At 70.0% G+C, this 112181-nt stretch carries 111 protein-coding genes and 1 pseudogene (1 of these 112 running past the window's edge); 49 read left to right on the top strand and 63 right to left on the bottom strand.

Annotation, left to right across the window (positions count from 1 at the left end; all coding sequences use genetic code 11):
* Together bcp and ACFFQA_RS18100 are read left to right on the top strand one after the other, a co-directional pair.
* Positions 1-169: the 3' portion of a thioredoxin-dependent thiol peroxidase gene (gene bcp / locus ACFFQA_RS18105; RefSeq protein ID WP_377853258.1), read on the top strand. Its footprint begins 305 nt before the window's first position; the window shows 169 of its 474 coding nt (coding positions 306-474); its start codon lies off the left edge, out of view; the stop codon is at positions 167-169.
* 118 nt (positions 170-287) lie between these two features.
* On the top strand, positions 288-1193 hold the full coding sequence (locus ACFFQA_RS18100; RefSeq protein ID WP_377853256.1) for a hypothetical protein: 906 nt from the start codon (positions 288-290) through the stop codon (positions 1191-1193).
* Here ACFFQA_RS18100 and rdgB read toward each other — a convergent pair.
* Both rdgB and rph read right to left on the bottom strand, forming a co-directional pair.
* Complete coding sequence (gene rdgB, locus ACFFQA_RS18095; protein ID WP_377853254.1) at positions 1179-1787, bottom strand: RdgB/HAM1 family non-canonical purine NTP pyrophosphatase; 609 nt, start codon at positions 1785-1787, stop codon at positions 1179-1181. The genes ACFFQA_RS18100 and rdgB overlap by 15 nt on opposite strands.
* Positions 1784-2542, bottom strand: a complete 759-nt coding sequence (gene rph, locus ACFFQA_RS18090) for a ribonuclease PH (RefSeq protein ID WP_377853252.1) — start codon at positions 2540-2542, stop codon at positions 1784-1786. The genes rdgB and rph overlap by 4 nt, the downstream gene beginning before the upstream one ends.
* A gap of 74 nt (positions 2543-2616) precedes the next feature.
* Between rph and ACFFQA_RS18085 the strand changes: the two genes are divergently transcribed.
* Positions 2617-3132 carry a DUF2231 domain-containing protein gene (locus ACFFQA_RS18085; RefSeq protein WP_377853250.1) on the top strand — a complete coding sequence of 172 codons (516 nt, stop codon included), beginning with the start codon at positions 2617-2619 and terminating at the stop codon, positions 3130-3132.
* On the opposite strand, the gene ACFFQA_RS18080 is transcribed toward ACFFQA_RS18085, so the two are convergent.
* The 4 genes from ACFFQA_RS18080 to ACFFQA_RS18065 all read right to left on the bottom strand — a co-directional run bounded on the left by ACFFQA_RS18080 (position 3088) and on the right by ACFFQA_RS18065 (position 6073).
* Positions 3088-3915, bottom strand: a complete 828-nt coding sequence (locus ACFFQA_RS18080; protein ID WP_377853248.1) for an MBL fold metallo-hydrolase — start codon at positions 3913-3915, stop codon at positions 3088-3090. The genes ACFFQA_RS18085 and ACFFQA_RS18080 overlap by 45 nt on opposite strands.
* Positions 3916-3963: 48 nt before the next feature.
* Positions 3964-4788, bottom strand: a complete 825-nt coding sequence (gene murI, locus ACFFQA_RS18075; RefSeq protein WP_377853246.1) for a glutamate racemase — start codon at positions 4786-4788, stop codon at positions 3964-3966.
* Positions 4785-5384, bottom strand: coding sequence for a rhomboid family intramembrane serine protease (locus ACFFQA_RS18070; RefSeq protein WP_377853244.1), 600 nt, complete (start codon positions 5382-5384; stop codon positions 4785-4787). The genes murI and ACFFQA_RS18070 overlap by 4 nt, the downstream gene beginning before the upstream one ends.
* A gap of 83 nt (positions 5385-5467) precedes the next feature.
* Positions 5468-6073, bottom strand: a complete 606-nt coding sequence (locus ACFFQA_RS18065; protein ID WP_377853242.1) for a hypothetical protein — start codon at positions 6071-6073, stop codon at positions 5468-5470.
* A gap of 79 nt (positions 6074-6152) precedes the next feature.
* On the opposite strand from ACFFQA_RS18065, the gene ACFFQA_RS18060 reads away from it, so the two are divergent.
* The gene (locus tag ACFFQA_RS18060; protein ID WP_377853240.1) at positions 6153-7010 is read left to right on the top strand and encodes an SMP-30/gluconolactonase/LRE family protein; all 858 of its coding nucleotides are present in this window, start codon (positions 6153-6155) and stop codon (positions 7008-7010) included.
* A 3-nt stretch (positions 7011-7013) separates the two neighbouring features.
* On the opposite strand, the gene ACFFQA_RS18055 is transcribed toward ACFFQA_RS18060, so the two are convergent.
* The 9 genes from ACFFQA_RS18055 to clpS all read right to left on the bottom strand — a co-directional run bounded on the left by ACFFQA_RS18055 (position 7014) and on the right by clpS (position 12941).
* Positions 7014-7964 carry a PLP-dependent cysteine synthase family protein gene (locus tag ACFFQA_RS18055; RefSeq protein WP_377853238.1) on the bottom strand — a complete coding sequence of 317 codons (951 nt, stop codon included), beginning with the start codon at positions 7962-7964 and terminating at the stop codon, positions 7014-7016.
* Positions 7965-7968: 4 nt separating this feature from the next.
* A complete protein-coding gene (locus ACFFQA_RS18050) occupies positions 7969-8247 on the bottom strand; it encodes a MoaD/ThiS family protein (RefSeq protein ID WP_377853236.1) in 279 nt (92 codons plus the stop codon).
* 79 nt (positions 8248-8326) lie between these two features.
* Positions 8327-8809, bottom strand: a complete 483-nt coding sequence (locus ACFFQA_RS18045) for a M67 family metallopeptidase (RefSeq protein ID WP_377853234.1) — start codon at positions 8807-8809, stop codon at positions 8327-8329.
* Positions 8810-8889: 80 nt separating this feature from the next.
* Positions 8890-9522, bottom strand: a complete 633-nt coding sequence (locus tag ACFFQA_RS18040) for a DUF2017 family protein (RefSeq protein ID WP_377853232.1) — start codon at positions 9520-9522, stop codon at positions 8890-8892.
* Positions 9515-9772: an ATP-dependent Clp protease adaptor ClpS gene (locus ACFFQA_RS18035; protein WP_377853230.1), complete on the bottom strand. Its 258-nt coding sequence runs from the start codon at positions 9770-9772 to the stop codon at positions 9515-9517. Before ACFFQA_RS18035 ends, ACFFQA_RS18040 begins: the two co-directional genes overlap by 8 nt.
* A gap of 39 nt (positions 9773-9811) precedes the next feature.
* Positions 9812-10894, bottom strand: coding sequence for a ThiF family adenylyltransferase (locus tag ACFFQA_RS18030; protein WP_377853228.1), 1083 nt, complete (start codon positions 10892-10894; stop codon positions 9812-9814).
* Between the two features lie 109 nt (positions 10895-11003).
* On the bottom strand, positions 11004-12062 hold the full coding sequence (locus ACFFQA_RS18025) for a P1 family peptidase (protein WP_377853226.1): 1059 nt from the start codon (positions 12060-12062) through the stop codon (positions 11004-11006).
* Positions 12055-12645: a DUF2017 domain-containing protein gene (locus ACFFQA_RS18020; RefSeq protein WP_377853225.1), complete on the bottom strand. Its 591-nt coding sequence runs from the start codon at positions 12643-12645 to the stop codon at positions 12055-12057. The genes ACFFQA_RS18025 and ACFFQA_RS18020 overlap by 8 nt, the downstream gene beginning before the upstream one ends.
* The gene (gene clpS / locus ACFFQA_RS18015; RefSeq protein ID WP_377853223.1) at positions 12642-12941 is read right to left on the bottom strand and encodes an ATP-dependent Clp protease adapter ClpS; all 300 of its coding nucleotides are present in this window, start codon (positions 12939-12941) and stop codon (positions 12642-12644) included. The genes ACFFQA_RS18020 and clpS overlap by 4 nt, the downstream gene beginning before the upstream one ends.
* Before the next feature lie 105 nt (positions 12942-13046).
* Between clpS and ACFFQA_RS18010 the strand changes: the two genes are divergently transcribed.
* Positions 13047-14333, top strand: a complete 1287-nt coding sequence (locus tag ACFFQA_RS18010; RefSeq protein ID WP_377853221.1) for a nicotinate phosphoribosyltransferase — start codon at positions 13047-13049, stop codon at positions 14331-14333.
* A 24-nt stretch (positions 14334-14357) separates the two neighbouring features.
* Positions 14358-14927 carry a nicotinamidase gene (locus tag ACFFQA_RS18005; protein WP_377853219.1) on the top strand — a complete coding sequence of 190 codons (570 nt, stop codon included), beginning with the start codon at positions 14358-14360 and terminating at the stop codon, positions 14925-14927.
* A 28-nt stretch (positions 14928-14955) separates the two neighbouring features.
* Here ACFFQA_RS18005 and ACFFQA_RS18000 read toward each other — a convergent pair whose 3' ends face one another.
* The gene (locus ACFFQA_RS18000; RefSeq protein ID WP_377853217.1) at positions 14956-15615 is read right to left on the bottom strand and encodes a hypothetical protein; all 660 of its coding nucleotides are present in this window, start codon (positions 15613-15615) and stop codon (positions 14956-14958) included.
* Positions 15616-15889: 274 nt separating this feature from the next.
* Between ACFFQA_RS18000 and ACFFQA_RS17995 the strand changes: the two genes are divergently transcribed.
* Positions 15890-16660 (top strand): nucleotidyltransferase domain-containing protein, encoded by a 771-nt coding sequence (locus ACFFQA_RS17995; RefSeq protein ID WP_377853215.1) that lies wholly within the window; start codon positions 15890-15892, stop codon positions 16658-16660.
* A gap of 1 nt (position 16661) precedes the next feature.
* A complete protein-coding gene (locus ACFFQA_RS17990; RefSeq protein WP_512699662.1) occupies positions 16662-18725 on the top strand; it encodes an ATP-dependent DNA helicase in 2064 nt (687 codons plus the stop codon).
* A gap of 156 nt (positions 18726-18881) precedes the next feature.
* On the opposite strand, the gene ACFFQA_RS17985 is transcribed toward ACFFQA_RS17990, so the two are convergent.
* The 3 genes from ACFFQA_RS17985 to ctaD all read right to left on the bottom strand — a co-directional run bounded on the left by ACFFQA_RS17985 (position 18882) and on the right by ctaD (position 22781).
* Positions 18882-19682, bottom strand: a complete 801-nt coding sequence (locus ACFFQA_RS17985; protein WP_377853213.1) for an aminoacyl-tRNA hydrolase — start codon at positions 19680-19682, stop codon at positions 18882-18884.
* A complete protein-coding gene (gene serB / locus ACFFQA_RS17980; protein ID WP_377853421.1) occupies positions 19683-20888 on the bottom strand; it encodes a phosphoserine phosphatase SerB in 1206 nt (401 codons plus the stop codon). It abuts the gene before it with no gap.
* 123 nt (positions 20889-21011) lie between these two features.
* Positions 21012-22781: an aa3-type cytochrome oxidase subunit I gene (ctaD, locus tag ACFFQA_RS17975; protein WP_377853211.1), complete on the bottom strand. Its 1770-nt coding sequence runs from the start codon at positions 22779-22781 to the stop codon at positions 21012-21014.
* Between the two features lie 699 nt (positions 22782-23480).
* Here ctaD and ACFFQA_RS17970 point away from each other — a divergent pair.
* From ACFFQA_RS17970 to ACFFQA_RS17960, 3 genes are all read left to right on the top strand, one after another.
* The gene (locus ACFFQA_RS17970; RefSeq protein ID WP_377853209.1) at positions 23481-25055 is read left to right on the top strand and encodes an arabinofuranosyltransferase AftB family protein; all 1575 of its coding nucleotides are present in this window, start codon (positions 23481-23483) and stop codon (positions 25053-25055) included.
* A 27-nt stretch (positions 25056-25082) separates the two neighbouring features.
* Complete coding sequence (locus ACFFQA_RS17965; protein ID WP_377853207.1) at positions 25083-25457, top strand: hypothetical protein; 375 nt, start codon at positions 25083-25085, stop codon at positions 25455-25457.
* A gap of 74 nt (positions 25458-25531) precedes the next feature.
* Positions 25532-26116: a DUF305 domain-containing protein gene (locus ACFFQA_RS17960; protein WP_377853205.1), complete on the top strand. Its 585-nt coding sequence runs from the start codon at positions 25532-25534 to the stop codon at positions 26114-26116.
* A 72-nt stretch (positions 26117-26188) separates the two neighbouring features.
* On the opposite strand, the gene ACFFQA_RS17955 is transcribed toward ACFFQA_RS17960, so the two are convergent.
* Entirely contained in the window at positions 26189-27802 is a 1614-nt protein-coding gene (locus tag ACFFQA_RS17955) for a UbiD family decarboxylase (protein ID WP_377853203.1), read from the bottom strand.
* Between the two features lie 5 nt (positions 27803-27807).
* Complete coding sequence (locus tag ACFFQA_RS17950) at positions 27808-28416, bottom strand: UbiX family flavin prenyltransferase (protein WP_377853201.1); 609 nt, start codon at positions 28414-28416, stop codon at positions 27808-27810.
* Between the two features lie 166 nt (positions 28417-28582).
* On the opposite strand from ACFFQA_RS17950, the gene ACFFQA_RS17945 reads away from it, so the two are divergent.
* Both ACFFQA_RS17945 and ACFFQA_RS17940 read left to right on the top strand, forming a co-directional pair.
* Positions 28583-29401, top strand: a complete 819-nt coding sequence (locus ACFFQA_RS17945) for a putative RNA methyltransferase (protein WP_377853199.1) — start codon at positions 28583-28585, stop codon at positions 29399-29401.
* Positions 29402-29410: 9 nt separating this feature from the next.
* The gene (locus tag ACFFQA_RS17940) at positions 29411-31771 is read left to right on the top strand and encodes a Tex family protein (RefSeq protein ID WP_377853197.1); all 2361 of its coding nucleotides are present in this window, start codon (positions 29411-29413) and stop codon (positions 31769-31771) included.
* 100 nt (positions 31772-31871) lie between these two features.
* Here ACFFQA_RS17940 and ACFFQA_RS17935 read toward each other — a convergent pair whose 3' ends face one another.
* Positions 31872-33509 carry an ABC-F family ATP-binding cassette domain-containing protein gene (locus ACFFQA_RS17935; protein ID WP_377853196.1) on the bottom strand — a complete coding sequence of 546 codons (1638 nt, stop codon included), beginning with the start codon at positions 33507-33509 and terminating at the stop codon, positions 31872-31874.
* A 24-nt stretch (positions 33510-33533) separates the two neighbouring features.
* Positions 33534-34127, bottom strand: a complete 594-nt coding sequence (locus ACFFQA_RS17930) for a TetR/AcrR family transcriptional regulator (RefSeq protein ID WP_377853194.1) — start codon at positions 34125-34127, stop codon at positions 33534-33536.
* A gap of 54 nt (positions 34128-34181) precedes the next feature.
* On the opposite strand from ACFFQA_RS17930, the gene ACFFQA_RS17925 reads away from it, so the two are divergent.
* The 7 genes from ACFFQA_RS17925 (at position 34182) to ACFFQA_RS17895 (ending at position 39773) form a co-directional block, all read left to right on the top strand.
* Positions 34182-35609 carry an amidase gene (locus tag ACFFQA_RS17925; protein ID WP_377853192.1) on the top strand — a complete coding sequence of 476 codons (1428 nt, stop codon included), beginning with the start codon at positions 34182-34184 and terminating at the stop codon, positions 35607-35609.
* Positions 35606-36433 (top strand): HipA family kinase, encoded by an 828-nt coding sequence (locus tag ACFFQA_RS17920; RefSeq protein WP_377853190.1) that lies wholly within the window; start codon positions 35606-35608, stop codon positions 36431-36433. Before ACFFQA_RS17925 ends, ACFFQA_RS17920 begins: the two co-directional genes overlap by 4 nt.
* Entirely contained in the window at positions 36430-36825 is a 396-nt protein-coding gene (locus ACFFQA_RS17915; RefSeq protein WP_377853188.1) for a DUF3037 domain-containing protein, read from the top strand. The genes ACFFQA_RS17920 and ACFFQA_RS17915 overlap by 4 nt, the downstream gene beginning before the upstream one ends.
* A 29-nt stretch (positions 36826-36854) precedes the next feature.
* Entirely contained in the window at positions 36855-37400 is a 546-nt protein-coding gene (locus ACFFQA_RS17910) for a GrpB family protein (protein WP_377853186.1), read from the top strand.
* Between the two features lie 17 nt (positions 37401-37417).
* Entirely contained in the window at positions 37418-37735 is a 318-nt protein-coding gene (locus ACFFQA_RS17905; protein WP_377853184.1) for an ArsR/SmtB family transcription factor, read from the top strand.
* A gap of 11 nt (positions 37736-37746) precedes the next feature.
* A complete protein-coding gene (locus ACFFQA_RS17900) occupies positions 37747-38655 on the top strand; it encodes an SRPBCC family protein (RefSeq protein WP_377853182.1) in 909 nt (302 codons plus the stop codon).
* Between the two features lie 179 nt (positions 38656-38834).
* Positions 38835-39773 (top strand): catalase family peroxidase, encoded by a 939-nt coding sequence (locus tag ACFFQA_RS17895; protein ID WP_377853180.1) that lies wholly within the window; start codon positions 38835-38837, stop codon positions 39771-39773.
* Positions 39774-39790: 17 nt separating this feature from the next.
* On the opposite strand, the gene ACFFQA_RS17890 is transcribed toward ACFFQA_RS17895, so the two are convergent.
* The 6 genes from ACFFQA_RS17890 to ACFFQA_RS17865 all read right to left on the bottom strand — a co-directional run bounded on the left by ACFFQA_RS17890 (position 39791) and on the right by ACFFQA_RS17865 (position 45526).
* Positions 39791-40696, bottom strand: coding sequence for a TIGR04222 domain-containing membrane protein (locus tag ACFFQA_RS17890; RefSeq protein WP_377853179.1), 906 nt, complete (start codon positions 40694-40696; stop codon positions 39791-39793).
* Between the two features lie 40 nt (positions 40697-40736).
* Positions 40737-41360, bottom strand: coding sequence for a GTP-binding protein (locus ACFFQA_RS17885; RefSeq protein WP_377853177.1), 624 nt, complete (start codon positions 41358-41360; stop codon positions 40737-40739).
* Positions 41344-41775, bottom strand: coding sequence for a DUF742 domain-containing protein (locus tag ACFFQA_RS17880; protein WP_377853175.1), 432 nt, complete (start codon positions 41773-41775; stop codon positions 41344-41346). Before ACFFQA_RS17880 ends, ACFFQA_RS17885 begins: the two co-directional genes overlap by 17 nt.
* Positions 41772-42197: a roadblock/LC7 domain-containing protein gene (locus ACFFQA_RS17875; RefSeq protein WP_446681683.1), complete on the bottom strand. Its 426-nt coding sequence runs from the start codon at positions 42195-42197 to the stop codon at positions 41772-41774. The genes ACFFQA_RS17880 and ACFFQA_RS17875 overlap by 4 nt, the downstream gene beginning before the upstream one ends.
* On the bottom strand, positions 42194-44542 hold the full coding sequence (locus ACFFQA_RS17870; RefSeq protein ID WP_377853174.1) for a sensor histidine kinase: 2349 nt from the start codon (positions 44540-44542) through the stop codon (positions 42194-42196). The genes ACFFQA_RS17875 and ACFFQA_RS17870 overlap by 4 nt, the downstream gene beginning before the upstream one ends.
* Before the next feature lie 333 nt (positions 44543-44875).
* Positions 44876-45526 (bottom strand): peptidylprolyl isomerase, encoded by a 651-nt coding sequence (locus ACFFQA_RS17865; protein ID WP_377853172.1) that lies wholly within the window; start codon positions 45524-45526, stop codon positions 44876-44878.
* Positions 45527-45800: 274 nt separating this feature from the next.
* Between ACFFQA_RS17865 and ACFFQA_RS17860 the strand changes: the two genes are divergently transcribed.
* From ACFFQA_RS17860 to ACFFQA_RS17850, 3 genes are all read left to right on the top strand, one after another.
* Positions 45801-46430 (top strand): DUF4360 domain-containing protein, encoded by a 630-nt coding sequence (locus tag ACFFQA_RS17860; protein WP_377853170.1) that lies wholly within the window; start codon positions 45801-45803, stop codon positions 46428-46430.
* Positions 46431-46658: 228 nt separating this feature from the next.
* Entirely contained in the window at positions 46659-47801 is a 1143-nt protein-coding gene (locus ACFFQA_RS17855) for a methyltransferase (RefSeq protein WP_377853168.1), read from the top strand.
* Between the two features lie 4 nt (positions 47802-47805).
* The gene (locus tag ACFFQA_RS17850) at positions 47806-48993 is read left to right on the top strand and encodes a glycosyltransferase 87 family protein (RefSeq protein WP_377853166.1); all 1188 of its coding nucleotides are present in this window, start codon (positions 47806-47808) and stop codon (positions 48991-48993) included.
* Here the strand turns inward: ACFFQA_RS17850 and ACFFQA_RS17845 are convergent.
* Entirely contained in the window at positions 48953-49474 is a 522-nt protein-coding gene (locus tag ACFFQA_RS17845) for a DinB family protein (RefSeq protein ID WP_377853164.1), read from the bottom strand. The genes ACFFQA_RS17850 and ACFFQA_RS17845 overlap by 41 nt on opposite strands.
* Positions 49475-49594: 120 nt before the next feature.
* On the bottom strand, positions 49595-50446 hold the full coding sequence (locus ACFFQA_RS17840; protein ID WP_377853162.1) for an alpha/beta fold hydrolase: 852 nt from the start codon (positions 50444-50446) through the stop codon (positions 49595-49597).
* A gap of 94 nt (positions 50447-50540) precedes the next feature.
* Between ACFFQA_RS17840 and ACFFQA_RS17835 the strand changes: the two genes are divergently transcribed.
* Complete coding sequence (locus ACFFQA_RS17835; protein ID WP_377853160.1) at positions 50541-51389, top strand: class I SAM-dependent methyltransferase; 849 nt, start codon at positions 50541-50543, stop codon at positions 51387-51389.
* Here the strand turns inward: ACFFQA_RS17835 and ACFFQA_RS17830 are convergent.
* The 5 genes from ACFFQA_RS17830 to ACFFQA_RS17810 all read right to left on the bottom strand — a co-directional run bounded on the left by ACFFQA_RS17830 (position 51359) and on the right by ACFFQA_RS17810 (position 56474).
* Positions 51359-53176 (bottom strand): class I SAM-dependent methyltransferase, encoded by a 1818-nt coding sequence (locus ACFFQA_RS17830; RefSeq protein ID WP_377853158.1) that lies wholly within the window; start codon positions 53174-53176, stop codon positions 51359-51361. The genes ACFFQA_RS17835 and ACFFQA_RS17830 overlap by 31 nt on opposite strands.
* Positions 53173-54354 carry a glycosyltransferase gene (locus ACFFQA_RS17825; protein ID WP_377853156.1) on the bottom strand — a complete coding sequence of 394 codons (1182 nt, stop codon included), beginning with the start codon at positions 54352-54354 and terminating at the stop codon, positions 53173-53175. The genes ACFFQA_RS17830 and ACFFQA_RS17825 overlap by 4 nt, the downstream gene beginning before the upstream one ends.
* Positions 54351-55121, bottom strand: coding sequence for an alpha/beta fold hydrolase (locus tag ACFFQA_RS17820; RefSeq protein WP_377853154.1), 771 nt, complete (start codon positions 55119-55121; stop codon positions 54351-54353). Before ACFFQA_RS17820 ends, ACFFQA_RS17825 begins: the two co-directional genes overlap by 4 nt.
* Positions 55114-55434 carry an acyl carrier protein gene (locus ACFFQA_RS17815; RefSeq protein WP_377853152.1) on the bottom strand — a complete coding sequence of 107 codons (321 nt, stop codon included), beginning with the start codon at positions 55432-55434 and terminating at the stop codon, positions 55114-55116. Before ACFFQA_RS17815 ends, ACFFQA_RS17820 begins: the two co-directional genes overlap by 8 nt.
* A gap of 281 nt (positions 55435-55715) precedes the next feature.
* Positions 55716-56474 carry an IclR family transcriptional regulator gene (locus tag ACFFQA_RS17810; RefSeq protein ID WP_377853150.1) on the bottom strand — a complete coding sequence of 253 codons (759 nt, stop codon included), beginning with the start codon at positions 56472-56474 and terminating at the stop codon, positions 55716-55718.
* A gap of 134 nt (positions 56475-56608) precedes the next feature.
* Between ACFFQA_RS17810 and ACFFQA_RS17805 the strand changes: the two genes are divergently transcribed.
* Positions 56609-57616, top strand: coding sequence for a dihydroxyacetone kinase subunit DhaK (locus ACFFQA_RS17805; RefSeq protein WP_377853148.1), 1008 nt, complete (start codon positions 56609-56611; stop codon positions 57614-57616).
* A gap of 14 nt (positions 57617-57630) precedes the next feature.
* A complete protein-coding gene (dhaL, locus tag ACFFQA_RS17800; protein ID WP_377853147.1) occupies positions 57631-58248 on the top strand; it encodes a dihydroxyacetone kinase subunit DhaL in 618 nt (205 codons plus the stop codon).
* 73 nt (positions 58249-58321) lie between these two features.
* On the opposite strand, the gene ACFFQA_RS17795 is transcribed toward dhaL, so the two are convergent.
* Complete coding sequence (locus tag ACFFQA_RS17795) at positions 58322-59596, bottom strand: alpha/beta hydrolase family protein (RefSeq protein WP_377853145.1); 1275 nt, start codon at positions 59594-59596, stop codon at positions 58322-58324.
* Positions 59597-59777: 181 nt separating this feature from the next.
* On the opposite strand from ACFFQA_RS17795, the gene ACFFQA_RS17790 reads away from it, so the two are divergent.
* Positions 59778-61805, top strand: coding sequence for a S9 family peptidase (locus ACFFQA_RS17790; RefSeq protein ID WP_377853143.1), 2028 nt, complete (start codon positions 59778-59780; stop codon positions 61803-61805).
* Between the two features lies 1 nt (position 61806).
* On the opposite strand, the gene ACFFQA_RS17785 is transcribed toward ACFFQA_RS17790, so the two are convergent.
* Positions 61807-62979 carry a cytochrome P450 family protein gene (locus ACFFQA_RS17785; RefSeq protein WP_377853141.1) on the bottom strand — a complete coding sequence of 391 codons (1173 nt, stop codon included), beginning with the start codon at positions 62977-62979 and terminating at the stop codon, positions 61807-61809.
* A gap of 95 nt (positions 62980-63074) precedes the next feature.
* On the opposite strand from ACFFQA_RS17785, the gene ACFFQA_RS17780 reads away from it, so the two are divergent.
* Entirely contained in the window at positions 63075-64175 is a 1101-nt protein-coding gene (locus ACFFQA_RS17780; RefSeq protein WP_377853140.1) for a TetR/AcrR family transcriptional regulator, read from the top strand.
* Here ACFFQA_RS17780 and ACFFQA_RS17775 read toward each other — a convergent pair.
* A complete protein-coding gene (locus ACFFQA_RS17775; RefSeq protein WP_377853138.1) occupies positions 64145-65038 on the bottom strand; it encodes a sigma-70 family RNA polymerase sigma factor in 894 nt (297 codons plus the stop codon). The genes ACFFQA_RS17780 and ACFFQA_RS17775 overlap by 31 nt on opposite strands.
* A 570-nt stretch (positions 65039-65608) precedes the next feature.
* Between ACFFQA_RS17775 and ACFFQA_RS17770 the strand changes: the two genes are divergently transcribed.
* The 6 genes from ACFFQA_RS17770 to ACFFQA_RS17745 all read left to right on the top strand — a co-directional run bounded on the left by ACFFQA_RS17770 (position 65609) and on the right by ACFFQA_RS17745 (position 75162).
* Positions 65609-67264: an AMP-binding protein gene (locus ACFFQA_RS17770; protein WP_377853137.1), complete on the top strand. Its 1656-nt coding sequence runs from the start codon at positions 65609-65611 to the stop codon at positions 67262-67264.
* Between the two features lie 58 nt (positions 67265-67322).
* On the top strand, positions 67323-68552 hold the full coding sequence (locus ACFFQA_RS17765; protein WP_377853135.1) for an L-tyrosine/L-tryptophan isonitrile synthase family protein: 1230 nt from the start codon (positions 67323-67325) through the stop codon (positions 68550-68552).
* A complete protein-coding gene (locus tag ACFFQA_RS17760) occupies positions 68549-69151 on the top strand; it encodes an HAD family hydrolase (protein ID WP_377853133.1) in 603 nt (200 codons plus the stop codon). Before ACFFQA_RS17765 ends, ACFFQA_RS17760 begins: the two co-directional genes overlap by 4 nt.
* Before the next feature lie 168 nt (positions 69152-69319).
* Positions 69320-69871 carry an RNA polymerase sigma factor gene (locus ACFFQA_RS17755; protein ID WP_377853131.1) on the top strand — a complete coding sequence of 184 codons (552 nt, stop codon included), beginning with the start codon at positions 69320-69322 and terminating at the stop codon, positions 69869-69871.
* Positions 69802-70878, top strand: coding sequence for an RNA polymerase sigma factor (locus ACFFQA_RS17750; protein WP_377853418.1), 1077 nt, complete (start codon positions 69802-69804; stop codon positions 70876-70878). The genes ACFFQA_RS17755 and ACFFQA_RS17750 overlap by 70 nt, the downstream gene beginning before the upstream one ends.
* A 384-nt stretch (positions 70879-71262) precedes the next feature.
* Positions 71263-75162 (top strand): Pls/PosA family non-ribosomal peptide synthetase, encoded by a 3900-nt coding sequence (locus ACFFQA_RS17745; protein ID WP_377853129.1) that lies wholly within the window; start codon positions 71263-71265, stop codon positions 75160-75162.
* On the opposite strand, the gene ACFFQA_RS17740 is transcribed toward ACFFQA_RS17745, so the two are convergent.
* Positions 75140-76033 carry an SGNH/GDSL hydrolase family protein gene (locus tag ACFFQA_RS17740; RefSeq protein ID WP_377853127.1) on the bottom strand — a complete coding sequence of 298 codons (894 nt, stop codon included), beginning with the start codon at positions 76031-76033 and terminating at the stop codon, positions 75140-75142. The genes ACFFQA_RS17745 and ACFFQA_RS17740 overlap by 23 nt on opposite strands.
* 290 nt (positions 76034-76323) lie before the next feature.
* On the opposite strand from ACFFQA_RS17740, the gene ACFFQA_RS17735 reads away from it, so the two are divergent.
* The 4 genes from ACFFQA_RS17735 to ACFFQA_RS17720 all read left to right on the top strand — a co-directional run bounded on the left by ACFFQA_RS17735 (position 76324) and on the right by ACFFQA_RS17720 (position 79193).
* The gene (locus ACFFQA_RS17735; RefSeq protein WP_377853125.1) at positions 76324-76638 is read left to right on the top strand and encodes a hypothetical protein; all 315 of its coding nucleotides are present in this window, start codon (positions 76324-76326) and stop codon (positions 76636-76638) included.
* Positions 76639-76945: 307 nt separating this feature from the next.
* Positions 76946-78286 carry a CoA transferase gene (locus ACFFQA_RS17730; protein WP_377853123.1) on the top strand — a complete coding sequence of 447 codons (1341 nt, stop codon included), beginning with the start codon at positions 76946-76948 and terminating at the stop codon, positions 78284-78286.
* Between the two features lie 44 nt (positions 78287-78330).
* A complete protein-coding gene (locus tag ACFFQA_RS17725; protein ID WP_377853121.1) occupies positions 78331-78693 on the top strand; it encodes a metalloregulator ArsR/SmtB family transcription factor in 363 nt (120 codons plus the stop codon).
* Complete coding sequence (locus ACFFQA_RS17720; RefSeq protein ID WP_377853119.1) at positions 78690-79193, top strand: SRPBCC family protein; 504 nt, start codon at positions 78690-78692, stop codon at positions 79191-79193. The genes ACFFQA_RS17725 and ACFFQA_RS17720 overlap by 4 nt, the downstream gene beginning before the upstream one ends.
* A gap of 272 nt (positions 79194-79465) precedes the next feature.
* On the opposite strand, the gene ACFFQA_RS17715 is transcribed toward ACFFQA_RS17720, so the two are convergent.
* Positions 79466-79885, bottom strand: a complete 420-nt coding sequence (locus tag ACFFQA_RS17715; protein ID WP_377853118.1) for an SgcJ/EcaC family oxidoreductase — start codon at positions 79883-79885, stop codon at positions 79466-79468.
* A 112-nt stretch (positions 79886-79997) separates the two neighbouring features.
* Between ACFFQA_RS17715 and ACFFQA_RS17710 the strand changes: the two genes are divergently transcribed.
* The gene (locus ACFFQA_RS17710) at positions 79998-80639 is read left to right on the top strand and encodes a hypothetical protein (RefSeq protein WP_377853116.1); all 642 of its coding nucleotides are present in this window, start codon (positions 79998-80000) and stop codon (positions 80637-80639) included.
* A gap of 279 nt (positions 80640-80918) precedes the next feature.
* Here the strand turns inward: ACFFQA_RS17710 and ACFFQA_RS17705 are convergent, their stop codons facing one another.
* A complete protein-coding gene (locus ACFFQA_RS17705) occupies positions 80919-81284 on the bottom strand; it encodes a hypothetical protein (protein ID WP_377853114.1) in 366 nt (121 codons plus the stop codon).
* A gap of 168 nt (positions 81285-81452) precedes the next feature.
* Between ACFFQA_RS17705 and ACFFQA_RS17700 the strand changes: the two genes are divergently transcribed.
* The 3 genes from ACFFQA_RS17700 (at position 81453) to ACFFQA_RS17690 (ending at position 84551) form a co-directional block, all read left to right on the top strand.
* Positions 81453-82622, top strand: coding sequence for a sensor histidine kinase (locus tag ACFFQA_RS17700; RefSeq protein ID WP_377853112.1), 1170 nt, complete (start codon positions 81453-81455; stop codon positions 82620-82622).
* Positions 82623-82629: 7 nt separating this feature from the next.
* The gene (locus ACFFQA_RS17695) at positions 82630-83277 is read left to right on the top strand and encodes a response regulator transcription factor (protein WP_377853110.1); all 648 of its coding nucleotides are present in this window, start codon (positions 82630-82632) and stop codon (positions 83275-83277) included.
* Between the two features lie 146 nt (positions 83278-83423).
* Entirely contained in the window at positions 83424-84551 is a 1128-nt protein-coding gene (locus ACFFQA_RS17690; RefSeq protein WP_377853108.1) for an HNH endonuclease signature motif containing protein, read from the top strand.
* Between the two features lie 281 nt (positions 84552-84832).
* Here the strand turns inward: ACFFQA_RS17690 and ACFFQA_RS17685 are convergent, their stop codons facing one another.
* The 6 genes from ACFFQA_RS17685 to ACFFQA_RS17660 all read right to left on the bottom strand — a co-directional run bounded on the left by ACFFQA_RS17685 (position 84833) and on the right by ACFFQA_RS17660 (position 89342).
* Positions 84833-85573 carry an ANTAR domain-containing protein gene (locus ACFFQA_RS17685; RefSeq protein WP_377853106.1) on the bottom strand — a complete coding sequence of 247 codons (741 nt, stop codon included), beginning with the start codon at positions 85571-85573 and terminating at the stop codon, positions 84833-84835.
* A 164-nt stretch (positions 85574-85737) separates the two neighbouring features.
* Complete coding sequence (locus ACFFQA_RS17680; protein WP_377853104.1) at positions 85738-86709, bottom strand: NAD(P)-dependent alcohol dehydrogenase; 972 nt, start codon at positions 86707-86709, stop codon at positions 85738-85740.
* Positions 86706-86945 carry a helix-turn-helix transcriptional regulator gene (locus ACFFQA_RS17675; protein ID WP_377853103.1) on the bottom strand — a complete coding sequence of 80 codons (240 nt, stop codon included), beginning with the start codon at positions 86943-86945 and terminating at the stop codon, positions 86706-86708. Before ACFFQA_RS17675 ends, ACFFQA_RS17680 begins: the two co-directional genes overlap by 4 nt.
* The gene (locus ACFFQA_RS17670; RefSeq protein ID WP_377853101.1) at positions 86939-87364 is read right to left on the bottom strand and encodes a hypothetical protein; all 426 of its coding nucleotides are present in this window, start codon (positions 87362-87364) and stop codon (positions 86939-86941) included. Before ACFFQA_RS17670 ends, ACFFQA_RS17675 begins: the two co-directional genes overlap by 7 nt.
* 89 nt (positions 87365-87453) lie before the next feature.
* On the bottom strand, positions 87454-88215 hold the full coding sequence (locus tag ACFFQA_RS17665) for an SDR family NAD(P)-dependent oxidoreductase (protein ID WP_377853100.1): 762 nt from the start codon (positions 88213-88215) through the stop codon (positions 87454-87456).
* Positions 88212-89342: an MFS transporter gene (locus tag ACFFQA_RS17660; RefSeq protein ID WP_377853098.1), complete on the bottom strand. Its 1131-nt coding sequence runs from the start codon at positions 89340-89342 to the stop codon at positions 88212-88214. Before ACFFQA_RS17660 ends, ACFFQA_RS17665 begins: the two co-directional genes overlap by 4 nt.
* A gap of 106 nt (positions 89343-89448) precedes the next feature.
* Here ACFFQA_RS17660 and ACFFQA_RS17655 point away from each other — a divergent pair, with 106 nt between their 5' ends.
* A complete protein-coding gene (locus ACFFQA_RS17655; protein WP_377853096.1) occupies positions 89449-89883 on the top strand; it encodes a MarR family winged helix-turn-helix transcriptional regulator in 435 nt (144 codons plus the stop codon).
* 18 nt (positions 89884-89901) lie between these two features.
* Here the strand turns inward: ACFFQA_RS17655 and ACFFQA_RS17650 are convergent, their stop codons facing one another.
* Positions 89902-90462 (bottom strand): hypothetical protein, encoded by a 561-nt coding sequence (locus ACFFQA_RS17650; RefSeq protein ID WP_377853094.1) that lies wholly within the window; start codon positions 90460-90462, stop codon positions 89902-89904.
* 47 nt (positions 90463-90509) lie between these two features.
* Complete coding sequence (locus ACFFQA_RS17645) at positions 90510-93656, bottom strand: ATP-binding protein (RefSeq protein WP_377853092.1); 3147 nt, start codon at positions 93654-93656, stop codon at positions 90510-90512.
* A 134-nt stretch (positions 93657-93790) separates the two neighbouring features.
* Here ACFFQA_RS17645 and ACFFQA_RS17640 point away from each other — a divergent pair, with 134 nt between their 5' ends.
* Positions 93791-94669 (top strand): alpha/beta fold hydrolase, encoded by an 879-nt coding sequence (locus ACFFQA_RS17640; protein WP_377853091.1) that lies wholly within the window; start codon positions 93791-93793, stop codon positions 94667-94669.
* Here ACFFQA_RS17640 and ACFFQA_RS17635 read toward each other — a convergent pair.
* The 4 genes from ACFFQA_RS17635 to ACFFQA_RS17620 all read right to left on the bottom strand — a co-directional run bounded on the left by ACFFQA_RS17635 (position 94655) and on the right by ACFFQA_RS17620 (position 97828).
* Positions 94655-95704 (bottom strand): L,D-transpeptidase, encoded by a 1050-nt coding sequence (locus tag ACFFQA_RS17635; protein WP_377853089.1) that lies wholly within the window; start codon positions 95702-95704, stop codon positions 94655-94657. The two genes, ACFFQA_RS17640 and ACFFQA_RS17635, sit on opposite strands and share 15 nt — an antisense overlap.
* 39 nt (positions 95705-95743) lie before the next feature.
* Positions 95744-96892 carry a serine hydrolase domain-containing protein gene (locus ACFFQA_RS17630; RefSeq protein WP_377853087.1) on the bottom strand — a complete coding sequence of 383 codons (1149 nt, stop codon included), beginning with the start codon at positions 96890-96892 and terminating at the stop codon, positions 95744-95746.
* 75 nt (positions 96893-96967) lie between these two features.
* Positions 96968-97300 (bottom strand): pyridoxamine 5'-phosphate oxidase family protein, encoded by a 333-nt coding sequence (locus tag ACFFQA_RS17625; RefSeq protein ID WP_377853086.1) that lies wholly within the window; start codon positions 97298-97300, stop codon positions 96968-96970.
* A gap of 258 nt (positions 97301-97558) precedes the next feature.
* Positions 97559-97828, bottom strand: coding sequence for a hypothetical protein (locus ACFFQA_RS17620; protein WP_377853084.1), 270 nt, complete (start codon positions 97826-97828; stop codon positions 97559-97561).
* A gap of 273 nt (positions 97829-98101) precedes the next feature.
* Here ACFFQA_RS17620 and ACFFQA_RS17615 point away from each other — a divergent pair, with 273 nt between their 5' ends.
* Positions 98102-99106 (top strand): squalene cyclase, encoded by a 1005-nt coding sequence (locus tag ACFFQA_RS17615; RefSeq protein WP_377853082.1) that lies wholly within the window; start codon positions 98102-98104, stop codon positions 99104-99106.
* Here the strand turns inward: ACFFQA_RS17615 and ACFFQA_RS17610 are convergent.
* Both ACFFQA_RS17610 and ACFFQA_RS17605 read right to left on the bottom strand, forming a co-directional pair.
* A complete protein-coding gene (locus ACFFQA_RS17610; RefSeq protein WP_377853081.1) occupies positions 99078-100187 on the bottom strand; it encodes a hypothetical protein in 1110 nt (369 codons plus the stop codon). The genes ACFFQA_RS17615 and ACFFQA_RS17610 overlap by 29 nt on opposite strands.
* Positions 100188-100451: 264 nt before the next feature.
* Positions 100452-100784 (bottom strand): hypothetical protein, encoded by a 333-nt coding sequence (locus ACFFQA_RS17605; RefSeq protein WP_377853079.1) that lies wholly within the window; start codon positions 100782-100784, stop codon positions 100452-100454.
* 325 nt (positions 100785-101109) lie between these two features.
* On the opposite strand from ACFFQA_RS17605, the gene ACFFQA_RS17600 reads away from it, so the two are divergent.
* Positions 101110-103704 carry a glycoside hydrolase family 172 protein gene (locus ACFFQA_RS17600; RefSeq protein WP_377853078.1) on the top strand — a complete coding sequence of 865 codons (2595 nt, stop codon included), beginning with the start codon at positions 101110-101112 and terminating at the stop codon, positions 103702-103704.
* Positions 103705-104238: 534 nt separating this feature from the next.
* The gene (locus tag ACFFQA_RS17595; protein WP_377853076.1) at positions 104239-104808 is read left to right on the top strand and encodes a DUF4232 domain-containing protein; all 570 of its coding nucleotides are present in this window, start codon (positions 104239-104241) and stop codon (positions 104806-104808) included.
* An 83-nt stretch (positions 104809-104891) separates the two neighbouring features.
* Here ACFFQA_RS17595 and ACFFQA_RS17590 read toward each other — a convergent pair whose 3' ends face one another.
* The 6 genes from ACFFQA_RS17590 to ACFFQA_RS17565 form a co-directional block, all read right to left on the bottom strand.
* On the bottom strand, positions 104892-105353 hold the full coding sequence (locus ACFFQA_RS17590; protein ID WP_377853074.1) for a VOC family protein: 462 nt from the start codon (positions 105351-105353) through the stop codon (positions 104892-104894).
* Positions 105350-105532 carry a hypothetical protein gene (locus ACFFQA_RS17585; protein ID WP_377853072.1) on the bottom strand — a complete coding sequence of 61 codons (183 nt, stop codon included), beginning with the start codon at positions 105530-105532 and terminating at the stop codon, positions 105350-105352. Before ACFFQA_RS17585 ends, ACFFQA_RS17590 begins: the two co-directional genes overlap by 4 nt.
* A 260-nt stretch (positions 105533-105792) precedes the next feature.
* Positions 105793-106665 (bottom strand): hypothetical protein, encoded by an 873-nt coding sequence (locus ACFFQA_RS17580; protein WP_377853071.1) that lies wholly within the window; start codon positions 106663-106665, stop codon positions 105793-105795.
* A gap of 268 nt (positions 106666-106933) precedes the next feature.
* The gene (locus ACFFQA_RS17575) at positions 106934-107587 is read right to left on the bottom strand and encodes a response regulator (protein WP_377853069.1); all 654 of its coding nucleotides are present in this window, start codon (positions 107585-107587) and stop codon (positions 106934-106936) included.
* On the bottom strand, positions 107584-108522 hold the full coding sequence (locus tag ACFFQA_RS17570; protein WP_377853067.1) for a sensor histidine kinase: 939 nt from the start codon (positions 108520-108522) through the stop codon (positions 107584-107586). The genes ACFFQA_RS17575 and ACFFQA_RS17570 overlap by 4 nt, the downstream gene beginning before the upstream one ends.
* 35 nt (positions 108523-108557) lie before the next feature.
* Positions 108558-109985: a serine hydrolase domain-containing protein gene (locus ACFFQA_RS17565; protein WP_377853417.1), complete on the bottom strand. Its 1428-nt coding sequence runs from the start codon at positions 109983-109985 to the stop codon at positions 108558-108560.
* A 439-nt stretch (positions 109986-110424) separates the two neighbouring features.
* On the opposite strand from ACFFQA_RS17565, the gene ACFFQA_RS17560 reads away from it, so the two are divergent.
* On the top strand, positions 110425-111516 hold the full coding sequence (locus ACFFQA_RS17560) for a baeRF3 domain-containing protein (protein ID WP_377853065.1): 1092 nt from the start codon (positions 110425-110427) through the stop codon (positions 111514-111516).
* Positions 111517-111578: 62 nt separating this feature from the next.
* On the opposite strand, the gene ACFFQA_RS17555 is transcribed toward ACFFQA_RS17560, so the two are convergent.
* A complete protein-coding gene (locus tag ACFFQA_RS17555) occupies positions 111579-111944 on the bottom strand; it encodes a barstar family protein (protein ID WP_377853064.1) in 366 nt (121 codons plus the stop codon).
* A gap of 9 nt (positions 111945-111953) precedes the next feature.
* On the opposite strand from ACFFQA_RS17555, the pseudogene ACFFQA_RS17550 reads away from it, so the two are divergent.
* Positions 111954-112181, top strand: a pseudogene (locus ACFFQA_RS17550) (hypothetical protein); the annotation flags it as partial.

Below are 112181 nucleotides of genomic sequence, written 5' to 3'. Positions count from 1 at the left end.
GCTCACCGAGTGGGGCGCCTACGGCGAGAAGCAGATGTACGGCAAGACGGTCACCGGCGTGATCCGCTCGACCTTCGTCGTCGACCCGGAGGGCGTCATCAGCAAGGCCATGTACAACGTCCGCGCCACCGGCCACGTGGCCAAGCTGCGCCGCGAGATCGGCGTCTGACCGACCCGATGCAACCTGGCTGACCAGGGCTTCCGTACGGCACGACCGGGCGGGAAGTTGCCGGGGCTCTCCCACAACTTTCGGGTGAACGGCCCGCGTACCACCGGTCGTGAGACCCATGGTTGTCCTGGTCAGCGCGGCGGTCACCGCCGTGTTGCTGACATGTGCGGCCCTGCTCAGCGCGGCGAGCGGGGCCAGTAGGACCGACGACGCCTTCGTCGAGGTCCTGCCCGCCCCGCCGGGGGCGGAGAGCCAGGCCGAGCGGACACCTCGGCCAGACCCGAAACCAGAGCCCCGCGTCTCCTCGCGAGCCAACCACGGGCCCGGCTACCTCGCGATGCAGAAGTCGCTGCGCGAGGCGGCCGGCTCATCGACCGTGTCGGTGATCGTGTTCGACCGGGAGATCGGCGCGCCGGTGTTCGAGGAGGACGCCGACCGAGGGTTCCGGTCCGCGTCACTGGTCAAGCTGATGATCGCGATCGACGCGCTCGACCGGGGCACCCAGACGCCCGACAGCGCCAGGCTCGCGCGGATGCTCTCGCTCAGCGACGACAGGGTCGCCAGCGAGCTGTGGACGGCCAACGGCGGCACCCAGATCGTGCGCAGGGTGACGGCCAGGCTCGGGCTGGCATCGCAGCCGCCCGCGCGCGAGGGCCGCTGGGGCGACACGCTGATCTCCCCGCGCGACGTCGTGAAGATCTACAACTACATCCTCGGCACGATGCCCGACGACGCCAGGAACGCGATCATGGAGGCGCTGCGGTCCGCCCCCGATGTCGCGGCGGACGGGTTCCGCCAGGACTTCGGCATCCCCCAGGCCTTCGACGGCCTGCCCCGGGCGATCAAGCAGGGCTGGTCCGCCGGTGGCGGTGCCATGGAGCTGCACACCAGCGGCGTGATCGGCGACAACGACCGCTACGTCGTCGCGGTGCTGTCCCGGACTCCGGGCGGCGCGCAGTGGGCCTCCGGGTCCCGGATGGTCACCGAAGCCACCCGGGTCCTGCGGCCGCTACTGCCCGGCTAGCTCGCGCAGGTGCGGCAGCAGGGCCCGCATCGCGAGGCCCCGGTGCGACGCCGCGTCCTTCTCCGCGGGGTCCATCTCGGCGGAGGTCCGGTCCCCGCCCGCGGGGACGAAGATCGGGTCGTAGCCGAAACCGTTGGTGCCACTGGGCTTGCGCGCCAGGACGCCGCGCCACTCGCCGCGCACGACGTGCTCCTCGCCGGTCGGCAGCACCAGCGCCGCCGCGCACACGAAGCCGCCGCCGCGCCGCTCGTCGGGGGTGTCGGAGAGCTGCGCCAGCACCAGGGCGGTGTTGGCGGCGTCGTCGCCGTGGCCGCCCGCCCACCGCGCGGAGAGCACGCCGGGCATGCCGTTGAGGGCGTCGACGGCGATGCCGGAGTCGTCGGCGATGGTGGGCAGACCGGTCGCCGCCACCGCGTCCCTGGCCTTGGCCAGCGCGTTCTCCTCGAAGGTCGCGCCGGTCTCCGGCGCCTCTTCGAACGGCGGGACCTCGTCGAGCCCGATGATCTCGACGCCGCGCACGTTCTCGGCCTCAAGGATGCGGCGGAGCTCGCCGAGCTTCTTCGCGTTGCGCGAGGCGAGCAGGACCCGGGTCACGCCTTCGCCCCGGAGGGCAGCTCGCCGGGGTACGGCTCGGCCAGCACCTCGGCCTGCAGCCGGGAGAGCTGCGCGCAGCCCGCGAGCGCCACGTCGAGCATGCGGTCCAGAGTGGAGCGCGCGAAGGTGGCGCCCTCGCCGGTGCCCTGCACCTCGACCAGGGTGCCCGCGTCGGTCGCCACGACGTTCATGTCGACCTCGGCCCGCGAGTCCTCCTCGTAGGGCAGGTCCAGGCGCACGCGCCCGTCCACCACGCCCACGCTGACCGCCGCGATCGAGCAGGACAGCGGCTTGGGGTCGGCGAGCTTGCCCGCCGCGCCCAGCCAGGTGATCGCGTCGGCGAGCGCGACGTAGGCGCCGGTGATCGCCGCGGTCCTGGTGCCGCCGTCGGCCTGGATCACGTCGCAGTCGATGTTGATGGTGTTCTCACCGAGCGCCGACAGGTCGATGCAGGCGCGCAACGAGCGGCCGATCAGCCTGCTGATCTCGTGCGTGCGCCCGCCGACGCGTCCCTTGATCGACTCGCGGTCGCCGCGGGTGTGCGTCGCCGAGGGAAGCATCGCGTACTCGGCGGTCACCCAGCCCTTGCCGGACCCCGCGCGCCAGCGGGGAACGCCGTCCTGGACGCTGGCCGCGCAGAGCACCTTGGTCTTGCCGAACTCCACCAGGACCGAGCCCGCTGGCCACTCCTGGAAACCTCGGGTGATCCGGATCGCCCGGAGGGCCTCATCGCTTCTGCCGTCGGTACGTGCCACCCGGACAGCTTAGAGTGACCGCCGATCCGGCTTGTCGTTGAACCACCGCGAGCCCGGGCACGTTGAATACGGGCATGGTGCTCGCACAGGATCTGACCACCGTCGACGGCCTTCCACTGCACCCGCTCGTCGTGCACGCCGTCGTGGTGCTGCTCCCCCTCGCCGCTGTGACCGCGACCATGATCGCGCTGCGCCCGGCATGGCGCCGCCGCTTCGGCTGGCCGGTGCTCGCGCTGACCGTGCTCGGCGTCGCCGCGGTGCCCGTCGCGATGTTCAGCGGCGACCAGCTGAACATGGCCACGGGTGGAGCGAACCCGCTCGTGCAGGAGCACTCCGGGCTGGCTTCGGTGCTGCTGCCGCTCGCGATCGCCTTCGGCGTCGCCGTGCTCGTGCTGGTCCTTGCGGGCCGGGCGACGGACCGGGAGCCGGATCCCACCGACTCCCGTGCCCGCGTCTGGCGACTGGTTGGCGTCGGGGCGGCCGTTCTCACCGTCGCGCTCGCGGTCGGCACCGCCGTGCAGGTGGTGCGCACCGGGCACACCGGCTCATCGGCGGTGTGGGAGGGCCGCGTGCCGACGAACAACTCCTGAGCCGTGCTGTGGACCGATCGGATAGGTCACGCCCTGCTCGGCGAGCTGGATCGGCCCGGCGAACACCGCGCGGGCCTCGCTGAGCATCGCTCTCCGGTCGGTCCACGGCGGCACGTGGGTGAGCAGCAGCTGGCGGACTCCCGCGGTCCTGGCCAGCTCACCGGCGTCCCTGCCGGACATGTGCACGTCGACGGGGTTGGCGGGGCTGTGCGGCCATGACGCCTCGGACAGCAGCAGGTTGGCGCCTTCTGCCAAGCGCGCCAACGCTTCGCACGGCCCGCTGTCCCCGGTGTAGACGAGGTTCTGGCCGTCGTGGGAGACGCGGAAACCGAACGCGGTGCACGGGTGCGCGACGCGCGCGGCGGTCACCTCGAACGGTCCAATGTGGACGGTCTCCTCCGCGAGGGCGTGGAACTCGAAGACGTCGGACAGGTCGGTCTCCGCGCGTTCCCGCTCGCTCGGCGCGTACGCGGCCGCCAGGCGGGTCGGCGCCTCCTCCGGAGCGAACACGGGCAGCCGCTCCTCCCTGGGGTCGTACGGCGGCGCGGGGTGGTAGCGGCGAAGCACCGTCAGCGCCGAGAAGTCCGCGCAGTGGTCCGGGTGCAAATGTGAAAGCATGACCGCGTCCACCGAGAACGGGTCGCACCGCGACTGGAGGGCGCCGAGCGCTCCGTTGCCCAGGTCGATGAGCAACCGGAACCCGTCCGCCTCAACGAGGTAGCCCGAGGCGGGGGCGTTGGGGCCGGGAAGGCTGCCGGAGCAGCCGAGGATGGTCAGCAGCACCCGTCGAGGGTGGCACGGCTGAGCGCGCTCGCCCAGCCGTCGTTCCGGTCAACCGGCTCCGGACACCGGTAGCAGTCCGTCACCCGAGCCGGTCACGGTGCCGAGCACCGGCCCGAGGAAGCGGTGCGCCAGCTTGGTGAAGGGTTGCGGCGGGCCGGTCGCGATGAACTCGTGGTGCGGAGGCTGCTCGCCCGGCTCGGCCAGCAGGTCGTGGGTGGTCAGCACGCGCACGACGTCCTTGGCCGTCTCCTCGGCGCTGGAGACCAGCGTGACCGAGTCGCCCATCACGAGCTGGAGCACACCGGTGAGCATCGGGTAGTGCGTGCACCCGAGCACGACGGTGTCGACTTCGGCGCGCTGCAACGGTTCCAGGTAGCTCTGTGCCAGCCCGAGGATCTGCCTGCCGGAGGTCACCCCGCGCTCGACGAAGTCCGCGAAGCGCGGGCAGGCGACGCTGGTGATCCGCACGTCGGGGGCCGCGGCGAAGGCGTCCTCGTAGGCGCGCGAGGTCACGGTGGCGCGGGTGCCGATCACGCCGATGCGACCGCTGCGCGTGGCCGCGACGGCGCGGCGCACCGCGGGGAGCACGACCTCGACGACCGGGACCTCGTAGCGCTCGCGCGCGTCGCGCAGGCACGCCGCGGACGCGGAATTGCACGCTATGACAAGGGCCTTGACCCCGCTGGCCACGAGCCGGTCGGCGACGCCGAGCGCGTGCTCCCTGACCTTCGCGATGGGCAGCGGTCCGTACGGGGAGTGCGCGGTGTCGCCGACGTAGCGCAGCCGCTCGGCGGGGAGCTGGTCGAGGATGGCGCGGGCGACGGTCAGCCCGCCGACCCCGGAGTCGAAGATCCCGATCGGCGCGCTGGTCACATCCCGAGGCTACCGGGCAGCTCCGGGGTGGCCCTGGGTTGCCTGCCCGACTTGGCGACCAGCCACGCGGCGAGCACGCCGCCGACGGCGCCGAAGAGGTGGCCCTGCCAGGAGATCCCCGGCTGGCCCGGCAGGATCCCCCACAGGGCGCTGCCGTAGAGGAAGAACAGCACGACCGCGAGCGCGATCTGCAGGAAGCGCCGGGTGAGGAACCCGCGCAGCAGCAGGAAGGTCAGCCACCCGAAGATCAGGATCGACGCCCCGGCGTGGATGGTGCCCTCGGGGGCGACCAGCCAGACGCCGACGCCGCCGACCACCCAGATGGTCGCGGTGACCGCGACGAACTGGCCGATCCCGCCCGCCATCGTGAGGAATCCCAGCACCAGCACGGGAATCGTGTTGGCGGCGAGGTGCTCCCAGCCGAAGTGCAGCGCGGGCGCCCACAGGATGCCGGTGAGCCCGGAGAGCTCGCGCGGGGTGATGCCACCGGCGTCGAGCGCGCCGCCGGTGATCACGTCGATCAGCTCGATGAGGTAGAGGGCAGCGACGAACCCCGCGATGACGATGGCCGCCTGCTTCGGTTGAGCGGGCAACACACGCGCGCCTGGACGGGGCGTCGGAGTCGTTCCGGGAGTGGGCTGCACCCTGCCGAGGCTACGTCAGCCAGGCAGGGGTGGCATCAGGGTCGAACCCTGATTCCCCCGCCGGTGATCAGCCACGACGCGCCGACCGCGGCACCAGCGGCGATGAGGTGCGCGGCGAAGCCGGACAGCGAGGCGCTGGTCCGGAAGAACAGGGTCACGGCGAAGAGCAGGAACAGCCACGTTGCCGTGGTGTCACCGTCCTTGTCGGCGCCGAAGCAGCGCCGGGCGATGAGCACGCCGAGCAGACCCGCGACCACGATGTACGAACCGGAGTAGCTGGAGTGCGGCGCGTTCATCCACAGCGCCAGGCCGCCGACCACCCAGCTCACGGCGGCGATCACGGCGACGTGCCGTGCGCCGAGGTGCCGCAGCGCGAGGTAGCCGATGGGCACGGTCCACACGAGCGCCACCAGCAGCGAGCCGAGGCCGTTGTTGACCAGCGGCGCCCACAGCACCGCGAAGAAGCCGAGGACGCTGCCCTGGGAGATGCCGGGGAAGTAGACCAGCGGCGCGAGCAGCGACTGGAGCACCGTCACGGCGAACAGGACCGCGGCAACCCCGAGCATGATCCGGCCCGCGGACCGCTCGGACATCATGGTGCCCTGCGGGCTGGACTGCTGAGCTGTGGCTGACGCGAACATGGGGCAAACGCTAGGTCTGTAGCAGGATCGGCACATCAGGGGTGACCCGGATTCACGTCTCAGGGACTAGGGTCATCTGGTGATCAGTGAGGTGGCGCTGAAAGCCGAGGCCGAGCTGGGCGAAGGGCCGACCTGGGACATCACCACGGGCACGCTGCTCTGGGTGGACGTGCTGCGCAGCGAGGTCCACCGCTACCACCCGGACCGCGGTTCGGACGACTCGTCGGTGCTGCCGCAACACGTCGGCGCGGCCAAGCCCCGCACGCGCGGCGGGCTGGTGCTCAACCTCCGCGACGGGATCGCGTTGTGGGACAGGGACGACAGCAAACGATGGCTGGTCTACTGGGCCCGCGACGGAGTGCGCGGCAACGACGCCGCGATCGACCCGGCGGGGCGGCTGTGGGCGGGCACCATGCGCTACGACACCGCTCCCGGCGGCGGCTGGCTCGCGCGGGTGGAGCCCGACGGCGCGGCCAAGGTCGTGCTCGACGACGTGACGGTGAGCAACGGCATCGCCTGGAGCCCGGACAGCTCGCTGATGTACTACGTCGACACCCCGACGCGCCGCGTCGACGTCTTCGACTACGACCGCGAGTCGGGCGACGTGGCCAACCGCCGCCCCCTCTGCGAGGTCACCGGCGAGGGCAGTCCCGACGGGATCTGCGTGGACGTGGACGGCTGCGTGTGGGTCGCGCTGTGGGACGGCGCGGCGGTCCGCCGCTACACCCCGGACGGCCGACTGGACCGGGAGCTGCAGCTGCCGGTGTCCCGCCCCACGGCGTGTTGCTTTGGTGGCAACGGTTTCACGGACCTCTACGTGACGTCGGCCCGCACCGACCTCCCCGAGGAGACGCTGGCCACCCAACCGCTCGCTGGCTCGCTCTTCGTCTTCCCCGACATCGCGCAGGGGACTCCCACCCCCATCTTCACCGGCTGACCGTCAGGCCCAGAGGTGGCCGTCGATGCGGGCCGCGGCCTCTTCGAGGGTGCCGGAGTAGGCGCCGGTGGAGAGGTACTTCCAGCCCGCGTCCGCCACGATGAAGGCGATGTCCGCGCTCTCCCCGGCTCCGGCCGCCTTCTCCGCGACCGCGAGGGCCGCGTGCAGCACCGCTCCCGTGGAGATGCCCGCGAAGATGCCTTCGAGCTCAAGCAGCTGCCGGGTGCGGCGGAGTGCGTCGAGTGAGCCGACCGAGAACCGCCCGGTGAGGACCTCCGGGTCGTAGAGCTCCGGGACGAAGCCCTCGTCCAGGTTGCGCAGGCCGTAGACCAGCTCGCCGTAGCGGGGTTCGGCCGCGACGATCTGGACGTCCTTCTTGTGCTGACGGAGGTAGCGGCCGACGCCGACCAGCGTGCCGGTGGTGCCGAGGCCGCCGACGAAGTGGGTCAGCGTCGGCAGGTCGCGCAGCAGCTCCGGTCCCGTACCCCGGTAGTGCGCCTCCGCGTTCGCGGGGTTGCCGTACTGGTAGAGCATGACCCAGTCCGGGTTCTCCGCGGAGATCTTCTTCGCGGTGGCCACCGCCTGGTTCGAGCCGCCCGCCGCGGGCGAGGTGATGATCCGGGCGCCGTAGGCCAGCAGCAGCTGGCGCCGCTCCACCGAGGTGTTCTCCGGCATCACGCAGACCAGCGCGTAGCCCTTGAGCTTGGCCGCCATGGCCAGCGCGATGCCGGTGTTGCCCGAGGTGGGCTCCAGGATCGTGCACCCGGGGCGCAGCCTGCCGTCCCGCTCCGCCGCCTCGATCATGGCCAGCGCGGGCCGGTCCTTGATCGAGCCGGTCGGGTTGCGGTCCTCCAGCTTCGCCCACAGGCGCACGTTCTCTGCCTGCGACAACCGCGGCAGACCGATCAGCGGGGTGTCGCCGAGCGCGTCGAGCAGCGAGTCGTACCTGGCCATCCGCTTAGCGGGAGCCGCCGGCGACGGCGGGCAGGATGGTGACGTTGTCGCCGTCCTTGACCGCGGCCTCCAGCCCACCGGCGAAGCGCACGTCCTCGTCGTTGACGTAGACGTTGATGAAGCGGTGCAACGAGCCGTCCTTGACCAGACGGGTCTTCAGGCCGCCGTGGCGGCTCTCCAGGTCGTCGATGATCTCGGCGAGGGTGACGCCGGACGCCTCGACCGTCTTCTCGCCACCGGTGTGCGTGCGCAGGATGGTGGGGACGGAAACGGTGACGGCCATGGGATTCCTCCAGTCAGCGAACGGACTTCAACTCGGCGAACCCGCGCGCGAGCCCGGACATTCCCGGGGGACGCGGAAGTCAGCGGCAGTCGGGAACGTCGTCGGGACCCGTGTTGGAGAGCATGAAGCGCTCGATGGCCGGGTCGACGGGCTCGGACTCGACGATCTCCACGGGCTCCTCGGTCACCACGCCGTCGACGATCCGGTACGAGCGCAGCTCGTGCACCTCGGGATCGCGGGTGGAGACGAGCACGTAGTGCGCGTCGGGCTCGGCGGCGATGTTCACGTCGGTGCGCGACGGGTAGGCCTCGGTCGCGGTGTGCGAGTGGTAGATGACCACCGGCACCTCGTCGTTGGCCTCCAGCTCGCGGTGCAGGCGCAGCTGCTCCATCGAGTCGAACTGGTAGAAGGTGGGTGAGCGCGCCGCGTTGGTCATCGGGACGAACCGCTCCGGCCGGTCGGAGCCCGCGGGGCCGGCGAGGACGCCGCACGCCTCGTCGGGGTGGTCCCTGCGGGCGTGCGCGACCATCGCGTCCACGAGGTCACGTCGGATCACCAGCACGCCGCCATCCTACGGGGCACCGGAAGGGGCGTCCCAGCATGTGAGCGAGCGGGCCGCTGGTCAGCGACGTCCCCGCGGCGTCAGTCCCGAGGGGCGGTCGCCGGTTCGCCGTACCCCCACGCCACGGCGGCCTCCAACTGGTCGGCCAGGTCGGGGCAGGCGGCGTGCACCAGGACCTCCATCAGGTCCTGGAGCATCACCAGGGTGGCCGCGGCGTCGTGGCCGCCGACCGTGCGGTGCATGAGCCGGGTGCCCTTGCGCGGGGAGAAGAGGAACCGGGCCGCGCCGAGCACGACCATCCAGTCGTCGAACTCGGCGGCGTCCAGCCGCACCTCCGCGACGCCGGTCCAGCCGCCGAGCACCCTGCGGGTGGCGACCAGGACCTCCGCGCGCACGCCCGGCTCCTGCCGGGCCCGGAAGTCCGCGGAGATCGCCGGGTCCGCGCTGATCGCGGGGAACATCCGGCGCAGCAGGATGTTCTGGGTGAGCTGGACGCGCCTGCCGAACGGCCCGCGCCCGGCCTCGGGCGCCTTGCCCGACTCCAGCACGTCCAGCAGCTGGCGTAAGACCATCCGCACCGTGGCCGCCGCGGTCGGGGTGAGCCGCAGCAGGATGTGGTCGCCTTCGCGGGCGGTGTGGGCCGGAACGTCCTCGAAGCCCACCGACGAACCACCGGACGTTCTGCTCGCGGGGTCGTTCACCCGGTCAGCCAACGGGGGCCACCTCGGCTCTGGCCAGGCCGCCGCGCAGGCCGCACACCATCAGGCCGGACACCAGCCGCTCGGCATCGGCGCGTTCGGGGAAACGGGCCACCTCGGCGTAGCCCTGCTGGTGGATCGTGATCATCGTGCGGGCGGCGTCGATGAGGGTCATGCCGCACACGCGATACAGCACGTACTGCACGACGTGGGTGGTGTTGACGTCGTCGTCCCAGACCAGGACGCGCCAGCTCGCGTCGTTCATCGGGCCAGTATGGCGGGAGCGGGCGGCGCTGCGAACCGGTCAGGGGAGTGGCTTCACCCCACAGGCCGGGCAGTCGATCCGCATGGGCCCCTCCACGAGGTAGTGGTCCTCGGGTGCGACGAGGTTCACGCCGTTGACCTGACCCGGCCGGACCGGCGTTATTCCGGTTATGAGTGAAATGACCGCATAAGCGGCGAGGAATCCCGCTATACCGGCGGACGGGGCGCTGGCGGCATTACTGGCGACTTCCGGAATCCTGCCGGACTCCGCCATCCGCAGGCATTCGTAGCAGGCGCCGAGACCCGGCACATAAACGGCGACCGCCGCCCGGGGGCCGTGATAGCCGCTGTCCACCCAGGGCGTTCCGGTTTCCAGGCACGCGCGGTTGGCCCATTCGCGGATCTCACCGGGAGCTCTCGCGGCCAGCAACAGGACGTCGTGGCGCCGCACCAGCGCGAGGAGGTCGGCGGTGCCGGAGACGTGCTCGCGCCGCACGGTGACGCTGATGTCGGAGTTGAGCTCGCGCAGCCGGGCGGCGGCGGCTTCGGCCTTGGGACGGCCGATGTCGTTCTCGGTGTAGATGATCTGGTGGCTGAGGTCGGACAGCTCGACCTCGGCGCCGTCGACGCAGTGCAGGTGCCCGACGCCGCTCGCGGCGAGGGACAGCGCCACGGCCCCACCGGTCCCGCCGAGGCCGACGATCGCGACACTGGCGTCACGGAGCTTGAGCTGGGTCTCCCAGCGGCTGGGCCGGGGCGTGAGGTCCACCCAGCGGTAGAACTGGGCGCTGCGGGCGTAGCGCTGTTTCTCCCGCGCCGTCAGGTCGTCCGGCTCGGTGGCCCTGGTGTCCTCGATGTAGCCCATGCCGATGAGCTGGCCGAGCACGCCGCGGATGTCCTCGCGCCTGGTGTCCGGGTGCCGCGCCGCGACGTGGTCGACGATCTCCCCCGCCGACCGGGTGCCGTCGAGGCTCTCCAGCAGGGTCCAGACCGCGCCGGTCGGGTCGGCGACCTCGGTGGCGATTCCGTGGACGGAGCCGCCGATGCGTATTCGGTCAACGGCGATTCTGTGCGGCGCGTGCTCCGGTTTCACTCTCGGCTTCGCGCGTTCCACGAACCTCACGCAACACCCCCAATACCGGCGAACCTATCGACGACGGGAAGGGGACGTCAATTGGCCTGATCTGCAAATAGCGAAGACCTGAGCCAGATTTGATACGCGGGTGACTTTCTTATTTCGGGGCGCCCCGAAGCGCGGACGGGTACAGCTCGCGGTAGGCGGGCCGGCCGGACAGGGGCCGGGCGGTGAGCATCGCGTGCACGACCGCGCGGGTGACCGCGTCGGAGATCGCCGCGCAGAGCCGGTCGAGCTCACGGGGCCTGGTCTCGGCGGTGCGGTACTGGTGCGGGTCACCCGTCGGCAGCTCCCGCTCCCCCGTCGCCATGACGAAGAAGGTGTCGCCGTCGTACATGGTGTGCGCGGGCCGGACCGCGCGGGCGAGGCCGTCGTGCGCGGCGATGGCCAGCCGCTGGCACTCCGCCTTGTCCAGCCGCGCGTCCGTGGCGACGACGCCGATCGTGGTGTTGAGCTTCTCCGGGTCCGGTCTGAGGCGTTCGCGGGCCGCGTCGACCTCCGCGGTGTCCGGCGCGGTGATCCCGAACTCACCCGCGAGCTCGGAGGACGCGCCCCAAGGCAGGCCGGTCGCGAGGTCGACCGCCTCGCCGCAGGCGTTCATCGCCAGCAGCACGCCCACGGTGCACCCGCCGGTGACCACGGCGCTCGCGGTGCCGATGCCGCCCTTGAGCGCTCCGGCCGTCGCGCCCGTGCCGGCGCCGACGCAGCCCATCGCGACCGCGCCGTCCGAGGCGGCCGCACAGGCCGAGTAGCCGAACTCGGCGTCGGGCCGGTTGCCCCACTCCGACAACGGGAGGTCGAACAGGACGGCGCCCGGAACGACGGGAACGACCTGGTCCGGCCGCGCGCCGACCTGAAGACCGATGCCGTGCTCGCCGAGCCAGCGCATCACTCCGTCGGCCGCCGCGAGGCCGTAGGCGCTCCCCCCGCTCAGGCACACGCCGTGCACGCGCTGCACGAGGGCGGACGGCTCCAGCGCGGACGTCTCGCGCGTGCCCGGCGCTCCGCCGCGCGTGTCGACCGCCGGGGTCGCCCCGTTGGGCGCCAGGACGACGGTGGTGCCGGTCGCCCAGCCGTCACCGATGCGCTCGTGGTGCCCGACGCGGATGCCGGGGACATCGGTGATGGCGTTGTGCGGACCGGGCAGCTCAGCCATAGGCGTGATCGTCGTCGAAGAACAGCGCGTTGACCAGGCTGTCCTGCACCCAGGTCAACCACTGGTAGACGCCGTAGTGCGGGGCGCGGGGGTCGCTCGGGTCGAGCTCGTCCGGCATGTCGTCGGTGAGGTCGAGCGCGGTGCCCAGCGCGATGCGCACGTCGTTCAGCGCCGCGATCCAGGCCTCGGCCTCCTCGTTGGTGAGCCGCGCCTCACCGCCGTCGATCGGGCAGGTCTCCATGACCACCGTGCTCGCGGCCGTCTTCGCCTCCAGCACCGCCGGCTCGTGCAGCGAGCGCAGCGCGGCGGCCGAGTTCGCGTGCTCGGCGTCCAGCTCGCCGTCGGGGTCGTTGAGACCCGCGCGGTGGAAGTCGGGCAGCAGCCGCGCCATGATCGGGTCCTCCGGCGCGGTCGACGGGCCGGTGCGGATGCCGGTCAGCGCGGCGAGCTCGTCCTGCGGGGCCTCGTCGGACCTGGCGAGCAGCATGTCCCGGATCTGGTCGACCATGCCGCGGATGAGCGCGGCCTCCTGTTGCGCGAGTACCGCGACGAGACGATCACCCTTGCGGCGCCAGCTGTTCACGAGTCCCGCTGCATGGTCGCCCAGAGGCCCGCGGCGTGCAGCTTCGCCACGTCGGCCTCGACCTTCTCCTTGGCGCCCGAGGACACCACTGCCCGGCCCTCGTTGTGCACATCGAGCATCAGCTTCGTCGCGTGGTCCTTGCTGAAGCCGAAGAGTTTCTGGAACACATAGGTTACGTAGGACATCAGGTTGACCGGGTCGTTCCACACGACCGTCATCCACGGTCTGTCCTGGGCACCGACCGCGTCCTCGGTCGGCTCAACCTGTGTCCGCTCCTGATCAACGGGCGTGGACATGGGATCCATGGTGTCACGCTCCCATGACAGCTGCGAACGGCACGATCAGTGCATTGAATGACATTCGCCCCTTCCGCGTGAAGCTCGGTCGTAGGCTTGCTGCTCATGACGTCGTCGAGCACCGCCTTCCTCACCGACCACTACGAGCTGACGATGCTGGCCAGCGCCCTGCGCGACGGCACAGCGGACCGGCCGTGCGTGTTCGAGCTGTTCGCTCGGCGGCTGCCGACCGGCAGGCGCTACGGCGTCGTCGCCGGCACCGGGCGGTTCCTCGACTCGCTCGCGGGTTTCCGCTTCGGCGAGGAGGAGCTGGCCAAGCTGGAGGCGTCCGACGTCGTCGACCGCGCCACCCTGGACTGGCTGGCGGACTACCGGTTCAGCGGCGACATCGTCGGCTACCCCGAGGGCGAGCTCTACTTCCCCGGCTCACCGGTGATGACCGTGAGCGCCTCCTTCGGCGAGGGCGTGCTGCTGGAGACGCTGGCGCTGTCCATCCTCAACCACGACAGCGCCGTCGCGTCGGTCGCGGCGCGGATGTCGTCGGCGGCCAACGGGCGCAGGCTGATCGAGATGGGCTCGCGGCGCACCCACGAGGAGGCCGCGGTGGCCTCGGCCCGCTGCGCCTACCTCGCCGGTTTCACGTCCACGTCGAACCTGGAGGCGGGCAGGCGCTACGGCATCCCGACGGCGGGCACCTGCGCGCACGCGTTCACGCTGCTGCACGACAGCGAGGAGGACGCCTTCCGCGCACAGATCGACGCCCTTGGGGTCCAGACCACACTTCTGGTCGACACCTACGACATCAGCAGGGGGATCGAGACGGCCATCCGCGTCGCCGGGCCGAAGCTCGGCGCGATCCGGATCGACTCCGGGGACCTCGGCGTGCTCGCCAGGCAGGCGCGCGAGCAGCTCGACGCGCTCGGCGCCCGCGAGACCAAGATCGTCGTCTCCGGCGACCTCGACGAGTACGCGATCGCTGCGCTGCGCGCCGAGCCGGTGGACGCCTACGGCGTGGGCACCTCGCTGGTGACCGGCTCCGGCGCGCCGACGGCGGGCATGGTCTACAAGCTGGTCGAGGTGGACGGCCGCCCGGTGGCCAAACGCAGCTCCCACAAGGAGTCCAGGGGCGGGCGCAAGGCGGCGCTGCGCCGCTACAAGGCGACCGGAACGGCGCTGGAGGAGGTCGTCTACCGCGCGGACGGCCCCGGTCCCGAACGTCACGATCACGACCGCGAGCTGCAGATCCCCCTGGTGCGCGCTGGACAGGTGGTGCCGGGACTGCCCACCCTGGACGACGGCAGGCAGCGGCTGCGCCAGGCACTGGTCAGCGTGCCGTGGGAGGGGCTCGCGCTCTCCGGCGGCGAGCCGGTCATCCCGACGGTCTTCGCGTAACGCACACCGGCAGGAGGTTCGGCGATGGCAAGGGCACTCATCGTTGTGGACGTGCAGAACGACTTCTGCGAGGGCGGTTCGCTCGCGGTGAACGGCGGCGCCGCGGTCGCGGAGGCGATCTCGCGGCACATGGCGGCCAACGACTACGACCACATCGCGGCGACGCGGGACTACCACGTCGACCCAGGCGGGCACTTCAGCGAGACGCCGGACTTCGTCGACTCCTGGCCGGTGCACTGCGTCGCGGGCACGGCGGGCGCCTCGTTCCACCCGGAGCTGGACATCACGCGGGTGGAGGCCGTCTTCTCCAAGGGCGCGTACTCGGCTGCCTACTCCGGGTTCGAGGGCTCCGACGCGTCGGGCCGCACGCTCGCGGACTGGCTGCGTGAGCGCGACGTGGACTCGATCGACGTGGTCGGCATCGCAACGGACCACTGCGTCCGGGCGACGGCTCTGGACGCGGCGCGCGAGGGCTTCTCGGTCACCGTGCTGCTCGGCCTCACCGCGGGCGTCTCGCAGTCCACTGTGGACACCGCGATGACCGCGCTCACCGATGCCGGGGTCCGGACAACGGGAACCCCGGTGGTCCGCTAGGGCCCACCGGGGTTCCGCGCCGACCAGCTCAGAAGCTGGGACGGCACTCCACGCTGCCGACGATGATGCTGCCGCGCAGCGGGGTGACGCCCGCGGGCGGGAAGGCGACGCGCATCACGTTGAGGCGGATGGCGCCCTCGGACTTGGTGACCTCGTTGAAGAACACCCGGGCCAGCAGCTCACCCTTGTTGTTCTTGAGCGGGATCATGTGGTTGGCGGGCATGGGGTTCGGGATCTCCAGGCCGGAGACACCGCCGAGCGAGAACTTCCCGCTGGTCCCGTTCGCCGTCGAGGTGCACTCGGCGGAGTAGGTGCCGACGCGCGTGATCTTCGTGTAGCCGTAGGCCTTCAGCGCGGTCAGCTCGAACTTCGTGCCGTTCATCTTGACGACGTTGTCGTCGCCGACCTTCTTGCACTCGGTCGTGCCCTTGCCGAACTTGGCGAGGGAGCCGACGGTCTTCGCGGGCACGGTGCCGCTGCTGGGGGTCGGGGTGTCCGGGTCCACGTCGCACAGCGCGAGCTCGCCGCTGTTGGTGGTGGTCTCACCACTGGTGACGTTGACCTCGCCGACGTTGGCCGCGCCGTCCTGGATCTCCGCGGCGGCGTAGGCGGGCGAGCCGACCGCCACGGTGGTCGCCAGCACGGCGCCGATGACGGCGACCCGACGCAAACCTGACCTCGTGCTCATCGTTGTTACCTTCTTCCGACGCCGTGTACCGCGACGCCCCGTCCACACAGGACGGACGCGTTCTCGCTCGGAACATCGGCCGAACGGCCTAACGCTATACACGATTTGCCGCCCGCCACTCGTTCGGGAAACCCATATGCCCCGACCGAGGTAGCGGCGGCTTCGGCGACAACGGAGAGCAATCGGCGCTGTCCCCCGCCCCGCGCCGATGCCGCCTTCGGGTCGCCGAACGCGCTGGACGAGTCGTCCCTGGCGCGTGGGTAACGTGGTCGGCATGATCACGAGCACGGCCCTCGCGGTCGCCAGAGACCACTTGGACAGACTGGACGCGAGGGCTCCCGGGCTCGTCACCGGGATGCACGTCGTCGGCTCGGCGGTGCTCGACGACTACCGACCCGGGATCTCCGACCTCGATGTCGTCGTCGAGCTGTCCAGTGACGCCGATCCCGCCGTGCTCGCGGACGCGCACACCGGACCCGGGGTCAGCGTGGAGGCGGTCTACGTCCGCGACGGGGAGCTCGACGGGCGCCCCGACGACGTCGCGGACGGGCCGTGGGCGAACCTGGGCGTGCTCAGCACCACCGAGCGGAGCTTCCAGCTGAACCCGATCACGTGGCTGCAGCTCGCCGGTCCCGCCGAGACCGTGCGCGGCAGGCGACCGAGGCCGCACGCCGACGTCGAGGCGGCCAAGCGGTTCTGCCAGGACAACTTCGACGAGTACTGGGCACCGCTGCTGAACGAGTCGAAGGCGTTGCTCGACGCGCAGAAGCCGGACGCGCCCGTATCCGCACAGGCGATCGTGTGGATCGCGCTCGGACCGCCCCGGCTGTGGCACACCGTGCGCACTGGCGAGGTCATCGGCAAGTCACAGGCCGGACGGGCCGCCGCGGAGCACTGGCCGGAGTTCAAGGCCGACCTGGACGACATCCTCGCCGCACGCGCGGGGAGAACCACCAGCCTCTCCGTCCGGCACGGGCTGACCGCCGTCGCGGTGGGCGAGCGCGTGCTGCACGAGTTGTCCGAGGCTCGCGGTAGCGTCTCCTGACGTGTCCCCTGCCTCCCCGAGCACCCTGACCGCGACGCGGAAACCGCACGAGATCCCCGAGGTTCGTGCGCTGCTCGCCGCCGCCGTCGAGGCGGTCGGCGGGTCGGAGCGCCCCGGGCAGCTCACGATGGCCGAGGCCGTCGCGCACACCATCACCAGTGGTGAGCACCTGGCCGTGCAGGCGGGCACCGGCACAGGCAAGTCGCTGGCCTACCTCGTGCCCGCGCTGCGGCACGCCGTCGCCGCCGAGGCCACCGTCGTGGTGTCCACCGCGACCATCGCGTTGCAGCGCCAGCTCGTCGACCGGGACCTGCCCCGGCTGGCGAAGACGCTCACGCCGCTGCTCGGGCGGGAGCCGCGCTTCGCCATCCTCAAGGGCCGCCGCAACTACCTGTGCATGCACAAGATCCACGGCGAGATCGACGACGAGCCCGAGGACAACGCGCTGTTCGACCAGTTCGCGATCTCCGCGATGGGGCGGCAGGTGAAGCGGCTGCACGAGTGGTCGTCGGAGACCGAGACCGGTGACCGCGACGAGCTCGTGCCCGGCGTGACCGACCAGGCGTGGCGGCAGGTGTCGGTCACCGCCAAGGAGTGCCTCGGCGTGAGCAAGTGCCCGGTCGGCGTTGACTGCTTCGCCGAGCGCGCGCGGGCCGAGGCCGGCAAGGCCGACGTCGTGGTCACCAACCACGCGCTGCTGGCCATCGACGCGCTTGAGGGCTACAAGGTGCTGCCCGAGCACGACGTCGTGATCATCGACGAGGCGCACGACCTGGTGGACCGGGTGACCTCGGTGGCCACCAACGAGCTCACCTCCGGCATGGTCGGCACGGCGGCGCGCCGGGTGGGCAGGCTGATCGACCAGGACGTCGCCGACCGGCTCGCGGAGAGCGCGGACGGGCTCGCGCTGATCATGGACGACGTGGCGGCGGGACGGCTGGAGTCACTGCCGAAGCCGCTGGCCGGGTCGCTGGCCGCCGTGCGCGACGCCGCGCACGCCTGCATCACCGCGCTCGGGCCGGAGCGCAAGGAGGACCTGGACGGCACCGCCAACCGCAAGATCGCGCGGGCGTCGCTCGACGAGGTGCACGACACCGCCTACCGGCTGCTCGGCGCCTTCGAGGCGCCGGAGGCGGAGCGGCGCGACGTGGTGTGGCTCTCCAGCGACTGGGAGCGCATCCGGCCGCCGACGCTGCGGGTCGCGCCGTTGTCGGTCGGCGGGCTGTTGCGGGAGAAGCTGTTCGGGCCGCGCTCGGTCGTGCTGACCTCGGCGACGCTCGCGCTCGGCGGCTCCTTCGACACCCTGGGCAGGCAGTGGGGGCTGCCGCCGTCCTCGACCGCGAAGCGGGCGGAAGGCGCGGCGACGGAGAAGGAGGTCCCGTCCGACTCGGCCGGTCCCCGGTGGACCGGGATCGACGTGGGCTCGCCGTTCGAGCACCAGCGCAGCGGCATCCTCTACGTCGCGAGGCACCTGCCCCAGCCGGGGCGGGACGGGCTTCCCGAGGAGTACCTGACGGAGCTGACCGAGCTCGTCCAGGCCGCGGGCGGCCGCACGCTCGGGCTGTTCTCCTCGATGCGCGCGGCGAAGCAGGCCACCGAGGAGCTGCGCAAGCGGATCGAGCAGCCGATCCTATGCCAGGGCGACGACGCGACCGGCCAGCTGGTGAAGAAGTTCGCCGAGGACGTCGAGACCTGCCTGTTCGGCACGCTGTCGCTGTGGCAGGGCGTTGACGTCCCGGGACCGTCGCTCCAGCTCGTGGTGATGGACCGCATCCCGTTCCCGCGTCCGGACGACCCGCTGGCCTCGGCGCGCCAGAAGGCGGTGTCGGCGCGCGGCGGCAACGGCTTCCTCACGGTGGCCGGAACGCACGCGGCGCTCCTGCTCGCCCAGGGAGCGGGCCGCCTCCTGCGCTCGAACGACGACAAGGGCGTGATCGCCGTACTCGACCCGCGGTTGATGACCGCCCGCTACAGCGGCTTCCTGCGCGCGTCGCTGCCGCCGTTCTGGACCACCACCGACCCCGCCGTGGTCCGCAGCGCCCTGGAACGCATCAACACCGACTAACCCACTCCACTCCGCCCCGCCTCCTCATCCTGGGGGCCGCGCGTAGTCGCGTTTTGTACGCATAACGCGAATTTGGCGCGCTCCTACGCGCGTTATGCGTACAAAACGCGAAACGTCGGCGGTCGGAGGGAGTTGTTGGTCACGCGGGGAAGTGGGTCAGGCGGGCCACTGGGTGATGACGGTGATGGTGCCGGGATCGACCTCGGTGAAGCCCGCGTCGCGGACCGCCACGACGCGCTTGGACCGCCAGGCGTGGGCGGGATCGTCGCCCGGGTGGAGTGAGCGCCAACGGGCCGGGTCCGCTTTCCTGACCGTGCAGGGGAATCCCGCTTCGGCCCAGTCCGCCAGGTCGGCGCCCTTGCCGTCGGCGTGCAGCAGGGCCGCCGCCAGCATCGTGGCGTGGCCGACCTGTGCCGCCGCCTTGCCCACGGTCATCGCCGCGTCGGGGTTGAGCCACAGCACGGGCACCGCGTCCGGCAGCGCCGCCGGGGACGGGTCCTCCGGCAGCTCGCTTCCGGAGATCTGGAGGCGGCTCAGCACCTTCGGCGTCTCGACCACGAGGCCCGGAAGCAGTGACCGGACCTCGGCGCCGTCACGCGCCACGGTCACTCCCGGCAGGTCCTGCACGGCCGCCCAGTGGGCCCCCCGCGCGCGGCGGGAGACCTTGCGGATGCGGCCGCACATCCACGCGTGCACCTCGTCGTGCCACGGCTGTCCCGGCGCGGCGAGCGGGTCCAGGCACACCGCGATCGCCGAGGAGGCCGCCGCCGCCAGCAACGCGGCGCGGGACGGCGGGTCGGCCTTCTCGATGCGCAGGACCATGGGCATGGCGCGCACCAGCTCCGGCCGCTCGTCCGAGGTGTCCACTGTGGACTCAGCGCTGAGGCGGAGCCACGAGACGTAGCGGTCGGCGAGCGGGTCGAGGATCGAGGCGGTGGCGAGCACGGGGTCAGTCAATCACTCGATCTCGATGCGCTCGGCGGGCAGGCCGTCCGCGGCGTCGGCGGCCTCCACCTCGGCTCTGGTCACGCCGAGCACGAACAGCACCGCGTCCAGGAACGGCAGCGAGAGCGCGGTGTCGGCGACCTCGCGCAGCGCCGGCTTGGCGTTGAAAGCCACCCCGAGGCCCGCGGTGGAGAGCATGTCGATGTCGTTGGCGCCGTCACCTACCGCGACGCACTGCGCGAGCGGGATGTCGTACTCGTCGGCGAAGCGGCGCAGCGCGGCGGCCTTGCCCTCGCGGTCGACCACCGCTCCGACGACGCGACCGGTCAGCACCCCGTCGACGACCTCCAGGTCGTTGGCGGCGCAGAAGTCCAGGTCGAGGTCCTCCGCCAGGCGCAGCACGACCTGGGTGAAGCCGCCGGACACCACGCCGCAGCGGAAGCCGAGCCGCTTGAGCGTGCGCACCGTGGTCCGCGCTCCCGGGGTCAGCTCCAGCTCGGCGGCGACCTCGTCGAGCGCCTTCTCCGGCAGGCCCTTCAGCAGCGCGACCCGGCGCTCCAGGGACTGGCCGAAGTCCAGCTCCCCGCGCATCGCCTCCTCGGTGATCCCGCGGACCTCGTCCTCGTGGCCCGCCTTGGCCGCGAGCATCTCGATGACCTCGCCCTGGATCAGCGTGGAGTCCACGTCGAAGACCACCAGGCGCTTCGCCCGGCGCGCCAGACCCGCCTGCTCCACCGCGATGTCCACGCCGATGCGGGCGGAGAGCTCCACCATGGCCGCGCGCAGCTCGGCATCGCCCTGCGGGGTCTGGGTCGCCGTGCTCACCGACAGCTCCAGGCCGGTGACCGGGTAGTCCGCGACTCTGCGGATCGAGTCGATGTTGGTGTTCAGCGCGGCGAGCCTGCGGGAGACCTCGGTGAAGGCGCGCGCGGTGACCGGGCGGCCCATCACGATCAGCTGGTGGGTGGAGGCCAGCTGCGATGTGGACCGGACATCCGCGCCGACCTCGACGTCGACCTGCATCCGCACCGTGGCCATGGCCTGCTCCACCGCCTCCTGCAGGCCCTCGGGGTCGTGCTCGGTGGAGACCAGCACGCCGAGCACCAGCCTGCCCCTGATCACCACCTGCTCGACGTCGAGCACCTCCACGCCGTGCCTGGTCAGCGCGGCGAAGAGCACGGAGGTCACGCCCGGCTTGTCCGGGCCGGTCACGGTCATCAGCACGGGGGTGGCGTTCGGGCCGGTCACGGTTTCTGGCTCCTCTTCGGCTGGGAGAAAGCGAACGAGCCCCTGGGCATCGCTGCCCAGGGGCTCGTCGTCGAGCACTGCTTGCGGTACTGCCTACTTGGCGGTGGGGTCACCCTTGGTCTCGTCGTCCGCCTGCACCGCGGCCGCCGCCACCTCGGAAGGCGCCGGTGTCGCCTTGCCGTGCTTGCCACCGATGTGCGCCTCGGCGCGGAAGCGCTCGACCATGTGCGGGTAGTGCAGCTCGAACGCGGGGCGCTCGGAACGGATCCTGGGCAGCTCGGTGAAGTTGTGCCGCGGCGGCGGGCAGGAGGTCGCCCACTCCAGGGAGTTGCCGTAGCCCCACGGGTCGTCCACGGTCACGATCTCGCCGTAGCGGTAGCTCTTGAAGGCGTTCCACAGGAACGGCAGCATCGACGCGCCGAGGATGTAGGCGCCGATGGTGGAGATCATGTTCAGCGTGGTGAAGCCGTCGCTGGGCAGGTAGTCCGCGTAGCGGCGGGGCATGCCCTCGTTGCCGAGCCAGTGCTGGACGAGGAACGTCAGGTGGAAGCCGACGAAGGTCGTCCAGAAGTGCAGCTTGCCCAGCGGCTCGTCCATCATCCGGCCGGTCATCTTCGGGAACCAGAAGTAGACGCCGGCGAAGGTGGCGAAGGCGATGGTGCCGTAGAGCACGTAGTGGAAGTGCGCCACCACGAAGTAGCTGTCGGAGACGTGGAAGTCGATGGCGGGGGCGGCAAGCAGGACGCCGGACAGACCACCGAAGAGGAAGGTCACGATGAAGCCGATGCTGAACAGCATGGGCGTCTCGAAGGTGAGCTGCCCCTTCCACATCGTGCCGATCCAGTTGAAGAACTTCACGCCGGTCGGCACGGCGATGAGGAAGGTCATGAAGGCGAAGAACGGCAGCAGCACGGCGCCGGTGGCGTACATGTGGTGCGCCCACACCGCGACGGACAGGGCCGCGATGCCCAGCGTCGCCCAGACCAGGCCCTTGTAGCCGAAGATCGGCTTGCGGCTGAACACCGGGAAGATCTCGGAGACGATGCCGAAGAACGGCAGCGCCACGATGTAGACCTCGGGGTGGCCGAAGAACCAGAACAGGTGCTGCCACAGGATCACGCCGCCGTTGGCCGGGTCGAACACGTGCGCACCCAGGTGGCGGTCGGCCATCAGGCCGAGCAGCGCGGCGGTCAGGATCGGGAACGCGATCAGCACCAGGAGGCTGGTGATCAGGATGTTCCAGGTGAAGATCGGCATCCGGTACATGGTCATACCGGGCGCGCGCAGGCAGACCACGGTGGTGATCATGTTGACGGCGCCGAGGATGGTGCCGAGACCACCGACGACCAGGCCGGAGATCCACAGGTCAGCGCCGACGCCAGGCGAGTGGATCGCGTCCGAGAGCGGCGTGTAGGCGAACCAGCCGAAGTCGGCGGCACCGCCGGGGGTGATGAAGCCCGCCATCACGATGAGGCCACCGAAGAGGTAGAGCCAGTACGAGAAGGCGTTGAGCCGCGGGAACGCCACGTCGGGCGAGCCGATCTGCAGCGGCAGGACGAAGTTGGCGAAGCCGAAGACGATCGGCGTCGCGTACAGCAGCAGCATCACCGTGCCGTGCATGGTGAACAGCTGGTTGTACTGCTCCTGCGAGAGCACCTGCATGCCAGGCACGGCGAGCTCGGTCCTCATCAGCATCGCCATGACGCCGCCGACCAGGAAGAACGCCATCGCCGTGACGATGTACATGATCCCGATTTGCTTGTGATCCGTCGTGCGGAACATCCGCAGCAGGAACGAACCCTTGACCGACTCGCGCGTCGCGTAAGGACGCGTGGCGATCGGCTGGGGGGCTACGGCCGTCACGATGCCTCCTGAGCTGTACTTCACCGCCTGATGCGGGCATACGTAGCCTGCCCGGACATCCGAGGGGATCGTAGACCGCTCGCTCCGGCACGGCGCGTCTGGGCCACGTCGAAGGCGGGCCGAGCAGGCCATCACCCGAACTGGGGTAAGTCAGCTCACACCTCGCAGCTCTCCAGGAGCGCGAGTGCGGGGGGCCGCACGGGAGGCGGCGAGCGTCCGGCAGAGGCGCACGACGGCCTCGTCCGGTCGTCCCACAAGGACACGTCGCCCCCGCCCTCACCGATCGCGGCCCGCCTGCCGCCCGAGGACGACAGGACCGCGAAACGGGCGCTGTCAAGCGGAGCACTGGGGAACTCCGGACGTTCGCGCGGACCGGTCACCGAACGCCGGAGAATCCCGAGGAGACAGAGCGCAGATTCTTCGAGTGAGGTCGCTTTTCGCAGTTTGCGACCGCCCAGACCAGGGAGAACGCTACCGTTCGACACCCCGAACGACACAGACAACGGCGTTCACACTATAAATGGCGGGAAGCCGAAGAGGGTAGCAGCAAAGCCAGGAGAGCAATTCGTGACTGTCGCACCGTCCGGCGAGATAGGAAATCCGAAAGCAACCACGGATGCCGTTACGGTAAACAACGAAAAGACTACGGACGCTTCTTCTCGTCGATGGAATACCGGCGTCGCGGTTGCCGCCGTCGCGGTGATCCTGGTCGCCGGGTACACCCGCCGGTGGATCTCCGACGACGGCCTGATCTACGTGCGCGCGGTCGAGCAGATCCTCGCGGGCAACGGTCCGGTCTACAACGCGGGCGAACGCGCGGAGACCTCCACCGGCACCCTCTGGCAGTGGTTACTCGTGGTTGTCGGGTTCATCGTGCCCGACAACCTGGCCGAGGCCGCGGTGTACCTCGGGCTCGCCATGACCGCCGCGGCCGTCGCCCTCGCGGTGACGGGCGCGCAGCGGCTGCACGGCGGGGTCACGGTCCCGGCGGGCGTGGTCGTCGTGCTCGCGCTGTCGCCGATGTGGGACTTCGCCACCTCCGGACTGGAGACCGGCCTCGCCTTCGCCTGGATCACCGGCGGCTGGTGGCTGCTGCTCCGCTCGCGCGACAACGACCAGGCCAACCTCTACGGGCTCGCGTTCGTGCTCGGCCTCGGACCGCTCGTGCGCCCCGACCTCGCGCTCGTGTCGATCGTGTTCCTGGTCGCGCTGTGGCTGGTGCACCGGCCGGGGCGGCGCGACACCATCCGGCTGCTCGCCGTCGCGGGTGCTGTGCCGGTGGCCTACCAGGTCTTCCGGATGGGGTACTACGGCATCCTCGTTCCGCTGCCCGCGATCAGCAAGGAGGCGTCGGAGTCGCACTGGCTGCGCGGCCTCGGCTACTTCTTCGACCTGTTCCTCACCTACGGGGTTCTGATCCCCGCGGGGATCGTGCTCTGGGCCGGTCTGCGGCGGCGCGTCGGCCGGGTGGACCGCGTCCTCACGCTCGCGCCGGTCGTCGCGGGCGCGCTGTCGATGACCTACGTGACCAAGGTCGGCGGCGACTTCATGCACGGCCGCATGCTGCTTCCGGGCCTGCTCCTGATCATGCTGCCGTTCTTCTGCCTGCCAAGGCCGGAGAACCGCGAGGTGCTGAAGTGGTCGAGCCTCGCGCTCGGCGCGTGGGCGGTGCTCGCCGCGGTGATGCTGCGCCCGCTGTACTCCCCTGGCCTCGGCCCGTTCGGCGTCGCCGACGAACGGGGCTTCTACGTGCGGAAGAACGGCGTCGCCAACCCGATCTCCAAGCAGGACTACGTCAACCCGCAGCGGGAGAAGCACGGCTGGGTCATGTCCGCCAAGCGCGAGCTGGTGTTCGCCATCGACAAGCCGAGGAGCGAGCCGCTGTCCCCGAACCGGGAGGAGCGGGTCGCGCTCGTCTGGCCGGTTCTCGGCTCCGCGGGCGCGATCACGACGCTGGAGCAGCCGGCGGTCGACCCGCTCGGGCTGGCCTACCCGCTGGCCGCGCACCTGGAGCTGACGAACCGGGGCGGCCGGGTGGGCCACGAGAAGCAGCTGCCGCGCGTGTGGATCACCGCCGACTACGGCGCGCCCACCGAGGAGAACGCGGCGGCCAGGCGGGCGCTGGCCTGCGGTGACCTCGCGGAGCTCCAGGAGTCCGTGCGCGCGCCGCTGACCTGGGAGCGGTTCGTGGACAACTTCCTCGGTGCCTTCGACAGGACGTCGCTGCGGGTGCCCGCCGACCCGGTCGCCGCGGAGCAGCGGTTCTGTGGGTGACCAAGGTCTGCGTATACCCTGCGGGGTATGCGCCGGGCACCGACCAGAACGCTCCTGAGCGGAGCGATGCTCGGCCTGCTCGTGGTCGGGGTGTCCCTCGGCGTGCTGGCGATGCACCAGGTGCCGCACGCACCGGACACGGTTTCGGTTGCCCAGCAGCACGAAGGCCATCACGGACCGTCTCAAGAGGACGGTCCGGCGCACGGCGACACCATGACGCACATGTGCGTCGGGCTGATCGTCGTGATCACCGGGCTGGTGGGGCTGGCCCTGGTCGCGCTCGTGCGGCGGGAGCACGAAGGACTGCCCCGTCCCTCCGCCCTGCGGTGGTTGCGGAGCCTGCCCAGTCGCGCGCCACCACTTCGGCTGACTCTCTCGGAGTTGTGCGTACTGCGGTTGTGATCGGTTAGCCGGAGTGCGTGCTCACGCACGCCCCGGACCCGGTTCACCCGCCACGACTCTCCGGAAGAGAAATCATGAAGCTCATCAAGACCGCGGTCGTCGCCGCCCTCGTCACCCTCACCGTCGCGGCCTGCGGCGGCCAGCCCGCGCCCGCGGGCCACAGTGAACACAGCAGCACGTCCGCGCCCGCCGCGGCGAAGAACAACGCCGCCGACATCGCGTTCGCCTCCGGCATGGTCCCGCACCACCAGCAGGCCGTGGAGATGGCCGACCTGATCCCCGGCCGCAGCGACAACCCGAAGCTGGTCAGCCTCGGTGAGCGGGTCCGGAAGGCGCAGCAGCCGGAGATCGACAAGATGAACGGCTGGCTTAAGCAGTGGGGCGCGCCCGCGCCGACCGGCCACGAGGGCCACGCCGGGCACGACATGGCCGGGATGATGACGCCGCAGCAGATGACCGAGCTGAAGGCGGCCAAGGGCGTCACCTTCGACAAGATGTGGCTGCGGATGATGGTCGAGCACCACAAGGGCGCGCTGGAGATGGCCCGCACCGAGCTGGACAAGGGCGCCGACCCCGACGCGAAGAAGCTGGCCAAGGACATCGTCGACTCGCAGCAGAAGGAGATCGACGAGATGACCGCGATGCTCGCCGAGCGCTAAAACACGCCATTCGCGGGCTTATGGACCTCTCAGAGCTGTCGAAGACGTCCATAAGCCCGCGAATGGCCGTTGTTAGTCGACCCAGTTGTCCAAGATCTTCTTGCGCAGGTCGGCCGGGTAGTTGAGGTCGAAGGCGGTGCTGCGCGGGCGCTCCGGTCCTTGTGGCAGCAGCGAGTCGAAGGCGAGCAGCGGCGCGAGGTAGGTCTCCTGCTCCTCCTTGCCGTAGCAGACCATCAGCGCGTTGAAGGACCGCTGCGGGATGACCACCTGGTCCTTCACCGGGTGCGTCCTGGTGGCGAAGCCCCACATCAGGTCGCGGTGGTCGGTCACGTCGAGGTCGTCGTCGAGCACCATGACCTGCGACAGCCAGATGACCACGCGGGTGTCGCAGATGATCTCCGCGATGCGCTTGGTCAGGTCGCGGGACGACGTGATCCCGGTCCGCTCCGGCCAGTCCCGCGGCAGGGTCACCGCGAGCACGTGCAGCGCGCTCTCCGGCACCATCCAGGCGTTCGTCGCGGGAATCCCGTTCTTGCGCAAGGCGTTCAGGATGATCGCCGAGGCCGGGACGCCGACCGCGGTGTGGTCCTCGTCGACCGCCTTGCCCGCCGTCACCACGGGCAGGATCGCGTTGTCCCTGTGGGTGATCGCGGTGACCGTGCAGGTCGGCATCTGGCGCACGTGGACGCTCATGTAGCCGGGCGCCTCGCCCATCGGTCCCTCGGCGACGGTCTTCTCGAAGTCGATGTGGCCCTCGATGACGATCTCCGCCGTGGCCGGGACCCGGAGGTCCACGGTCTTGCAGCGCACCAGCTCCACGGCCTTGCCGTAGTAGCCGCCGAGGAAGGACGCCTCGCTCACCCCGTCCGGCAAGGACATCGCCGAGGCGAACGGGATGCCCGGCTCCGCGCCCTGCACCAGGGCGAACGGCGCCTGCTTGCCCTGCTCGGCCCACTGCGCCGCGATCTCGCCCAGGTGCTGGAAGAACGGCACCACCAGCGGGGCGAACCGCTTGCCGTCCACCAGCATGGCGCGGCTGATCGACCAGTTGACCCACTTGCCGTCCGGGGTGCCGACCACGAAGGTGCCCCAGGTGTTCAGGTAGGGGCCGCCATCTCCGTTGTGCAGCAACGGAACCGGGATCCTGGTGAGGTCGGCGTCCTTGCCGAGCAACACGTTCTGCTGGCACGGTCCACTGGGGACGGTCACCGGCTCGACCGGCTTGAGGTCGTGCGCCCTGGCCAGCGCCTCCACCATGGCCAGCGGGTGGGTGTCCGGCCGGAAGCCGAGCGACAGGGCCACGCGGGAGTACCGGGCGTGCGGCAGCGAGCTGAGCGCGGCGGGCGCGCCGAGCACCCGGAACCCCCTGGGGTGGCCCTTGATCCGGTTGAACAGCACGGCGGGGCCGTTGATCTCGGTGGTGCGCCTGGTGATCGCGCCGATCTCCAGGTGGGTGTCGACCTCGCGGTTGATCTCCCGGAGGTCGCCGAGAGCGGCCAGCGCGTCGAGGTACTCGCGCAGGCTGCCCAGCCGCCGCTTGGCGTCCTTGTCGTAGGGATCCCACCTCCTCGGCGCGGCGGCGGCGCTCTCCGCGGTGATCCCGGCCAGGCTCGCGCCGACGGAACCCGCGGCGACCAGGCCACCGCGCCGGAAGAGCCCTCTGCGGGACAACTCGGTGCCGGACATGCCCTTCACTCCTTGTGCGCGAAGCCGTTGGTCAGCAACCGCTGTGCCTTGGCGTCGGCGGTCCCGGTCCAGCGGGCCGCGTTCGGCGCCTCCAGACCGAACTGGTCGAGGATCCTGGCCACGCTGTGGTCGATGACGTCGTCGAGGCTGTGCGGGGCGTTGTAGAAAGCGGGCACCGGCGGGAACACCGTCGCCCCCGCCTGGGTCACGCCGAGCATGTTCTCCAGGTGGATCGTGCTCAGCGGGGTCTCCCGGACCACGAGCACCAGCCTGCGGCGCTCCTTGAGCACCACGTCGGCGGCGCGGCTGATCAGCCCGTCCCCGGTGCCGTGCCGGATGGTGGCCAAGGTCTTGGTGGTGCACGGGACGACCACCATGCCGTCGGTGCGGAACGAGCCGCTGGAGATCGGCGCGGCCTGGTCGTCGGCCCCGTGCACCGCGGTGGCCAGCGCCCGCACCTCGCGCACCGAGTAGCTCGTCTCCAGCTCGATGGTGGCGCGCGCCCACTTGCTGAGCACCAGGTGCGTCTCCACCCCGAGCTCGCGCAACGCGAGCAGCACCCGGATGCCCAGCTCGGCGCCGGTGGCTCCGGTCATGCCCACTACCAGGCGCATCACGGCCTCCCCCTTTTGCAATGCGAGTGCATTGTATAGATGAGCTTGCCGTTTCGGAAAAGCCCGAAGCGCCTTGTTGGGTCGATCGGAGCAGTCCCGTCGGCCGACTCGCGGCCGGGTGCGGTCGGGCAACCGGGCGGCGCCGGTGCATATACTTCGCCGCGTCATGCGCAGCGAACACCTGGAACACCTGCGGTGTCCTCATTGCAGGGCCCCACTCGCGGCGGCCGGGAACACCGTTTCCTGCGCTGGCGGCCACAGCTTCGACATCGCGAGGCAGGGCTACGTGAGCCTGCTCGCGGGCAACCACTCCTACCGCGTGGACACCGCCGGAATGGTCGCGGCGCGCGAGGCCTTCCTCGGCGCGGGCCACTACGGCCCCGTCGCCGACGCGCTCGCCGAGGCCGCGGGCGCACCCCTGCCCGAGGGCTGCGTGCTCGACATCGGCGGCGGGACCGGCCACTACCTCCGGGCCGTGCTCGACGTGCTGCCGGACCGGCACGGCATCGTGCTCGACCTGTCCAAGTTCGCCGCCCGCCGCGCGGCCAAGGCCCACCCGAGGATCGGCGCGGTCGTCGCCGACGCCTGGAGCGAGCTGCCGGTCGGGGACGGCGCGGCGGCCTTGGTGCTCAACGTCTTCGCCCCGCGCAACGGCCAGGAGCTGCGCCGGGTCACCCACCCCGACGGCGAGCTGCTCGTGGTCACCCCGACCCCGGCGCACCTGGGCTCGCTGGTGCGCGAGCTCGGGCTGCTCACCGTCGACGGGCGCAAGCAGGAACGGCTGCGCGACAGCCTCGACCCGCATTTCACCTTGCTGGGCGGGGAAACCGTGGAGTACCCGCTCACGCTCGACCACGACGAGCTCGCCCAGCTGGTGGGGATGGGGCCGAGCGCGTGGTCGTTCGACCCGGCCTCGCTGGGCGCGCTCCCCGAGAACTTTGAGATCACCGTGTCGGTGTCGCTGACCCGCTACCGCCCGAAGTGAAGGATCGACATGCTGTCCATTGACCAGAAGATCGCCGAGGAGCTCGGGGTGCGCGAGCGGCAGGTGACCGCGGCGGTCGAGCTGCTCGACAGCGGCTCCACCGTGCCGTTCATCGCCCGGTACCGCAAGGAGGTCACCGGCGCGCTCGACGACGCGCAGCTGCGCACGCTGGAGGAGCGCCTCGGCTACCTCCGCGAGCTGGAGGAGCGGCGCAAGGCGGTGCTGGAGTCGATCGACTCCCAGGGCAAGCTCGACGACGCGCTGCGCGCGCAGATCCTGGCCGCGGACTCCAAGGCGCGGTTGGAGGACATCTACCTCCCGTTCAAGCCGAAGCGGCGCACCAAGGCGCAGATCGCGCGCGAGGCGGGGCTCGAACCGCTGGCGGACGGCCTGCTGAACGACCCGGCGACCGACCCCAAGGCGGCGGCCGCGGTCTTCGTCGACGCCGACAAGGGAGTCGCGGACGCGGCGGCCGCGCTGGACGGGGCGCGCGCGATCCTGATCGAGCGCTTCGGCGAGGACGCGGACCTGATCGGCGAGCTGCGCGAGCAGGTGTGGTCGCGCGGCAGGCTGGCGTCGAAGGTCCGCGAGGGCAAGGAGACCGACGGCGCGAAGTTCGCCGACTACTTCGACTTCGCCGAGCCGCTGACGAAGCTGCCGTCGCACCGGGTGCTGGCGATGCTGCGCGGGGAGAAGGAGGAGGTGCTCGACCTCGTACTGGACCCGGAGCCCGAGGGCGACGCGTCGGCCATCCCCACCGGCCCCAGCGACTACGAGACGCGCATCGCCGCCCGCTTCGGCGTCTCCGACCAGGGCCGCCCCGCCGACAAGTGGCTGACCGACACGGTGCGCTGGGCCTGGCGCACCCGCATCCTCGTGCACCTGCGCATCGACCTGCGGCTGCGGCTGCGCCAGGCCGCCGAGGACGAGGCGGTGCGCGTGTTCGCGGCCAACCTCCGCGACCTGCTGCTGGCCGCGCCCGCGGGCTCCCGCGCGACCATGGGCCTCGACCCCGGCTTCCGCACGGGTGTGAAGGTGGCCGTCGTCGACGCGACCGGCAAGGTCGTCGCGACGGACGTGATCTACCCGCACGTGCCGCAGCAGCAGTGGGACCAGTCGCTGGTCAAGCTGGCCAGGCTCGCCGAGCAGCACAAGGTGGAGCTGATCGCGATCGGCAACGGCACCGCCTCCCGCGAGACGGACAAGCTGGCAGGGGACCTGATCAAGCTCCGCCCGGAGCTCAAGCTCACCAAGGTCGTGGTGTCGGAGGCGGGCGCGTCGGTCTACTCGGCGTCGGCCTACGCCTCCCAGGAGCTGCCCGGCATGGACGTGTCGCTGCGCGGCGCGGTCTCCATCGCCCGCCGGTTGCAGGACCCGCTCGCCGAGCTGGTCAAGATCGACCCGAAGTCCATCGGCGTCGGCCAGTACCAGCACGACCTGTCCGAGGTGAAGCTCTCCCGCTCCCTGGACGCGGTGGTCGAGGACTGCGTGAACGCGGTCGGCGTCGACGTGAACACCGCCTCGGCGCCGCTGCTGACCAGGGTGTCGGGCATCGGTGAGGGCCTCGCGGAGAACATCGTCCAGCACCGCGACACCAACGGCCCGTTCCGCTCCCGCAAGGCGCTCAAGGACGTGGCGCGCCTGGGCCCCAAGGCGTTCGAACAGTGCGCGGGCTTCCTCCGCATCCGCGGCGGTGACGACCCGCTGGACTCCTCCAGCGTGCACCCGGAGTCCTACCCGGTGGTGCGCCGCATCCTGGAGAACACCGGCAGCGAGATGGCGGGCCTGATCGGCAACACCCGCGTCCTCCAGGCCCTGGACCCGCGGAAGTTCGTGGACGACACCTTCGGTCTGCCCACGGTCACCGACATCATCAAGGAGCTGGACAAGCCGGGCCGCGACCCGCGTCCGGCCTTCAAGACCGCGACCTTCGCCGACGGCGTGGAGAAGCTGGCCGACCTCAAGCCGGGCATGACGCTGGAGGGCGTGGTCACCAACGTGGCGGCCTTCGGCGCGTTCGTGGACATCGGCGTGCACCAGGACGGCCTCGTGCACGTCTCGGCGATGTCGAACACCTTCGTCAAGGACCCGCACGACGTGGTGAAGTCCGGCGACATCGTCCGCGTGAAGGTGCTCGACGTCGACATCCCCCGCAAGCGCATCTCGCTGACGCTCCGCCTCCAGGACACCCCGGACCCGTCCGCCTCCCGCGGCGGCGGCGGTGGCGGCGGCTCGCGCGGCGGCGCTCCCCGCAGCGGCGCTCCCCGAGGCGGCGGCTCGCGCGGCGGCAACGCCCGCGGCTCGTCCCCCGCCCCCTCCGGCGGCGGCGCCCTCGCCGACGCCCTCCGCCGCGCCGGCTTCAGCAAGTAGCCCCCGAGCAGTAGCCCCCGAGCGCCATTCGCGGGCTTATGGACCGTTCCGGAGCACCGAAGGAGTCCATAAGCCCGCGAATGGCCGTAATAGGCCGGGGTCAGCGGTCGAGGACGCGGCCCCCTGCCACCTCGATCCGCCGCGTGGTGTGAACCGCGTCCAGCATCCGCCGGTCGTGCGTCACCAGCAACAGAGTTCCCGTGTAGGCGGCCAACGCCGACTCCAGCTGCTCGATCGCCGGCAGGTCCAGGTGGTTGGTCGGCTCGTCGAGCACCAGCAGGTTCACCCCGCGCGCCTGGAGCAACGCCAACCCCGCGCGAGTGCGCTCGCCGGGCGAGAGCGACGCCGCCGGACGGAGCACGTGGGCCGCGCGGAGGCCGAACTTGGCCAGCAGGGTTCGGATGTCCGCCGGCATCCAGTCCGGGACCTGCGCGGCGAAGGAGTCCAAAAGGGACTGTTCACCGACGAAGGAAGCCCTGGCCTGGTCCACCTCTCCGACGAGGACTCCCGGGCCGAGGGAGGCATGACCGGAGTCCAGGGGGACGCGGCCCAGCAGCGCTGCGAGCAACGTCGACTTGCCTGCGCCGTTCGCGCCCGTGATCGCCACCCGGTCCGCCCAGTCGATCTGGAGGTCCACCGGACCGAGGGTGAAGCCGCCGCGCCGCACCACCGCGCCGCGCGCCGAGGCGACGACCGCTCCGGAACGGGGCGCCGCCGCGATCTCCATCCGGAGCTCCCACTCCTTGCGGGGCTCATCGACCACGTCGAGGCGCTCGATCATGCGCTCCGTCTGGCGGGCCTTCGACGCCTGCTTCTCCGTCGCCTCGGAACGGAACTTGCGGCCTTGCTTGTCGTTGTCGGTGGCCTTGCGGCGCGCGTTCTTGACGCCCTTCTCCATCCAGGCCCGCTGCGCACGGCCCCGAGCCTCAAGCGCGGCACGGGTTTCCGCGTACTCCTCGTAGTCCTGGCGGGCGTGCCTGCGCGCGACCTCGCGCTCCTCCAGGTAGGCCGCGTACCCGCCGCCGTAGGCGCGAACCTGCTGCTGCGCGAGGTCGAGCTCGACGACCGAGGTCACCGTCCTGGTCAGGAACTCGCGGTCGTGGCTGACCAGGACCGTGCCCGCGCGCAGGCCGGTGACGAACTGTTCGAGCCGCTCCAGCCCGTCCAGGTCGAGGTCGTTGGTCGGCTCGTCGAGCAGGAAGATGTCGTAGCGGCTGAGCAGCAGCGAGGCCATGCCCGCGCGCGCCGCCTGGCCGCCGGAGAGCGAGGCCATCGGCTGGTCCAGGCTGATCGTCAGGCCCAGGTCGGCCGCGACCTCCTCGGCACGGTCTTCGAGGTCAGCTCCGCCGAGCGCGAGCCAGCGCTCCAGGGCCACCGCGTAGGTGTCGTCCGCGCCCGGCTCCCCCGTCGCCAGCGCCTCCGCCGCGGCGTCCATCTCGCGCTGGGCGCCGGTCACCCCGGTGCGGCGGCCCAGGAACGCGCGGACGGTCTCGTCGGCGCGGCGCTCCGGCTCCTGCGGCAGGTGGCCGACGGTCGCGGTCGGCGGGCTGAGCCTGATGGTGCCCTGTTCCGGCGCGATCACCCCGCCCAGCGTCCTGAGCAGGGTGGACTTGCCAGCGCCGTTGACCCCGACCAGTCCGATCACGTCGCCCGGCGCGACGACCAGCTGGAGGTCGGAGAACAGGACGCGGTCGCCGTGACCGGCGCTGAGGTCCTTGGCGACGAGAGTGGCGCTCATAGTCGGAAAGGATGCTAGGAGCGGTCAGTCCCCGGCCGAGCGGGTCCAGGTGCGCATCAGCAGCTCGACCGCGTCGACCACGACGTCGTCGCCGATCTCGTCAGGGAACAGCAGCCGCTGGATGAGCAAGCCGTCCTCCAGCGCGTGCACGATCAGCGCCAGGAACGCCGGATCGGCTGGCGGGGTCTTCCCGGCGAAGATCTGCTCGATGTTGCGGGCGTGGGCGTCGCGGGCGATCGTCTCGCGCTCGGCGAGCCGCGGGCGGATCTCGGCGTTGCGTAGCGCGTAGAGCATCAGTTCGGTCCGCAGGGCCAGCCACTCCGTGAGGTGCTCGGCACGCGCGCGGTTCCATTCGCGGACGGCCTCCCACGGGTCTTCGGCGCTCTGGAGCGCGGTGACCTCTTCGAGCTCGCGCAGCGTCCGTTGCTTCAGCAGCTCTCCGACGAGCTGGTGCTTGTCCTCGAAGTTCCCGTAGAACGCGCCCCTGGTGTAGCCGGCGCGCTCGGCGATCTGCTCGACCGAGGTGCCGTTCACTCCGCGCTCGGCGAACAGGTCGGCCGCGGCGGTGAGCAACCGCTCGCGGGTCTGGGCACGGCTCTGCTCACGGGTCAGGCGCATGCCGTCGAATATATACAGTCGCGTACTCAGATACAGGTTTGTATCTTGACTGCCATGTGGAAACTGAGCGCGACCGAGCTGGCCGCCGCGGTCCGCTCCGGCGAACTGGGCGCCGTCGAGGTCGTCCGCGCACACCTTGACCGGATCGCGGAGGTCAACCCCGCCGTCAACGCGGTCACCAGGACGCTGGAGCAGGAGGCCGTCGCCGCGGCCGCGGACATCGACCGGCGGCGCGCGGCGGGCGAACGACTCGGCCCGCTTGCCGGGGTTCCCTTCACGGTCAAGGAGAACATCGACGTCCGAGGCTCGGCGACCACGCACGGCGTGCCCCACTTCCGGAACGCGATGGCCGGCTCCGACGCGCCCCAGGTGCGGCGGCTGCGCGAGGCGGACGCGATCCCGATCGGCCGCTCCAACATGCCGGACATGACCATCGGCGGCTACGGGACCACGAGCCAGCTCTTCGGCGAGACGCTGAACCCCTGGAACAGCACGAAAACTCCCGGCGGGAGCAGCGGAGGCGACGGCGCGGCGGTGGCCGCGGGCATGGCCGCGCTGGGGCTCGGCAACGACTCCGGCGGCTCGATCCGCATTCCCGCGATGTGTTGCGGCATCACGGGTCTCAAGGCGAGCCACGGGCGGTTGCCGGTGGACCACCGGGTGGCCGGGGTCGAACCGACGCTGGCCTCCCAGCTGCTCCCGGTGGACGGGCCCCTCGCCCGCATGGTCGCCGATCTGCGCGCCGCGTTCGAGGTGCTGGCCGGGCCGGACCCGTGCGACCCGCTCGCCGTTCCGGCGCCGCTGGACGGGCCGCCACCGCCGGAGCCGATCACGGTCGGGGTGGTGTCCGACCCCGGCGGATTCGGTGTGCACCAAGACGTTCGCGCCGCGGTGGAGCAGGCGGCGGACGCGCTCGCGGACGCCGGATACGCGGTGGAGGAGGTGGAGCTGCCGCGCTACGCCGACGCGCTCACCGCGTACGGGAAGCTGATCAGCACCGAGTTCGGCCTGTCGTGGCCGCGCATCCGCCCCTTGCTGACCGAGGAGAGCGCTCAGCACATGGAGCTGTCCATGGAGCGCATGCCGCCGTGCTCCCTGGCCGACTACGTCAAGGTCACCGGTGACCGGCACGGAATAGTCCGGGACTGGAAGCGGTTCCAGCAACGGTACCCGCTGGTCGTCGGCCCGGTCAGCACACAGCCGGTCGGCGACCGGGACCCGCGGGTGTCCGGCCCGGAGGAGCACATGCGGAGCACGCTGGCGATCAGCCTGAACACCGTCACCACGCTCGTCGGCGTGCCGGCGGTGGCGGTGCCGACCGGCGTCGGCGGTGCTTCCCCGTCCGGGGGTGTGCCCAGGGGAGTTCAGGTGATCGGCGGGCACTTCCGCGAGGACCTGTGCCTCGCCGCGGCCGCCGAGATCGAGCGGCGGTTCGGCACGGTCACGCCGGTCACGCCCGACTGGAAAGGCGAGCAAGCGTGAAGCATGTGACGGCGATCCGTTATGTGGCGCCACTGCGCGAGGGCGGGTCGCTGCCGGGGATCATGGAGGCCGACGACCTCGGCACGTACGTGGTCAAGTTCCACGGTGCGGGCCAGGGCCGCAAGGTGCTGGTCGCCGAGGTGGTCAGCGCGCACCTCGCCCGCGCGCTCGGCCTGCCCGTTCCGGACCTGGTGACCGTCGAGCTCGACCCGGTGCTCGCCGCGAGCGAGCCGGACCAGGACATCCAGGACCTGCTGCGCGCCAGCGGCGGGCTGAACCTGGGCATGGACTACCTGCCCGGCGCGCTGGACTTCACCCCGGCCGCGTTCTCCGTCGACTCGGGCTTCGCGGGCCGGGTGGTGTGGTTCGACGGCCTGATCGGCAATGTCGACCGGTCCTGGCGCAACCCGAACATGTTGTCCTGGCACGGAAAGCCGCATCTGATCGACCACGGATCGGCACTGACGTTCCACCACAACTGGGCGCGGCGCGAGACCTGGGTCGCGCGGCCGTTCGACTCCAGCGAGCACGTGCTGATCGACTTCGCGCCGGACGTGGCCGCCGCCGACGCCGCGCTCGCGCCGCTGGTCACCCGCGAGCTGCTGACGGCGGCGCTGGCCCGGGTCCCCGACGCGTGGCTGGCGGAGGAGCCCGGCTTCGACGACGTGGACCAGCTGCGCGCCGCGTACGTGGACCAGCTCGCCGCGCGGGCGGCGGCCAGCTCCGCCTGGCTGCCCGATCCGACCATCAGGAAGGATCGGACGCCCAAGAAGGTCGGCGCGAACCGGCCGAGTTGGTTGACGACCAAGGGTGGCGGGAAGTGACTGATCGGCGGCACGTCTTCGAGTACGCGGTGCTGCAGGTCGTGCCGCGCGCCGAACGCGGCGAGTCGATCAACGCGGGAGTGCTGCTCTACTGCCGCAGGCTGGACTACCTCGGCTCGCGGGTGCACCTGGACGTGGACCGGCTGCGCGCGCTGGACCCGACCGCCGACCCGGACAGCGTCGCCCGCGCGGTGCGGGCGTTCGCGGACGTCTGCGCGGGCTCGGAGGTCGCGGGTCCGGCCGCCGAGGAGGAGATCGGCCGCCGCTTCCGCTGGCTGACCGCACCGCGCAGCACGGTCGTGCGGGCCGGGCCGGTCCACTCCGGCCTCACCGCCGCCCCGGACGCGGACGCCGACCGGCTGCTGCGGCAGCTCGTCCTGCCCGTCCGGTGAGTGTCGGCGCCCCGGGTTAGCTTCGGGGTATGTCCGAGATTCCCGCATGGGCGACCGAGAGAGCCGTTGTCCTCCCGTATGACCCGCGCTGGCCGGAGCGCGCGTCCGGGGAGCGGACCCGGCTGGTCGAGCTGCTGGGGCCGTGGCTGGCCGACGGCGTCGAGCACATCGGCTCGACCTCGGTTCCCGGACTGGCGGCCAAGCCGATCGTGGATCTGATGGCGTCGGTGCGCGACCACACCGACGGCGCCGTCCACGGGGCGCTGACCGGGGACGGGTGGCACCTGGTGCCGCCGGAGCTGGACGAGCGGCCCTGGCGGCGGTTCTTCGTGCGCGCGTCAGGACAGCGACGGGTGGCGCACCTGCACGTGGTCTCCGCTGGGCACCGGCGCTGGCGGGACCAGATCGCCTTCCGCGACGCGTTGCGCGCCGACGCCGGGCTCGCGCGGGAGTACACCGAGCTGAAGCGGGGGTTGTCCGACCGGCACGGCGGAGACCGCGAGGCGTACACGGCGGGCAAGTCCGAGTTCGTCGCCCGAGTTCTCCGTACATACCCTGGCGGATATATTCCCTGAGGGTTATATTAGGAGGCGTGTCCACCGTCTTCGAGATCGTCGCCGAGCCCAGCCGACGCCGCATCCTGGACCTGCTGCTCAGCCGCCCGCACCTGGTCGGCGAGCTCAGCGACGAGCTGGGACTGACCCAGCCGGGAACGTCCAAGCACCTGCGGGTGCTGCGGGATGCGGGCCTGGTCCGGGTCCGCCAGGAGGCGCAGCGCCGGTGGTACGAGCTGAACCCCGCCCCGCTGGCCGAGCTCGACGGCTGGTTGCAGCCCTACCGGCGGCTGTGGGCCGGGCGGCTGGACGCCCTGGAGCGCCACCTCGAAACGATGCCCGACGAGACCGAGTGAGGAAAACCGCCATGACCCGCAACGGCGAGCTCAGCACCGCCGACGGCCGCAACGTCCTGCGCTTCGAACGCCGGCTCGCGCATCCGATCGGCAAGGTGTGGCGCGCGATCACCGAGCCCGACCACACCAGCAAGTGGTTCCCGGCGACCATGCACACCGAGCTCAAGCAGGGCGCGACCATCCTCTTCGTCTTCGACGGCGACCAGGGCGCGCCGACGAAGGGTGTGATCACCGACTTCGAGCCCGAGCGCCTGTTCGCCTTCACCTGGGAGGGCGAGGTGCTGCGCTGGGAGCTGCGCGAGGACGGTGGCGGCTGCGTGCTGCTGTTCACCCATGTCTTCGACGACCGCGCGGGCGCGGCGAGCTTCGCCACCGGCTGGGAGACCTGCATCGGCGCGCTGGAGACCATGCTCGCTGGGGAGAAGTCCGCTCCGGACGCCGACTACGGACCACGGCACGACGAGTACGTTGCGCTGTTCGGACTGGAGCGCGGCGAGCTGACCGAGACCGAGGACGGCTGGCAGGTCCGCTTCGAACGCAACCTCACCAAGCCCCAGAGCGTGGTGTGGGAGCTGCTGACCGAGTCGGTCGTGGTCGGCTCACAACCACCGCTGCGCTTCACCAACGGCTACGTGCCCGCGGGGCCGATCACCGCGTTCGAGGAGAACACGCTGCTGGAGTACTCGTGCGAAGGCGGTCACGTGCGGTGGCGGCTGCGTCCGGGCAACGGCGGCGCGCGGCTGGTGCTCACGCAGACCGGAACGGCGGCGCAGGCCGACCAGCGCGCGCGGGCGCTGGCCGCGTGGCAGCTGCACGTCGACCTGCTGGCGCAGTGGTTGCGCGGCGAGACGCCGTGCTGGCCGGAGGGGCGTTTCGAGGAACTGGAACGGGATTACTCCGAGCAATTGAATCTCGCCTGAAAATGCATCCGTCAATCATGCGGGCTACACCGGACGAAACCGGTCCACCGGGATTTCCCAGGACTGCGATCACCGGATCACCGCCGGTCACCGGGTTGCGGACAGTTCGGGCACTACGCCATGGGAATTCGCCCAGAATGCGCGGGGCACCGCCGGAGAACGTGCCTTAGTCTCCGGCCATGACCAGCCACCCCACCACGTCCGAGCTCGCCGTCGAGGTCGTCGACAGCATGGAACAGGTCTCCGGCACCTACCCCGGATACCGCAGGGCGCACGCGCGCGGCGCCTGCTTCGACGCCACCTTCACCCCGAGCGGCGACGCGGCGGCGCTGACCACCGCGGCCCACCTCCAGCGGACCCCGGTGCCCGCGACGGTGCGCTTCTCCAACTCCAACGGCAGCCCGCACACCCTGGACGGGGCGCGGGCCGGGCGCGGCATCGCGGTGAAGTTCCGCCTCCCGGACGGCTCGGCGACGGACCTGGTCGCGGTGAACCTCCCGGTGTTCCTGGCCTCCACGCCGGAGAACTTCCTGAACCTGTTGGGAGCCTTGAAGAAGGACCCGGTCACCGGGGTCACCGACCCGGCGCGCGTCGGCGCGTACATCCAGAACAACCCGGAGGCGGCCGCCGGCTTCCAGGCGGCGGCGACGATGCCGATCCCGGTCAGCTACGGCACGGCCCGCTACTGGGCCATCCACGCATTCGAGTGGACCGACGCCGAGGGGCGCAGCCGCTTCGTCCGCTACCGCTGGGAGCCGGACCTCGGCCTCCACGAACTGTCCGAAGAGGACGGTGCGGTCCTTCCGGAGGAGTACCTGACCGAAGAGCTGGTGCGGCGCCTGGAGAACGGACCGGTCGGCTTCACGCTGCACGTCCAGCTGGCCGAGCCCGGCGATCCCACCAACGACGCCACCAAGGCCTGGCCCGCCGACCGCGAGGAGATCGTGGCGGGCCGACTGGAGATCACCGCGCCGGTCGCCGACCAGGCCCACTGGGCGGCGGAGATCTTCGACCCGACCAGGGTCACGAAGGGCATCGCGCTCTCCGACGACCCGATCCTCGCCTTCCGCAACCAGGCCTACGCGGTCTCCTACTCCCGCCGCACCCACAACGCCTGAACCGGAGTGGGCGGGGGTCAGCCGCCGCAGCCACCGCAACCGCCGCCACCGCAACCCCCACCACTGCACCCTCCACCGCTGTCCGATCCGCCGGAGCCGCCGTCTGAGCCGCCGCCGGAGGTGGACACGGGTGGTGGGGAGTAGTTCAACGCCTGCTGGATCTGCTCGTCCGGGTAGAGCATCAGGCCGCCGAAGAGGACCGCGCCCGCCGCGAAGCCGAAGGTGGAGACGCCGACGAGGCCCGGCTCGTCGGCGTGGTGGTTGCTGTACCTGCCACGGGCTTCCGCGGCGACGCGGTCACCGAGCACCGTTCGCCTGCCCGGCGTGTGGACCGCCGAGGCGATGCCCGCGACCACCGTCGCGATGCCCGCGACGACCACGAGGGGGATCAGGAAACCGACCGGGCGGTCCAGGCTGATCCCGTTGGCCACGCGGACGATTCCGAGCACTTCGAGCGCGAGGAACAGCAGGAAGATCCGCCGCAGCCTCGCCTTCGCCGCGTCCGGGGACACCAGCAGTCCTCGGTCGCTGAGGTCCTCGGCGATCGCGGCGCAGGCAGGGGAACCCGCGACGAGCTCGACCACGGTTCGCGCTCGCACCGAGTTCGCCTTGTCCAGCACCGCGTTCTCCAGCGGGTCCGGTGTGCGCTGCTCGCTGGTGCGCGTCAGCGTTCCCGCGCTGGCGATGCGCAGGCGGCCGTCGGCCAGCAGGCTCGCCACGGCCGTCTCCGCGGCGCGGCGAGCCCCGCCGACCAGGTAGGCCAGGTGGTACGGCGGTGGGATCAGCGCGCCGACCGGCGCACCGAGGTCACCGCCGCGCCGCTGGCGGCCGGCCCACACCTTGTTCAGCACGACAAGGCCGACGATCAGCGCGCAGTACAGGACGATGAACGTCGGGCCCGAGATGCCCCACGGTTCGGTCACGGCTCACCCACCCCCAAGAGTCGACGGACTCCCGGGGAGGCTAACCGTTGACCAGGCGTTCCTGGCCCGTCGTGTCCGAGCTGTGTCGAGAATCGTGCTGCACCAACACATTCTCGATGAGCTCGACCAGGACGCCCTTGACCGAGGCCCGCTTGCGGGCGTCGCAGTGCACGATCGTCGTCGCCTGGGAGACCCCGAGCGCCTCGCGGACCTCCTCGATCGCGAAGCGCTCCGCGCCGTCGAAGGTGTTGACCGCGACGACGAAGGGCATCTCCCGTTCCTCGAAGTAGTCGATCACCGGGTAGCAGTCCTCGATCCGCCTGGTGTCCACCATCAGGATCGCGCCGAGCGCCCCGTCGGAGACGTCGTCCCACAGGAAGGAGAAGCGCTCCTGCCCCGGCGTGCCGAACAGGTACAGCACGTAGGAGCGGTCCAGGGTGATCCGGCCGAAGTCGAAGGCGACCGTGGTGGTGCTCTTGTCCGGCAGCACCGTGGTGTCGTCGACCCCGACGGACACCTCCGTCATGGCCGCCTCGGTGGTGAGCGGCTCGATCTCGGAGATCGCCCCGATGAGCGTCGTCTTGCCGACGCCGAACCCACCGCTGACGACGATCTTGACCGGCAGCGGGCAGGCGGCCGGGGCGTGCTCAGAGTGCCCGTACAAGGTCTCTGATCCTCTCGATGGCATGACCAGAAAGGGCGGTGGACTCCTGGTGCTCCAGGAGGTCCTCGGAAATGAGGTCGGCGATCAGGACTCGTGCGACGCCGAGCGGGACGCCGATGCCGACGGCGACCTCGGCGACCGACAGCGCCCGGTCGGCGCACAGCCGCACGATGCTCAGCGGCTCGAACTCCAGTGCGGCCTCCGCGGCGGCGGGCCGGGCGCGCACCAGCGTGTCCACCCGGAGGCCGGCGCGGCGCGGCTCGGTGCGGCCGCCGGTGACGATGAAGGGCCGGACGAAGGCGTCGCCGGCCTCGTCGGAGCCGGTGTCGGGCCCGGGATGGTGCTCGGCCCAGGAAGCACGCGAACGCAGGCCGGGGATCATCCGCGAGTCCGGCAGGCGGGGACCGTCGGTCATAGCGCCAGCTGCCCTCGCAGTTCGGTGATCAGCGCCGGGGTGAGCAGGTCCCCGGCGCGTTCGGCGAGCACGGCGATCTCGTAGCCGATCAGGCCGATGTCGCAGTCCCGCTCCGTCAGCACGCCGATCGAGCTGCCGTCGCTGATCGAGGAGACCAGCAGGAAGCCGCGCTGCATCTCGATCATGATGAGCTTGAGGCCGTCGAACTGGTACCGGCGCGCCGCGCTGCGGCTGAGGCTGACCAGGCCGGAGACGATCGCGGCGAGCTGATCGGCCTCCGTCCGGTCCAGCCCGTCCGAGGTCGCGAGCAGCAGCCCGTCGGAGGAGACCGCGACAGCGTCGCGCACGGCATCGGTGCTGCGGACGAAGTTGGCCAGCAGCCAGTTGAACGTCTCTGGTGTGGTGTTCAGCTCGGCCGTCACCTGGGATCCTCTGCATTCTGGTGTGACACGGAGTGCGGACCGGGCGCTGGCGCCGCTGCCTGGTCCGGGGGCGAGACGCGCAGCGCGCGCTCCCCACGCTTGTGGCCGCCCCGGAAGTCCGAGAGCATGCTGCGCACCTCGGCCGGGGTGCGGTCGGTGACCGGTGGCTTGGCGACCGCGCGCACGCTCCGGGTCTGGCCCGCGGAACCCTGCCCGCGCGGAACCCGCTTGAGCAGCCCGTTGCGGGTGCGGTCACCGCTCGGGCGCTGGTGCTGGGTGACGTTGTTCGGCTGGTCCTCGGCATCGAGCACCGCGACCGGAGCCGGTGCGGCGGCGGGTGCCTCGGCGGCGACGGGCGCGGACGCGGACGGCGCGGGGGCGCGGCGCACGAGCTCGGGCTCGCCCTCCGGCTCCGCGGGGGTGGCCGGTCCGGTGACCAGGAGCGCGGACGGCAGCGTGATCCTCGCCGTGACCCCGCTCGCCGGGGAGTCGGCCAGCGTCACCTGCACGTCCAGCCGCTTGGCCAGCTGGCCGACGACGTAGTGGCCGAGGAAGCGGGTGGGCGCGACGAGGAAGTTCTCCTCGCCGCCGAGCCGGGTGTTGGCCTTCTCCAGCGCGTCGGCGGACATGCCCATGCCGTGGTCGATCACGGCGAGCGTGTAGCCGGTGGCGACCCGGCGGCCGTAGATCTCCACCTCCATCTCCGGCGGGGAGAAGGACAGCCCGTTCTCGATCAGCTCGGCCAGCATGTGCGAGACCTCCGCGGCGACGGCCCCCGCGATCAGCTGGTCGTCGATCCGCCGGAAGACCACCCTGCGGTAGTCCTCGACCTCGGCGAGCGCGGCGCGGATGACGTCGACGACCGCGAGCGGCTCGGTCCACCGCCGGGGGCTGGTGGTGCCCGCGAGCACCAGCAGGCTCTCGGCGTTGCGGCGCATGCGGGTGGCCAGGTGGTCGAGCCGGAAGAGGTTGGACAGCACCGCGGGGTCCAGCTCCTCCTTCTCCAGGTCGGTGATGAAGGCGAGCTGGCGGCGCAGCAGGTTCTGGTTGCGGCGGCCCAGGTTCGCCATCGACTCGCTGGTGTTGCGGCGCAGCACGGTCTGCTGGTTGGCCAGCGCGAAGGCGGTGGACTGCACGCGGTCCAGCGCCTCGGACACCGAGTGGATCTCCGCTCCGGCGCCCTCCGGCGGCCGCATCGGCTCCGGTGGCGCGGGCCGTTCGTGCTCCCGCGCGGTCTGCAGCGCGGCAACGGCCTCCGGCAGCCGCCTCGTCGCGATGTCCTCGGCGTCCTCGACGAGCACGGCGAGCGGACCGATGATCGACCGGTTGGTGTCGACGAACATCCACACCAGCACCGCGATCACCAGCAGCGCGACCAGGACGACGGCGACGAGCTCGGTGGTGGCCCGGGACTGCAACGCGTCCGCGCGGCCCTGTACGTCCTCGGCGACGCTCTGCAGGACGCCCTGCAGCTCGTCGATGTAGGTGGTCATCCAGTCGTGGTGCGCGCGGGAGTTGATCCGCTCCGACAGGGCGCCGCCCGCCGCCGCGATCGCGACCCGCTCGGCGTTGGCGATGTCCGCGGCGACCCTGGTGCTCTGCGCGCGCTCCAGCCGCTCGCGCTGCGCGGGCGTGGCCTGGCGGGTGAAGTCGGCGAAGGCCGCCTGCTTGGTGACGAGGATCTCACTGAACTTGATGTACTCGTCGTTCTTGAACCGGTTGGGTGTGGAGTTGAGGACACCGTTGAGGAACGACCGCTGCTGGCCGGTCCGCTCCTTGGCGTTGGCCAGCGCGCGCATGGCGAACAGGCCGTGCTGGAGCTCGGTGTCGGTGACGAGGTCGAAGTCGAGGTAGCCCTGGTTGAGCAGTGCGATGCGCTCGGTGAAGTAGTCGTGGCTGGTGTTGAAGTCGATCGACTTGGTGTCGATCCTGGTCCGCATCTGCGGGAGGTCCCCGACCCGGTCCAGCGCGGTTCGGACCGCGGTGACGGTCACCGCGGGCACGGAGCCGATGAGCTGGATCAGGCTGCGCTGCGCGGCGTCGGTGCGGGCGCGGTACTCCGGGAACAGCGAGCGGAACTCGTCGCGGCCGCCGAGGAAGCCACTGCTGATGCCGCGTTCGCGCTGGAGCTCGTGCATCAGCCGCTGCACGGTGATCTCCACGGTCACCGAGTCCGAGGTCTGGCGGGCGGCGAGGTCGCGGCGGACCACCGAGACCACCTCGATGCCCAGCAGCACGACGACGACGGCGAGGCAGAACGCGAGGATGCGCAGCAGCTTGCCGCGAATGGTCCCGGAGGGGCGGGACGGTGCCGGGATCTCCTGGCTCTCCTGCGAGGTGGTCACCTGTCTTGGGACGTCATCGGACCCTAACGACGAGCGGTGACCTGGGCTCACAGTGGACCTCCGCCGAGCTTCGGGTTTCGCGGTCGACCCGCGACTCAAGCTGAACCGTGATACGGCACGGAAACACGCCGCGCAATCATCATCAGACATGCCGAACCCGGCGCCGAAACGGTCAGGGACTCGTGGTAGGCCGCACGGCGCTCGCGTGCGAACCTGGCTTGATCAGGCAGGACGCCGCACGTCACAATTCGGGCACAGCGCTCGGCCGGATCCGGAAGCTCACCCGTTCGAGCTATAGGCATCGGGTGGCCGGACCGCCGACCAGCGTGAAGATCATCGAACTTTCAGAATCCGCACGGGCTTGGCGGGCGCACCGTCGAGCGGGTCCGCCGGCCCGGGGATGATCCCGTTCGCCACGATCCGGTCCAGCACGCGCATGCCCTTGGTGACCCGGCCCAGCACCGTGTAGGCGGGCTTGATGTTGGCGAAGCTGTGCACGATGAAGAACTGAGAACCGTTGGTGTTGGGCCCGAAGTTGCCCATCGCGACCGTCCCGCGTCGATACGTCTCCTCGCCAGTCACCTCGTCGTCGAACTTGTAGCCGGGCCCGCCCTTCTCCGCGGCGTGGATGTCACCGCACTGGAGCACGCCGAGCCGCGCGGAGTTGGTCAGCCGCCAGCACTGCGTCCTGTCGAAGAACCGTTGGCGGGCAAGGGAAACGAGGTTGTGCACCGCACAGGGGGCGTTGGCCCGGTCCAGTTCCAGCTCGACCGGGCCGTAGTTGGTGCTGATCGTCACCTCGACGGTGCCCCGCGCCTTGGCCAGCGGGCGCGGCGGCCGGACCGGCTTGGCGGCCGGGTCCTCGGGCGTCGGGGTGAACACGCAGCGGGCGACAGCCTGCCCCGGGGCGGCCTGCGCGGGGGCGACCACGGCCAGGGACCCGAGCAGGGCGGCCACGACAGCGACTGACCAGCGCTTTCTCATGCCGGTCAACCTAACGAGCCGGACGCGCGCTGGGAAGGCGACAGAACAGCGGAGTTTTCTCCACATTCCGGAAATATTGATCGCGCAATCAGTTAAGGGGCCGCCGGGAGGCCGTAATGACATCCATTCGGATGCATGCACACCGAAGCACAGCCCCCTACAATCGGGGCGTTCTTCAGCCCTGCGCAGGTAAGAATGACCATCCGGAATCACCTGCTACCGCCATATAGGTGACGCCCTTCCCCCATGCCCTAAAAGCAGCGGAGGTATTTCCATGTTGAGAACTTCGACGGTCGCCGGCGTACTGTTATCCCTGCTGGCCGTGCCGTCACCGGCGCTGGCCGACGACGCGCCGCCTCCGCCGGACAAGATCACCATCGACGTGGTCAGCGTCAACGGCTCCGGCTGCCCCGCCGGATCCGCGGCGGTGGCGGTCAACCACGACAACACCGCGTTCACCGTGACCTACAGCCGGTATCTCGCCCAGGCGGGGGCGGGGGCCAGCCCCACGGACTTCCGGAAGAACTGCCAGCTCAACCTGCGGGTGAACGTGCCGCACGGCTTCACCTACGCCGTGGCGCAGGCCGACTACCGCGGCTTCGCCAACCTCGCGCACGGCGCGACCGGCATGGAGCGGGCCAACTACTACTTCGCCGGGATGTCGCCGACGGCGCAGATCAGCCACTCCTTCCGGGGGCCGCTCAGCGACAACTGGCAGACCACCGACCGGACCGAGATCGCCGATCTGGTCTACGCCCCCTGCGGCGAACAGCGCAACCTGAACGTCAACACGGAGCTGCGGGTGAACAAGGGGACCTCGACCGCCAACAGCTTCATGTCGATGGACTCCACGGACGGCAGCGTCAACACCATTTATCACTTCGCTTGGAAGAAGTGCGACTAACCACCCCGCGAAACGCGCACCGGGCGCGACACTTCCTTCGGGAGTGTCGCGCCCACCTTTCTGTCCACCCGGCAAGAAAACAACGTTTGCATTCAGTTATCCTTGGCCGGTGACGAACCCCGCGCACGCTGCTGTCCTCTACTAGCTCCGGCGAGCCAGCTCTCCCCGACGCGCCACCGACGTGGCGCGTGTTCAGGCATCGCCGAGCACAGCAGCGGAAACGGACTCGTGACAACTTCAGCACCCCAGCTCGTCTCGTGGACCGAGGCGGGCCGACACCGGACGGCACGATGGCGTTCGGCGAGCGGTTCCACCCCACCGGCCGCAGTGGTCGCGGTGGACGACGGCATCACGGCGGACAAGGCGTACCGGCTGGCCACCAAGGGAGTGGCCATGCTGTGGCGCGGCGACTTCCCGAACGCGCGCCAGCTCCTCCGCGCGCTCGCCCGGCGCGTCCCCGCCTCCACCACCGCGACATTCCACTCACACCGCCAAGCCCAGGCACGGCGAGCCCGAGTGCTCGCAATGGTGTTGGTACTACTGGATTCCGACCACATGTCGGACCTGCGGCGCGCCCCCGACACACGACAGGCGTGCACGGAGGTCTACGGCCCGGCGGACGCGCCGTCGGTGGTGTCGCTGCGCGAACTGCTCGGTGTCATCGGCGCGCACGAGTGGCGCAGGACCGGCATCCTCGTCCCGGAGCTCGATGCGCGAATTCGGCCCCACTACGGGGTTTTCTCCCCGGTTCGCGGTGAGTACGTCCGTCTCGTCGCCGAAGCGCCGCTGCCCTCACGCGCACTCGCCTTCGACATCGGGACCGGCACGGGGGTGCTCGCCGCGGTACTGGCGCGTCGAGGTGTCGAGCGTGTCGTCGCGACCGACCAGGATCCGCGCGCCGTCACGTGCGCGCGGGAGAACCTGGCGGCTCTCGGCCTCGGCGACCGGACCGAGGTGCAGCAGGTGGATCTCTTCCCCCGAGGCCGAGCCCCACTGGTCGTGTGCAACCCGCCGTGGATACCGGCCCGGCCGACATCACCCCTGGAGCGCGCGGTGTACGACCCGGGCAGCCGGATGCTCCACGGGTTCCTCGACCGGCTGGGCAGGCATCTCACGCCGGGCGGTGAGGGGTGGCTCGTCCTTTCGGATCTTGCCGAACACTTCGGTCTGCGCACCCGCGACGAGCTCATGGCGGCTGTCGGCCGCGCGGGTCTGGAGGTGGTGGGGCGGTCCGAGGTCCGGCCTGGGCACGGTCGCGCCACCGACTCGAATGATCCACTCCACGCGGCGCGAAGGGCTGAGGTAACGTCTCTCTGGCGCGTTCGCGTGACCCCCTCCACACAACGTCGGCCGATCACAGGGCGTCCCTAGAAGCATGAACAGATCCCCACTGGCGCGCCTGGACGCTTGTTCGGCCCGGAGCTACCGCTGGTTTCTCGCGGGAGCGGGCGCGGCACTGGTGGGCGTCCTGTGCTGGAAGCTGCTGAGCAGCCGCCGGTTCTACATCGACCTGGAGGTCTACCGCTTCGGCGTGCGGACACTCTGGAACGGCGGCGACCTCTACGGCCCGATGCCCCCGACCTCGGCGGGCATCGGGCTGCCGTTCATCTACCCGCCGTTCTCCACCGTGGTCTTCGCGCCGTTCGCCGCGGTGCCGAAGGACGTCGCGGTGGTCGCCTCGATCCTGCTGTCCGTGGCCGCGCTCGCCGCGACGCTGCACCTGGTGTTCGGCTGGGTGCTGCCGAACGCGACGATGCGGCGCAGAACCACGCTCACCGTGCTCGTGCTGCCGTTGGCGATCGTGCTGGAACCGGTCCGGGCCACCATCGAGTTCGGTCAGGTCAACCTCTGGCTGATGGGCCTGGTCGCGGTGGACTGCCTGAGCCGCGAACCGCGCTGGCCGCGCGGAGTGCTCGTCGGCATCGCGGCGGCCATCAAGATCACCCCGGCGGGGTTCATCCTGTTCTTCTTGCTGCGCAAGGACTTCCGCGCGGCGGTGACCACTGTGGTCACCATCGTGGCCACTGCCGCGATCGGCTTCGTTGTGGCTCCGGCCGCCTCCGTTCGCTACTGGTTGGACATCGTGTTCGGCGCGTCCGGGCAGAGCGGGTCGGCCTTCGCCACCAACCAGACCATCGCGGGCGAGCTCTCCCGGCTCGGGGCGGGTCCGGTGGTGGACGCGGCGGTGTGGTGCGTGCTGCTGCCCGCGGTGCTCATCTCGATGATCACCGTGATCCGCCGCGTCGGTCCGGCCCAGGCCCTGGTGACCAACGCGGCGGGGGTGCTGGTCCTGTCGCCGATCTCCTGGTCGCACCACTGGGTGTGGATCGCGCCCGCGCTCGTGGTGCTCGTCGCGCTCGCCCGCCCCTGGCTGGCCCTGGTGCCGGTCTTCGTGGTGGGCCCGCACTCCCTGCTCCCGGCGGGCAACCACCTCGAAGCCACGTGGACCTGGTGGCAGCACCTGGTCGGCAACGCTTACCTGCTGATCGCGCTGGCCACCCTGTTCTGGACCGCGGCGCGGCTCAGCCCATGCTCTTCGCGCCGTCGATCGCTTCACGGATGATGTCCGCGTGCCCCGCGTGCTGGGCGGTCTCGGCGATGATGTGCATGAGCACGCGCCGCACCGTCCACTTCGCGCCGGGCTCGAACCACGGTGCCACTGGCAGCTCGTGCGCCAGGTCCAGGTCGGGCATCGTCGCGACCAGCTCGTTCGTGGTGCGCGCGACCTCCTCGTAGCGGGCGAGCAGCACCTCCAGCGTCTCGTCGCCGACCTTGAGGAACTCGTTCGGCCAGTCCTCCTCGCTCTTGCCGTCGGAAGCCATGCCCTCGGCCCCACCCAGCGCGAACCGCATCCACGCCTTCTCGGTGTTGCTGACGTGCTTGATCAGCCCGGCGATCGTCAACGCGCTCACCGTGCTGCGCTGCCACGCCTGCTCCTCGGTCAGCTGGCGGGCGGTGTTGCGCAGGAAGAACCGGTGCTTGTCCAGCATCGCCACCAGGTCAGCGCGCTCGCCGGTCAGGGTGGTGGTCTCGGTGCTCGTCATGGCTTCGTCCTTCGGGGTGGTCGCTGGTGATGAGACCAAGGTAGGAGCCATTGCGGACAACTACCGTCCTCAATGAAAGAGGCGCGCGAACTTTTTCCGGCGGCCAGTCGCAAGAGCCGGTCAGCGGCGGGCGAGGTCCACCACCCTGCGCGTCTCGGTGACGATCAGCTCGGGCTGCTGCAACGGCACGAGGTGATCGGCGTGCTCGGCCAGCACGTGCCGCCCCCGTGGCAGCCGCGCGGCGTGACGCCGATGCGTCGCGATCAGCACCGGCCGGGGTGGCCGCTCCGCCCGCCCGCGCCGGCCCGCCGAGATCAGCGTGACCGGGACGTCCGGCAGCTCCCCTCCGTCCGGCATCAGCGACCGCAGCTGCGAAGCCATCGCCACCACCTCCCGCGCGCCCGTCCGCAGTGCGCGGTAGCTGATCTCCTCCGTCACCAGCTCCGAGGCCATCTCCTGCGGAAAGTTCTTGTGCAGCCTGCCTTTCAGCGCGGGCCGCAGCAGCCACGCGAGAGCCGCGCCGAGCATGTAGCCGACCGCGACTCCGCGCGCGCGTGTGATGCCGTGGTACTCCGCGATCTCCTCCTCCACTTGGTCCACCAGCACGAGCCCGGCGATCGACGACGGCTCGCGCCGAGCGACACAGCGGGCAAGGACACCACCAAGACTGTGTCCCACCAACACGAACCGCGAGTCCGAGTCGCCGTGGAGCAGGTCCGCCAGGTCGTCCGCCATCCGGTGCAGACCGGCGGGCGCGGAGTCGCTGCGCCCCAGACCCGCACGGTCGTAGGCCAGGGTCCGCGTGTGCTGGGCGACCGCGCGCTGCACGAGCCCCCAGGTGCCCCGGTTCGCGCCGAGCCCGGCTTCGAACACCACCGTCGGCGAACCGCTGCCGATGGTGACGTGGTGCAGGAGCCGCCCGTCCCTCGTCCGCGTGAAGCCGGGATCACCGAAGGCGCTTGGCTGGACCATGCTCCCAGTCCACCACGACACGGCAGAATGAACTCGCCGAACACGCCACGTGCGGGCGGCTCGACCGAGGTGAAACGCTGCTATCACTGGACAAATGGAGCGCATCGCGATCGAGCTCGGCGACGTCCAGGAAACACTGCTCAGCACGCTCTACGCGCGGGCGGTGGAGACCCGCAAGAAGCACGGGATCCTGCGCGACCCGAAGGCCGTCGAGATGGTGGAGCGGATCGACTACGACTTCACGAAGTTCGACGGATCGCCGACGCTGGTCGCCTCGGTCATGCGCACGCTGCTCCTGGACGAGTGGGTTCGCGGCTTCCTCTCCTTGCACCCCAAGGGAACCGTGGTCGAGGTGGGTGCCGGGTTGAACACCCGGTTCGAGCGGGTCGACAACGGGCGGACGCACTGGGTGGACCTGGACCTGCCCGACTCGATGAAGCTGCGCGAGCGGTTCTTCACCGAGTCGGACCGGCGGCGGATGGTGGCCGCCTCGGTGCTCGACGACTCGTGGCACGAGGTCGTCCGAGCGTTGCCCGCACCGTACTTCTTCGTCTCCGAAGGGGTTCTGCTCTACCTGGACGAGACCGACGTGCGGAACGCACTCGGGCGAGTCGCACAAGGATTTCCCGGTGCCCGGATCGCTTTCGACACCGCGGGGCGCTGGATGGTCGAGCACCAGGACGACGCGATGTTCAAGAAGCGGGTCGCCGCCACGTACGCCTGGCACTGCGACGATCCCGAAGAGGTGCAGCGGTGGGACGTCGGGCTCCGCCTCACCGAGTCCAGGACGCTGCTCCAGCTCCCCCGTGCGCTCCGGTCCCGCCTTCCCGTGCTGACACGGCTGGCCTTGTCGGGCATCAAGCTGTTCTACGGCAGGAAGGCCCGCGTCTTCCTGGTCAACCTGTTCGAGTCTCAGCCGTCCTTGCGCGCCAACAGGCGGTAGGTGTTGCCGCCCTTGCCGCGCTTGATGAACTGGTGGATCAGCTTGTCCGCGGCGAAGCCGAGCAGGATGAACGGGACGCCCGCGGTCAGCACCGCGATGTAGCGAATGCGGCGCAACAGGGTCGGCTCCCCCTTGCCCCACGGAGTCCTGGGGTCCTTGCCGATGTGGTTGAACGTGATCAGCCCGGCGAGCACCAGGTCGTTGGCCTGGTTGGCCTCGCCGAGATGAACGTCCACAGTGGAGAAACCACGGTCGGCGAGCGCGCGCTCCAGGTTGCGCCACGGAATCATGTGCTGGTGCTGCGGCTGGAACCACGGCATCCACACCGAGCGCAGGAGGCGGCCGTAGCGCGACTCCGGGTTGGGCAGCTCGATCAGCAGGTAGCCGCCCGCGTTGAGCACCTTGGCCGCCGCGTCCAGCTCCTCGAAGGGCTCCCTGGTGTGCTCCAGGTAGTGGTGCATGCTGATCACGTCGTACCGGCCGGCGAGCTCCTTGGTCAGGTCGGGGAACATGCCCCGGTACCCCTGCTCCACCCAGCCCCTGCGGACCGCCACGTCGATGCCGTCGGTCATGTCCAGGCCGTGGAAGGCCGTGTCGGGCCAGGTCTCCTTGGCCTGGTTGCAGAAGTGGCCGTGACCGGAGCCCACGTCGAGCCAGCTGCGCGGCGTCGTGAACGGCCGCAGCATCTCCGCGCGCGCCTTGTAGCCGGCGATGTTGGAGTCGAACGCGGCCTCGCTGAGCCCGCTGCCATAGCCGTCGTAGCAGTCGCGGTAGTAGAACTCCAGCCCGGCAAGGGAAAGCCGCGGGTTCTGGAAGACGTGTCCGCAGTCGCCACAACGGTCGAGGACGAACTTCCCCGGCTTGTTCTGCATCACGTCGAAGCCGCGCACGTGCTCGGAGAGCTCCCCGGAGCCACACCACGGGCACGTGTGCCTGCGGGGCTCGAAGAAGTGTTCGGTGCCCCCTGCCAGGTCCTGCTCGTAGCGGGCCCTCGTCTCGGCGAACTTCGGGTCCACCGGGACCGGCGTGCGCAGCAACGTGTTCAGCGTGCGCGCCCACCGGACGGGTCCGAGCACCAGGCGGAGCAGCGCGTGCCGGTGCAGGTCGGCCGGGCGCAGCGGGCTTCCCGCGAAGATCAGGTACGGCTGGAGGCTGAAGGCGGCGAGCGCGGCAAGGCCCCACCACGGCGACGCGGACACCCCGGCGACCAGGAGCAGATAACCCGCTGCCGGACTGACCAGGTCCTTCCGCAAACCGTAGTGCCTCTTGCGCAGCAGGCGAACCCGCTCGTCGATGTTCTCCGGCAACGCCTGCAAACCGGGTGCGACCGCGTAGTCGGTGCTGGTGCACGCCAACCGCTTCAGCTCCACGGTGAGCTCGGCCAGCTCGGCGCGGGAGAAGCCCTCCGTGCGCTCGACACCCGCGCGTCCGGCGACGTCGTCGTCGACCAGAACGGCGTGCCCCGCTCCGCGCGCGTGGGCGAAGCGGTCGGCCACGTAGTCCTTGCTCATCCCGGCGTGCGCCAGGTCGATCGCCTGGCCGACCGAGAGCTCGCGCGGCACCAGCTCCAGCACCGAAAGACCGTGCTCACGCGTCCACGTGCTCGCTGAGTCCTTTGTGGACTCATCAACCAGCACGCCGTCGGCGGAGAGGATCCGGTGCCGCCCGAAGGCGGGACCGCGTGCGGGCCCGAGCGTCGGCAGCCAGGAGACCAAGCCACGAAGCCGGAAACCGTTGAGCACCAGTACAACAGTCGCGATCAGCGGGAGCGCCTCGAACAGGTTCACAGTAGTTTCTCCACGTGGTCAGCCGCCGTCACGGTTCCACCGGCGTCGGCGAAAGAGCTCTGGATCTGTTCGGCCGCCGCGCGGTACCCCGGCTGGTCGAGCACGGACAGGATCGCCTCGCGCAGCTCCACCGGCCCCACCCGTGCGAAGTGCGCCCGCCGCCCGGCGCCCGCCGCGACGACCTGCTCCGCGATGATCGGCTGGTCGTCCCTGATGGGCGCGACCACCAGCGGCAGCCCGTTGGCCAGCGACTCGCACACCGTGTTGTGACCGCCGTGGCACACGACGGCGGCGCTGCGCTTGAGCAGATCCAGCTGGGGCACGAACTCCCGCACCCGCACGTGGTCGGGACTGTGCCGGATCAGGCCGGGCGCGGCGGCGATCGTGACCTGCAAACGTTGTGCCAGCGGAGCGACCGCTTCCACCACGGTGTTGAGGAAGCGCCCGTTGTTCTCGCGGTCGATCGTGCCCATCGAGACCAGCACATGCTGCTTGCGGGGGTCGAGCCAGTCCCAGTCGTAGTCCTCGCCGACCTCCACCCGCTTGCCCAGCGAGGGCCCCACGAAGACGCACTGGCTGGGCACGGTGGCGTTCGCGCCGACGAAGCTCTCGGTGGTGTAGGCGAGCACGAGGTGCTCGGAGAACCGGAGATCGCCCAGCGCCGCGTCGTCGGGCCGGATGCCTTGCGCCCGTTGGAGTTCTTCGAGCTGTCCGCGCACCCAGTCGCCGAACTTCGGCACCATGGTGAAGGGGTTGGTCAGCTCGGCGGAGGTGGTCGCGGAGGTGATCCACGGCAGCCGGTGCCGCCGCGCGGACAGGGCACCGGCCAGTGCCTGCTGGTCCACGACGAGCAGGTCCGCGCCGAACTGCCGGACGGCGGTCTCGACCCCGGCCATCATCCGGCCCGCCAGCGGGACCAGGAAGTCCTTCCACAGGAACTGGAAGGCCGCCGGGCCCCGCAGGCCCCGTGAGCGCTCGGACATCTCGGCCAGCCAGGCCCCTGAGCCCGGTCCCTCCGGCAGGAACAGGGTCAGCTCCTCCGGCAGCAGCCGCCCGGCGACCTCGGAGTGCCCGACCCAGGCGACCTGGTGCCCGCGCTCGGCCAGCTCCTGCCCCAGCGCCACCGTCGGCAGGACGTGTCCGGCCAGCGGCGGCACCACGAACAGGATCCGGCTCATGACAACCACGTCCTCAGCTGCTCGCGAACCTGGCCGGACGCCTGGGTGAGCATCATGTGCGACTGTCCTTCGAGGACGGTCAGCTCGAAGTGGGGAAGGTGCTTCTGCAACAGGCTCGCGTCGGGGAGCAGGTCGGACTCGCTGCCGTAGAGCGCGTGCACGGGGGCCCGCACGGCGGCGAAGCGCTCCGGGGTGAACGGCTGCTCGGCCGCCATGTCGGCGAGCAGGCTGGTCTCGTGGAACAGACCGAGGAACTGCTTGGTGAGGTTGTCCCACTTGCGGCCGTTGAGGTGGCGCAGCCGGTCGTCGTAGGCCCCGGTCCTGGCGATGGACAGGGTCTCGACGATGCGCTCGCCCCAGCCGTCGCTGGGCACCACCGACTCGATCAGCAGCAGACCGGCCGCCTGCTCGGCGTACTTGGCCGCGTAGGCCAGCGCCAGTAACCCGCCGTAGCTGTTGCCGACCAGGTGCACCGGCCCGCGCACGTCCAGCGCTTCGAGCAGGGCGCGCAGGTCGGTGACGGAGTCGTCGAGCGTGTAGCCGGTCGCGGGACGTTCCGAGCGGCCGTGGCCGCGCTGGTCGTAGCAGATGGTGTGCGCGCCGAGGTCCGCCGTCGTGGTCGCCAGGGTCAGGTACAGGCTGGAGAGGTTGTCGACGACGAGGCCGTGCAGGAACAGCACCGTCGGCAGGGCGTCTCCGGACTCCGGGTCGGAGTTCGACAGGCGTTGCACGTGGAAGACCAGGTTGTTGGCGCGAACCTCAGTCACGGGCCACGCACCCGGCGATGTAGGTGACCAGCTCGCCGACGGTCAGCTCGACGACATCGGCCACCTCCTTCTCGCCGAGGAATGCCGCGAAGTTCACCGTGTTCCCGTAGTGCTCCCGGAGCTTGGCCGACAGCGCCACGAACTCGATGCTCTCCAGTTCGAGGTCCCGGTTGAACGAGGTGTCCATGCCGATGTCGACGCCCAGCGCGTAGTCCTCGCCGATGACCTCGATCAACATGTGGCGCACCGTGGCGAGCACGGCGGGTTCGGCCGCGTAATCGCCGGCGACGTCCGTCAGTTCGGTGGAGCTCATTCATCCTCCTTGACGTCCAGCGCACGAGAAGGACTCCCCGCCGCGCGCAGGGAGAGAGCGACCGGGACCGGGTTTCCCTGCGCCCCGGGCGAACCGTGGTGAATGGGGTCCCGGTTCCGCTCCTCGATCACTACCGTGCGGGAGAACGAATGATCTCGCCCGGCGGCGCTCCGGCTTTCGCGGCAAATCAACCCGTTTGAATGACGACGCAAAGACCTCGCGCGGGTGTCCGATTTCCGCCCTTCCCCGAGCGGACGCGAGGGAGATTCGCCAAACGCCGGTCAGGCGGCCGGGCCAGGCCAGCCGGGCGCGCCGAGCTCGCGGGAGATCGTCCGCGCGGTGTCGCGGACCGCCGAGCGCACGGAGGCGGGCGGCGGCCACTCCGGCATCGGCACGACCACGCCGATCGCCCCGGCCAGCGCCCCCGAGGCGTCGAAGATCGGCGCGGCGGCCCCGCACTCGCCGAGCACCGCCTCCTCCTGCTCGACGGCGTAGGCGTCCTCGCGCACGCGTTCGAGGTGCTCGGCGAGCTCGTCGGGGTCGGTGACGGTCTCCGCGGTCATGCTGCGCAGCGGCCCGTCGCCCAGCAGCGCGCGGGCCCGCCCCGGCAGGTAGGCCAGTGCGGCCTTGCCGAGCGCGCAGGCGTGCGCGGGGATGACGATGCCGACCTCGGGCATCTGCCGTGAGCCGTCCGGGCGGGGCGAGTGGTGCACGACGAGCACCTCGTCGAGCATCAGCACGCCGGTGCGGACGGCGAGACCGGTCCGGGCCGCCAGCTCGTCGGACCAGGCGGCGGCGTGCGAGCGCAGCTCCAGCGTGTGCAGGTAGACGGTGCCGAGCTTGAGCACCGCGGGGCCGAGGCGGTACTGCGCCGACGCGCGGTCCTGCACCACCATGCCGTGCGCGACCAGGGTCTTGACGATGCCGTGCACGGTCGACGGTGGGAGCTCCAGGCGCGCGGAGAGCTCGGAAAGGCTGATCCGGCGGGCCCCGTGCAGAACGCCGAGAACGCGGATGGCGCGATCGACGGACTGGATCACCACGCCCTCCCGCAGCCCCGGTGGCCAGAGGAGAGGACTTTACAACACCGCGCGCCGGGGCTACGGTCCCTGCATCATTTCGACATTGTCGAAATGATTTCCAAACCTCGCGAATGCCCAACGACGGGAGTGCGATGAGCGCGCGGCAGTTCGTCAACGATCCGGACGAGTTCGTTTCCCAGGCGCTGCAAGGACTTCAGCTCGCGCATCCGCACCTGGTCCAGGTCAGCGCGGACCCGGCCCTGGTGCTGCGCACGCCGAAGGACGGCGACCAGCCCAAGGTCGCCCTGGTCTCCGGCGGCGGCTCCGGGCACGAACCGCTGCACACCGGCTTCGTCGGCCTTGGCATGCTCGACGCCGCCGTGCCGGGCGCGGTCTTCGCCAGCCCGACCGCCTACCAGGTCCGCGCGGGCATCAAGGCCGCCGACCGGGGCCGCGGCGTCCTGCTGATCGTGAAGAACTACACCGGCGACGTGCTCAACTTCTCCATCGCGGCGGAGCTGGCCGCCGAGGAGGGCATCGAGGTCGAGATCGTCCTCGTCGACGACGACCTGGCCACCGACGGCGGCGACGACGGCGGCCCCGGTCGCCGTGGCACCGCCGCCGTGGTCGCGGTGGAGAAGATCTGCGGGGCGGCCGCCGAACGCGGGGCCTCGCTCGCGGAACTGGCCGAGCTGGGCAGGCGCGTGGTCGCCGGATCGCGCACGATGGCGCTCGCGCTCCAGGCGTGCACCCACCCCGGCCGGCAGCGGCCGTCCTTCGACCTGGCCGATGACGAGGTGGAGTTCGGCGTCGGCATCCACGGCGAGCACGGCATCGGCAGGCGCCCGTTCGGCCCGGCGAGCGAGCTGGTCCCCGCGCTGGCGCAGCCGGTCGTCGACGCGCTCGGCCTCGCGCGCGGCGACTCGGTGATCGCTCTGGTCAACGGGCTCGGCTCCACCCACGCGCTTGAGCTTTCCGTTGTGCACCAGGAACTTTCCACGTTCCTCGACGGCATCGGAGTTCGCGTCGAGCGCGCGCTCGTCGGCTCGTACGTGACCGCGCTGGACATGCGTGGCTGCTCGATCACGCTGGTGCGCTGCGACGCCACGTTGCTCGACCTGTGGAACGCGCCGGTCCGCACCCCCGCACTCGCCTGGTGACAAGGAGCCCCGAGATGACCACCCTCACGACCGAACACGCGCGCGCCTGGGCAGACCGCTTCGTCGCAGTCGGCAAGGACCGCGACTCCGAGCTGACCGAGCTCGACCGCAAGGCGGGCGACGGCGACTACGGCACCAACCTGCGCTCCGCGCTGCGCCGCGTCGCCGCCAACCTCGAAGCGGGCCCGGCCGACTCACCCCACGCGGTGTTCCTCGCGATCTCGGAAGCCTTCCTCAACACCGGCGGCACCAGCGGCCCGCTGTTCGGCATGTGGTTCCGCGAGTTCGCCAAGGCGGCGAAGGACAAGCCGGTCACGGCGACGGTGCTCGGCGAGGCGGCGACCAACGCGGTGGCCGTGGTGCAGCGGCTCGGCAAGGCGGAGGTCGGCCACAAGACGATGGTGGACGCCATGGCTCCGGCCGCCGAGGCCCTCACCGCCGCCGCGGCGAGGGGTGCGGACGTCGCCGGAGCGCTCGCCGAGGCGGCCAAGGCGGCGCACATCGGCGCGGCCTCGACGGAGAAGCTGCTCGCGAAGCGCGGCCGCGCCAGCTACGTCGGCGAACACGCCCGCGGCGTCATCGACCCCGGCGCGCTCACCGTCGCCTACTTCTTCGACGCCGCCTCCCACTGACCCCTTTCGGCCATTCGCGGGCTTATGGACCTGTTCGGAGTCCCGGAACGGTCCATAAGCCCGCGAATGGCAGTCAAGGGATGAAGGTGATGTCGGGGTGGAGGGGGGACGGGCCGGTGAACAGGCCCGTGTCGCGGTTTCGCAGGTGGAGGTCGAAGAACCCCGCCACGTAGGCCCGCTGCGCCGCGACGGAGCGGTTGGCATCGATGGTGCCGACCAGTCGCTTGACCACTTCTTCGGGGATGTTGAGCGGCGTGGCCAGCTGTCGGAGGACCACCTGGTAGTCCGTGTACCCGACGTGGCCGCTGTGCCCGAGGAGCAGGTCGCGCTTCCAGCCTCGCTGGTTGGCCCAGAACTGCGGCCAGGAGCGGTCGCGCTGGTCGAGGTGGGTGTGGCGGACCAGCTTGCCGGTCACCGGGTCGACCGCCTCCGAGCCCATCAGCAGGAAGGGGCGGTCGAGGCCGCGCTTGGCCACCTCTCCCGGCAGGTAGGGCTGGCCCATCAGTTCGCCGAACCCGTAGGCCATCGAGCCGTCGAGGTTGACGCCCGCGGCGATGCGGCGGTCGTGGACCATCGCCTCACCGCCGGTGAAGCCGCCGTAGGAGTGGCCGAAGACGCCGAGCCTGCGGAGGTCGAGCGCGCTGCCGAGGCCGCTCGGCAGTGGGTGGGACTCCGCGTCGGGGTTGGCACCCGCGGCCAGTCGCGTGAGGCTGTCCAGCACGAAGCGGGTGTCGGCGACCCGGACGTCGAGCGCCTTTTTCATCTGCTCCGGCACGATCTCCAGGTGCACGGGAACTTCGACCCGACCGCCGGGGAACTCGACGTTCGTCTCGTAGGTGTGGTCCATCGTGACCACGACGTAGCCACGGCTCGCCAGGTCTTCGACGATCGCGGTCTGCGCTGAGCGCGGAAACCCCAGGCCCGGCGTGTACAGCACGACCTGCCGCCTGCCGTGCGCGGCGGGAGCGCCGAGGCGCGCGTGCGTGCGCACCGCCGTCCAGTCGACGGAACCCTTCGGGATTCCGAGGGCCGCACCGAACTCGTCCTGCACTGCGGCGAGGCCGGGAGTGATCCACGGAGCGCGCGGGAAGCGGTGGTCGTCTCGTGCGGGGTACCAGACGCTGACCATCAGCTCGCGCCTGCGCTCCGGCTTCCACGGGTCGGCACGACCGGCGTCGACCAGGTGCAGGTCGGTGACGCCCACGTGCTGCCGCCCGGTCGGCGCCGGGAGCTGGAAGGTGGCTTTGGCCCGTGGCACCGCCGGCGCGGCCGGGGTGAACGCCAGAACCGCTGCCAGCGCCATCCCCACGGTGGCGAGGACACGAGGTCGCCTTCGGAAGCTGAGCACCAGATCTCCTTGCCCGTCGGGAAAACCTGGCCCCATCGTGGCCGCACCCCACCTCCACCCGTAGACCTCATTCGAACATCAACATTGCCCCTCGGCCATTCGCGGGCTTATGGACCTGTTCGGAGCCCTTGGGCGGTCCATAAGCCCGCGAATGGCCGTAAGGGAGTGATAGGAAGGCTGGGTGACCCCTGACGCCAACCAATCCGCCTTCGACGACCTCGACGCCTTTGTCGGACTGCCCAGGATCGAGGGGCTGCGGCTCGCGCCGGACGGCCGCAGACTCGTCGTCGGAGTCGCCCTGCCGGATCCGGAGAAAGCCCGCTACACCAAGGCTTTGTGGGAGGTCGACCCCGCCGGGCAGCGCCCCGCCCGGCGGTTGACGCGCAGCGCCCAAGGCGAGTCCGCTGTCGCCTTCACCCCCGACGGTGACCTGCTGTTCGTCTCCTCGCGGCCGCGGCAAGGCGGGGACGACGACCAGCCCGGACCGGCGCTGTGGTCGCTTCCCGCGAGCGGGGGCGACGCACGCGTGGTGGCGAGCCCGGCCGGCGGGGTGCGCGGAGTCGTGGTGAGCCGGTCGGGAACGGTCGTGCTCGGCTCGAACCTGATGCCTTCGGCCCGCGGCTTCGCCGAGGACGAGGAGATTCGCGCTGCCCGCAGGAAGTCCGGGGTCTCGGTGATCCTGCACGAGGAGAACCCGATCCGGTACTGGGACCACGACCTCGGCCCGGACCGCACCCGCCTGCTCGCCACCCAGATCACCGAGGACGCGGCGGAGCTCCGGGACGTCACCGGGCACGTCGGCAGGGCGCTGTGGGACTACAGCTCCTGGGACATCTCGCCGGACGGCGGCACCGTGGTCGCCTCGTGGGCGGTCGCCGAGTCCGGCGGGTCGCAGCGCCAGACGCTGGTGGCGATCGACGTGGCGACCGGTGAACGGCGCACCCTCGCGGACGACCCGACTGTCCAGTACGGCGCGCCCCGAGTGTCCCCCGACGGCTCCCAGGTGGCGTTCGAGGTCAGCGAGCGGTCCACGCCCCAGGCACCGGGTGACTGCTGGATCGCCGTCGTGCCGCTCGCGGGCGGCCCCGTGCGGCACCTGACGAAGGACTGGGACCGGTGGCCGCACCTCGCCTGCTGGACGCCGGACGGTTCCGCGCTGCTCGCCGTGGCGGCGGACAACGGCCGCGCTCCGCTGTGGCGCATCGACGTCGCCACCGGGGAGCACACCCGGCTCACCCCGGGTGACGGCGCGTACTCCGACGTCCAGGTCTCCCCCGACGGCCGTTGGGTCTACGCGCTGCGCTCGGCCGTGGACAGCCCGCCCGCGCCGGTGCGGCTCGCCATGGACGGCAGCTCCGGAGTGGAGCCGCTGCTCGGGCCGGCCGAGGCGCTCGGCGTCACCCTCCCGTTGCCGGGGCGGCTTGAGGAGATCACCACCACTGGCGAGGACGGCACGCCGGTGCGCGCGTGGATCGCGTTACCGGACAACGCGAGCGCGGACGCTCCCGCTCCCCTCGTGCTGTCGATCCACGGCGGCCCGGTGATGTCGGTCAACTCGTGGTCGTGGCGCGCGAACCCGTGGGTCTACGTCGCCAAGGGCTACGCCGTCCTGCTGCCCGACTTCGCGCTGTCCATCGGTTACGGCCTCGACTTCGTCAAGCGCGGCTGGGGCCAGTGGGGCGGCGCGCCGTACACCGACCTGATGGCGATCACCGACGCGGCGCAGGAGCGGCCCGACGTCGACTCCTCGCGCGCCGCGGCGATCGGCGCCTCCTTCGGCGGCTACATGGCGAACTGGGTCGCGGGGCACACCACCAGGTTCTCCGCGATCGTCAGCCACGCCTCGGTCTGGATGCTGGACACCACCGCGGACGTCGAGTACGAGTTCCGCAGGGAGATGACGCCGGAGTCCATCGACGCCAACTCCCCGCACCACTTCGTCGACGCGATCACCACGCCGATGCTGCTGATCCACGGCGACAAGGACTACCGGGTTCCGATCGGTGAGGCACTGCGGCTGTGGTGGGACCTCGCGGCCCGGTTGAAGGCCGAGGACGGGTCGGGGCCGCACAAGTTCCTCTACTTCCCCGACGAGAACCACTGGATCCTGACGCCGACCCACTCGAAGATCTGGTACTCCACGGTGCTCGCGTTCTTCGACCACCACGTGCTCGGCGAGGAGTGGCGGCGGCCGGAGCTGCTGGGCTGAGTCACAGGGTCACGGGCAGCGCGCCCAGCCGCCACGTCCCGGGGTCGGGCGCGCGCCGTGGCTCCCCAACCGCTGCGAGCGCGGGAAAACGGCTCAACAAAGCCGAAATCGCCACTTCGGTCTGCACTCGCGCGAGCGCGGCACCGAGGCAGAAGTGCGGCCCGTGGCCGAACCCGAGGTTGCCAGCCGTTCCCTGGGCTCGGTGGAGGTCGAGCCGGTCCGGGTCGGCGAACACTCGCGGGTCGCGGTTGGCGGCCGCGACCGCGACGGTCACGGGTTCTCCCTTGTGCACCAACACATCGTGCAGCTCGATGTCCTCCTGCGCGTAGCGCGGGGCAACCAGCAGCGTCGGGCCGCACCACCGCATCAGCTCCTCGACGGCACGGGGCATCAGGCCCGGGTCCGCGCGCAGCGCCGCGAGCTGGTCGGGGTGCGCGAGCAGGGCTTCGACCGCGTTGGCGATGAGGTTCGCCGGTGTCTGCCCGGCGAGAACCAGGTGCCAGACCAGCGTGACGAGTTCGGTTTCGCTGAGCCGGTCGCCATCGGAGTCGCGGACGCCGACGACGTCGGCCAGCAGGTCGTCACCGGGTTCCGCGCGGCTGCGCGCGACAGCCGCTTCCGCTCCGGCCACGATCGCGGGCACCGCACGCACGAAGCCCTCGCGGTCGCCCATCGCGACAGCGGCGCCGTGCTCGCGCCAGGCGGGCCGGTCGGCCTCGGCGATGCCGACCAGCTCGCAGATGACCTCCATCGGCAGTGGCCTGGCGAAGTCTCGCAGCAGGTCCGCCTCGTCCTGGAGTCCGTCGAGCAGCCGGTTGACGATCTGCGCGATCCGGGCGTGGAAGTCCTTGGCACGGCGTGCGGTGAAGGCGGGTGAGACCAGCCTCCGCTGCCGCGTGTGCTCCGGACCGTCCATCTCGGACATCGTCCGCAGGTAGGCGAGGCAGTGCTCCGGGATGCCGGGCGGCCGCAGGAAGCTGCCGGAGTTGAGCTCGAACGCGGGATCGCTGAGCAGCGCCCTGGCGTCCTCGTACCGGGTGACCGCCCACATCGGACCGAGACCGGGTGCGAGCAGCCGCGCCACCGGACCACGTTCACGCGCTCGGCCGTACGCGGCGAACGGGTCGCCGAGCACGTCAGCGCTGGTCAGGTCGATCTCGGGAACGGAGGACACGGGCAGCCCCTCTCAGATGTCCATGACAGATGTTCTTAACATCTGAGTGTTGACGGTATCTTGACCGCACACCGAGGGCAACGACGAGGAGTGCGATGACCCGGCTCAGCAGGGCACAGACGCAGGAGCGCAACCGCGCCAAGGTGCTCGCGGCGGCCAGGGCGGAGTTCGCCGAGCGCGGCTTCCGCGACGCGAAGATCGACAGCATCGCCGAGCGCGCCGGGTTCACCAGGGGCGCGGTCTACTCGAACTTCCCCGGCAAACGCGCGCTCTACTTCGCTGTGCTCGCCGACCTCGCTGAGAACGCGCCCGCGCCACGGCACGCCGAGCCGGGCCGCACCGCACGGGAGGCGCTCGGCGCGCTCGCCCGCGCGTGGGTCGCCCGGCTCCCGCTCGCCGACATCGGGGAACGGGACGGCTCGGCCAGGTTGGGCATGGACCTGATGCCCGAGATCGCCACCGAGGTCCGGACCCGCCTGCCGTTCGCGCAGCTGATGCGGCTGAACGCGATCCTGCTCGGGCTGGCCCTTGAGCGGATGGAGCCGCCGGGAACGCCGGACGGCCGGATGGTCCGGGTGGCGGAGGCGACGCTGACGACGCTGCACGGCGCAAGCCAGATGGCCGCGGCCGCACCGGGCTTCGTGGAGCCGTTCAACGTGGTCAAGGCGTGCGAGCGGCTGGCGGAGCTGGACCTCGGCGACCGCTGGCCGACGCCGCCGATCATCCCGCAGGCGCGCCGGGTCGACGAGCCGTGGTCACCACCGGTCGCGACCGACGCGCTGCGCGGTGAGCCCGCTCGGCTGGCCGGCGACGGCGCGGTCGCGGTCCTCGGGCTGCACCGGCTCTCCGCGGCGGAAGAGGCGGTGCGGGCCGCGCGCCCCGGCGACACCATCACGGTCGTCGTGGTGACCGGCGACCCGGCCGAGCTGACACCGTTGGCCCGGCTCACCCTCGCCGACTTCTGGCACTGCCTGCGGCAGGCGTTCCCCCACTCGGCCTGGCCAGGGCTGCACGTGGTCTTCGACTCCGCGGGCTCCCTTGCCGCCGCCGCGGGTGTACCCGCGGTGAGCGACGGGACCGAGGTGGCCGTGCGGATCGACAACGGCCGGATCGTTGCGCGGGCCGAGGGCTACGGCGCGTGCCACGCGGCCACCTCGGTGGAGCATCAGCCGTCGAGGAGCACCGGCTCCAGCTGACGGACGTGCTCCGGGTCGGCGATGATCTCGATCGCGACGACCCTGCCGTTCTCCACGGCGATGTCGAAGACCACGCGCGGCTTGCCTCCGGGAGCCCACACCGCGCCGATGACGCCGCCCACCAGCGCGGGCTCGGCCGCCTGGGCACGGCCGACGAAGGCATCGGCCACCGCGGCCGCACCACGCAGCTCGCTCGCCAGCAGCGGAGCGCCGTGCGCCGTCGCCTTGGTGGCAGCGGCGACAGCCACCTCGTCGGCGCGCAGCACCACGTCGGGGTCGAGCACGGCGAGCAGTGCGGAGAAGTCGCCGCCCCGCGAGGCGGCGAGGAAGGCGTCGACGACCAGGCGCTGCTTGGCCCGGTCGGCCTCGGCACCGGGGGACGCCCCGCGCACCCGCCTGCGCGCACGGCTGGCCAGCTGCCTGGCTGCGGCCGGGGTCTTGCCGACGATCTCGGCGATCTCGTCGAACGGCACGGCGAACAGGTCGTGCAGCACGAACGCCAGCCGCTCGGCCGGGGCCAGCGCGTCCAGCACGACCAGCAGCGCGAGCCCGACCGAGTCGGCCTGGACCACCCGCTGCTCCGGATCGACCCGGTCGACCTGCTCCGGAACGTGCGCGTCCAGCGGCTCCTCGCGCCGCGACGAGCGCGAGCGCAGCATGTCCAGGCACACCCTGCCGACCACCGTGGTCAGCCAGCCGCCGAGGTTGTGCACGTCGCTGGTGTCGGCGCGGTTGAGCCGCAGCCACGCCTCCTGCACCGCGTCGTCGGCCTCGCTCACCGATCCGAGCATCCGGTACGCCACCGCGCGCAGGTGGCCCCGGTTCTCCTCGAACCGCGCCGCCAGCCAGTCGTTGTCGTTCACCCGTCACATCCTTCGTTCCCGGCCCTTGCCACGCTGACGAACGAAACCCGGTTGTTGTGACAGCACGCACTCACCAGCCGAGCGGGAACACCGCGCGGAACTTCGGCGACAAGCGAATACAGGAATTGCGGCCGGAATGACATTTCGACGCACGAGCCTTCACCTTCGATCACCCCCTCGACTTTCAGCCTGCGAGCAGGAAGAAAGTTCCCAACCGCCTCAGAGCGTTCAGGCATCCACCCCAACGGACACTTCGGCCCCCTTCGAACTCCGATATCGACCCACCACGGCGCGGTCCACCCACAGCCGACATCAACACAGGCCAGAGGCATAGATCCGACCGAAGTGAGATCTATTCGCGAGCCATGGTCACCCCCGTGGACGCGATGCGGATGGTCCACTCAGAGAGATCCCAGGAAATCCGCACCGTTGCCGAAACCGACATCAGAATCAGATGGCGACAGTCGAGCGCGCGTCGGGCATTCCAACCGAGAACGAAATGCGATGTGGCCGTGCTCATAGTGCCGAAACACGTTCGACCGGCGGGCGACCGTGGCTACTGTGCAAGACATGCTCCCTGGAAGTGCGCCCGTTTGGGGCAGTCCGCGGCGTGCGCTGAACATGTTCACCGGAACCAACGTGTGGCACCTGGTCCAGCTCAGAGCGGCCGAGCACCCGGACCGCCCGGTGATCACCTGGCACCCCTTCGCCGCAGAAGGGGAGACGATCACCTACGGCGGCCTCGAAAGGCGTGCGGCCGCGGTCGCCGCCGGGATGAGCGGGCGGGGCATCCGCGCGGGCGACCGCGTGCTCATCCACCTGGACAACTGCCCGGAGTTCCTGGTCAGCTGGTTCGCCTGCGCCGCGATCGGCGCCGTCGCGGTCACGACCAACACCAGGTCGACCGCCACCGAGCTGCGGTACTTCGCCGAGCACTCCGGCGCGGTCGCCGCGATCACCCAGCCACGCCTGGCCGCGCTGGTCGGTGCGGCCGCGCCTGGCCTGCGGTGGATCGCGGTCACCGGCCACGACGCCGGGGTACCCGCGACACCGCCGACGCGGGCCGACAGCTTCGCCGCGCTGGCCGCTGATCCCAACGACCTCGTCGCCGCGCCGCCCGACCCGCTGGCGCTGATGAGCGTGCAGTACACCTCAGGGACCACCGGGCGCCCCAAGGGAGTGCGGTGGACGCACGCCAACGCCCTGTGGGCGGCCAGGGTGAACTCCCTGCACCACGGCCTCCGTTCGGAGGACTGCCACCTGGTCTACCAACCGCTTTTCCACGCCAACGCGCTCGGCGGGGCGACCCTGCCGAGCATCTGGGTCGGCGGCCGGATCGTCCTCACGCCGAAGTGGTCGACGAGCCGGTTCTGGGACATCTCGCTCCGCGAGGGCTGCACGTGGTTGTTGTTGATGGGCCTGTCGATCAGGGCCATCGAGGGAATGGACACGCCCGACAGGCACAGCTACCGGCGGTTCGGGTTCGGCTTCTCCGACGCGCCGTGGGACCGGCGGTTCGGCGTGAAGACCGTTGGCGGCTGGGGCATGACGGAGACGGTGGCGCACGCCATCGCGGGTGACCCGTACCTGCCGAACCGCCCGCTGGCCATCGGCAGGCCCGCTCCGGAGTACGGCATCGCCGTCGTGCGCGAGGACGGCTCGCCGGTGCAGCCGGAGGAGACCGGCCACCTCCTGGTCCTCGGCACTCGCGGTCTGTCGCTGTTCGACGGCTACTTCGACGACGAACAGGCCACTGTGGACAGTTTTGACGAGCACGGCTGGTTCCGCACCGGCGACCTCGTCCGGCCGCACGCGGACGGGCACATCTCCTTCGTCGACAGGGCGAAGGACGTGTTGCGGGTCGGAGCCGAGAACGTGGCCGCGTCCGAGGTCGAACAGGTGCTGCTGCGGGACAGCTCGGTGCTGGAGGCCGCCGTGGTCGGCAGGGCGGACGCCAAGCTGGACGAGGTCCCGGTGGCCTTCGTCCGCACTGACGGTCCGGTCCCCGACCTCGCGGCACGGCTGATCGAGCGGTGCTCGGCGGCGTTGGCGGACTTCAAGGTGCCGCGCGCGGTGTACCCGGTGCGGGAGCTGCCGCGGTCGACGATGAGCAAGATCAACAAGGTGGCGCTGCGCGCGGTGGCGGACCCGCACGCCGACCGGGCCGCCGCCGAGGCCGGCTGGCTGGCGGCGGCGAGCACCGACCCGTCGGGAGACCTGGGCTAGGCCCCCCGGCGTTCCAAGGCGAAAGGACTGGCGAGAGTTGTCGGCGATTGTGCTCGACGTGCCCGTGAACCGTGCTGTCGCGAACCTGCTCGACGACACCGGGCGGATTCGGTTCAACCCCCGGTCGGTCATGGTGAGCCCCAAGGCCACCGCGCCGTTGTTCCCGCCGCTGTCGGGGGCGGACTTCCCCGCGCGCGGCCAGTGGGGGCGGTCGGAGGAGATCGACTACTCGGCGCTCGCGGAGCAGGTGACCTCGGACGCGGACAACTTCCTTCGCAGCTGCTGGGGACGCCTTCAGGCGGTCGCCGACCCGGCGCGGCGGATCTTCGAGATCATGGCCGCCGCGCGCTACCGCGCGGGCAGCGTCGAGGGCACGGCGTTCATGGACAACTGGGAGCTGTGGCGCGACCGGCTCACCGCGGCCGTCCGGGAGGACACGCCGATCTCGATCGTCCTGCCGTCTTTTCCTTTCAAGGCACCGAACCCGCTCAAGGTGCGGCGGCACCTGCCGGACATGGCCGAGCTGCTGTGCCTGGCGAGGCTGTTCGAGATCACCAAGGCGATCCAGGCCGTGCACCCGGCGGGCGCGGTGGTGCACATCCTGTCCGAGGGCCGGATCTACGCGCCGTTGTTCGAGGTCAGCGCGCACGAAGCGCAGGTGTACCGCACGGAGGTCGACCGGATGATCGCCTCGCTCGGCGCGGACGGGGCGGTGCGGACGGTGGACATCCTCGACGACGTGGTCGCTCCGGAGCAGGAGGACTTCGACGCGGTGCGCGAGGCGCTGGAACCCGAGCTGCGCCAGTGGTGGCGGGACAACGCCGACGACGCGCACCGCAGGTACCTCGTGCGGAACTTCATCGCCAGCGTGCACACCGGGAACGAGACCGCGCAGCTGCTCGCCAGCGTGCTCAACACCGCGCTGACCAACGAGTCGATCACCAACGCCGGTCACGAGCTCGAACAGGTGCGACACAGGATCGAGCAGCGCGCCGACGAAGCCGCCTTCACCTACACGTTGTTGCTGTGCACGCTGAAGCTCACCGACGTGATGGGCAAGTACGACCCGAACGCGATCAGGGCAACGGTGCACCCGAAACCGGGCCAGTGGGGAATCCACCTGGTCAACAAGAAGACCAGCATCTACCCGTGGCACGGTGTCGCCGTCCGCAAGCCGAGCGGCGCCTGGCGGATCCGCACCGAGCTCGACGCGATCCGCAGCGGCGCGCTCCCCGTCCGTTCGGGCGCGTACGCGATGCCGTTCTTCTACGAGGAACTCCTGACATGACCCGGCTCGTCGCCTTCGATCTCGACGGCACGCTCACCCGAGGGCGCACCTGTCTGGAAACCGCAGCCGAGGCGTTCGGTTTCGCCGACCGGATGCCGGGCTGGCAGCGCTCGCGCACCGAGCGGGAGATCGCCGCCGCGCGGGTCGAGGCGTGGCACCACCTTCGGGGGCGGAACCTCACGCCGCTCAGCGAGATCCCGCTCGCCCCTGGCGCCGCCGAGGGGATCGCGGCGCTGCGGGCGGCGGGCATCCGCACCGTGATCGTCTCCCTGGCCTTCGCCGCCCACGCCGAGTACTTCGCGAGACAGCTCGGGGTGGACGCGGTCATCGCGACCGAACCCGACCGCGACCGGCACGTCTTCTCCTCGACCAAACCCACGCTGCTGCTGGAGCACGCGCGCTCGCTCGGCATCCCGCTGGAGCGGATCGCGGCCGTCGGCGACAGCCCCGGCGACGTGCCCATGCTGCGGGCGTGCGCCGCCTCCTGCTACGTCGGCGCCGACGTTCCCGAGGGCTTCCTGCCGTCCCGGCACCTGCCCGGCGCGGCCATCGACGAGGTGGCCCGCGTCATCTGCGAAGAACTTTTCCAGGAGCGGTAAAGCGATCTCAGGGCCACGGCGTCTGAATGGGTGAGGGCAGGCCGGAAGGCGGCCACCCCGAGCCGTGGTGGGGAGCTCGTGATGATCCTCAGGAATAGCTCCGGTGGCGATCCCGTTCCTTCCGGTGGCCTCTGTTGTGGGAGGGCAGTCGCACGGAGGGGGTCGCGCATGCTGAGTCCCGGTACCAGCAACCTCGGCGCCGGGGAGCCACCTGACTGGGCACGCGTGGAGCCGTTGTACACGGCGCACCGGCCGGCCGCCCGTGCCGCCGCGGTGTCGATACTCGGCCCCGCGCACGACGTCGAGGACATCATCCAGGAAGCGACCGTCAAGGCGGCGCAAAGGATTCACACGCTGCGCGACGCCGCTCGGGCCCGCAGCTGGTACCTGGCGATCGTGAGCAAGCAGGCGCTGGACCGGTGGCGTCAGCGGGCACGGCACCACCGGCGCGTCGTGGGGTCCTCCCTCGACCAGCTGGCCGAGGAGCTGGAGACGGGCCGCAACACCGTCCGGGTGCTCCCGGTCGAGGACTACCCGGACCTGCGGCTGGCCTTCGAGTTCATCGACACCCTGCCCGGCAAGCAGCGGGCCGCCTACCTGTTGCGCCACTACTTCGGGCTGGACCGCGAGGCCATCGCCGAGGTGCTCGGCTGCGGCACGGCGACGGTCTCGGTGCACCTGTTCCGCGCACAGGCCAAAGCAGACAAGGAGTTCCGGTGACAGCGGCGGCGAAGGACGAGTTCGACTGGGACGACGAGGAGAACGGGGCGCAGGAGTCCGAGGCGCTGCGGCAGGCGCGCAAGGACGCCGAGCTCACCGCCTCCGCCGACTCGGTCCGGGCCTACCTCAAGCAGATCGGCAAGGTCGCCCTGCTCAACGCCGAGCAGGAGGTGGACCTCGCCAAGCGCATCGAGGTCGGCCTCTACGCGGCGGAGAAGCTCGAAGGCGACACCGAGCTCACCGACCAGCTGCGGCGGGACCTCCGCAGGCTCGTCCGCGACGGTGAGCGGGCCAAGAACCACCTGCTGGAGGCCAACCTCCGCCTGGTGGTCTCGCTGGCCAAGCGCTTCACGGGTCGCGGCATGCTGTTCCTGGACCTGATCCAGGAGGGCAACCTCGGCCTGATCCGCGCGGTGGAGAAGTTCGACTACACCAAGGGTTTCAAGTTCTCCACGTACGCGACGTGGTGGATCCGCCAGGCGATCACCCGCGCCATGGCCGACCAGGCCCGCACCATCCGCATCCCGGTGCACATGGTCGAGGTCATCAACAAGCTCAACCGCATCCAACGCGAGTTCATCCAGGAGCAAGGCCGAACTCCGACTCCGGAGGAGCTGGCCAAGGAGATGGACGTCACTCCGGGGAAGGTCCTGGAGATCCAGCAGTACGCCCGCGAGCCGATCTCGCTGGACCAGACCATCGGCGACGAGAACGACTCGCAGCTCGGCGACTTCATCGAGGACACCGAGGCGGCGGTGGCGATCGACGAGGTGTCCTTCGGGATGTTGCAGGACGAGCTGCGCTCGGTGCTGGGGACGCTGTCCGAGCGCGAGGCGGGTGTGGTGCGGCTGCGCTTCGGCCTCACCGACGGCCAGCCCCGGACGCTGGACGAGATCGGGCAGGTCTACGGCGTGACCCGCGAGCGCATCCGCCAGATCGAGTCCAAGACCATGTCCAAGCTCCGCCACCCCTCCCGCTCCCAAGTCCTCCGCGACTACCTCGACTAACCCCTCCCCCTCCCCTCCCCTCCCCTCCCCCCACCCCAACCCGGCCATTCGCGGGCTTATGGACCTGTTCGGAGCTCCAGAACGGTCCATAAGCCCGCGAATGGCGTTTGAGGGGGTGGGGGGGGTGTTCCGTGCCATCCGAAAAGGCCGTGAACTGGCCGCGGCGTGAACGCGCTGGTGGCGTCGCGGGTCGCACCCGGTTGGCGTAAGCGTGTTCAGAGTCTTCTCTCGCAACTCACACATTCCTTTAACACTCCACTGGTCGACTCGATCACGAGGGGATCAACAACGGCACCCGGAGTCGCGGGCGGGCAACGCTCGCTTCTTTGGCGTGCCCGATTTCCGCACAACCCGGTGACATCAACGGCACAAAGGCATACGCACATGACCAGTGGACTGGCCGCTCAGCTGGGCCCTGCCCGAGAAGGCACTCAGCTGGGCAGGGCGATCTACCCGGCGGCGACCGCCCCCGAACCGCGCACCCTCGTCGAGATCTTCCGAGCCACGGTCGCCGACCATCCCGGCGCACCCGCCCTTGACGACGGCGGGGCCGTGCTGACCTACGAGGCGTTGTCCTGGCAGGTGGAGAAGCTCTGCGCGGCGTGGCGGGCCGAGGGGGTCGGCCTCGGAGACCGGGTGGGAATTCGCATTCCCTCCGGAACGGCCGAACTCTATGTGAGCATTCTCGCCGCTTTGTCCATCGGAGCCGCTTATGTCCCTATTGACTTCGATGATCCGGCAGAACGCGCGGAAACGCTGTGGGCGGAGGCGGGCGTGTGCGCGGTCGCCGGTCCGTCCGGCGAACTCCGCATGCTGCGAAAAGGAGCTCGTCGGCGACCGATCAGGCCACCAGCTCCCGATAATGATGCTTGGATCATCTTCACCTCGGGTTCCACCGGAAAGCCCAAGGGCGTCGCGGTGACCCACCGCAGCGCGGCGGCCTTCGTGGACGCGGAGGCAGGGCTCTTCGTCCCCGACGAGCCGCTGGGGCCGGGCGACCGCGTGCTCGCCGGGCTCTCCGTCGGCTTCGACGCCTCCTGCGAGGAGATGTGGCTGGCCTGGCGGCACGGGGCCTGCTTGGTGCCCGCGCCACGGGAGCTGGTCCGGGCGGGCGCCGAGCTGGGCCCGTGGCTGGTCGAGCGGGAGATCACCGTGGTCTCCACGGTGCCCACCCTCGCCGGGTTGTGGCCCGCCGACGTCCTGAGCGGCGTGCGGCTGGTGATCCTCGGCGGTGAGGCGACGAGCCAGGAGCTGGCCGCGAAGCTCGACGTGCCGGGCCGGGAGGTCTGGAACACCTACGGCCCCACCGAGGCCACCGTCGTCGCCAGCGGCGCGCGGGTGCGCGCGGACCTCCCGGTCCGGATCGGCTTCCCGTTGGCGGGCTGGGAGCTCGCCGTCGTCGGCGCCGACGGCGAACCCGTCGCATGGGGCGAGACCGGCGAGCTGGTCATCGGCGGCGTCGGTCTGGCCCGCTACCTCGATCCGGCCAAGGACGCGGAGAAGTTCGCCCCGCTGCCGTCGCTCGGCTGGGAACGGGCGTACCGCAGCGGTGACGTCGTGCGGGCCGACCCGGAAGGGCTGGTCTTCGTCGGCCGCGCAGACGACCAGGTGAAGATCGGTGGCCGCCGGGTGGAGCTGGGCGAGGTGGACGCGGCGCTCGCCGCGCTGCCCGGGGTCTCCGCGGCGGCGACGGTGGTGCGCAGGACGGAGACCGGCACCAAGCTGCTGGTCGGCTATCTCGTGCTCGACGATCCTGAGTCCACTTTGGACAAGGAGCGGGCCCGCGCGCAGCTGGCAGAGCACCTTCCCGCCGCGCTCGTGCCGCTGCTCGCCGTTCTGCCCACCATGCCGGTCCGGGCCTCCGGCAAGGTCGATCGCGACGCGCTGCCCTGGCCGCTCGAACAGACGACCACCGCCGACTGGGACGGCACGGCCGCGATCGTCGCGGAGTGCTGGACGGCCGTGCTGGGCCAGGCCCCTGCCGAGGACTCGGACTTCTTCGGCTCCGGCGGCGGCAGCCTCGCGGCGGCGCACATGGTCTCGCGCCTGCGGGCGAGCTTCCCGCAGGCGTCGGTCGCGGACATCTACCAGCACCCGACGGTACGAGGGCTCGCAGAGAAGCTGGACGCGCGCCCGAGGGCCGAGGAGGCGGACGAGCCGACGGGCGTCGAGCCGGGTTCGTTCGCGCTCTTCGGCTTGGCGCAGTCGTTGTTCGCGATGCTCGTGTTCGCCTTCTCCGGCCTGCGCCTGCTGCTGGTCGTCGTCACCTTCAACGAGCTGAGCGCGCTGCTCGGCGTTCCCGGCATCAGCTCGACAATGCCTTGGTACCTGGTCGTTTCCGCCTGGTTGGTGCTGTTCACATCGCCGGGGCGGGTGGTGCTCGCCTCGACGGGAGCCCGGTTGTTCACCGCGGGCATCCGCCCGGGGAACCACCGCAGGGCGGGGTGGACGCACTTCCGGCTGTGGGCGGCGGAGCGGTGGGTGACCGCCGTCGGCATCGCCTCCTCGACGGGAACGACGTGGGCACGCCACTACGCACGCGCACTGGGCTGCCGTGTGGGACGGCACGTCGATCTGCACGCGCTTCCCCCGGTCACCGGCCTCGCGACCTTCGGTGACCGCGCGGCCGTCGAACCGGACAGCGACCTGGCGGGCTGGTGGCTGGACAGCAAGTGCGTCCGGGTCGGCAGGGTTGAAGTCGGTGCGGGAAGCCGGATCGGCGCGCACTCGACGTTGATGGACGGCGCTGTCGTCGGTGACAACGCCGAGGTGCTCTCGGGCAGCGCGGTTCGCGGCACCGTGCCCGCGGGCCGGACGTGGGGCGGCGCCCCGGCTCGTGATCTCGGCGAGAGCGGCGGCGACTGGCCGAGCACCGCGGCGCGAAGGTCGTTGGTGTGGCGGGCGATCTACGGGTTCACTCCCCTGCTGACCAGTCCCCTGGCCCTGCTCGCCGCGTTGCCGGGCGCGTTCCTGCTGGGGTCGCTGCTCGCCAATCCGATGAGCACCGCCACGATGCTCGTCACGGCGGCGTGGGCGGTCCCGCTCGCGACGCTGGGGTCGCTCGGTGTCTACGCCGTGTCGACCGTTCTGGTGGTACGGCTGCTGAACCTCGCTCTGAAGCCCGGCGTCCACCGCGTGGACAGCCTCGCGGGCTGGAGCGCCTGGCTGGTGCAACGGATGACGACCGGGGCACGGGGCACGCTTTTCGCCTTGTACGCCGGGCTGCTCACGTCGACGTGGCTGCGCCTGCTCGGGGCCAGGATCGGCCGCGGGACCGAGGTCTCCACGGTCACCGGGCTGCCGAGCATGATGTCGGTCGGCTCGGGGAGCTTCCTCGCCGACGACACGAACCTGGCGCCGTACGAACTGCGCGAGGGCTGGTTGCTGATCGGCCGGGCGCGGGTGGGCGACCGCGCGTTCATCGGCAACTCCGCCGAGGTCGGCCACAGCCGCTCGGTGCCGGACGGGTCGCTGATCGGGGTGCTCTCCAGCGCGCCGACCGAGATGATCGCGGACTCGTCCTGGCTCGGCAGGCCCGCGATGTTGTTGCCGCGCAAGGTGGAGACGGTCTCCAGCACCCGGACCTACGACCCGCCGCGCCGCCTCGTCCTGGCGAGGATGCTGATCGAGACCTGCCGGCTCGTTCCGGTGATGGTGAGCTACGGCCTCGCGGTGCTCATCACGGCCTCGCTCAGCGTCCTCGTCACGACCGAGGGCGTGGTCACCGCCGCGCTCACCGCCTGCTGGCTGCTGCCGTCGGTCGCGCTGGCCGCGATCCTCATCGCCACCGCCGCGAAGTGGCTCCTCGTTGGCAGGCACATCGCACGCGAACGTCCACTGTGGAGTTCGTTCGTGTGGCGCAACGAGCTCTCCGCGGTGTTCTTCGAGGAGCTGGTGACCAGGTGGTCGGGAACGGCCCTCATCGGCACACCGCTGTTCTCCATGGTGCTGCGCGGAATGGGCGCGAAGATCGGGCGCGGTGTGCACTGTGAGACGCGGTGGCTGCCCGAACCCGACCTGGTCACCCTGGGCGACGGTGCGGTGGTCAACCGTGGCTGCGTGGTGCAGACCCACCTGTTCCACGATCGGATCATGCGACTCGGTCCCATCCACATCGGACGCAACGCCACGATCGCGCCGCGTTCGGTGGTGCTGTTCGACTCCGCCATCGGGTCCGGCGGCAGCGTCGGCGCGAACTCCTTGGTGATGCGCGGGGAGACCCTGCCGGACGACACCGGCTGGGAAGGAAACCCCGTCGCGGCTAAGGCGTCGATCGCCGCGTAGCCCGGACAACGCCGGGGGTGCTGGCCGCCGCGGCAATGGCATTGCCGAACGCGGCCATCCCCTCGGCGTTGGGGTGCAACGGAGCTGCCGCGTGCGCGGGGACCAGACCTTCGAGGTAGCGGTCCTCCGGCGCGGCGCAGATGTCATGGCCGACCGTCACCGCGGCGAAGTCGACGAACCGCGCGCCGCGTGCGGTCGCCTGTTCCTTCGCCCTCAAGCTGATCCTGTCCATCACGCCCTGGAGGTAGTTGGCGTCCCGCGCCCACACCGGCTGCTCGGGGAAACAACCGTTGGGGCGCACGTAGGTTCCGTATCCGGTCACCAGGATCTTGGCGTTGGGCGCTCGCCGACGGATCTCGTCCAGCGCTGCACCGAACTTCGGCGCCCAGGCGTCCACGGTTCCGGCGAGCACGTCGTTCCCGCCTGCTGTGAGCCGATCGGCGCACGACGTCCCGATCGGTTCCGGCAGCAGGTTGACGCAGGACAGCGCGTGCGTGAAGAGACCGGAGTCGTTGGCCCCGATCGTCACCGAGACCAGGCCGGTGCCGCTCGTGAGGGCGTCGAACTGCGGCGGCAGAATGCCGAGTCTGCGGCTGGCGAGGTCGTTCGTGGTCGCGCCGGAGCAGGTCACGTCGGTCAGCCGAGCACCGAGCACCTTCGCCGCGACCGCCGGGTAGTTCCGGTCGGAGCGCAGGCACAGCAGGTTGACGTCCTGGTTCGGGATCAGCGGCCCAGCCGCGGCGGAGTCGCCCAGCGCCACGTACTCAAGCGGTTCCCCCGCCTGGACGGGCAGCGCGGTCGCGGTCATCGCGACGAGTGCGACGAGTCCAGCCCCGAACCGCCAGCGCAGCCGCATTCCTACCTCCAGCACCGATGTCGTTCCGCGTGATCACGCGTCATCACATGGTGCGGGCCGGAAACACGAGCTGCCGTGGGAATGACGCCGGACTACCCGGCCGGTGGTCGGATCCGATCACGACGGGGGAAACCCGGCTCGTTTCGGTCACAGCCGGAAGCCCACGAGGCTCCCGCCCGGGTGAAAACCCTGGTCGCCAACGCACAAATGTCCACAATGGAGCAAAAGGGACCGCGAGCAGGGGCAGACGGGAAGGTTATCTGTAATCATGCGCCGTCCGTTTACCACCGAACTGAGGACGTGTCATGCGCAAGACCGCAAGGGTCCTGGCCGCGGCCCTGCTCACCGCCGGAGCCATGGGGGTCGCGGCGAGCCCCGCCTCCGCGGGCGAGAAGCGGTACGAGGGGACGACCGGCTGCTTCTCCTACTCCTACGTGCAGGGCAGCTGGTTCCAGGCGAGCACCACGGTGTACTTCCACAACAGGTGCGGGTCGGACAAGGAGTTCACGATCTACACCGGCAACGCCTGCAAGAACTTCACCACGTCGGTCAAGGGCGGTGACTACCGCAGCCACCGCGTCTGGAACTGCCTCGTCACCGATGTCTGGGGACAGAGCTGACAAAGACTCGGGCCGGTCACCCTCTCCGGAGCGGTGACCGGCCCGCATCCGGCCAGGGCACGACGAACGCACCAGAAGCAGCGGCGACCTCCGAAGCACTGTCCACTCAGGACCGTCCAGTCGAGGCCATCGACCCACCACCGCGGAATCGACAGCCCACCTGAACGTGGTCGTGGAGCACGTCGACGTCGAGCAGCCGGTCAGCGCACAACAGCTTCTCGAACGCCGGTCCTGCCCGGGAATGCGGCTACCTTCGTGACGAACTGCACAGCACCGTCGATGCCGCTCTCATGACAAAGATGGGGTCATGACAAGCGCGACGGCCGACGCCTGGGCCGCACTCGGGGGCCAACACGAACTGGTCGGCAAGGTGTCCTACCAAGGAGCACGAGGCGTTCTCCCGGCTCGCCTACCGGTGCGGGAACTCGCGCGCGCCACGGTCGGTGTGTGTTCGTTGGCGGCGGCGGAACTCCTGGCGCTGCGCAACAGCGCGCCGGTGCCCTCGGTACGGGTGCACGAGGGAGCGGTGGCGACGGCGTTCGTCAGCGAACGGCACCTCCAGATCGACGGCCGGACTCCGACATCCTTCGCGCCGCTGTCGGGATTCTGGCGCGCGGCAGACGGTTGGGTGCGCACACACGCCAACTATCCGCATCACCGCTCCCGCTTGCTGAGCGCGTTGGGCATTCCCGACACCGGCGACGACAATGCACTGAAGAAGCTGTTGTCGGACAAGATGGCTTCGCACGACGCCCAGTGGCTCCAGGAAACCGTCTACGCCGCTGGTGGCCTGACTGTCGCAGTCGGCTCGACACCGAGCGAGGTCACTCATCCGCTCGTCGAGACCCGCCTGCTCGGCGAGGGCGACGCCGAGGCGCTCCCACCATCCTCCTTGCCCGCCAACGGTGTTCGGGTTCTGGACCTGACCAGGGTGATCGCCGGACCGGTCGCGACGCGCACCCTCGCACTGCTCGGCGCGGACGTGCTGCGCGTGGACAGCCCGCAGCTCCCGGAGAGCGAGGACGCGCACGCCGACACCGGCATGGGCAAGCGCTCCACGGTGCTCGACCTCGCGGACTCAGTCGTGGTGGAGGCCCTGCTCAGCTCGGCCGACGTGGTGGTCACCGGGTATCGCCCCGGCGCGCTCGACCGCTTCGGGCTGTCCCCGGAAGCCTTGCGGGAACGGCATCCCGACCTGGTCGTCGCGCAGCTCGACGCGTGGGGACGGTCCGGCCCGCTGGCGGGGCGGCGCGGCTTCGACAGCCTTGTCCAGGCCGCCACCGGCATCGCGATGACCGAAGCCACAGCGGATGGCCATCCCGGCGTCCTGCCCGCGCAGGCACTGGACCACGGCACCGGCTACCTCCTTGCGGCGGCGGTGCTGCGAGCGCTCACCGAGCGGCACAGCTCCGGCGGCGGCCGCCACGTGCGGCTTTCCCTGGCGGGGACCGCGTCGTGGCTACAGCGCGGCATCCGGCCCGAGCCGCTGGACGGCGAGGACTACGAACCCCAGCCCTGGTTGACCCGGACCGCCTCGCCCTACGGGGAGCTCCGCCACGCCCTCCCGCCGGTGCGCTACGACGGCGCACCCCGGACGTGGGCCCGTCCGCCGTCGCGGTGGGGGACGGACCGCCCCGCCTGGCGCTGAACGAGCACTGGCCAAACGCGTAACCAGTAGGTTACGCTTTCGGCGTGGACGAGGTTGCCGGAGCGATCGCCGACCCCGTGCGGCGGGAGATCCTGACGCTGCTGCGGGAGACGCGGCTGTCCGCCGGCGAGATCGCCGAACGCTTCCCGATCAGCAGGCCCGCCGTGAGCCGCCACCTGCGGGTGCTGCGCGACAGCGGGCTGGTGCACGACGAGCTCGTTGGCAGGCAACGGTTCTACGTGCTCGATCCGGAGGCGCTGGTGGAGCTGGCGGAATGGCTCGCCCCGTTCCTCCAGCCCTCCGGCTGGGAGCAGCGCCTCGACGCGCTGGAGACCGAGGTGTACCGGACCCGCCGCGAGAACCGCGGGCGCCGAGCCCCGGACCGACGAGAGGAAGACACCGCATGAACCGCGTGCCGACCGGCCGGCTGTTTCGCACCGGCTCCGGAAGCGATCTCGAACTGAAGCGGACGTTCCGCGCCCCGATCGACGACGTGTGGGCCAGCGTCACCGAGCCCGAGCGCACGGCGCGCTGGTTCGGCCCCTGGGAAGGCGACGCGGCGCCCGGCCGAACGATCAAGGTGCGGATGGTGTTCGAGGAGCAGGAGCCGTGGAGCGACATGCTCATCGACGCCTGCGAAGCTCCGCGACGCCTTGCCGTGTCGACGAAGGACGACTCCGGCCACTGGCGAATGGAGCTGCTGCTGTCCGAAGAGGACGGTGTGACGACCCTGCGGCTGGTGCACCACCTCGAAACCGAGGACGGCATCGGCGAGCTCGGGGCAGGCTGGGAGTACTACCTCGACATGCTCGTCGCGGCCCGCGACGGTTCCCCCCAGCCGGCCTTCGACGACTACTACCCCGCGATGAAGCCCTACTTCGAAGGACTGCGCACCACGTCCGCCTAGCGCCCGCCCCCGTACCCCCCGTGCCCCCGTGGGCTGGCTGACGCGGCCAGGTTTTCGCGTTTTGTAGCCTTGTTGCGCGAAGGAGCGCTCTCATTTCGCGTTAAGCCTACAAAACGCGAAACGGGGGGCACGTGGGTGAGGGCACCGGGGGTTGGTGAGGTGGAGTGACCACTCGCAGGACACGACTAGGGCGTGTCCTCGGGGCACGCGTCCTCAAACGGGAGAAGCTGGGCGAACACCGCCGCGCCGGAGACAACGCCCAAACGCGACGGTCACGGCTCCCGCACCAGCGTGTTCTGGCCCGCGACCAGGCGCCACTGCCCACCCTCCTTGGCCATGACGTACAGCGGGCTGCCTTCGCTGTCGCCCGGCATCGGCTCGCCGTCGAGCGTCAGGTACCGCTGCCGCACCTTGACCGCGGCCACCTCGGGCCGGATGAACAGCACGTGCTCGACCTCGTACGTCGCCGTCGAGCCGGTCATCGCGCCGGGCAGCACCTGATGGGTGAACTCCGAGATCGCGTCGCGGCCGATGAGACGCCTGCCGTGGGCCGTCGTCCAGATCGCGTCCTCGCGGAAGAGGCTCACGAACTCGTCGGGCAGCTCGTTCTGCTGGGTGTGCTGGACGTCGGCGACCACCTTCTTGATGGCCTCGATCTCCGCCTCGCGCGTCCTACTGTCTGTCGTCTGCATGCCACCAGGATCCAACCTCAACTTGGCTTGAGGGCAAGGGCTCTGGTGACAGGAAAACGGGGCTCATCCATGCTACGCAGGACACGAGCACGCACATGTCCCAAGGAGCAGAGTGAACCCGGAACGGCCCCTCTCCGAAGAAGAGATCAGGCAGCGCGTGCGGGAGGCGATGCAACGCCAACGCGCGCAGCGGGAGGAGCCGAAACCCGAGCCCACGGGCATGCTGCTGCCCATCCTCCGCAGCGCGTCCTCGTCGGAGGAGATCCCCTTCCTGCCGCACACGCCCGTGGTCCCCGAGCAGCTGTTCGTCACCCTCGCCCACGTCGCCATGACTCCGCAGGGGACGATCGGTATGAACCACCTCACGCGGCACGAGCTCGGCGACCAAGACTTCGACGCGCTGCTGAGCGAGGCGACCGCCAACCTGATGCGGGGGATCACCGCGCAGTTCATGGGCTCCGACGAGACCCCGGACCGGATGGTCAGCCTGGAGCGCGAGGGCTACTTCGCCGCTTCGGCCGTGGTGGCGCCGGACTTCCACGAGTGGCTGTCGGGCCTCCTCGACGAGCGGAGGCTGCTCGTGGCGCTGCCCTGCCCGGACCAGATCTACGTGACCGGAGCCGACTCGCAGTGGGGGGACAAGTTCGCCGAGATGGTGCTGTCCTCGGAGTACGAGCCGAACCCGCTCACCCCGTGCCTGCTGCTGGCCGACGAGTCGGGCATCGAACTGGTCGTGGAGCAGCCGAGGGCGTGATCAGGAAAGCGGCGCTCGGGGTGGAGTTCGCGGGGTCGAACTGGGAGAAGTCGTGGTCCAAGCGCCGCACCCAGCTTCGGAGCGTGGTTCGCCACGCGCCACTGAGCTAGCAGCTGCGCGAATGGCCGACGGCTGCCGGATGTTCTCCGTCTGGACTTGCCGGAACCGGAGGGGCCCATCACGGCGGTGAGCTCCCGGGGGTGAAGTCCAAGGTGACCTCGCGCAGCGCGCGCACCTCGGCCGGATCGACGCCGCAGACCGCGGCGGTGGCCACGCCGCTCACTCCGGGTCCTGGTTGTTGGCGCGACAGGTGGCATTGCCCTTGTCGTCCACCTTCTTCTCACCAACCAGCTTGTCGTCGACGAAGACCTTGCAGACGGTGCCGGGCTTGCCCCCTTCGACCCAGAGGTCGTTGAAGCCGAAGCCGACACTGCGGCTCTTCGTCCACGGCAGCGTCGTGTTGCTCGCGGTCTCGACCTTGTCGTTGTCACCGGCGAAGCGGGACTTCACAGTCGCCTCACCGGGGCCCCGCACCTCGAACCGCACGTCCCAGCTCCTGCCGAACAGGCCGCAGCCGCTCAACGAGCTCGCGCTCACGGCGGACAACGCCAGCAGCAGGACCAGCCGGAAGGCTTTCGAGGACATGGGCAACTCCTTTGTGGACAGTTCGCTGTGGACGACATGATCGTGCTCGAACGCGGGCACCGCCTGATCGGCCGAACGGACACGTTCGCCCGTACGCGCTCAGCCAAAAGACACAAACCGGGGCGGAGCACCGCGCAGGCCGTCCAAGCCCGCAGTAGCGTCACCGGCGTGAGAGCGTCACCGTCCAGCCTCGTGCGCCGAGTCGACGGCCGCGTGCTCGCCGTCGTGGGCCTGTTCGGCTTCCTGCTGTTCGTGGACCTGAACATCTTCAACACCCGCCCCGTCGGCCTGATGCTCTCGGCGACGGCGGTCGTGATCACGTCACTCGCACTGCTGGGCACCTACCTCGGACACCGCGAACGCGGCGTGCCGATGACCGGTGTGGTGCTGCTGGTCTGCCTGATCTCGGTGGACGTCTCCAAGACGGTCGAGGACACCATCCTCCAGCGCAGTCCGGGACTCGCCGAGACCTTCGGTCTGCTTCTGTTGCTGTGCATGACGTTCAGGTACCTGCGTCGTTGGCAGATCGCGGTGTCCAGCCTCGCGCTGCTGGCCGCTGTCCTGTTCCTCGGGCGGCGGTTGCCGGACATCGGGTCGTGGCCGATCGTCGAGGAGCTGAGCACCTTTCTCGCGCTGCTGACCGTGCCCGCCGTGGTGTGCGGGCTCTACCTCCGCTCGGAGGACCGCAGGCGGGTCTCGGCCGAGCAACGGGTCCGCCAGGCCGAACGCCTCGACCTGGCACGGGACCTGCACGACCACGTCGCGCACTACGTCACGGCGATCATCGTGCAGGCCCAGGCGGGCGAGCAGGTCGTGGAGGGCGATCCGGCGACGGGCCGCGAGCTCTTCGCCAACATCGAGCGCACGGGTCAGGAGGGGCTGGTCGCGATGAGCCGCATGGTCCGCCTGCTGCGCTCGGCGGGCGAGGAACCGGAGGTGCCCGCGCAGCACACGCTGGACACCATCCGCGCCCTCGTCGCCCGCTTCTCCCGCCCGGAACAGCCGGTGCGGCTGCACGTCGGCGAGCAGGTGGACATCGACTCGTGGTCCCAGCAGCTCGGCAAGACCGTCGAGCGCCTGGTCCAGGAGGGCCTGACCAACGTCGGCAAGCACGCCCGTTCGGCGACCGGTGTGCTGGTCAACGTGGAGCAGGACGGCGATCGGCTGCTCGTGCGGGTCCGCGACGACGGGACCCGCGGCGGGCTGTCCCGGTTCCGGCCGAGCGGCTTCGGCATGATCGGCCTGTCCGAACGGGTCTCCGCGCTGGGCGGGGAGCTGACCAGCGGCCCGCTGCCCGACCGCGGCTGGGTCCTGACCGCGTCGATACCCACTGGATGAGGACACCATGAGCGCCACCGTCGTGATCGCCGACGACCAGGAGATGGTCCGAACCGGCTTCCAGCTCATCCTCGACGGCCAGGAGGGCATCACCGTCGTCGGCCAGGCGGCGGACGGCCTGCGAGCGGTCCAGCTGGTGCGCGAGCTCAAACCGGACGTGTGCCTGATGGACATCCGGATGCCCAAGGTGGACGGCCTGCAGGCGACCAAGCGGATCAAGAGCGACCCGGAGACGGCGAGGACCAACGTCGTGATCGTCACGACCTTCGACATGGACGAGTACGTCTACGGAGCGCTCCGCGCCGGGGCGAGCGGGTTCGTGGTGAAGAGCTCCGGCCCCCGCCTGCTGGCGGAAGCGGTGCGGGCCGCGGTGCACGGCGAGTCGCTGATCTCCCCGTCGGTGACGGTGCGGCTGCTGGAGCACCTGACGAAGTCGGCGGCGAAGAGCGTGGACGCCGGTGCGAGGCTGAGTCCGCAGGAGCTGAAGGTGACGACGCGGGTGGCGCGCGGCTGGACCAACAACGAGATCGCGGCGGACATGTTCCTCTCGCTGGGCACCGTCAAGAGCCACCTGAGCAACATCCAGGACAAGCTCGGCCTCAGGAACCGCGTGGAGATCGCCGCGTGGGCCTGGGAACACGGGATCGTCAGCTGACTGGGCGGCCCCTTTCCGTCTCCCGACGGTTCAGTCACCTCACCACACAGGTGCGCGCTTTCGCGTTCACCGACAGCGAAAGAATCAGCACACCATTTCACCCCATAGAGCCATGATCACCATTTTTCGGCACGTAGAATAGAAATATGACCCCCGACGAGACCCTCGATACCATCGAGGACGCCTACCGCGCGGTGAATCACGCGCACGCGGTCCTGGCGCGCTGTCTCGCCGATTTGGTGGTCAGCACGGATTTCGCCGAATACCCGTATCTCGGTGACGAGGTCGGGGCGTTGTTGTCGATTTCCTCGCGCAAGGCCAGCACGCTGATCTGTCACGCCGAGAACCTCGCCTCCCGCCCGGCCGTGCTCGCCGCCTTGGAGGAGGGCCGGATCGACCAGGGCAAGGCCCTGCTGATCGTCGATCAACTGGAGCCGCTCACGGCTGTGCAGGCGGAGATCGTGGAAGCGGTGTTGATCGAGTACGCCCGTACCCACCACTACAGCCGGATCCGGCAGCACGCCCAGCGCCTGATCGCGAAGGTGGATCCGGAGGCGGCGGCGCGGCGGCATGAGGAGAAGAAGCGGACCCGGCGGGTGGAGAAGCTGAATCTCGACGACGCGATGTGTGCGTTGCGGTTCCAGCTCACCGCCCTCCAAGGCGCCCTGGTCTGGGATCGGATCGACCGCATCGCCCGAGGCCTCGGCGAGGATGAGCGCACCATGGACCAACGTCGCGCCGATGTCGCCTTCGACCTGCTGATGGGCAAGGAGACCGGCGCACCCCAGGGTGAGGTCAAGGTCCTGGTCACCCTCCCCGCCACCACGCTGATGGGGATGGACCAGGAGCCGGGGATGCTCGCGGACTATGGCCCGATTCCCGCAGACGTGGCCCGTGACATCGCCGCGGGCGGCACCTGGAAGCGGATCCTCACCGACCCAGTCACCGGGGTAGCGGTGGATGTGGGGCGCACCAACTACCGCCCGTCAGCGGCCCTCGCGGACCTGGTCCGGGCGCGGGATGTCACGTGTGTGGCGATCGGCTGTCGCCAACCGGCGCACCGCTGCGATCTGGATCATTGCGAGCCGTTCGACGGGACGAACACCGTGGCGGATGATCTGGGTGCGAAATGCCGACGGCATCACGTGATGAAGCATCACACGCGGTGGAAACGAACCCAACTCCCGGGTGGTATCCATATTTGGACTACCCCGATGGGACGCACGTATGTCCGGGAACCGGAACCAATAGCGGATCCCACTCCACCGTTTTAAAACTTTAAAACCCGACCCCGGCTAGCCCGCCAGCGTATTAGGTGAGCGGGCTAGCGGTGGTGGATGCCCAAGGAAATGCGTGCCCGAGTCCGGGAGAATTATCCGAGGGCAACCCGACGAAGTCGGGGCGGCAGCCACAACCACGCCAACCACCGTGAAGGCCAGCGCCACCAGGCCGATCGGCAGGTTCACGTAGAAGACCCACCGCCACCCGTGCTCCTCTCCGGGCACTCCATCGGCGAAGTCGGGGCGGCAGCCACAACCACGCCAACCGGCGGCGGTCACTCGTGGAACCGGCCCTGCCGGGGACGGCCCCCGCTCGCCGTCGCCACGACACCGAGAGCGACCTCGGCGAGCTTGCGCTTGGTGCTCCGCGAGGTCGTGCGCAGAATCTCGAACGCCGCGTCCTTGTCGCAGCCTTCGCGCACCATGATCACGCCGATGGCCTGGTTGATCGCCGCCCGGCATTCCAGGGCGCGCCGCAGCTGGGCCGCCCGCCTGGTCTGCTCGGTGGTCTGGATCGCCGCGCCCAGCAGGACTCCGGTGTGCCGGGCGGTCATCCGCACGGTCTGCTGGGTCGGCGAGTCGAACAGGCCCGGCACCCGTGAGTACAGCGTCAACGCCCCGACCACCCTGTCATTCACGCTCAGCGGGTGCGCGTAGACGGTGCGCAACCCGTGCGCCAGCAGCTCTGCCGGGTACCGCCCCCACCGCCGCTCGGTGACCGTGTCGGCCATCAGGACCGGCTCCTCGACGCGCATGCACTCCTGGCCCGGCCCCTGCGCATCGCTGTGCCGGATCACCTTGGCCAGCTCCACTTCCACCTCCGAGCCGAGCGCCGTCATCGCCTTCCCGGCCCGCTCCAGCCGCACTCCGGCCATCGGGCATCGCGGCAGCAGCCTCGGCACGGTGTCGGTGATGCGCCGCAACGCCTCCTCGACGTCGTCAGCGGACAGCAGCGCTGTGGTCAGCTCCTGCAGGCCGATTGCCAGGTCATCGCACTGTGTTGGACTCGCCCGCATGCTTCCCCACCCCTCTCCTGTCCCGCCCGGGCAGCTCGACCCATCCCACGCTAGCCACTCCCGGCGGTCACGAACACAGTCGACCTTCCCGTCACAACAGGGGACAACGACCCATGACCCGCAACCATCCAGACACCTGTGTCCGCTGTGGCCTGGCAGTGGGACTACACCGTGACAACGACCTTGCCGCAGGTATGTCCTTTGTGGACGTATTGGATGGCTTCCCCGGCCTCGTGGAGCGGGTACGTCCGGTCGATGACCGGCGCGACCTCACCGCTCTCGATGATCTCCCGCAGGAGCTGGAAGTCCTCCGCGCGCTCCGTCGAGACCAGCCCTCGGAGCCGCTGGCTCACGAACGGCGCCAGCAGCAGCGCCCGAAGCACGCGATCGGTCCCGCCGAACCACCGCCCTCCCCCTTCGCCGCCGACGATCACCAGGGTTCCCTTGGGTGTCAGAGCACGCCGGAGATGCGAGAGCGAACGGTTGCCCGCGGTGTCGAGCACGAGGTCGAAGTGCCGCACCCCGTCCACGAAGTCCTCGCGGGTGTAGTCGATGACCTCGTCCGCGCCGAGCGACCTGACCAGCTCCAGCTTGCTCGTGCTGCACACGCCGGTGACATCAGCTCCGAACATCTTGGCCAGCTGCACCGCGAACGCACCGACACCTCCCGCCGCGCCGATGACCAGGACCTTGTGCCCTCGCTGGATCTGTCCGGCGTCACGAAGCCCCTGTAAGGCGCTCACAGCGGAGATGGGAACGGCCGCCGCCTGTTCGAAGGTGAGGTTCACCGGCTTCAGCGCCAACCGGTCCTCCCGGGCGCACACGTACTCGGCGAAGGAGCCCTCGCAGGTGCCGAACACCTCGTCGCCCGGCTTGAACCGGGTCACGTTCCTGCCGACCGCCTCGACGCTTCCGGCCACGTCCCTGCCCCGGACGCGCACCTTGGGCACGCGCACCCCGTAACCCATGACCCGGAGCGCGTACGGCAGACCCGTCATGAGGTGCCACACACCCGGATCGACACCGGCCGCGCGCACTCGCACGAGCACCTCGCCGTCACCCGGCACTGGCTTCGCGATGTCGTTGAGCCGCAACACATCTGTTGAGCCGTACCGGTCCTGAACGATCGCCTTCACGGCGCCTCCTCCGCGCTGTCCGGGTACTGGAACACGTCGTCGAGCGGAACCTTGAACACTCGGGCGATCTGGAACGCCACCTCAAGGGACGGCGAGTACCGGCCCTGCTCGATGGCGATGACGGTCTGACGCGTCACGCCGATGCGCCTGGCCAGGTCGGCCTGCGTCATCTCCCCGTGCGCGAACCGCAGTGCCCGGATCGAGTTGGTGACCCTGGTCGGCTTCGGCTTCACCATGTCTGGAAACCCTTGCGGTAGGCGAAGATCTTGGCGACGGAGCCGAGCACCGCCGACAGGACGAACGCCAGGTAGATCGCGTTGGCGATCCAGAAGTGGTCCAGCTCGGCCATGGCCATGACCAGCGCCGCCACCCCGCCGATCACGACGAAGGACTGGCCGACGTGCTCACCGAACCGGCCGATCTCCCGGTCGCGCTGATCCTTCCCCGCGTCCTCGGGCGCGGCGAGCGCGGCGGCGACGTGCAGCACGATCGACGCCACGATCGCGATGCCGACGGTCCACAGCAGCGCCGGCACGTAGGACACCTCGACGAGCGCGGCCTCGCCCGCCCCGCCAAGGATGATCACGAGATAGGCCGCGTACGCGGCGACCGCGACCACCGCCATGATCCACGCGCGCTTCTCCTCGATCGCCACGTCCGCTCCCCTGTAAAGAAAGTTTGACACGACCGAATGTAAAGCGAGGCGGACATCATGTCAAACTTTCTTGACTCTGCGCCGGTGGGTCAGGCCAGGTAGCCGCCGTCGATGTCCAGGACGGCACCGGTGATGAAGGACGCCCCCGGACCGGCGAGGAACACGATGCCCGCCGCGATCTCCTCCGGCCTGCCGAAGCGGCCCATCGCGTTCGCCGCGCGCTGGATGTCGGCGAACGGCGCGTCGGGAGGGTTCATGTCGGTGGCGACCGAACCGGGCTGGACCACGTTGACGGTGATCCCCCTCGGCGCCAGGTCCCTGGCCGCCCCCTTGCTGTAGCCGATGATCGCCGCTTTGGTCGACGCGTAGTCGGCGACGCCCGCGAACCCGGGACGTGTGGCCTGCATGGAACCGACCGTGATGATCCGTCCTCCGTCGCCGAGGATCGGGGCCGCCGCTCGGATTCCCGCGGTGACACCGACGACGTTGACAGCGAGCTGGCGGTCGAAAGCCGCCACGTCACCGCCGGCGTCGTCGACCTTGCCGCTGACGAAGCTCGCGGCGTTGTTGACCAGGACGTCGAGCCGCCCGAAGTCAGCCGCCACGGCATGCACCAGGTCGCGAACCTGCCGGGGGTCGGCCTGGTCGGCCCGATAGGCGGCCGCGCGCGCACCGGCACGGACCAGTTCGGCCACGACAGCTTCAGCCTTGCCGGAAGACGCGGCGTAGCTGATCGCCACCGCGGCTCCCTGCACCGCCAAGGCACGGGCGGTCGCGGCGCCGATGCCACGCGAACCGCCGGTCACCAGCGCGACTTTTCCCTTCAGCGCCTTGCCTGTTGCGCACTTCATGACAACACCGGCTGGCGGTCGCGCCGCATCGTGTGGATCGCGACTGCCAGACCGGCCACGGTCAGGAGCGCGCCGACGAGGTAGATCGACCGCAGGCCCGACCCGCCGTCGATGACCTGCCCGCCGAGCCAGCCCGCGAACGCCGCGGCGAGCTGAAAGCCGGAGGCGTTGACCGCGACCGCGAGCGTGGGCGCCGCACTGGCCGCCGTCATGACACGGGTCTGCATTCCGGGGACGATCGCGAAGGCCAGCAGCCCCAGGACAAAGGTCAGAACCGATGCGGAAACCTGGTTCCCACCGATGAGCCAGAACAGCGCCAGTTCGGCCGCCAACGCGGTGAGCAGCCCGGTCAGCGACGGCATCAACGCCTTGTCCGACAACCATCCCCCGAGGAAGTTCCCGGCGACCGCACCAGCGCCGTACACCAACAGCAGCACGGGAACCGCGCCAGGAGCGAACCCGCTGACATCGGTGAGCAGCGGGGCGATGTAGGTGAAGACCATCAGGACTCCGACATTGCCCAGCGCGGTCAGGGCGATCGCAAGCTGGACACCTCGATCGGCGAACACCCGCAGCTCCCCCAGCACCGGCCCGCTCGCGACGGCTGGCTGTGCCGGGACGAACCGCAGCACCATCAGCAGAGCCACGGCACTGAGCACGGCGACCGTCACGAAAGTCGCCCGCCAGCCGAGTTCGTGGCTGACGAAGGTGCCGATCGGCGTGCCGAGGATGATGCCGAGATTCATCCCCAGAGCCACTTTCGCCACGGCGGCGGCCTGCTTGCCCGGCTGCGCCATCGAGACGACGGTGGCGATCGCCACGGCGAAGAACGTGGCCACCACCAGCCCGGCGACGAACCGCGACACCAGCAGGACGGGGTAGTCCGGCGCCACCGCCGAACCCAGGTTCCCGGCGATGGACACGGCGACGAGACCGACGATGAGCCGCTTGCGAGCCTGCCGCGCGGTCAGCACGGTGACCACCGGGCCGCCGACGATCATGCCGAGCGCGTAGGCGGTCGCGAGCAGCCCGGCCGAGGGGACCGATACCGACAGGTCAGCTGCCACGTCCGGCAGGATTCCGGCGATCACGAACTCACCGGTGGTGAGACTGAAGACCACCAACATGAAGGAAAGTGCAGGCAGAGGCACCCGAGACACCCCAAATAGTTCTAGTTCGTATGATGCGAACTAGAACTATCACAGTTCGAAGCACAGCCGCTAGACTCAGGGCATGGCGAGGCAGCCGGACCTTTCGGCGGACGGCGACATCGACCGCGACGTGTGCAAGCTGGTGCACCACTTCGCGCAGCGGCTCGACATCCACGTGCGCCGCGTCGCCGAGCAGCTCGGTCTCACCGCGACGCAGGTCGTCGCGATTCGCGAGCTGTCCGAGCCGATCACTGCTCGGGAGCTGGCGAACAGGATGTCCTGCGAGCCGTCGAACGCAACGTTCGTCCTCGACCGCCTCGAACAGCAGAGCCTGATCGAACGCAGACCGCACCCGACCGACCGGCGCGCCAAGCAGATCGTGCTCACCCCGGCCGGGCGGCGTTGCCGCACAACGGTGCTCAAGCACCTGGGCACCGAGTCCCCGCTGACCTCGCTCACCGCCACGCAGCAGGAAACCCTGCGCGATCTGCTGAAGAAGCTCGTCGCGGAGCCCTAACCCAGCCGCACAAGACCTCTACAGCGAGCCGGGCCGGATCCGCCTGCCAGCCGCGAACGCCGCCGCTTGGTAGGGCGGCAGCTCCTCCCCCTCCGCCACCACTTCGAGCTGCGCGCCACCGGGCCCCCAGAAGAGCCCAGTACGCCGTTCGAGGACACTCTCCCCTGCGGCGAACTCCGCGACGTAGACCGTCAGGTCCGGGCAGGGAGCAGCGGCTGACTGAGGAATACGACGAGCCTCGACCACGCGACGAAGCGTGGAGCAGGTGGTCACGTCGGCGATCAACAGATCATCCACTGTGGACAGTTCGGCGGACGGCTCGAAGTGGTAGACGGGGCGGTGACCGTTGACGCGCAGTTCGGCGAGGCCTGCGTAGGTAACCGTGATTCCGGCTTCAACCATCCGGTTCCACTCGGTGTCGCTGAGCGGGATCGCGTGATCGCGGACCATGTTCACCAGCGAGCGCTCCATGTCCCCGAACTCACCGGCGCCGAGGTGGTTCCACACCCACGCGAGGTCGTCGTCGGGAATCCTGCCCGCAAGACGGCGGAGGAAGTCGACATCGGGAGGAGTGGTCACCGCGTGAACGTACATCCGACAGTCAAACATATATCCACAATGGACGGTCACTCTCGGGTCCTGTCCTCGATCTCCTGTGCCTGCCGGTGGTGTTCGGTGGCCTGACGGTGCCGCCCCAGTGCGGCGGCCAGCCGACCGAGGTGGTGTGCGACAGGGCCGAGGGTGACCAGTCCGCTCCCGGCTCCGGCGAGCTCCCCTGCCGCGGGAAGCAGGTGGGAGTAGAGGCGTTCCATCGTCGACCGGTCTCCTGCCTCGATCGCGATCATGGCGTGCAGACAGGTGCGGGCCTCGAAGAGCAGGTCGCGCGGGGAGTCCGGGACGGCGCGCGCGGCGGCGAGCGCCTGCTCGCGGTTGCCTTGTGCGAACAGGACCAGCGGGCGGGCCCAGCTCTCGTACGGGCCCCAGTCGCCGGCCGGTTCGGCGTCGGGCGCGCTGATGCAGAGCAGGGCGAGCGGGAGGATCCCATCCTCCACACCGGGCATCCCGGTGCCCGTGAGCCGAGCGGCCGCCGCGCGGTAGGCGGTTCGCGCCTCATCGAGCCGACCGGTCATCGCGAGCCGCAGCGCGGCGTACCAGGCGGTGAACACGCCGACCAGCGGGAGTTCGTAGCGCTCGGCGAGCAGATCGGCCTCGGCTGCGTGCCGATCGGCGGCCGCGAGATCGGCGAGCGCGGCACCGGCCTGGATGAGGATCAGGTGCCCGAGCACCTCGAAGGTCACCAGGCCGCTGTGGCGTGCCGCAAGATCAAGCAGTTCCTGACCGATCCGAGCCCGTTGCGGAGCGAGTCCGGCCCGGTGGAAGGTCTGCATGAAGCGCCCGTTGAGCGCGTAGGCCAGCAGGGTCGGGTCGCCGAGGCGACGGGCGATCGCCTCGGCTTCACGTGCCGCGTCGCTCCCCCGCTGCCCGGCGTCACCACGCCGCTCCATCGCGATGGTGATCAGCAGGCGCGCGCGCTCGGCCTCGTGCTCGGCGGGCAGCAGAGGCAGCGTGCGTTCGGCAGCCGCTACGAGGTGGGCGGACAGGGCTTCGTCGTCGTTGGCCGTCCAGATCGCGGGCACGTCGAAGGCACCGATCACGCTGGCGGTCAGCAACGGTTCGCCCAGCGCCTCCGCCGCGGTGATCGCCTCCGCGCGGTGACGTCGCGCCTCTCGCAGGTCACCGGTCACCGCAAGCGCCCGCACAAGACCCATCACCGCGGCCAAGCGGTCCCGCGCGTCGACGTCCTCCGTGCTGTCCAAGGCCGCGCGCCACAAGCGTGCCGCCTCGTGCGGCGCGAACCGTTTCTCCGCTCGTTCAGCCGCAGCGCGCGTGTAGTGCGCGGTACGAGCCGCACTGGCCCGGGTCCCCGCTCGGAGCAGGTGGTGGGCGATCGCCTCCACGTCAGCGAGCCGTGCTTTTTCGATGATCTCGGCAACCGAGGCGTGCCACCGAGCCCGACGAGCGCGCGTGATGTCGTCGTAGAGCGTCTCGTGCACCAGAGCGTGGGCGAACCACAGGCGGTCAGCTTCCTGCTCCACCAGGAAACCCGCGAGGAGAGCGGCTTCGACGGAGTCCAGGACCTGGTTCTCGTCCCCGGCGAGCGAGACCAGCACGTCGAGATCCACGACTTGGCCGATGACAGCGGCCTGTCGCATGTGTGTTCTCGCCGTCTCGCCGAGCCTGGCCAGGCGATGTCGGATCACGTCGCGGACTCCCTCGGGCACGGCGTGCAGGGCCGCGTCACCCTCGGTCTCCCAGAGCCGGGTGAGCTCCCGGACGAAGAAGGGGTTGCCCGCGCTGCGCGAATGGATCATGCGCGCCGCGCCCGGAGGCATCTTCCTGCTGGTGATGGCCTCGGCCATCTCACGCACCTGCGGCTCGGACAGGCCACCCAGGTAGATCCGGGCCGGTTCCGTGCGGGCGGCTCGGCCCAGCGCCTCGGCCAGCGGGTCCGAGATCTCGGTCGAACGGTACGTGCCGACGATCAACACCGGCCCGACGCCGGGGTCGGCGGCCAGCGCGGTCAGCAGGGCGAGAGTCTCCTCGTCCGCCCAGTGCAGGTCGTCGAAGACCAGCAGCACAGGAGCCTTCGCGGCGACGGCGGACAGGTGCGAGCCGACCGCTCGATGTCGGTGAAACCGCGCTACGACTGGGTCTTCGGCAACCCGGGGAGTCAGTTCGTGCCCGCCGAGGCTCTCGCTCATCTGCGTCCACGGCCACGCCGAAGGCGCGCCCGGGAGCTCGGGGCTGGTGCCCCACGCGGTGATCCAGCCAGTGCTCTCCAAACGCCGGGTCAGGGCCCTGGCCAGCGCGGTCTTGCCAGCACCCGCGGCACCGGACACCAGTGCGAGCCGCGGCCGCCCGGTCGCCGCTGCTTCCTCCAGCTCGGCCAGCTCCTCGGTGCGGCCCACGAACGGGTGCTCGACCGGTCGCGCCTGCCGTGCGGGGTGGACGGTGAGGTGCGGGGCCTGGGCGAGGATGTCCGCCTCCACCTGCCGCAGGCTCTGACCGGGGTCCACGCCGAGCTCGGACCGGAGCACCGCACGAGCCTGGCGGAGCGTGGCCAGCGCATCGCCCTGCCGCCCCGCTCGGTAGAGCGCCAACGCCAGCAGCCGCCAGCCGTCCTCGCGCAGGGGATGGCCAGCGACATGGGCCTGGAGATCGGACACCGACTCGGCCGCCTGCCCCGAGGACAACGCAGCCTCAGCACGGCGTTCCACGGCGAGGAGGCGGAGCTCGTCCAGCCGGGTGATCTCGCCACGCGCCCAGTCCTGCTCGACGAACTCCGCATAGGCCGGTCCCCGCCACAGCGCGAGCACGTCGTCCAGCAGGGAGCGCGCTTCCCCGGCCCTGCCCTCGTCCAGCAGCTGGGCGGACGTGGCGACGGCGGCCTCGAAGCGCCAGGCGTCCACCATCCCGGGCTCGGCGCGCAGCGCGTAGCCAGGTGCCGCCGTGACCAGCAGCCGGGAGGGCGTTCGAGGCGGGCGATCCGGCTCAAGGGCTTTCCGCAACGCGCCGACGAAGGTCTGCACGGCGCCGAGGGCGCCCTCCGGCGCGTCGTCCCAGAGATCGTCGATCAGCATCGCCACCGGCACGACCCGGCCCCTGGCGACCAGCAGGCGAGCCAGGACGGCCCGGTGCCGCAACCCCTTGAGGTCGACCGGCCCGCGCTCGTCCTCGGCCACCAGCGGGCCCAGCACACCGAAACGCACCATCACCACGAACCTAGGGCCTGTGCGGCCCGTCGTCCCGATGACCCGAGCCGGCTGAGCGGTCGCTGATCGGGTGCTGATCGGTGCGCGGCAGGTTGGGGGCCTACGACCGACCCGGACCGACAGGGAGAGCCGACATGGCACCGAAGATCACCGGATTCACCCAGAGGCGCGTCACCGTCGCCGAGGGCGTGGAGCTCAACGTCGCGGTGGGCGGCTCAGGCGACCCCGTCGTGCTGCTGCACGGGTTCCCGCAGACCCACCTGATGTGGCGGCACGTCGCCGCCGACCTGGCCGCCGACCACACGGTGATCTGCCCCGACCTGCGCGGCTACGGCGACAGCGACAAACCGGCGGACACCGACGGGCGGACCTACTCCAAGCGCACCATGGCCGCCGACGTCGTCGCACTGGCCCGCGCCCTCGGCCACGACCGCTTCGCACTCGCCGGGCACGACCGAGGCGCCCTGGTCGCCATCCGCGCCGGGCTCGACCACCCCGGCACGATCACCCACCTGGCCTCGCTCGACGTCCTGCCGACCCTCGACATGTGGGAGGTCATGCGCGGTGCCTCCGCCGCCGTCGGCTTCCACCTCTACCTGATGGCCCAGCCGCCCGGCCTGCCGGAGACGATGATCAACGCGGCGCCGGACGAGTTCTTCGGCCACTTCCTCGACCTCTGGGCCACCGACCCGGACGCCGTCCCCGCCGACGTCCGAGCCGCCTACCTGAAGGCCAGCCGCGAGGCCGTCCCCTCGATCGTCGCCGACTACCGGGCATCGGCTGCCGTCGACATCGAGCACGACGAGGCCGACCGGCGAGCGGGCAACCAGCTGCGGATGCCGGTGACCGTGCTGCAACAGGACTGGGGTGCCGTCCTCGGTTTCGACGGCGCCGCCCGGTGGCGGGCCTGGGCACCGGACCTGGAGCACACCACCGTGTCCTGCGGGCACTTCATGGCCGAGGAAGCCCCCGCCGAGGTCATCAAGGCCTTGCGGGAGCTACTCATCCGGTGACCGCCGAGAGCGCCTTCCACTGCTCCCAGGAGTAGGCCCAGACGTCCGCGCCCTGCGCAGGCAGGTCGATCGGGGATCCCCCGGCAACGCGATGCCGTAGTAGTCCTTGGCGTTCGCCGCCGACAGGTTCGCACAGCCCTGCGAAACGTTGCTGCGGCCCTGCTCGTTGACGGTGTCCTCGTTCTGGTGGATGAACTCACCGTTGTAGGCGTCGAAGTTGAACCGCTCCATGTGGTGCTTCGGCTTCATCTCCATGACGAAGTACCTGCCGTTGCGGGTGACCAGCTTCGGATCGGACTCCTTGCCGTAGCTGGCGGGGTACTCCCGGATCTTCTTGCCGTCCTGCTCCACGATCATGCGGTGGTTGTCGGTGTCGGCGCGGACGAGCTGGTGGCGACCGATGGTGAAGCTCACCGTGAAGTCGTTCTTGCCGTAGGCGTCTTCCCCGATGCGCACACCGCGCAGGCTGCTCCGGACGGTCACCTTCGCACCGGGCTGCCAGTACTCCTTCGGCTGCCACGTCAGGTTCATCCCGTCCACCCAACCCCACGATCCCTCGGTGCTCGGTGTGGACTCCACGGAGAGCACCCTCTCGACGGCCGCGCGGTCCTTCGGCTTGATCCCCGGCTCTTGGAAGACCAGCCGCACGGGCCGCGCGACCCCGTAGACGCCGCCCTCGGCGGTCTCCCCGTCCCCGAGCGCGATCAGCTTCCGTGGCTTGACGGTGCGGAAAGTGCCGCTGGAGTAGCTGTAGTCCTTGTCGAAGTCCGGCTTCTCCGTCGCGGTCCAGCTGCGCCGGTCGGTGGCCAACGCGCCCCGGATCCGACGTCCCCCTGCTTCGGTGAGCGTGACCTCCCCCAGCGTTGCGTTGGCCACGCTCACCCGCAGTGCGGCCGCCGGGCTGACTCCGGTCGCCTTGTCAGCGGGCTCGACAACGACCTCGGCCTGCTGCCGCGGCTGCGGGGCCGGTGGGTCCGCGTCGGTACTGCACGAGCTCAGCCCCAGCGCTCCCACCACAGCAAACGCGGCCGCCATGTCCTCCCCTACGAGATGTGGATTCGTCGCTTCGGGCCGTCACGCGCCGGCGGCGTACCTCCAGAAGTCCCGCATCAGGGTCGGCGGGGTCGGACCGGCCATCTCCAGCTGGGTGAGCAGGATGGTGACCGCACCGGTTGACGGCGTGATGTGCGCCGCGGTCCCGGTGCCGCCGACCCAGCCATAGCGTCCCGGCACGTTCCAGTGATCGACGGGTGCGACATCGACCGAGCCGCCGAAGCCCCAGCCCTGGCCCTCCAGGAACAACTCTCCGGCTTCCCGCTGGGACGGGGTCAGGTGGTCGGTGGTCATCTGCCGCACCGACGCGGGTGAGAGCAGGCGGCGACCGTCGCAGGTCCCGTCGCCGAGCAGCATCCGCGCGAAGCGGTGCAGGTCGTCGGCGGTCGAGACCAACCCGCCCGCGCCGGAGGGGAACGCGGGCAGGCTGCTCCACTGCCCGTCCGGGGCGTCGACCAGGTCCAGGCCACCCTCCGGGTTGGGCCGGTAGTAGCCGGTGAACCGGTCGAGCTTGTCCACGGGGACCGCGAAACCGGTGTCGGCCATGCCGAGCGGTTCGAACACCCGCTCGGCCAGGAACTCGGGCAGCGGGCGACCCGAGACCCTGGCGACCAGGACACCCTGGATGTCGGAGCAGGTGTTGTACAGCCACGCCTCACCCGGCTGCCGAAGCAGGGGGATGCGGGACAGCGTCGCCATCCATTCTTCAGGCGCCGCAACGGTGTGCGGCTGCGGCGGCCCCTGCTTCAACTCGCTGAACAACAGGCCGACCGCGGGCAGTGAGAAGTCCGCGGGGAAGCCGTAGCCCGCGCGGAAGGTGAGCAGATCCGCGACGGTGATCGGCCGGTTGGCCGGGACCACGTCGTCGACCGGGCCGGCCGGTGTGCGGACGACGGTCGGCGACGCCAGCTCCGGCAGCCAGTGCCCGACCGGGTCCTCCAACGCGATGCGCCCGTCGTCGACCAGCATCATGACCGCGGCGGCCGTGATGGGCTTGGTGACCGACGCGACGCGGAAGATCGAGTCCCTGGCCATAGGCGCGCTGCCGTCGGCGTCCACCGAGCCGACGGCGCACACCTCGACGCGGTCGCCGTGTGCCACCAAGCCCACCGCTCCCGGCGCCGACGCGGTGCCGAGGTGCGCTTCCAGAAGCTCATGCAGGTCGGTCATCGGCCCACCCTCTCTCGTGTGCTGTCAAGGGATAGACCACCCGCGCACCGAAAAGTCATCGGCCACCGGACCGGCTCAGCTGTCGTCGGTCGAGTACCAGCGTTGCGGGCGCATGCGCAGGGTCATGATCGGCGCGTTCTCGATCCGCGCGAGGAAGTCGGCGGCGTCATCGCCCTGGAGGTAGCGGTAGGTCATGGACTCCCGGTCGGCCTGCGAGGTCTCGGCCTCGATGGCCACCACCGGACCGGAGACGCTCACGTACCGGCACGGCGAAGTCTCGCTCTGCGCCACCAAGGTGAACTCGCGCGCGGCATCCGCCAGCCGGAACTTGAGCGAGCCCGGATCAGTCTGCACGAGAACCTCGCCACCCCACCCGGCGTCACCCCACCCGGCGTCACCCTCGGCCATTCGCGGGCTTATGGACGCGCCCAGAGCGGCAAAGAGGTCCATAAGCCCGCGAATGGCGGAAAAAGGGACGGGGTAAGGCAGGCACTCGCTACCCCACCGCCACGCCACCCCACCCGGCGTCACTTCCGGCCATTCGCGGGCTTATGGACGTGTTCGGAGCAGCGAAGAGGTCCATAAGCCCGCGAATGGCGGAAAGGGGGCGGGAGGGGGTGGAGTCCGTAAGGGACAGTGCGGAGTGGACGAACAGGAGGTGTGGCTCTACTTGTTGACGGGGTAGGCCTTGGGGGTTCCGTTCTTGTCGACGGCGATCCCGGCGTAGCGGCTGACCCAGAACGGGTCGAGCACGATCGGGCCGCCGCCCACCTTGCCGTACAACGCTCCGTGCCACGCGACAGTGATGCTGCTGGGAGCCACGCGGTTGGCGGCCTGGTCTGGCAGCGTCCACAGTTGCTGGGCGGTCTTGGCGTCGTATCCGGTGACCCGCTCACCGTTCGTGCAGACGAGGACCGACGCTCGTCGTACAGGCACTCGCCGTAGGCCCTGCCGCCGAAGCCGCCCTCGCCCTTCAGCTCGGACTTGACCGCGCCGGTCGCGGAGTCCAGGAACGGCAGCGACGGCTTGCCTCTGCCGTAGTCGGTGCGGTTGACCACCACCAGCGCCGGATCGGCCTGGATCACCGTGAGCTGGCTGGCCCTGCCCGCTCCCACCCACAGCTGATTGCCGGTGGCGACGTCCAACGCGGTGGCCTGGATCATCGACCGGTTCTCTGCGACGTTGAAGTCCCTGCCCTAGGGTCGCTCCATGCTGACCGAGGCCCTGCTCACGTGGCTGCGCGACTCCGATCCGGCTTTGCGCTGGCAGGTCGAGCGCGATCTCATGGATGAGCCGCCCGAGGTGTGGGAGGCAACGAGAGCGAGGATCGCGACCGAGGGCTTCGGCGCGCAGCTGCTCGCACTCCAGGACCCGGACGGCCAGTGGGCGGGCGGCGCGTTCTTCCCCGCTGACTTCGACTTCCAGGAAGGAGCGGCCGGGCAGCCCTGGACGGCGACGACGTGGACGCTCAACTCGCTGCGGGAGTGGGGCCTCGGTTCCGCTGTCCTGCGCGAGCGCCGCACCGCCGAGCTGCTCGCCGAGAACAGCCGCTGGGAGTACGAGAACCTGCCGTACTGGGGTGGCGAGGTCGACTGCTGCATCAACGCATGGACGGTCGCGAACGGGCTGTGGCTCGGCGCCGACGTCACCGGCATCGTCGACTGGTTCCTGGAGCACCGGCTGCCCGACGGCGGTTGGAACTGCGAGTGGGTCGAGGGCTCAACGCGGTCCTCGTTCCACTCGACGCTCAACTCCCTCAAGGGACTGCTCGCCTACGACCTCGCGACCGGAGGCACGGAAGCGACGCGCGCTGCCCGGCGCTCGGGCGAGGAGTACCTGCTGCGGCGCGGACTCTTCCGCCGACTCTCGACGGGCGAACCCGTTGCACCGTGGGTGGACCGCTTCGCTTACCCGTTCCGCTGGTTCTACAGCGTGCTCAACGCGGTCGAGTACTTCCGCCAGGCTACGCAGGTCGACGGCGGGACGCCGGACCCGCGCATGGCCGACGCGATCGAGCTCATCCGCGCCGCCAGGCAGCCCGACGGCACCTGGCTCCAGGCCCGCAGACATCCCGGGCGGGTGTGGTTCGAGGTCGACGCGCCGGCCGGGGCACCATCGAAGTGGCTGACACTGTTCGGAACCCGAGTGCTCGCCTGGTGGGACGCGCATGGCGGGCTCCCGGGCGTCAGTAGTCGGCGGCGTGGCTCTCCATGACCCACAACGTGCCGCCGGTCGGCGAGGCCGCCTTCGTCTTGGCGTTGTAGCCCAACGTGAGGAAGGTTCCCGGCGCGATCTCCACGCTCGACGGGTTGGCCTGGTCCGCGGCTCCTGAGTTGTAGATCGGAACGACCTTGCCCTTCGACCAGGTAGCAGCGGGGTTGCCGATCAGCGTGCCGACGGTGGGGCGACCGGTCTTCGCCTTGTCCCCGTAGGTGAACAGCAGCTTGCCGCTCGCGGTCTTGAGCAGGTGGTGGGAGTTCGCCAGCACCCCGGTGAAGCTCTGGTAGGTGAACGCGGGGGTTGCCGCGTAAGGGTTCCACTTGGCGATGATCGCCGGGGAGCCGCCGCCGTCCTGCTCGGCGCGCACGACCGCGACGACGGTGTCGCCGTACTGGACCAGGCTCGGCTCGGTGTAGGTGCGACCCGCCGGGTTGCCGTTGCCGATGATCTTGTGCGAGCCGGTCACCTGGAGCCGCGGGTCGGCGGTCGGGCGGTAGGTGGCGCGGATGTAGTGCGCGCCACCGGCGGCGCCCGCGCTGTAGACCGGGATCAGCACCTGGTCCGTCCGCGTTCCCCTGTCCTCAAGTGCGAGCGGGACGCCGTGGCTGTAGACCCCGCCGGTGATGCCGGGCGCGGGCAGCTGGACGGGGTCGGTGAACTTCGTCCAGCCCGGCTTCCACACCGAGTAGTAGACCTTGCCGCCGGGCACGAAGAAGGTCATCAGGACGCTGCCGTCCTTCATCACGCCCAGCTTCGGGTCACGCGTGTCGATCCCGGCCATCGTCTTCGGGTCGGCCAGCGCGGGTCCCGCCTCGCTCCACGAGCGGCCGTTGGCGCTGCCGAAGGAGAGCTGGATCGTGCCGACCGTGCCCGCGTGCGCCGTCGCCCGGTGCCACACCGCCATGAGCCTGCCGTCGCGGAGCTTGACGACATCGGGGAACCGCGCCTCGTAGTCCCCCGGCTCCTGCACGATCTTGGTGACCATGCTGACCGCGGCCGCCGCGGGCTGAGCCGCGAGCCCGGTCACCAGCAGCGCGGCCAACGCGACTGACAGCAGCTTCTCGGTGCCCCGCATTCAGGTTCCCCTGTCGAACCGACGAGTGGGCACGATCGTGGCCGACCGCACCGCGAATGGGAAGCACCCGTGTCGAACCGATCTGGTGACATCCACGAAGATCCCACCTCCTCGGCCCAGAAGAGCGGTGTCGAAGTCGATGACCCCGACAGCCGATCTCGTCATGTTTCCGCCGATCAGGATTTCTTCCACTGGAAGTCAGGGGCACTCCTCCACCCGCTGTGGCGGCTCCAGTGGCCGATCGGCCCACCCCGGCGGGTAGCGCTACTTGGTCGAGAACTTCATGTCCTGCCTGGCGAAGTTGATCCAGCCGTTGCAGCTGATCCTCTTGTTGTCGGAGGTGATGCCGTACCCGGTGCCGCCCTTGCTCAGCGGCCCGCAACTGGTGGCGCCCTTGAAGGCGTACCGCTCCGGACGGTCCTTCACCAGGCAGAACAGCTCGTTGTCGCCGTGGATGACGAAGATCCCCGTGTACACGTGGATGTCGGCACACCTCTGGGCCGGGGTCTTCGCGGCAGGCGCCGCCTGGGCCGCGGCGGGCAGTGCCACCAGGCCGAGGGTCGTGATCGCGATGGCCAGCGCGGAGCGCATACGCATAAAATGTTCCTTTGAAAATTGTGCTGACTGCAGAAAATTGGCATCTCGATCACCAGTGCCGATCACAACGCGAGCAACAGGCGCGGTGCTCTCAGCGCATTTCTTCGAGAGCGGACGAGTCGGGCAAGTCCGCTAGCCAGTGAGACCGTACACCGACCAGCCCCTACCATTCGACAGCTTCGGCGCATGACGAAAGGCCGGAAAGGGAAGCAACTCTTCCTCGACCCACTCGTCATTTCAGAGCGTTAGTCGTAATCACTGCTGTCCGCTGTGGACAGCGAAACAAGGGAGTGCCATGCGTGGCATCCATCGTCCCCCTCTCTCCTTGAGCCGGCTGTCCGCTCTCCTCGCGGCCGCCGCCGTGGCCCTCGGTGCGGCTCCGGCGGTCTCCGCCCAGACCGCGGCGCCGTCAGGGGACAAGGGACCCGTCGGCTGGGCCACCTACCGCCAGCTCGACGGCATGGCCACGCTGCGCGGGGGTTCCGAGACCCGACAGTTCTCCAGCTATGACAGGACTGGGCGCAACAACGACGGTTTCGACGGCGAGTTCTCCTGCCTGCGCACGACCGAGGGCAACTGCGTCATCGCCGAACGCGCCGGTGCCGGTGAGATCGAGTCGATGTGGTTCACCCGTGACGGGGGCGTGGTCACCAAGACCGGCTGGATCAAGGTGGAGCTCGACGGGAAGACGGTGCTCAAGGCGCCGCTCCAGGACGTGGTCGACGGCAAGCTCGGCGCACCGTTCGTGTGGCCGCTGGTGGGCAACCGGGACGACACCTCCGGCGGTGTGGTGGTCAAGGTTCCGATGCCGTTCCGCAAGTCGATGCGGGTGACCACGCAGCACAACCCGCTGTTCCACCACGTGGTCTACCGGACCTTCGCCGACGCGGACGGGGTTCCCGAGTTCAACCCCAAGGACCCGGCGACGGACGTGATCACCCGGCTGCGGGCGGTCGGCGTCACCGATCCGAAGCCCGCCAAGCCGGGGGCGACCACCCGTCGGTCCACTGTGGACATCGAACCCGGCGCGACCGCGCGGGTCGCCGAGCTGACGGGGCCCGCGCAGATCAGCCAGCTGCGGGTGCGGCTGCCCCAGGTGATCGCGAGCCCGGCGGTCAGCGACGACGGCAGGGCGTACGGGGCCGGCGGCTCCAGCACGTTCACCGCCGCGGTGCACCCGGAGAACTCCGGAGTGCGGCTGACCCGGCGCTACGACCCGGAGGTGGAGAAGCAGCGGGCGAAGGTGCTGGTGGACGGCGTGATCGCCGGGCAGTGGTACCACGAGTCGAAGGTGGGCCCGTTGACCTGGGCGGACCAGTCCATCGACATCGCACCCGAGTTGACCGCGGGCAAGTCGAAGCTGGCCATCCGCAACGAGTTCGTGTCGTCCGATGTGGACTTCAACGAGTTCCGCTACGACGTGCACAGCCTGGTGGACGGGACCTGGGTGCGCACGGATGTGATGGACCTCGGCCCGCACCACCGCGGCGAGGAGGCCGTGCACGGCTACCGCGTCGAGAAGCAGCAGTGGCAGGGGCGGCGGTCCTTCTACTATCCGGTCGACGCCGGCCAGGTGGCGGCATCGGACGACGTGCTGACCGGTGCGCGGCTGCGGATCAGCTTCGACGGAGCGACCACTGTGGACGCTCCGATCGGGGAGTTCTTCGGTTCCGGGCTCGGCGAGTTCGACGTGCGGTCGCTGATGTTCGCCATGGACCCGACCAAGGACGGCTGGTACACCTCGTGGTGGCCGATGCCGTTCGCGCGGCGCGCGGTGGTGGAGATCGTCAACGGCAGCGGGGTACGCATCCCCGGCGCTTCGGTCGAACTGACATCAGCGCCGGACAGCACCATCGCGGAGCGCTTGCGCCCCAACGGTTCACTGGGTTACTTCAACGCCACGCACCGGCAGGGCGCCACCGAGAAGGACAAGGACTGGATCGTCATGGACACCTCCGGCCGAGGGGTGTTCTACGGGATGGCCCACACCATGCGCGGCAAGCTCCCGCTCACCACCGACATCCCCCGGCTGTACCTGGAAGGCGACGAGCGCGTCTACGCCGACGGGCTGCTGACGCCGATCCAGCACGGCACCGGGACGGAGGACTTCTACGAGGCCGGGTGGTACTTCCACAACGGTTCGTTCGCGATGCCGCTGGCGGGCAACCCGGCGCATGAGGTCGGTGGGGACGGCTGCCGGTTCGACTGCACCGGGGCGTACCGGCTGATGCTGCCCGATGCGATTCCCTTCAACACGGCCCTGCGCTTCGGCATCGAGTCCGGGCCGGTGGCCGACGTGCCCGCCGACTACAGCTCCACCTCCTACTGGTACGGCCAGCCCCAGGCGACGCTGCGCACCACCGACCGCATCGACGTCACCGACGCCGAGAACCGCGAGCAGCACGGCTACCGCGCCGACAAGGAGACCAAAGCCCAGCTCACCTCCAGCTTCGAAGGCGACAACGACCACGACACCGTCAAGGGCCCGGTCACCTCGGCGACCGGGCCGATCACCTTCACCGTCGCGGTGGACCAGAAGAACTCCGGCGTGCAACTCATCCGCACCGCTGACCACACCCGCCCGTACCAGGAGGTCAAGGTCATGGTGGACGGCCAGGCGGTCGGAACATGGCTCCAGGCCACCGGCAACGCCCACCAGCGGTGGCTCCAGGACGCCTTCACCATCCCGGCGAAGGTCACCTCGGGCAAGCGTGCGCTGGCGGTCACGCTGGAGCCGGTGCCGGGCTCGGCGCCGTGGTCGGCGAGCGACTACCACGTCCGCTCGTTCGTGGCGCCGTTCGACCAGGGGCGGTCGGTGGCGCAGCGGATCGACCCGGCCGCGCTCGACTGGACCGCTCCGGACCGCGGACCGCTCGTCCGCGACTCGCGCGACCCCGTCTCCACCAGGCAGGGCCGCTAGCCGCTCTCGCGCCCCGGACGGCATTCGGGTCGTCCGGGGCACTGGCGGAGCCACTTGGAGGCCAGCTAGAACCGTTGCACCGCAGGCAGAATCGCTTATCTCGACCAGAAAACCTTTGCTGGACAACGGGAAACCAGAACGACGCACACAACTCCAACACTGCCGAAATGCGGTGCTGCCGCCCCGAGGTGCACTTCGCCCGGTCCTGAGCCAACTACTCCAGCGAGGACCACCTGACCGCCTCCTCCACGCAGGAGACCGCCGCTGAGGCCGAGCTCGACATCCGTGAGACCCGTGGCCCGGAATGGACGCGCGTTTCCCAGTTTCTCGCGGACAAAACACGAAAATGACCACCGTGACCCATATCACTTCGCATGAACCCGGCAACCCGGGTGGCCGTCTTCAGGGTGTTGGCTCGAACAAGCGAATAACCTCTTTGGTCACTGCCAGGCGCAACGTTGCGATTGAGTTCGAACAGTCAGATCACACCCCAGCGCCAGCAATGCTCTTCACCAGGGAGAGAAAGGAATTCCTGTGCCCCAGACATTCCTCAAGCGCATGTCGGCCGGTGCCGCGATCACCGCGGGCGTGCTCGCGCTCGGCCTCAGCGGCTCAGCCGCCGCACTGGCCGCTCCCCCCGCCGGTGAAGAACCCGCCACCCCGCACTGCGCGTCCGGGGACCTCGCGGTGGCACTGGACACCCCGAAGGAGTCCGCGGAGGCCAAGGGGCAGTTCAGCATCGCGATGACCTTCAAGAACATCTCCGATCGGACCTGCGTGACCGAAGGGGTGCCCGGCGTCGACCTCGTCGGCCCCGATGACCCCAACGGCCCCGTCTACCGCCTCACCAAGGGCGCGAAGGAAGCGCCGGTGAGCTTCCTCGATCCGGACGAGACGGCCACCACCGCCACCATCGTCGTGCTGACGCCGAGCCCGGGTTCGGTCGGCAGCATGGGATCGACATCGTGGACACCGACCACGGTCGAGGTCACGCCCAAGGGACTGGACAAGCCGTTGATCGCGGAATGGAGCTCCCAGCTTCCCGTGCTCCGACAGGACAGCGCGACCCATCCGGGTTCTTATGTCGAAGGCATTCCCGGCTGACAGCCAGTAGCAATTGAGGGGTGGGCCGAGTCGGCCCACCCCTCAACTCCGAAAAGATCAAATTCTCAGCCGGCGGAGCTGCCTCAGTCCAGGCAGAACTCATTGCCCTCGGGGTCGGTCATCACGATGAACCCCGCACTCATCGGAGGAGCGGGCTCGTGCCGCCGCACCCGCTTCGCCCCCAGCGCGACGAGCCGGTCGCACTCGGCCTCCAGTGCCGCCATCCGCTCCTCCCCCTGCAGTCCGGGAGCCGCGCGGATGTCCAGGTGCATGCGGTTCTTGGCGACCTTGTCCTCTGGAACCTGCTGGAAGAACAGCCGTGGGCCGCGCCCGTCCGGGTCCTCGACTGCCGAGTTCGTGTTGCGCTGCTCCTCCGGTACCCCGATCCGCGCGAGGAAGTCATCCCACGCGGCCAGCGGGTCGGCGCCCTCGGGCAGGTCGACTCCGGGCGGGCCGGGGTGGACGTAGCCCAGCGCGTCACGCCAGAAGGAGGACAGCGCCTTCGGATCGTGCGCGTCGAAGGTGACCTGGATGTGACGGCTCATCGAGTTGCTCCGTTCGCGGTGGACTTCGTGTGCAGGTAGAGATCGCGCAGCAGGCAGACCTCGGAAAGATGGTGGATCGGCTCGCGGTGGATGCGCAGCATGAGATCAGCCACGGCCCCCTCGGGGGATGGCGCACTCCCCTGCGGCGTCCGGTTCCAGTCGAGTTCGTCTGCCTCCACGGGGACACCCTGACATCCGTTGCGGACAGGTTTGGTCCTCCAGCGGTGTCAGACTCGCCCCGATCAGGCCGTGCTTCGCGTGCGCTTCGAGGTCGCCGCCACTGAACCGGTTGAGCGCGAGCACGAGCTGCACGGTGCCCACTAACCCGGCGAAGGCGCGTGGTCAGCTCATCGCTGCCCACGCACCTTCGAACCCAACAATGTGAACGCGCTGTCAGCGGTTACACGGCCACTGCCGAGGCCCCGCCGTCACGCACCTTCTACGGCTGGCGGCCCTGCGCGGCGATCTCGCGGAACGCCGCCTTCTCCTTCTCTGTGTCGAGCTTCCACTTGCCGTCGTTGTTCTGCTGCCAGTACAGGAAGTGGTGCGCGCCCTTCTCCTTGGCGAAGGCCCAGTCGTCGGCGAGGATGGCGATGCGCTTCTGCTCACCGTGCTCGGCGGCGATGCCCCGTTCCGCGATGCCCCACGGCTTGCCGCTGGGAACCTTGATCAGATCCCACCACCGCTTGAACCCGGCGTCGTCACGGATGGCGATGGCCTCGCGCGGCCCGGCGTAGATGTCCAGCGCGACACCGTCTGCGGCGCGGGCGGCGTCGATCCACCCGGCAGGGCTGCCGACGTTGCCCTTGGAGTTGGTCTCCCACTGGTAGGCCATCGCCGCGTACCACACCTGCACGCCGGAGTTGGCGGACTTGACCACCGCGATGGTCTTGCGCATCAGCTGGGCGAACTTCGCCCCGGACATGTTGTCCTCGGGCTCGTGGTAGACGGTGAAGATCGTCCCCGACGGCAGCTCGCGGGCGAGCGCGGTGAGCTCCTTGTCGTACTTGCCGTCGATGTAGCCCTGGATGTCGTTGTTGGGCGGCTTGGCCGAGTACCAGTGCAGCGACCCCGCCTTGTGCCAGTTCGCCGACGACGGCTCCCGCAGGGTCGGGTCGAAGGAACGGCGGTAGCTCAGCTTGCCGCCGCCGATGTCGTCCTGAGCCGCCGACCACCCGTCCGCCGCCGGACCGGTGCTCGCCCCCACCCAGACCTCGGACGCCGCCTTGGCGGGCGCTTCCGCCAGCACCGCGAGAGGGATCACCGCGGCCAGAGCAGCCGCGGTGAGCAGTGTTGTGATTCTCCTTGGCACGTAGGGCTCCTTGGAAAAGCTCGCCGACAAGGACGGGGAGACGCGGGGTTGCCCCCTTTCCCCGAGCAGACGAATGACGAGGGTCTGCGTAGCGCCGCATCGTCGCCCAGCGATTCGGCCACGAACACCCCCGATTCGAAGGATGGGGCTCGAAGAATCGAATGAGAGCGTTGCCAGTGGGGTCCGCCGTGCCACCAGGAGGCGACTGATCCCTTTCCCCCGGAGTTCAACTCCCCCTTGAGAGCCCACATCCAGCGCTTGACCAAAGTCATTGCGGCACAAGGCCAGCATCATGGGCGAGCACAGCGGCCTGCACGCGGTTGGTCAGGGCCAAGCGCGTGAAAATGGTGCTGACGTGGCCCTTCACCGTGCCCTCAACCAGGTTCAGGCGGGTCGCGATCTGCGAGTTGCTCAGCCCTGTGCCGAGGAGTGCGAGTACTTCCCGCTCGCGGTCGGTCAGGACGTCGATCCTCGCCTTCGCGTTCGCCGACCGGGTCAGCGCGGTGGCGCGGAACGTGGCCAGGACCCTGGCCGCGACCTCGGGAGCGAGGTAGGCGCCGCCTCCGGCCACCGCGTGCACCCCGGCCAGCAACTCCCGAGGGTCGCCGGACTTGAGGAGGAAACCCCGCGCGCCGCCGTCGAGAGCCCCACTGACGTACGCGTCGTCGCCGAACGTGGTCAGAATCGCCACAGCGGTCTTCGGCACGGCCTTGGTGATCTCGACGGTGGCCGCCAGCCCGTCCAGCCGGGGCATCCGGATGTCCAGCAGCGCCACATCCGGTTGGTGCGCCAAGCACAGCTCGACCGCCTCGCTGCCGTCGGACGCCTCGGCGACAACGGTGATCCCCGGATCGGTTGCGAGGATCGCGGCGACGCCCGCGCGGATCATGGCCTCGTCATCGGCCAGCAGTACCCGGATCACAGTTCCCCCGTGTGCGGCAGCGTTGCGACCAACCCGAACGTCCGGCCGTCATCCTGAACGGTCATGGTGCCACCGGCCAGCCGCACCCGTTCCCGCAGCGCCGTCAGCCCGGTCCCGGTGCCAGGGGCGGACCGCGTCCTCGTCCGCCCGTTCGTGATCGTGATCGTCGACTCCGCGCCGGTGTTGGTGACGCGGACGCGCACCGCAGCTCCTGGAGCGTGTTTGGCCGCATTGGTCAGCGCTTCCTGCACGATGCGGTGCGCGGTCTGGTTCGTGCTGGACGGCAACGACGCCCCGGTCCACTCGACCGCGACCCGCATCCCCGCGTCGACGGCGCGTGCGACAAGAGCCTCAATGTCCTCGTGCACAGGCACCAAGGGAGGCGGTTCGGCTTCCCGTAGCACGGTGACGATATGGGCCAGCCGCCGAGTCGCTTGGGAAGCGGCGGACCGGATCGCGCCAGCTGCCTCCCGATGCCGCTCGGGAAGATCCTGAGCCAGCTCCAGCGCGCCGGCTCGCAGTGCCACCAGACTCAGGTCGTGCCCCAACGTGTCGTGCATCTCGTGTGCGAGCCGCGCGCGCTCCACCAGGTGAACGCGTTCGGTCGTGAGCACAGCGAGGTCGGCGTGCTGCCGAGCGGAACGACCGACCAGCCACGGAAGCAGAACACAGATCGCCAGGAACAGCGGCGCCATCACCCAGGCCGACGGCAGGGCCAACCCCAGCGGAACGGCTGTCACCGCCGTCGCCACCAGAACAATCAGTGCCGACCGCGTCTGAGACATGCGCCGTCCGATGAGGAATGCGACTACGGCAACGGCCAACCCGACAACGACTGTCCACGGTGGAACGCTGCTGTCCACCGCCGTCGCGGTCACCTGGACGGCCACCGAACAGCCGGCCAGCGCGATGAGGTTCCGCACAGAGTCCGTCACGTGTCGCTCCTGGTCCTCCGGTAGTGGGTTCATTGTCATGCAGCGCGCAGCCGCCGCAACGTCCACACGCGGGTGACGAGGACGGCCAAGTTCATCACGCTCGCCACCAGCACCCAGACCACCAAGGCGAGCGAGTAGTGGGCGAGCTGATAGCCGGTGATGTCCCGTCCGTGTGCCAGCAGATCACCGAGGAGCGCCGGCAAGGACAACAGGACCACCAACGGCACAGCACGCGGAGCCAGGCGCAGAACGCGTTGCCAGGTCGGCAAGGGACGCGCTGACCAGCGAACGGTGCGCCGGAGGTTGCGAACGCCCAGGACCAGACTCAGCAGGGTCAACGCGGCCAAAACCGATTCGACGAGCGAACGGGTCGAGCTGCTGTCGGGCTGGCCACCTTCGAGCACAGCGGCGATGCCGTCCTCGATGGCTGTGGTGCCTTCGTTGCCGAGGGCAAGGCCGCTGTTGGTCAGCACGGCGACGCCGTACCCGGATGGCAGCAGCAGTTGCCCGGCCGTGAACGTGAACCAGACACCGTTGTGCCGCACGCGACCGTTGCTCTCCTGCCAACCCAACCCATATGTCCACTGTGGACTGTAAGGCGCGTGCATGGCGCTGACGGCCCGAGCGGACACCAGCTGCACGCCATCAGCGGTCCGGCCGCCGTTGTTGTGCACGATCAACCACTTCGCCATGTCCTCGGCCGTGGTGATGACGTCGTCGGCACCCGCGACGAACCGGTCGGGCTCGGTGGCCGGAACGGACAAGCCGTACGCGTGGATGTGCCCCTTCGCCACATCACCCGGCAGATCCCTTGGCACCGTGGTGATCGCGGTGGTGTCTCGCATGCCCGCCGGTTCGAAGACGTGCCTGCGCAGGTACTCGGCGTACGGCTCACCGCTCACCCGCTCGACCACGCGAGCGGCCAAGTGGAAGTTGGTGTTCGTGTAGCGGTAGGCGGTGCCAGGGGCAGTGGCCAGCGTCGCGCGGTGCGCCCGTGTCACGGCCTCCGCAGGAGACGCGGGCTGGTCGAGGGACTTCTCCGGCAGCGTGCGATCCGTGATACCAGAGGTGTTGCTCAGCAAGTGCCGGACTGTGATCGACTCACTGCGCGGATCAGCCACCTCGAAGTCCTGGACGTAGCGCCGCACCGGCGCGTCCAGGTCGAGCGCACCCCGGTCAGCCAGTTGCAGCACGGCCAGAGCGGTGAACGACTTGCTGACCGACCCGATCGGCATCCTCGTGCGCGAGGTCGTCCCCGCGCCCGTCGAGACAGTGCCGTACCCCGCGAGGTGAACCACCCGATCTCCCTTGGTGATCGCCACCGCGACGCCGGGATAGGCAGCGTTCTCGGCGTACTCCTCCACGTACCGGTCGACAGCGGCGGGATCGAAGCCCACCTCCGCATGCGCCACCTGCGGCATGCCTGACGCCGCCACGACGACCGCGGCGATCACTGTTCCCATCCGCTTCACTGGCTGCTCCTGATCTTCTCGGTTTCGAGGAGCAACGCTATGAACCGCGCACGGCGGGCGAACGTCCCGAACGCCAGGGTGCCCCCCTGACTTTCGTCAGGGGCCGAACGCCGTCGCGCCGGGGCACTACTTCGCGAACTCGAAAGATCAACGAGAGGAGCAGGCCCGCCGGAAGGCTTCGACCAGTTCGTCACCGGCCAGCTCGGCCGACTGCTCCAGTCTGCCGTCCACCAAACCTCCACAAGGAAAAGTCCACAGTAGACAAAGTTCGGGTGAACTGCGGTCAAGCAGATCGCCCGGCGGCCCCGGCTGGACAGGAGGCTTGACTTGCAGTCCTTTCACCGAGCTGAGGTGACTTTCGCCTCTGGCCACTTGGGCGGCCGAGACGGACCGTGCGAGGAAGCAGCACCAGCGAGCGAAAGGAGTCGCCGTGGACCCGTTCTCCCGGCATGACCTTGACACGCTGATCCGGCAGCCGCAGTCGCATTCGGTGTCGCTGTATCTCCCCACGCACCGCGCAGGCCCTGAGACACAGCAGGATCCCATCGACTTGACCAACTTGATCCGCCGTGCCGAGGCAGATCTGGTGCGCGGCGGACTCCGACGAGTAGCGGCGCTCGGCATCCTCCACCCGGCCCGCACTCTCGTCGACAACGCCGAGTTCTGGCGAGAGCGAGCCGATGGTCTCGCGGTATTCCTGCGACGAGGGTGGTGGCGGTCCTTCCGGCTGCCGGTGACTTTCGACGAAGCGGTCATGGTGTCCGACCGCTTCCGCGTATACCCGTTGCTTCAACTGTTCACCGGGGACGACAGGTTCTTCGTACTCGCGCTCAGCGAGAACGAAGCGAGGCTGTACCGCGGCAGCCGGTCCGGCATGCACACGGTGCCTGTGCCGGACATGCCGCACGGCGTCAAGGACGCACTGCGCTACGACGAGCCCCTGAGGCAGGGCGGCCACCGCCTGGGCGAGATCGGGGTGGTGAAGGTGCGCGCCGTAATACACGGGAAAGGACTCGGCGATGAAGTGCAGAAAGAACGACTCGGCCGCTACCTGTACGCCGTGAGTAATGCAGTCGACGCGCGTTTGACGAAGCAGCGTTGCCCACTCGTGCTGGCCGGGGTCGACTACATCCGAGCGGCCTACCGCGATATCACGGACTACCAGCACGTACTCGATACTGGCGTCGCCGGCAGTCCAGACCGCGTGCCGCCCGCACAACTGCATACCCGCGCGTGGGAACTGGTGGAGCCGGTCGCCGCCCGCGACAGGAACGACGCCGCGGCCCGCTACGAGAAGACCGCTGGAACTGGCCTCGCGTCCGATGACATCAACGACGTCACCGCGGCCGCCGAGTCGGGCCGTGTCGAGGTCCTGTTCCTCCCCACGGAGCAGCCTGAGCGCGAACTGGAACCGCTCGAATCAGCCGCCGTACACACGATCCGCACCGGTGGAACGGTCTACGTCGTCTCCACTACCGACATGCCGGGCCAGGGCCCGCTCGCGGCACTGTTCCGTTACTGAGCGGGAGGCGCCAAAGCGAGTAGCGGCCGCCAAGCTGGCCGCTGACACCTGCGCCGCACGCATCAACAACCAATCGAGCCTCCAAAATCCCGGGGCCGTTCATCCTCGCCACTTCGCCCCACAAAAATACTGACCCTCTTCGGATTTCCGCTTGTGACACCTGGATCGGCCAGCATCCGAGCAACGTCATCCAAGACAGCTAGCGCCAATTCGAATTCTTCAGGGAACCCATCGCTCAACGCCGAGGAATCCGGCCAGATGATGACAATCCGATCACTCCCAAGAGAGTCGATCCCCTCCCACAGAGAATCAGAAAAGGCATCCCAACTCCGCGCGCTGAGCAACGGAGGGCTCAGTCGAATAACTCGATCAATGGCGCGAAAGAACCCCTCTCGCCCGGAATGCTCCCCTGCCGGGATGACGTACACCGAGCATCCTTGTCGATCCGCTTCACGGGCAATGGAACCAACAAGATCCCGAGCCACAACCCTGAGGCCTACTTCAAACTTCACATTCATCACCTGATCCGACTTTCCCGAAGGAGCTCCGCCAAGACCACCTGGCCGATCCTCACCGAGTCCCACGACGCGCTGCGCACAGCGGTCGCCGCTGTCACCGACTGGGAGGCCGCGACCCCGTGCTCGCAGTGGAACGCCACCCAGGTC

It is taken from the genome of Allokutzneria oryzae, assembly GCF_042429765.1.
Lineage (GTDB): Bacteria > Actinomycetota > Actinomycetes > Mycobacteriales > Pseudonocardiaceae > Allokutzneria > Allokutzneria oryzae.
This window is presented reverse-complemented; position numbering and strand designations above follow the sequence as displayed.

What these genes read in the sequence shown, in the direction of transcription:
- ACFFQA_RS18100 (WP_377853256.1), top strand. Translation starts at nt 288, where the DNA reads ATGGTTGTCCTGGTCAGCGCGGCGGTCACCGCCGTGTTGCTGACATGT.
- ACFFQA_RS18085 (WP_377853250.1), top strand. Translation starts at nt 2,617, where the DNA reads ATGGTGCTCGCACAGGATCTGACCACCGTCGACGGCCTTCCACTGCAC.
- ACFFQA_RS18065 (WP_377853242.1), bottom strand. Translation starts at nt 6,073, where the DNA reads ATGTTCGCGTCAGCCACAGCTCAGCAGTCCAGCCCGCAGGGCACCATG.
- ACFFQA_RS18055 (WP_377853238.1), bottom strand. Translation starts at nt 7,964, where the DNA reads ATGGCCAGGTACGACTCGCTGCTCGACGCGCTCGGCGACACCCCGCTG.
- ACFFQA_RS18050 (WP_377853236.1), bottom strand. Translation starts at nt 8,247, where the DNA reads ATGGCCGTCACCGTTTCCGTCCCCACCATCCTGCGCACGCACACCGGT.
- ACFFQA_RS18035 (WP_377853230.1), bottom strand. Translation starts at nt 9,772, where the DNA reads ATGAACGACGCGAGCTGGCGCGTCCTGGTCTGGGACGACGACGTCAAC.
- ACFFQA_RS18025 (WP_377853226.1), bottom strand. Translation starts at nt 12,062, where the DNA reads ATGGCTGAGCTGCCCGGTCCGCACAACGCCATCACCGATGTCCCCGGC.
- clpS (WP_377853223.1), bottom strand. Translation starts at nt 12,941, where the DNA reads ATGTCCACGCCCGTTGATCAGGAGCGGACACAGGTTGAGCCGACCGAG.
- ACFFQA_RS18010 (WP_377853221.1), top strand. Translation starts at nt 13,047, where the DNA reads ATGACGTCGTCGAGCACCGCCTTCCTCACCGACCACTACGAGCTGACG.
- ACFFQA_RS18005 (WP_377853219.1), top strand. Translation starts at nt 14,358, where the DNA reads ATGGCAAGGGCACTCATCGTTGTGGACGTGCAGAACGACTTCTGCGAG.
- ACFFQA_RS18000 (WP_377853217.1), bottom strand. Translation starts at nt 15,615, where the DNA reads ATGAGCACGAGGTCAGGTTTGCGTCGGGTCGCCGTCATCGGCGCCGTG.
- ACFFQA_RS17995 (WP_377853215.1), top strand. Translation starts at nt 15,890, where the DNA reads ATGATCACGAGCACGGCCCTCGCGGTCGCCAGAGACCACTTGGACAGA.
- serB (WP_377853421.1), bottom strand. Translation starts at nt 20,888, where the DNA reads ATGACCGTGACCGGCCCGGACAAGCCGGGCGTGACCTCCGTGCTCTTC.
- ACFFQA_RS17965 (WP_377853207.1), top strand. Translation starts at nt 25,083, where the DNA reads ATGCGCCGGGCACCGACCAGAACGCTCCTGAGCGGAGCGATGCTCGGC.
- ACFFQA_RS17960 (WP_377853205.1), top strand. Translation starts at nt 25,532, where the DNA reads ATGAAGCTCATCAAGACCGCGGTCGTCGCCGCCCTCGTCACCCTCACC.
- ACFFQA_RS17955 (WP_377853203.1), bottom strand. Translation starts at nt 27,802, where the DNA reads ATGTCCGGCACCGAGTTGTCCCGCAGAGGGCTCTTCCGGCGCGGTGGC.
- ACFFQA_RS17950 (WP_377853201.1), bottom strand. Translation starts at nt 28,416, where the DNA reads ATGCGCCTGGTAGTGGGCATGACCGGAGCCACCGGCGCCGAGCTGGGC.
- ACFFQA_RS17945 (WP_377853199.1), top strand. Translation starts at nt 28,583, where the DNA reads ATGCGCAGCGAACACCTGGAACACCTGCGGTGTCCTCATTGCAGGGCC.
- ACFFQA_RS17940 (WP_377853197.1), top strand. Translation starts at nt 29,411, where the DNA reads ATGCTGTCCATTGACCAGAAGATCGCCGAGGAGCTCGGGGTGCGCGAG.
- ACFFQA_RS17935 (WP_377853196.1), bottom strand. Translation starts at nt 33,509, where the DNA reads ATGAGCGCCACTCTCGTCGCCAAGGACCTCAGCGCCGGTCACGGCGAC.
- ACFFQA_RS17930 (WP_377853194.1), bottom strand. Translation starts at nt 34,127, where the DNA reads ATGCGCCTGACCCGTGAGCAGAGCCGTGCCCAGACCCGCGAGCGGTTG.
- ACFFQA_RS17925 (WP_377853192.1), top strand. Translation starts at nt 34,182, where the DNA reads ATGTGGAAACTGAGCGCGACCGAGCTGGCCGCCGCGGTCCGCTCCGGC.
- ACFFQA_RS17910 (WP_377853186.1), top strand. Translation starts at nt 36,855, where the DNA reads ATGTCCGAGATTCCCGCATGGGCGACCGAGAGAGCCGTTGTCCTCCCG.
- ACFFQA_RS17900 (WP_377853182.1), top strand. Translation starts at nt 37,747, where the DNA reads ATGACCCGCAACGGCGAGCTCAGCACCGCCGACGGCCGCAACGTCCTG.
- ACFFQA_RS17895 (WP_377853180.1), top strand. Translation starts at nt 38,835, where the DNA reads ATGACCAGCCACCCCACCACGTCCGAGCTCGCCGTCGAGGTCGTCGAC.
- ACFFQA_RS17880 (WP_377853175.1), bottom strand. Translation starts at nt 41,775, where the DNA reads ATGACCGACGGTCCCCGCCTGCCGGACTCGCGGATGATCCCCGGCCTG.
- ACFFQA_RS17865 (WP_377853172.1), bottom strand. Translation starts at nt 45,526, where the DNA reads ATGAGAAAGCGCTGGTCAGTCGCTGTCGTGGCCGCCCTGCTCGGGTCC.
- ACFFQA_RS17860 (WP_377853170.1), top strand. Translation starts at nt 45,801, where the DNA reads ATGTTGAGAACTTCGACGGTCGCCGGCGTACTGTTATCCCTGCTGGCC.
- ACFFQA_RS17850 (WP_377853166.1), top strand. Translation starts at nt 47,806, where the DNA reads ATGAACAGATCCCCACTGGCGCGCCTGGACGCTTGTTCGGCCCGGAGC.
- ACFFQA_RS17845 (WP_377853164.1), bottom strand. Translation starts at nt 49,474, where the DNA reads ATGACGAGCACCGAGACCACCACCCTGACCGGCGAGCGCGCTGACCTG.
- ACFFQA_RS17840 (WP_377853162.1), bottom strand. Translation starts at nt 50,446, where the DNA reads ATGGTCCAGCCAAGCGCCTTCGGTGATCCCGGCTTCACGCGGACGAGG.
- ACFFQA_RS17835 (WP_377853160.1), top strand. Translation starts at nt 50,541, where the DNA reads ATGGAGCGCATCGCGATCGAGCTCGGCGACGTCCAGGAAACACTGCTC.
- ACFFQA_RS17825 (WP_377853156.1), bottom strand. Translation starts at nt 54,354, where the DNA reads ATGAGCCGGATCCTGTTCGTGGTGCCGCCGCTGGCCGGACACGTCCTG.
- ACFFQA_RS17815 (WP_377853152.1), bottom strand. Translation starts at nt 55,434, where the DNA reads ATGAGCTCCACCGAACTGACGGACGTCGCCGGCGATTACGCGGCCGAA.
- ACFFQA_RS17805 (WP_377853148.1), top strand. Translation starts at nt 56,609, where the DNA reads ATGAGCGCGCGGCAGTTCGTCAACGATCCGGACGAGTTCGTTTCCCAG.
- dhaL (WP_377853147.1), top strand. Translation starts at nt 57,631, where the DNA reads ATGACCACCCTCACGACCGAACACGCGCGCGCCTGGGCAGACCGCTTC.
- ACFFQA_RS17780 (WP_377853140.1), top strand. Translation starts at nt 63,075, where the DNA reads ATGACCCGGCTCAGCAGGGCACAGACGCAGGAGCGCAACCGCGCCAAG.
- ACFFQA_RS17770 (WP_377853137.1), top strand. Translation starts at nt 65,609, where the DNA reads ATGCTCCCTGGAAGTGCGCCCGTTTGGGGCAGTCCGCGGCGTGCGCTG.
- ACFFQA_RS17760 (WP_377853133.1), top strand. Translation starts at nt 68,549, where the DNA reads ATGACCCGGCTCGTCGCCTTCGATCTCGACGGCACGCTCACCCGAGGG.
- ACFFQA_RS17755 (WP_377853131.1), top strand. Translation starts at nt 69,320, where the DNA reads ATGCTGAGTCCCGGTACCAGCAACCTCGGCGCCGGGGAGCCACCTGAC.
- ACFFQA_RS17745 (WP_377853129.1), top strand. Translation starts at nt 71,263, where the DNA reads ATGACCAGTGGACTGGCCGCTCAGCTGGGCCCTGCCCGAGAAGGCACT.
- ACFFQA_RS17735 (WP_377853125.1), top strand. Translation starts at nt 76,324, where the DNA reads ATGCGCAAGACCGCAAGGGTCCTGGCCGCGGCCCTGCTCACCGCCGGA.
- ACFFQA_RS17730 (WP_377853123.1), top strand. Translation starts at nt 76,946, where the DNA reads ATGACAAGCGCGACGGCCGACGCCTGGGCCGCACTCGGGGGCCAACAC.
- ACFFQA_RS17720 (WP_377853119.1), top strand. Translation starts at nt 78,690, where the DNA reads ATGAACCGCGTGCCGACCGGCCGGCTGTTTCGCACCGGCTCCGGAAGC.
- ACFFQA_RS17715 (WP_377853118.1), bottom strand. Translation starts at nt 79,885, where the DNA reads ATGCAGACGACAGACAGTAGGACGCGCGAGGCGGAGATCGAGGCCATC.
- ACFFQA_RS17705 (WP_377853114.1), bottom strand. Translation starts at nt 81,284, where the DNA reads ATGTCCTCGAAAGCCTTCCGGCTGGTCCTGCTGCTGGCGTTGTCCGCC.
- ACFFQA_RS17695 (WP_377853110.1), top strand. Translation starts at nt 82,630, where the DNA reads ATGAGCGCCACCGTCGTGATCGCCGACGACCAGGAGATGGTCCGAACC.
- ACFFQA_RS17690 (WP_377853108.1), top strand. Translation starts at nt 83,424, where the DNA reads ATGACCCCCGACGAGACCCTCGATACCATCGAGGACGCCTACCGCGCG.
- ACFFQA_RS17685 (WP_377853106.1), bottom strand. Translation starts at nt 85,573, where the DNA reads ATGCGGGCGAGTCCAACACAGTGCGATGACCTGGCAATCGGCCTGCAG.
- ACFFQA_RS17675 (WP_377853103.1), bottom strand. Translation starts at nt 86,945, where the DNA reads ATGGTGAAGCCGAAGCCGACCAGGGTCACCAACTCGATCCGGGCACTG.
- ACFFQA_RS17665 (WP_377853100.1), bottom strand. Translation starts at nt 88,215, where the DNA reads ATGAAGTGCGCAACAGGCAAGGCGCTGAAGGGAAAAGTCGCGCTGGTG.
- ACFFQA_RS17660 (WP_377853098.1), bottom strand. Translation starts at nt 89,342, where the DNA reads ATGTTGGTGGTCTTCAGTCTCACCACCGGTGAGTTCGTGATCGCCGGA.
- ACFFQA_RS17655 (WP_377853096.1), top strand. Translation starts at nt 89,449, where the DNA reads ATGGCGAGGCAGCCGGACCTTTCGGCGGACGGCGACATCGACCGCGAC.
- ACFFQA_RS17645 (WP_377853092.1), bottom strand. Translation starts at nt 93,656, where the DNA reads ATGGTGCGTTTCGGTGTGCTGGGCCCGCTGGTGGCCGAGGACGAGCGC.
- ACFFQA_RS17640 (WP_377853091.1), top strand. Translation starts at nt 93,791, where the DNA reads ATGGCACCGAAGATCACCGGATTCACCCAGAGGCGCGTCACCGTCGCC.
- ACFFQA_RS17635 (WP_377853089.1), bottom strand. Translation starts at nt 95,704, where the DNA reads ATGGCGGCCGCGTTTGCTGTGGTGGGAGCGCTGGGGCTGAGCTCGTGC.
- ACFFQA_RS17630 (WP_377853087.1), bottom strand. Translation starts at nt 96,892, where the DNA reads ATGACCGACCTGCATGAGCTTCTGGAAGCGCACCTCGGCACCGCGTCG.
- ACFFQA_RS17625 (WP_377853086.1), bottom strand. Translation starts at nt 97,300, where the DNA reads ATGGCCGAGGGTGACGCCGGGTGGGGTGACGCCGGGTGGGGTGGCGAG.
- ACFFQA_RS17615 (WP_377853082.1), top strand. Translation starts at nt 98,102, where the DNA reads ATGCTGACCGAGGCCCTGCTCACGTGGCTGCGCGACTCCGATCCGGCT.
- ACFFQA_RS17610 (WP_377853081.1), bottom strand. Translation starts at nt 100,187, where the DNA reads ATGCGGGGCACCGAGAAGCTGCTGTCAGTCGCGTTGGCCGCGCTGCTG.
- ACFFQA_RS17605 (WP_377853079.1), bottom strand. Translation starts at nt 100,784, where the DNA reads ATGCGTATGCGCTCCGCGCTGGCCATCGCGATCACGACCCTCGGCCTG.
- ACFFQA_RS17590 (WP_377853074.1), bottom strand. Translation starts at nt 105,353, where the DNA reads ATGAGCCGTCACATCCAGGTCACCTTCGACGCGCACGATCCGAAGGCG.
- ACFFQA_RS17565 (WP_377853417.1), bottom strand. Translation starts at nt 109,985, where the DNA reads ATGGGAACAGTGATCGCCGCGGTCGTCGTGGCGGCGTCAGGCATGCCG.